The 113,890-nt window shown below is 60.1% G+C and carries 107 protein-coding genes, 1 tRNA gene and 1 pseudogene (1 of these 109 cut by a window edge); 50 read left to right on the forward strand and 59 right to left on the reverse strand.

Annotated features, from left to right (window positions below; all coding sequences use genetic code 11):
• The 8 genes and pseudogenes from DA915_RS04930 to DA915_RS04965 all read left to right on the forward strand — a co-directional run.
• Positions 1-150, forward strand: a pseudogene (locus DA915_RS04930) (c-type cytochrome biogenesis protein CcmI); the annotation flags it as partial.
• On the forward strand, positions 147-659 hold the full coding sequence (gene ccmE / locus DA915_RS04935) for a cytochrome c maturation protein CcmE (protein ID WP_020809581.1): 513 nt from the start codon (positions 147-149) through the stop codon (positions 657-659). The pseudogene DA915_RS04930 and the gene ccmE, both read left to right, overlap by 4 nt.
• Positions 656-2,647: a heme lyase CcmF/NrfE family subunit gene (locus tag DA915_RS04940; protein WP_003509804.1), complete on the forward strand. Its 1,992-nt coding sequence runs from the start codon at positions 656-658 to the stop codon at positions 2,645-2,647. The genes ccmE and DA915_RS04940 overlap by 4 nt, the downstream gene beginning before the upstream one ends.
• On the forward strand, positions 2,644-3,111 hold the full coding sequence (locus DA915_RS04945; RefSeq protein WP_107675298.1) for a cytochrome c-type biogenesis protein CcmH: 468 nt from the start codon (positions 2,644-2,646) through the stop codon (positions 3,109-3,111). The genes DA915_RS04940 and DA915_RS04945 overlap by 4 nt, the downstream gene beginning before the upstream one ends.
• Before the next feature lie 156 nt (positions 3,112-3,267).
• Positions 3,268-4,836, forward strand: coding sequence for a Do family serine endopeptidase (locus tag DA915_RS04950; protein ID WP_107675299.1), 1,569 nt, complete (start codon positions 3,268-3,270; stop codon positions 4,834-4,836).
• Between the two features lie 205 nt (positions 4,837-5,041).
• The gene (locus tag DA915_RS04955) at positions 5,042-5,800 is read left to right on the forward strand and encodes a response regulator transcription factor (RefSeq protein ID WP_020009721.1); all 759 of its coding nucleotides are present in this window, start codon (positions 5,042-5,044) and stop codon (positions 5,798-5,800) included.
• Positions 5,801-5,809: 9 nt separating this feature from the next.
• Complete coding sequence (locus tag DA915_RS04960) at positions 5,810-7,219, forward strand: HAMP domain-containing sensor histidine kinase (protein ID WP_107675439.1); 1,410 nt, start codon at positions 5,810-5,812, stop codon at positions 7,217-7,219.
• 184 nt (positions 7,220-7,403) lie between these two features.
• Positions 7,404-7,829, forward strand: coding sequence for a thiol-disulfide oxidoreductase DCC family protein (locus DA915_RS04965; RefSeq protein WP_107675300.1), 426 nt, complete (start codon positions 7,404-7,406; stop codon positions 7,827-7,829).
• Between the two features lie 121 nt (positions 7,830-7,950).
• Here DA915_RS04965 and DA915_RS04970 read toward each other — a convergent pair whose 3' ends face one another.
• A complete protein-coding gene (locus DA915_RS04970) occupies positions 7,951-8,814 on the reverse strand; it encodes a MipA/OmpV family protein (RefSeq protein WP_192886426.1) in 864 nt (287 codons plus the stop codon).
• Positions 8,815-9,105: 291 nt separating this feature from the next.
• Here DA915_RS04970 and DA915_RS04975 point away from each other — a divergent pair, with 291 nt between their 5' ends.
• Positions 9,106-12,075 carry a bifunctional [glutamine synthetase] adenylyltransferase/[glutamine synthetase]-adenylyl-L-tyrosine phosphorylase gene (locus DA915_RS04975; RefSeq protein ID WP_107675301.1) on the forward strand — a complete coding sequence of 990 codons (2,970 nt, stop codon included), beginning with the start codon at positions 9,106-9,108 and terminating at the stop codon, positions 12,073-12,075.
• Between the two features lie 394 nt (positions 12,076-12,469).
• Here DA915_RS04975 and DA915_RS04985 read toward each other — a convergent pair whose 3' ends face one another.
• The 3 genes from DA915_RS04985 to pepN form a co-directional block, all read right to left on the reverse strand.
• Positions 12,470-14,806, reverse strand: a complete 2,337-nt coding sequence (locus DA915_RS04985) for a PAS domain-containing sensor histidine kinase (RefSeq protein ID WP_003509792.1) — start codon at positions 14,804-14,806, stop codon at positions 12,470-12,472.
• A 239-nt stretch (positions 14,807-15,045) separates the two neighbouring features.
• Positions 15,046-15,366 (reverse strand): carboxymuconolactone decarboxylase family protein, encoded by a 321-nt coding sequence (locus DA915_RS04990; RefSeq protein WP_107675302.1) that lies wholly within the window; start codon positions 15,364-15,366, stop codon positions 15,046-15,048.
• Positions 15,367-15,501: 135 nt separating this feature from the next.
• Complete coding sequence (gene pepN / locus DA915_RS04995; protein ID WP_107675303.1) at positions 15,502-18,150, reverse strand: aminopeptidase N; 2,649 nt, start codon at positions 18,148-18,150, stop codon at positions 15,502-15,504.
• A 440-nt stretch (positions 18,151-18,590) separates the two neighbouring features.
• Here pepN and DA915_RS05000 point away from each other — a divergent pair, with 440 nt between their 5' ends.
• Positions 18,591-19,526, forward strand: coding sequence for a DMT family transporter (locus DA915_RS05000; protein WP_107675304.1), 936 nt, complete (start codon positions 18,591-18,593; stop codon positions 19,524-19,526).
• A 264-nt stretch (positions 19,527-19,790) separates the two neighbouring features.
• On the opposite strand, the gene DA915_RS05005 is transcribed toward DA915_RS05000, so the two are convergent.
• The 3 genes from DA915_RS05005 to DA915_RS05020 all read right to left on the reverse strand — a co-directional run bounded on the left by DA915_RS05005 (position 19,791) and on the right by DA915_RS05020 (position 22,376).
• A complete protein-coding gene (locus tag DA915_RS05005) occupies positions 19,791-19,982 on the reverse strand; it encodes a hypothetical protein (protein WP_107675305.1) in 192 nt (63 codons plus the stop codon).
• 152 nt (positions 19,983-20,134) lie between these two features.
• Complete coding sequence (locus DA915_RS05015; RefSeq protein WP_107675306.1) at positions 20,135-21,034, reverse strand: uracil-DNA glycosylase family protein; 900 nt, start codon at positions 21,032-21,034, stop codon at positions 20,135-20,137.
• 43 nt (positions 21,035-21,077) lie between these two features.
• Complete coding sequence (locus DA915_RS05020) at positions 21,078-22,376, reverse strand: Hsp70 family protein (RefSeq protein WP_031233668.1); 1,299 nt, start codon at positions 22,374-22,376, stop codon at positions 21,078-21,080.
• 303 nt (positions 22,377-22,679) lie between these two features.
• On the opposite strand from DA915_RS05020, the gene DA915_RS05025 reads away from it, so the two are divergent.
• Complete coding sequence (locus DA915_RS05025; RefSeq protein ID WP_192886411.1) at positions 22,680-23,657, forward strand: diguanylate cyclase; 978 nt, start codon at positions 22,680-22,682, stop codon at positions 23,655-23,657.
• A 21-nt stretch (positions 23,658-23,678) separates the two neighbouring features.
• Here the strand turns inward: DA915_RS05025 and DA915_RS05030 are convergent, their stop codons facing one another.
• Positions 23,679-24,467, reverse strand: coding sequence for an SDR family oxidoreductase (locus DA915_RS05030; RefSeq protein ID WP_107675307.1), 789 nt, complete (start codon positions 24,465-24,467; stop codon positions 23,679-23,681).
• A gap of 182 nt (positions 24,468-24,649) precedes the next feature.
• On the opposite strand from DA915_RS05030, the gene DA915_RS05035 reads away from it, so the two are divergent.
• The gene (locus DA915_RS05035; protein ID WP_080866555.1) at positions 24,650-25,570 is read left to right on the forward strand and encodes a cation diffusion facilitator family transporter; all 921 of its coding nucleotides are present in this window, start codon (positions 24,650-24,652) and stop codon (positions 25,568-25,570) included.
• A gap of 124 nt (positions 25,571-25,694) precedes the next feature.
• On the opposite strand, the gene DA915_RS05040 is transcribed toward DA915_RS05035, so the two are convergent.
• Positions 25,695-26,294: a hypothetical protein gene (locus tag DA915_RS05040; protein ID WP_107675308.1), complete on the reverse strand. Its 600-nt coding sequence runs from the start codon at positions 26,292-26,294 to the stop codon at positions 25,695-25,697.
• A 573-nt stretch (positions 26,295-26,867) separates the two neighbouring features.
• Between DA915_RS05040 and DA915_RS05045 the strand changes: the two genes are divergently transcribed.
• Positions 26,868-28,532, forward strand: coding sequence for an electron transfer flavoprotein-ubiquinone oxidoreductase (locus DA915_RS05045; RefSeq protein ID WP_107675309.1), 1,665 nt, complete (start codon positions 26,868-26,870; stop codon positions 28,530-28,532).
• Positions 28,533-28,889: 357 nt separating this feature from the next.
• A complete protein-coding gene (locus DA915_RS05050) occupies positions 28,890-29,630 on the forward strand; it encodes a pentapeptide repeat-containing protein (RefSeq protein ID WP_020809597.1) in 741 nt (246 codons plus the stop codon).
• An 86-nt stretch (positions 29,631-29,716) separates the two neighbouring features.
• On the opposite strand, the gene DA915_RS05055 is transcribed toward DA915_RS05050, so the two are convergent.
• Positions 29,717-30,733, reverse strand: coding sequence for a zinc-binding alcohol dehydrogenase family protein (locus DA915_RS05055; RefSeq protein WP_003510000.1), 1,017 nt, complete (start codon positions 30,731-30,733; stop codon positions 29,717-29,719).
• A gap of 103 nt (positions 30,734-30,836) precedes the next feature.
• On the opposite strand from DA915_RS05055, the gene DA915_RS05060 reads away from it, so the two are divergent.
• Positions 30,837-31,226: a helix-turn-helix domain-containing protein gene (locus DA915_RS05060; RefSeq protein WP_099085529.1), complete on the forward strand. Its 390-nt coding sequence runs from the start codon at positions 30,837-30,839 to the stop codon at positions 31,224-31,226.
• A 122-nt stretch (positions 31,227-31,348) separates the two neighbouring features.
• Positions 31,349-32,185 (forward strand): undecaprenyl-diphosphate phosphatase, encoded by an 837-nt coding sequence (locus DA915_RS05065; RefSeq protein ID WP_003509996.1) that lies wholly within the window; start codon positions 31,349-31,351, stop codon positions 32,183-32,185.
• A 67-nt stretch (positions 32,186-32,252) separates the two neighbouring features.
• Here DA915_RS05065 and mgtE read toward each other — a convergent pair whose 3' ends face one another.
• Together mgtE and DA915_RS05075 are read right to left on the reverse strand one after the other, a co-directional pair.
• Complete coding sequence (mgtE, locus tag DA915_RS05070; RefSeq protein WP_020809600.1) at positions 32,253-33,626, reverse strand: magnesium transporter; 1,374 nt, start codon at positions 33,624-33,626, stop codon at positions 32,253-32,255.
• A gap of 286 nt (positions 33,627-33,912) precedes the next feature.
• The gene (locus DA915_RS05075; RefSeq protein ID WP_080866556.1) at positions 33,913-35,157 is read right to left on the reverse strand and encodes an MFS transporter; all 1,245 of its coding nucleotides are present in this window, start codon (positions 35,155-35,157) and stop codon (positions 33,913-33,915) included.
• 235 nt (positions 35,158-35,392) lie between these two features.
• Here DA915_RS05075 and DA915_RS05080 point away from each other — a divergent pair, with 235 nt between their 5' ends.
• The 3 genes from DA915_RS05080 to DA915_RS05090 all read left to right on the forward strand — a co-directional run bounded on the left by DA915_RS05080 (position 35,393) and on the right by DA915_RS05090 (position 38,294).
• A complete protein-coding gene (locus DA915_RS05080; RefSeq protein WP_003509989.1) occupies positions 35,393-36,301 on the forward strand; it encodes a diacylglycerol kinase family protein in 909 nt (302 codons plus the stop codon).
• Positions 36,302-36,445: 144 nt separating this feature from the next.
• Positions 36,446-37,819 (forward strand): aspartate aminotransferase family protein, encoded by a 1,374-nt coding sequence (locus tag DA915_RS05085; protein WP_162692512.1) that lies wholly within the window; start codon positions 36,446-36,448, stop codon positions 37,817-37,819.
• A gap of 4 nt (positions 37,820-37,823) precedes the next feature.
• Positions 37,824-38,294, forward strand: coding sequence for an OsmC family protein (locus tag DA915_RS05090; RefSeq protein ID WP_107675311.1), 471 nt, complete (start codon positions 37,824-37,826; stop codon positions 38,292-38,294).
• Positions 38,295-38,465: 171 nt separating this feature from the next.
• Here DA915_RS05090 and DA915_RS05095 read toward each other — a convergent pair whose 3' ends face one another.
• The 6 genes from DA915_RS05095 to DA915_RS05115 all read right to left on the reverse strand — a co-directional run bounded on the left by DA915_RS05095 (position 38,466) and on the right by DA915_RS05115 (position 41,966).
• Complete coding sequence (locus DA915_RS05095; protein ID WP_003509983.1) at positions 38,466-38,675, reverse strand: type II toxin-antitoxin system VapB family antitoxin; 210 nt, start codon at positions 38,673-38,675, stop codon at positions 38,466-38,468.
• A 59-nt stretch (positions 38,676-38,734) separates the two neighbouring features.
• Entirely contained in the window at positions 38,735-40,240 is a 1,506-nt protein-coding gene (amn, locus tag DA915_RS05100) for an AMP nucleosidase (protein WP_107675312.1), read from the reverse strand.
• 103 nt (positions 40,241-40,343) lie between these two features.
• The gene (locus DA915_RS28805; protein WP_003509979.1) at positions 40,344-40,517 is read right to left on the reverse strand and encodes a hypothetical protein; all 174 of its coding nucleotides are present in this window, start codon (positions 40,515-40,517) and stop codon (positions 40,344-40,346) included.
• A gap of 10 nt (positions 40,518-40,527) precedes the next feature.
• A complete protein-coding gene (locus DA915_RS28810) occupies positions 40,528-40,710 on the reverse strand; it encodes a hypothetical protein (RefSeq protein WP_020809511.1) in 183 nt (60 codons plus the stop codon).
• Between the two features lie 157 nt (positions 40,711-40,867).
• Positions 40,868-41,464, reverse strand: coding sequence for an AAA family ATPase (locus DA915_RS05110; RefSeq protein WP_107675313.1), 597 nt, complete (start codon positions 41,462-41,464; stop codon positions 40,868-40,870).
• Between the two features lie 163 nt (positions 41,465-41,627).
• Complete coding sequence (locus tag DA915_RS05115) at positions 41,628-41,966, reverse strand: DUF2147 domain-containing protein (protein WP_003509976.1); 339 nt, start codon at positions 41,964-41,966, stop codon at positions 41,628-41,630.
• A gap of 603 nt (positions 41,967-42,569) precedes the next feature.
• On the opposite strand from DA915_RS05115, the gene DA915_RS05120 reads away from it, so the two are divergent.
• The gene (locus DA915_RS05120; RefSeq protein ID WP_003509974.1) at positions 42,570-42,833 is read left to right on the forward strand and encodes a sel1 repeat family protein; all 264 of its coding nucleotides are present in this window, start codon (positions 42,570-42,572) and stop codon (positions 42,831-42,833) included.
• 306 nt (positions 42,834-43,139) lie between these two features.
• Here the strand turns inward: DA915_RS05120 and DA915_RS05125 are convergent, their stop codons facing one another.
• Positions 43,140-44,252 carry a pyridoxal phosphate-dependent aminotransferase gene (locus tag DA915_RS05125; RefSeq protein ID WP_060723988.1) on the reverse strand — a complete coding sequence of 371 codons (1,113 nt, stop codon included), beginning with the start codon at positions 44,250-44,252 and terminating at the stop codon, positions 43,140-43,142.
• 157 nt (positions 44,253-44,409) lie between these two features.
• Entirely contained in the window at positions 44,410-44,757 is a 348-nt protein-coding gene (locus DA915_RS05130) for a hypothetical protein (RefSeq protein WP_020809747.1), read from the reverse strand.
• A 327-nt stretch (positions 44,758-45,084) separates the two neighbouring features.
• Between DA915_RS05130 and DA915_RS05135 the strand changes: the two genes are divergently transcribed.
• Together DA915_RS05135 and DA915_RS05140 are read left to right on the forward strand one after the other, a co-directional pair.
• On the forward strand, positions 45,085-46,302 hold the full coding sequence (locus DA915_RS05135) for an NAD(P)/FAD-dependent oxidoreductase (RefSeq protein WP_107675314.1): 1,218 nt from the start codon (positions 45,085-45,087) through the stop codon (positions 46,300-46,302).
• Between the two features lie 7 nt (positions 46,303-46,309).
• Entirely contained in the window at positions 46,310-47,110 is an 801-nt protein-coding gene (locus DA915_RS05140) for an aldolase/citrate lyase family protein (protein ID WP_003509969.1), read from the forward strand.
• 1 nt (position 47,111) lies between these two features.
• Here DA915_RS05140 and DA915_RS28815 read toward each other — a convergent pair whose 3' ends face one another.
• Positions 47,112-47,288 carry a hypothetical protein gene (locus DA915_RS28815; protein WP_162993007.1) on the reverse strand — a complete coding sequence of 59 codons (177 nt, stop codon included), beginning with the start codon at positions 47,286-47,288 and terminating at the stop codon, positions 47,112-47,114.
• A gap of 89 nt (positions 47,289-47,377) precedes the next feature.
• Positions 47,378-47,719 (reverse strand): hypothetical protein, encoded by a 342-nt coding sequence (locus tag DA915_RS05150; RefSeq protein ID WP_003509967.1) that lies wholly within the window; start codon positions 47,717-47,719, stop codon positions 47,378-47,380.
• Positions 47,720-47,882: 163 nt separating this feature from the next.
• Here DA915_RS05150 and DA915_RS05155 point away from each other — a divergent pair.
• The 3 genes from DA915_RS05155 to DA915_RS05170 all read left to right on the forward strand — a co-directional run bounded on the left by DA915_RS05155 (position 47,883) and on the right by DA915_RS05170 (position 51,397).
• Positions 47,883-47,973, forward strand: a tRNA-Ser gene (locus DA915_RS05155).
• A 693-nt stretch (positions 47,974-48,666) separates the two neighbouring features.
• Complete coding sequence (locus DA915_RS05165) at positions 48,667-49,728, forward strand: porin (RefSeq protein WP_060726119.1); 1,062 nt, start codon at positions 48,667-48,669, stop codon at positions 49,726-49,728.
• A gap of 604 nt (positions 49,729-50,332) precedes the next feature.
• Positions 50,333-51,397 (forward strand): porin, encoded by a 1,065-nt coding sequence (locus DA915_RS05170; protein WP_107675315.1) that lies wholly within the window; start codon positions 50,333-50,335, stop codon positions 51,395-51,397.
• A gap of 160 nt (positions 51,398-51,557) precedes the next feature.
• Here DA915_RS05170 and DA915_RS05175 read toward each other — a convergent pair whose 3' ends face one another.
• Positions 51,558-53,630: a lytic transglycosylase domain-containing protein gene (locus DA915_RS05175; RefSeq protein ID WP_192886412.1), complete on the reverse strand. Its 2,073-nt coding sequence runs from the start codon at positions 53,628-53,630 to the stop codon at positions 51,558-51,560.
• Between the two features lie 362 nt (positions 53,631-53,992).
• Between DA915_RS05175 and dapA the strand changes: the two genes are divergently transcribed.
• Positions 53,993-54,877, forward strand: coding sequence for a 4-hydroxy-tetrahydrodipicolinate synthase (dapA, locus tag DA915_RS05185; protein ID WP_003509960.1), 885 nt, complete (start codon positions 53,993-53,995; stop codon positions 54,875-54,877).
• A gap of 161 nt (positions 54,878-55,038) precedes the next feature.
• On the forward strand, positions 55,039-55,521 hold the full coding sequence (gene smpB, locus DA915_RS05190) for an SsrA-binding protein SmpB (protein WP_003509959.1): 483 nt from the start codon (positions 55,039-55,041) through the stop codon (positions 55,519-55,521).
• A 193-nt stretch (positions 55,522-55,714) separates the two neighbouring features.
• On the opposite strand, the gene DA915_RS05195 is transcribed toward smpB, so the two are convergent.
• On the reverse strand, positions 55,715-57,214 hold the full coding sequence (locus DA915_RS05195; protein WP_107675316.1) for a methyl-accepting chemotaxis protein: 1,500 nt from the start codon (positions 57,212-57,214) through the stop codon (positions 55,715-55,717).
• A 215-nt stretch (positions 57,215-57,429) separates the two neighbouring features.
• Entirely contained in the window at positions 57,430-57,999 is a 570-nt protein-coding gene (locus DA915_RS05200; RefSeq protein ID WP_003509957.1) for an NYN domain-containing protein, read from the reverse strand.
• 392 nt (positions 58,000-58,391) lie between these two features.
• On the opposite strand from DA915_RS05200, the gene rpoZ reads away from it, so the two are divergent.
• The 11 genes from rpoZ (at position 58,392) to recO (ending at position 67,922) form a co-directional block, all read left to right on the forward strand.
• Entirely contained in the window at positions 58,392-58,784 is a 393-nt protein-coding gene (rpoZ, locus tag DA915_RS05205; RefSeq protein WP_020009554.1) for a DNA-directed RNA polymerase subunit omega, read from the forward strand.
• Between the two features lie 132 nt (positions 58,785-58,916).
• A complete protein-coding gene (locus DA915_RS05210) occupies positions 58,917-61,151 on the forward strand; it encodes a bifunctional (p)ppGpp synthetase/guanosine-3',5'-bis(diphosphate) 3'-pyrophosphohydrolase (protein WP_003509955.1) in 2,235 nt (744 codons plus the stop codon).
• A gap of 197 nt (positions 61,152-61,348) precedes the next feature.
• The gene (locus tag DA915_RS05220; RefSeq protein ID WP_003496944.1) at positions 61,349-61,495 is read left to right on the forward strand and encodes a hypothetical protein; all 147 of its coding nucleotides are present in this window, start codon (positions 61,349-61,351) and stop codon (positions 61,493-61,495) included.
• Positions 61,496-61,968: 473 nt separating this feature from the next.
• The gene (locus DA915_RS05225; protein WP_003509953.1) at positions 61,969-62,547 is read left to right on the forward strand and encodes a DUF2062 domain-containing protein; all 579 of its coding nucleotides are present in this window, start codon (positions 61,969-61,971) and stop codon (positions 62,545-62,547) included.
• Positions 62,544-62,948 carry a holo-ACP synthase gene (gene acpS, locus DA915_RS05230; RefSeq protein WP_003509952.1) on the forward strand — a complete coding sequence of 135 codons (405 nt, stop codon included), beginning with the start codon at positions 62,544-62,546 and terminating at the stop codon, positions 62,946-62,948. Before DA915_RS05225 ends, acpS begins: the two co-directional genes overlap by 4 nt.
• Before the next feature lie 208 nt (positions 62,949-63,156).
• On the forward strand, positions 63,157-63,903 hold the full coding sequence (lepB, locus tag DA915_RS05235) for a signal peptidase I (protein ID WP_003509951.1): 747 nt from the start codon (positions 63,157-63,159) through the stop codon (positions 63,901-63,903).
• Positions 63,900-64,619 carry a ribonuclease III gene (gene rnc / locus DA915_RS05240; RefSeq protein ID WP_003509950.1) on the forward strand — a complete coding sequence of 240 codons (720 nt, stop codon included), beginning with the start codon at positions 63,900-63,902 and terminating at the stop codon, positions 64,617-64,619. The genes lepB and rnc overlap by 4 nt, the downstream gene beginning before the upstream one ends.
• A 73-nt stretch (positions 64,620-64,692) precedes the next feature.
• The gene (gene era, locus DA915_RS05245) at positions 64,693-65,643 is read left to right on the forward strand and encodes a GTPase Era (protein ID WP_020813374.1); all 951 of its coding nucleotides are present in this window, start codon (positions 64,693-64,695) and stop codon (positions 65,641-65,643) included.
• A gap of 175 nt (positions 65,644-65,818) precedes the next feature.
• Entirely contained in the window at positions 65,819-66,571 is a 753-nt protein-coding gene (locus DA915_RS05250; RefSeq protein WP_107675318.1) for a Crp/Fnr family transcriptional regulator, read from the forward strand.
• 136 nt (positions 66,572-66,707) lie between these two features.
• Positions 66,708-67,085, forward strand: coding sequence for a response regulator (locus DA915_RS05255; RefSeq protein ID WP_107675319.1), 378 nt, complete (start codon positions 66,708-66,710; stop codon positions 67,083-67,085).
• Positions 67,086-67,142: 57 nt separating this feature from the next.
• Positions 67,143-67,922, forward strand: coding sequence for a DNA repair protein RecO (recO, locus tag DA915_RS05260; RefSeq protein ID WP_003501952.1), 780 nt, complete (start codon positions 67,143-67,145; stop codon positions 67,920-67,922).
• On the opposite strand, the gene DA915_RS05265 is transcribed toward recO, so the two are convergent.
• On the reverse strand, positions 67,923-69,137 hold the full coding sequence (locus tag DA915_RS05265) for an MFS transporter (protein WP_003501954.1): 1,215 nt from the start codon (positions 69,135-69,137) through the stop codon (positions 67,923-67,925).
• 166 nt (positions 69,138-69,303) lie between these two features.
• Between DA915_RS05265 and DA915_RS05270 the strand changes: the two genes are divergently transcribed.
• Complete coding sequence (locus DA915_RS05270; protein WP_107675320.1) at positions 69,304-70,038, forward strand: bifunctional 2-polyprenyl-6-hydroxyphenol methylase/3-demethylubiquinol 3-O-methyltransferase UbiG; 735 nt, start codon at positions 69,304-69,306, stop codon at positions 70,036-70,038.
• A 123-nt stretch (positions 70,039-70,161) separates the two neighbouring features.
• On the opposite strand, the gene DA915_RS05275 is transcribed toward DA915_RS05270, so the two are convergent.
• The 4 genes from DA915_RS05275 to DA915_RS05290 form a co-directional block, all read right to left on the reverse strand.
• On the reverse strand, positions 70,162-71,004 hold the full coding sequence (locus DA915_RS05275) for an MOSC domain-containing protein (protein WP_107675321.1): 843 nt from the start codon (positions 71,002-71,004) through the stop codon (positions 70,162-70,164).
• 11 nt (positions 71,005-71,015) lie between these two features.
• Positions 71,016-71,660: an HD domain-containing protein gene (locus DA915_RS05280; RefSeq protein ID WP_107675322.1), complete on the reverse strand. Its 645-nt coding sequence runs from the start codon at positions 71,658-71,660 to the stop codon at positions 71,016-71,018.
• Complete coding sequence (locus DA915_RS05285; protein ID WP_192886413.1) at positions 71,657-74,428, reverse strand: DUF2339 domain-containing protein; 2,772 nt, start codon at positions 74,426-74,428, stop codon at positions 71,657-71,659. The genes DA915_RS05280 and DA915_RS05285 overlap by 4 nt, the downstream gene beginning before the upstream one ends.
• Before the next feature lie 153 nt (positions 74,429-74,581).
• Complete coding sequence (locus DA915_RS05290) at positions 74,582-76,141, reverse strand: VOC family protein (protein WP_107675323.1); 1,560 nt, start codon at positions 76,139-76,141, stop codon at positions 74,582-74,584.
• A 290-nt stretch (positions 76,142-76,431) separates the two neighbouring features.
• Here DA915_RS05290 and DA915_RS05295 point away from each other — a divergent pair, with 290 nt between their 5' ends.
• From DA915_RS05295 to DA915_RS05305, 3 genes are all read left to right on the forward strand, one after another.
• Entirely contained in the window at positions 76,432-77,475 is a 1,044-nt protein-coding gene (locus tag DA915_RS05295) for an ABC transporter substrate-binding protein (RefSeq protein WP_107675324.1), read from the forward strand.
• A gap of 130 nt (positions 77,476-77,605) precedes the next feature.
• Positions 77,606-78,394, forward strand: coding sequence for an ABC transporter ATP-binding protein (locus tag DA915_RS05300; RefSeq protein WP_192886414.1), 789 nt, complete (start codon positions 77,606-77,608; stop codon positions 78,392-78,394).
• Complete coding sequence (locus tag DA915_RS05305) at positions 78,391-79,209, forward strand: ABC transporter permease (RefSeq protein WP_107675325.1); 819 nt, start codon at positions 78,391-78,393, stop codon at positions 79,207-79,209. Before DA915_RS05300 ends, DA915_RS05305 begins: the two co-directional genes overlap by 4 nt.
• A 183-nt stretch (positions 79,210-79,392) precedes the next feature.
• Here the strand turns inward: DA915_RS05305 and DA915_RS05310 are convergent, their stop codons facing one another.
• From DA915_RS05310 to DA915_RS05350, 9 genes are all read right to left on the reverse strand, one after another.
• On the reverse strand, positions 79,393-80,079 hold the full coding sequence (locus DA915_RS05310; protein ID WP_107675326.1) for a metal-binding protein ZinT: 687 nt from the start codon (positions 80,077-80,079) through the stop codon (positions 79,393-79,395).
• A 168-nt stretch (positions 80,080-80,247) separates the two neighbouring features.
• Positions 80,248-81,069, reverse strand: a complete 822-nt coding sequence (locus tag DA915_RS05315) for a mechanosensitive ion channel family protein (protein ID WP_003501978.1) — start codon at positions 81,067-81,069, stop codon at positions 80,248-80,250.
• 75 nt (positions 81,070-81,144) lie between these two features.
• Entirely contained in the window at positions 81,145-81,663 is a 519-nt protein-coding gene (locus DA915_RS05320; protein WP_107675327.1) for a tyrosine phosphatase family protein, read from the reverse strand.
• Positions 81,660-82,283, reverse strand: a complete 624-nt coding sequence (locus DA915_RS05325; RefSeq protein WP_162692508.1) for a YfbR-like 5'-deoxynucleotidase — start codon at positions 82,281-82,283, stop codon at positions 81,660-81,662. The genes DA915_RS05320 and DA915_RS05325 overlap by 4 nt, the downstream gene beginning before the upstream one ends.
• A gap of 2 nt (positions 82,284-82,285) precedes the next feature.
• The gene (locus DA915_RS05330; RefSeq protein ID WP_107675446.1) at positions 82,286-83,134 is read right to left on the reverse strand and encodes a folate-binding protein YgfZ; all 849 of its coding nucleotides are present in this window, start codon (positions 83,132-83,134) and stop codon (positions 82,286-82,288) included.
• 122 nt (positions 83,135-83,256) lie between these two features.
• Positions 83,257-84,024 (reverse strand): hypothetical protein, encoded by a 768-nt coding sequence (locus tag DA915_RS05335; protein ID WP_060726125.1) that lies wholly within the window; start codon positions 84,022-84,024, stop codon positions 83,257-83,259.
• 14 nt (positions 84,025-84,038) lie between these two features.
• Complete coding sequence (locus tag DA915_RS05340; RefSeq protein WP_003501987.1) at positions 84,039-84,296, reverse strand: hypothetical protein; 258 nt, start codon at positions 84,294-84,296, stop codon at positions 84,039-84,041.
• Between the two features lie 105 nt (positions 84,297-84,401).
• The gene (locus DA915_RS05345; RefSeq protein WP_107675328.1) at positions 84,402-84,839 is read right to left on the reverse strand and encodes a TIGR02301 family protein; all 438 of its coding nucleotides are present in this window, start codon (positions 84,837-84,839) and stop codon (positions 84,402-84,404) included.
• Positions 84,840-84,937: 98 nt separating this feature from the next.
• Positions 84,938-85,354 carry an NUDIX hydrolase gene (locus tag DA915_RS05350; RefSeq protein ID WP_060724009.1) on the reverse strand — a complete coding sequence of 139 codons (417 nt, stop codon included), beginning with the start codon at positions 85,352-85,354 and terminating at the stop codon, positions 84,938-84,940.
• A gap of 128 nt (positions 85,355-85,482) precedes the next feature.
• Between DA915_RS05350 and DA915_RS05355 the strand changes: the two genes are divergently transcribed.
• Positions 85,483-85,806 carry a YnfA family protein gene (locus DA915_RS05355; RefSeq protein ID WP_003501993.1) on the forward strand — a complete coding sequence of 108 codons (324 nt, stop codon included), beginning with the start codon at positions 85,483-85,485 and terminating at the stop codon, positions 85,804-85,806.
• A gap of 10 nt (positions 85,807-85,816) precedes the next feature.
• Positions 85,817-86,578, forward strand: a complete 762-nt coding sequence (locus DA915_RS05360) for an SOS response-associated peptidase (RefSeq protein ID WP_065694921.1) — start codon at positions 85,817-85,819, stop codon at positions 86,576-86,578.
• An 84-nt stretch (positions 86,579-86,662) separates the two neighbouring features.
• On the opposite strand, the gene DA915_RS05365 is transcribed toward DA915_RS05360, so the two are convergent.
• From DA915_RS05365 to DA915_RS05385, 6 genes are all read right to left on the reverse strand, one after another.
• On the reverse strand, positions 86,663-87,955 hold the full coding sequence (locus tag DA915_RS05365) for a PleD family two-component system response regulator (RefSeq protein ID WP_003501996.1): 1,293 nt from the start codon (positions 87,953-87,955) through the stop codon (positions 86,663-86,665).
• A gap of 388 nt (positions 87,956-88,343) precedes the next feature.
• The gene (locus DA915_RS29380; RefSeq protein WP_003496883.1) at positions 88,344-88,475 is read right to left on the reverse strand and encodes a hypothetical protein; all 132 of its coding nucleotides are present in this window, start codon (positions 88,473-88,475) and stop codon (positions 88,344-88,346) included.
• Positions 88,476-88,647: 172 nt separating this feature from the next.
• Positions 88,648-89,517, reverse strand: coding sequence for a CDP-diacylglycerol--serine O-phosphatidyltransferase (pssA, locus tag DA915_RS05370; protein WP_020009523.1), 870 nt, complete (start codon positions 89,515-89,517; stop codon positions 88,648-88,650).
• Positions 89,518-89,539: 22 nt separating this feature from the next.
• Positions 89,540-90,238, reverse strand: a complete 699-nt coding sequence (locus tag DA915_RS05375) for a phosphatidylserine decarboxylase (RefSeq protein WP_003502001.1) — start codon at positions 90,236-90,238, stop codon at positions 89,540-89,542.
• 163 nt (positions 90,239-90,401) lie between these two features.
• Entirely contained in the window at positions 90,402-92,288 is a 1,887-nt protein-coding gene (locus DA915_RS05380; RefSeq protein WP_107675329.1) for an ABC transporter ATP-binding protein/permease, read from the reverse strand.
• Between the two features lie 110 nt (positions 92,289-92,398).
• The gene (locus DA915_RS05385) at positions 92,399-94,405 is read right to left on the reverse strand and encodes a LysM peptidoglycan-binding domain-containing protein (protein ID WP_107675330.1); all 2,007 of its coding nucleotides are present in this window, start codon (positions 94,403-94,405) and stop codon (positions 92,399-92,401) included.
• A gap of 156 nt (positions 94,406-94,561) precedes the next feature.
• On the opposite strand from DA915_RS05385, the gene DA915_RS05390 reads away from it, so the two are divergent.
• Entirely contained in the window at positions 94,562-95,182 is a 621-nt protein-coding gene (locus tag DA915_RS05390) for a TIGR00730 family Rossman fold protein (protein WP_107675331.1), read from the forward strand.
• 190 nt (positions 95,183-95,372) lie between these two features.
• Complete coding sequence (locus DA915_RS05395; RefSeq protein ID WP_107675332.1) at positions 95,373-97,133, forward strand: penicillin-binding protein 2; 1,761 nt, start codon at positions 95,373-95,375, stop codon at positions 97,131-97,133.
• Between the two features lie 51 nt (positions 97,134-97,184).
• Here DA915_RS05395 and rarD read toward each other — a convergent pair whose 3' ends face one another.
• From rarD to alr, 13 genes are all read right to left on the reverse strand, one after another.
• Positions 97,185-98,093 (reverse strand): EamA family transporter RarD, encoded by a 909-nt coding sequence (gene rarD, locus DA915_RS05400; RefSeq protein ID WP_003502010.1) that lies wholly within the window; start codon positions 98,091-98,093, stop codon positions 97,185-97,187.
• Between the two features lie 216 nt (positions 98,094-98,309).
• Positions 98,310-99,266 (reverse strand): prolyl aminopeptidase, encoded by a 957-nt coding sequence (pip, locus tag DA915_RS05405; protein WP_107675333.1) that lies wholly within the window; start codon positions 99,264-99,266, stop codon positions 98,310-98,312.
• Between the two features lie 3 nt (positions 99,267-99,269).
• A complete protein-coding gene (locus DA915_RS05410; protein WP_107675334.1) occupies positions 99,270-99,728 on the reverse strand; it encodes a GFA family protein in 459 nt (152 codons plus the stop codon).
• Positions 99,728-100,201 carry a GFA family protein gene (locus DA915_RS05415; RefSeq protein ID WP_107675335.1) on the reverse strand — a complete coding sequence of 158 codons (474 nt, stop codon included), beginning with the start codon at positions 100,199-100,201 and terminating at the stop codon, positions 99,728-99,730. The genes DA915_RS05410 and DA915_RS05415 overlap by 1 nt, the downstream gene beginning before the upstream one ends.
• Complete coding sequence (locus tag DA915_RS05420; RefSeq protein WP_236772919.1) at positions 100,198-100,506, reverse strand: endonuclease domain-containing protein; 309 nt, start codon at positions 100,504-100,506, stop codon at positions 100,198-100,200. Before DA915_RS05420 ends, DA915_RS05415 begins: the two co-directional genes overlap by 4 nt.
• Positions 100,507-100,818: 312 nt before the next feature.
• Positions 100,819-102,204, reverse strand: coding sequence for a cysteine--tRNA ligase (cysS, locus tag DA915_RS05425; protein ID WP_107675337.1), 1,386 nt, complete (start codon positions 102,202-102,204; stop codon positions 100,819-100,821).
• Between the two features lie 217 nt (positions 102,205-102,421).
• Entirely contained in the window at positions 102,422-103,162 is a 741-nt protein-coding gene (locus DA915_RS05430; RefSeq protein WP_003502023.1) for an SDR family NAD(P)-dependent oxidoreductase, read from the reverse strand.
• Positions 103,163-103,306: 144 nt separating this feature from the next.
• Positions 103,307-104,815: an amidophosphoribosyltransferase gene (gene purF, locus DA915_RS05435; RefSeq protein ID WP_020810187.1), complete on the reverse strand. Its 1,509-nt coding sequence runs from the start codon at positions 104,813-104,815 to the stop codon at positions 103,307-103,309.
• 138 nt (positions 104,816-104,953) lie between these two features.
• Positions 104,954-105,541, reverse strand: a complete 588-nt coding sequence (locus DA915_RS05440; protein ID WP_003502039.1) for a CvpA family protein — start codon at positions 105,539-105,541, stop codon at positions 104,954-104,956.
• An 89-nt stretch (positions 105,542-105,630) separates the two neighbouring features.
• The gene (gene radA, locus DA915_RS05445) at positions 105,631-107,037 is read right to left on the reverse strand and encodes a DNA repair protein RadA (RefSeq protein WP_003502040.1); all 1,407 of its coding nucleotides are present in this window, start codon (positions 107,035-107,037) and stop codon (positions 105,631-105,633) included.
• A 144-nt stretch (positions 107,038-107,181) separates the two neighbouring features.
• Positions 107,182-107,355 (reverse strand): type II toxin-antitoxin system RelE/ParE family toxin, encoded by a 174-nt coding sequence (locus DA915_RS05450; protein WP_020811173.1) that lies wholly within the window; start codon positions 107,353-107,355, stop codon positions 107,182-107,184.
• Entirely contained in the window at positions 107,352-107,606 is a 255-nt protein-coding gene (locus DA915_RS05455; protein WP_107675338.1) for a type II toxin-antitoxin system ParD family antitoxin, read from the reverse strand. Before DA915_RS05455 ends, DA915_RS05450 begins: the two co-directional genes overlap by 4 nt.
• A 65-nt stretch (positions 107,607-107,671) precedes the next feature.
• Positions 107,672-108,847, reverse strand: coding sequence for an alanine racemase (gene alr, locus DA915_RS05460; protein ID WP_107675339.1), 1,176 nt, complete (start codon positions 108,845-108,847; stop codon positions 107,672-107,674).
• Positions 108,848-108,933: 86 nt separating this feature from the next.
• Between alr and DA915_RS05465 the strand changes: the two genes are divergently transcribed.
• The 4 genes from DA915_RS05465 (at position 108,934) to DA915_RS05480 (ending at position 112,836) form a co-directional block, all read left to right on the forward strand.
• Positions 108,934-109,791, forward strand: coding sequence for an AraC family transcriptional regulator (locus DA915_RS05465; protein WP_192886415.1), 858 nt, complete (start codon positions 108,934-108,936; stop codon positions 109,789-109,791).
• A gap of 158 nt (positions 109,792-109,949) precedes the next feature.
• Positions 109,950-110,654: an AzlC family ABC transporter permease gene (locus DA915_RS05470; protein WP_107675340.1), complete on the forward strand. Its 705-nt coding sequence runs from the start codon at positions 109,950-109,952 to the stop codon at positions 110,652-110,654.
• Complete coding sequence (locus tag DA915_RS05475) at positions 110,651-110,953, forward strand: AzlD family protein (protein WP_020009504.1); 303 nt, start codon at positions 110,651-110,653, stop codon at positions 110,951-110,953. Before DA915_RS05470 ends, DA915_RS05475 begins: the two co-directional genes overlap by 4 nt.
• Positions 110,954-111,141: 188 nt before the next feature.
• Positions 111,142-112,836, forward strand: coding sequence for an ABC transporter ATP-binding protein (locus DA915_RS05480; RefSeq protein ID WP_107675341.1), 1,695 nt, complete (start codon positions 111,142-111,144; stop codon positions 112,834-112,836).
• Positions 112,837-112,903: 67 nt separating this feature from the next.
• On the opposite strand, the gene DA915_RS05485 is transcribed toward DA915_RS05480, so the two are convergent.
• Positions 112,904-113,890, reverse strand: the 3' portion of a protein-coding gene (locus tag DA915_RS05485; protein ID WP_003502052.1) for a replicative DNA helicase. It continues 510 nt past the right edge of the window; only the last 987 of its 1,497 coding nucleotides appear in the window; the start codon falls outside the window, past its right edge — the gene reads right to left on this strand; its stop codon occupies positions 112,904-112,906.

Consider the following 113,890-nt stretch of genomic DNA (forward strand, 5'->3'; position numbering starts at 1 on the left):
GAGGCCCTGCGGGCGGGGCTGAAGGCTTTCCCGCCGGAGGGTGAACAGGGCAGGCAGCTTCTGGCGCTGGCGAAGGAACTGGGCGTTTCCGCCGGGCCGATCCGTACGAACGGGCAACAGGATGCTGCGCCGCAGGGAGTGACGCAATGACCCGCAAACAGAAACGTCTCGCGATCATCGGCGGCGGCATGAGCTTTATCGTTGCAGCCGTGCTGCTCGTCATGTTCGCCTTTGGCCAGTCGATTGCCTATTTCTACATGCCCGCCGATCTGGAGAAGACGCCCGTCAATCCCGGCACCCGCATCCGCCTTGGCGGGCTGGTGGCGGAAGGCTCGATCAAGCGCGGCGAGGGCCGCACGGTGAGCTTTACGGTGACGGATGGCGAGGCCAATGTGCCGGTCAGCTATACCGGCATTCTGCCCGATCTCTTTCGCGAAGGGCAGGGCGTGGTGACCGAAGGCATGTTCGATGCCGCCACTCACGGCTTCGTGGCCGACAGCGTGCTGGCCAAGCACGACGAGAATTACATGCCGAAGGAAGTGGCAGACCGGCTGAAGGACAAGGGCCTGTGGCAACATGGCGGAGAGGGTGAGGAACCCGCCGCCGCGACGCCGTCAGCCAGTGCGACTTCGCCCGACAAGACCGGAGCAACCAAATGATCAACGAGATCGGCCATTACGTTCTGGTGCTGGCGCTTGGGGTGGGGCTGATCGTTTCCACGCTGCCGGTTATCGGCGCGCGCCGCAACGACCGGGCGCTGATGGATGTCGCCTCGCTCGGCTCCGTCATGATGTTCCTGCTGGTAGGTTTTTCCTTTGCGGCGCTGACGCGGGCCTATGCCGTCTCGGATTTTTCCGTGCGCAACGTCTGGGAAAACTCCCATTCGCTGATGCCGATGATCTACAAGCTGACCGGCGTGTGGGGCAACCATGAAGGCTCCATGCTGCTGTGGCTGCTCATTCTGGTGTTTTTCAGCGCGCTCGTCGCCGCCTTCGGCCGCAACCTGCCGGAAACGCTCAAAGCCAATGTTCTTGCGGTGCAGGCATGGATTTCGGTCGCCTTCCTGCTGTTCATCCTGCTCACCTCCAATCCCTTCCTGCGGTTGGAGCCGGTGCCGGCCGAAGGGCAGGACCTCAACCCGATCCTTCAGGATTTCGGCCTCGCCATCCATCCGCCGCTGCTTTATCTCGGTTATGTCGGCTTTTCCGTCTGCTTTTCCTTTGCGGTTGCCGCGTTGCTGGAGGGGCGCATCGATGCCGCCTGGGCGCGATGGGTGAGGCCGTGGACACTCGCCGCATGGACCTTCCTGACCGCCGGCATTTCCATGGGCTCCTACTGGGCCTATTATGAACTCGGCTGGGGCGGCTGGTGGTTCTGGGATCCGGTGGAAAACGCCTCCTTCATGCCTTGGCTTGCCGGAACCGCGCTGCTTCATTCGGCGCTTGTCATGGAAAAGCGCGAGGCGCTGAAAATCTGGACCGTGCTTCTGGCGATCATGACCTTTTCGCTGTCGCTGCTCGGCACCTTCCTTGTCCGCTCCGGCGTTTTGACCTCCGTGCATGCTTTCGCCACCGATCCGAGCCGCGGCATCTTCATTCTTGGCATTCTGACCGTCTTCATCGGCGGCGCCTTCGCGCTCTTTGCATGGCGCGCGCCCTCGCTGAAGGCCGGGGGGCTGTTTGCGCCGATTTCGCGTGAGGGATCGCTGGTTCTCAACAACCTCATCCTCACGGTGTCCACGGCAACCGTTCTGATCGGCACGCTTTACCCGCTCATTCTCGAAACCCTGACGGGCGAAAAAATCTCGGTCGGCGCGCCTTTCTTCAACCTCACCTTCGGCCTCCTGATGATCCCGATCCTGATCGTCACGCCCTTTGGCCCGATGCTCGCCTGGAAGCGCGGCGATCTGCTCGGCGCATTCCAGCGGCTTTATGTGGCCGCGGCGCTTGCGGCTCTCGCGGGTCTGACGCTCTGGTACATCGAAAATGGCGGTCCGGTGCTGGCCGCACTCGGCATCGCTGCGGGCTTCTGGCTGATCTTCGGGGCGCTTGCCGATCTCTGGTATCGCGCCAATTTCGGCAAGCTGGCCTTCGGCATCGCATTTCGCCGCCTCAAAGGCCTGCCGCGTTCGGCCTTCGGCACGGCGCTGGCGCATATGGGGCTCGGCATCACCGTGCTCGGCATCGTCATCGTCACCACTTTCGAGACGGAAACGGTGCTGGAGATGAAAGAGGGCATGGTGGCGGAGGCGGGCGGCTACAGCCTCACCTTCGACGGTATCCGCCACGCCGTCGGTCCGAATTTCACCGAGGATCGCGGCCATTTCACCATCCGCAAGGCGGGTGTCGAAGTGGCCGATGTGTGGTCCTCCAAGCGGCTCTATACCGCGCGGCGCATGCCGACGACGGAAGCGGGTATCCTGACCTTCGGCCTCAGCCAGCTTTATGTCTCGCTCGGCGATCCCATGACCGATGGCGGCATGGTGGTGCGCATCTGGTGGAAACCCTTCATCCTGTGCATCTGGGGCGGCACGCTGTTCATGATGGCGGGCGGTTTCATCTCGCTCTCGGACCGGCGTTTGCGGGTCGGTGCGCCGAATCGCAAGGCGAAGCCGGTGCGGGCTGCAATGCCGGAGGCGGCGGAATGAGGGAGTTTGTGGCAGCGCTCGGGCTTCTTCTCACCCTCATCTTCGCTGCGGCCTCTCCAGCCTTCGCGTTCAACCCCGACGAAGTCCTCAAAGACCCGGTGCTGGAACAGCGCGCCCGGAACCTGACGTCTAAGCTCCGCTGCATGGTCTGCCAGAACCAGTCGATCGACGACAGCAATGCCGAACTGGCGCGCGATCTGCGGGTCCTGGTGCGCGAGCGGCTGGTTCAAGGCGACAGCGACAAGGCTGTCATTGACTACGTCGTGTCGCGCTACGGCGAGTTCGTGCTCCTGAAACCGCGCCTCAGCCTTCGCACCGTGCTTCTGTGGGGCGCGCCCATTGGTCTCACCCTTGCGGGGATTTTCGCCGTCTTCGTGTTTTCCCGCCGCCGCGCAAGCCAGGAACAGCCACAGAAGCTGAGCGCGGACGAAGAAGAGCGAATCCGCAATCTCATTGAAAAATAACCGGTTTCCATTTCAGTCCCCGGTTCTTTTTCAACATTACGGATTTTTCATTCGTCAGACACTTCGCCGTAAGGTGTCGCCTCCTATATCTTCATCATCCACCGCTTCTCCCCCGGTCAAACGGGGCCTAGTCTGAATGAAGAAAGAAGGTACACCATGTCTCATTCGCAAAACGGCCATTCCTCGCTGAAGACGGCCTCGCTGAAGACGGCTCTGAAGGCCACGACCGTTGGCGGCCTTGCGGCGCTGATGCTTTCCACCGGCATCGCCGCCCCGATCCTCCACTCGTTCGCCGCTCCCGTCGAGGTGAATGCGCCGCAGGTTCCAAGCTTCGCCAACGTGGTCGATGCGGTATCGCCCGCCGTCGTCTCCGTTCGCGTACAGTCGAACGTGCAGCCCGCTTCCGATGACTCCAGCAATTTCTCCTTCAATTTTGGCGGCCGTGGCCTCGACCAGCTGCCTGATGACCATCCGCTGAAGCGCTTCTTCAAGGAATTCGGTGGTCCGAACCAGGATCGCTCCGAACGTGGTCCGAATCGCCACCGTGACGGCAAGGGTCCGCTTCGTCCCGTCGCTCAGGGCTCCGGCTTCTTCATCTCCGAAGACGGTTACATCGTCACCAACAACCATGTCGTCGATGATGGCTCCGCCTATACGATCGTCATGAACGACGGTACCGAACTCGAAGCCAAGCTCGTCGGCCGTGATCCGCGCACCGATCTTGCGCTCCTGAAGGTCGATGTGAACCGCAAGTTCACCTATGTGAAGTTTGCCGATGACAGCAAGATCCGCGTCGGTGACTGGGTCGTCGCCGTCGGTAACCCCTTCGGCCTCGGCGGCACGGTGACATCAGGCATTATTTCGGCCCGCGGCCGCGATATCGGCTCCGGCCCCTATGATGATTACCTGCAGATCGACGCCGCCGTGAACCGAGGCAACTCGGGTGGCCCGGCCTTCAACCTCAATGGCGAAGTGGTCGGCATCAATACCGCCATCTTCTCGCCGTCGGGCGGCAATGTCGGCATCGCCTTCGCCATTCCGGCATCCGTCGCCAAGGACGTGATTGCCGATCTGCAGAAGGACGGCAAGGTCGAACGCGGCTGGCTCGGCGTGCAGATCCAGCCGGTCAGCAAGGATATCGCCGAATCGCTTGGCCTCGCTGAAGCAAGCGGCGCGCTCGTCGTTTCGCCGCAGTCCGGCTCGCCGGGCGACAAGGCCGGCATCAAGCAGGGTGACATCATCACCGCCGTCAATGGCGAGCCCGTCAAGGATGCCCGCGACCTGTCGCGCCGCATCGGTGGCATGGCGCCCAACGCCAAGGTTGAAATCTCGCTGTGGCGCGGTGGCAAGTCGCAGTCGGTCACGGTGACGCTGGGTGATCTTACAAGCGACGACGCCTCCAAGGCGACGCCGACCCAGAACGACGACAATGGCGACCAGTCTTCCAGCGAGAAGGTGCTGTCCAGCCTCGGCCTGACGGTTTCTCCCGCCGATGACGGCAATGGCCTTGCCATCACCGATGTCGACCCCGACAGCGATGCCGCTGCCCGTGGCCTGAAGACGGGTGAGAAGATCACCTCGGTCAACAACCAGCAGGTCGCTTCCGCCGCCGATATCGAGAAGATTCTCGAGCAGGCCAAGAAGGACGGACGCTCCAAGGCGCTGTTCCAGATTCAGACGGATGATGGCAGCCGCTTCATCGCTCTGGATATCGACCAGGGTTGATAAGCTGAAACGCGATGCCGGCTTCTTTTGGGACCCGGCATCGCATCTCGCTCTTGAGACGGGGCGGTTGAGTATGGCAGGGCGCTACGGCCCTTTTCTTCTCCCCGCCGGGGAGAAGAAACAAGCGGCACCCGCCTGATCCATAGGCGATTGTTCCGCCTGGAAGCGCGATGGTGCTTAAGGCCCGATCTTCGGAGGAAATTCCATGGAAAACAAGGTTCAGGAAGTCTCTCCCGCATCTGTTTCCGGTTGTGCGGAAAAGGGCGAGGGCGCTATTGTCCCGCACATGAAGATTCTAGTCATTGAAGACGACCTAGAGGCTGCGGCCTATATGACCAAGGCGTTCCGCGAAGTCGGGATCGTCGCCGATCACGCGAGCGACGGTGAGAGCGGCCTGTTCATGGGCTGCGAGAATGCCTATGACGTGATGGTGATCGACCGCATGCTGCCGCGCCGCGACGGGCTTTCCGTCATCAGCGAGCTGCGCCGCCGCGGTATCGAGACGCCGGTTCTGATCCTTTCCGCGCTGGGGCAGGTGGATGACCGCGTGACCGGCCTGCGCGCCGGCGGCGATGATTATCTGCCGAAGCCTTACGCCTTTTCCGAATTGCTCGCCCGCATCGAGGTGCTGGGCCGCCGTAAGGGCAAGCCCGAGCAGGACATGATCTACCGGGTCGGCGATCTCGAACTCGACCGGCTGTCACATGATGTGCGCCGCAACGGCAAGGAAATCCTGCTGCAGCCGCGCGAATTCCGCCTGCTGGAATATCTGATGAAGAATGCCGGCCAGGTGGTGACCCGCACCATGCTTCTCGAAAATGTCTGGGACTATCACTTCGATCCGCAGACCAATGTCATCGACGTGCATGTTTCCCGCCTGCGCTCGAAGATCGAGAAGGACTTCGAGAAGCCGCTTCTGAAGACCATCCGCGGCGCCGGTTACATGATGAAGGACGAGGGCTGATTGGCGAAGATGGCCCGCCTCAGAATAGTGTTCCGGTCGACGGCGGTGCGCCTTTCGGCGCTCTATATCCTGCTGTTCGCGCTCTGCGCCGCCTTCCTCGTCTTTTATGTCACCGCCCTTTCCGAAAGGCTGCTGAACCAGCAGACGCGTGATGCGGTGCTGCAGGAAGTTTCGGATGTGCAGCGGATATATAATCGCGGCGGCATCAACCCGCTTCTCAGGATGATGGAGCGCCGCGCCCGCCAGCCGGGTGCGAGCCTTTATGTCATCGCCGGGCCGAATGGCGAAATCCTTGCCGGCAACGTTGCCTCCGTTCAGCCCGGTGTCTTCGACAAGGAGGGCTGGACGGGCTTCCCGTTCCGCTACGAGCGTTATTCCGAAAGCGGCGACAGCGTGCAGCATCTCGCCACCGCCAATATCTTCATGCTGGACAACGGCCTGCGCATCCTGATCGGCCGCGATCTCGGCGAGCCGACCAAGTTCCGGGCGCTGGTACGCAATGCGCTGATGGTGGCGCTCGCCATCATGGGCGGCGGCGCACTGCTCATCTGGTTCGGTATCGGCCGCAATGCGTTGAAACGCATCGACCGCATGTCTGCGGCGACCAAGAAGATCATGGCCGGCGATCTTTCCCAGCGTCTGCCGCAGGGCCGATCCGGCGATGAATTCGACCGCCTGTCCGGCTCGCTGAACGCCATGCTCGGCCGCATCGAGAAGCTGAATGAAGGCCTGCGGCAGGTCTCCGACAATATCGCCCACGACCTGAAGACGCCGCTGACGCGACTGCGCAACAAGGCGGCCGCCGCCCTTGACGACAATGACGAGACGAAACGGCGCGCGGCCCTTGAAGGCATCATCGCCGAGTCAGACCAGCTTATCCGCACCTTCAACGCGCTCTTGATGATTTCCCGCGTCGAGGCCGGTTCGATCGCCGCGGAAATGACCGATGTCGACGTCTCGGCAATTGCCGCCGACAGCGCCGAACTTTACGAGCCTGTCGCCGAGGATGCCGGGCTTGCTCTGGAAGCCGAAATAGAGGCTGACCTTTCGGTAAAGGGCAACCGCGAACTGATCGGCCAGGCGCTCTCCAACCTCATCGACAACGCCATGAAATATGCCTGCGAGGGCGAAGGTGACAAGAAACTCGTCGTCCGTCTGACAAGAGAGCCGGAGGCCATCGTGCTCTCTGTCGCCGATAGCGGTCCCGGCATTCCCGCCGACAAGCGCGGCGAGGTGCTGAAACGTTTCGTCAGGCTGGATGAAAGCCGCTCCAAGCCGGGAACCGGGCTCGGCCTGTCGCTGGTGGAGGCCGTCATGGAACTGCATGGCGGATCGCTGGTGCTATCGGACACGGATGCCTCGAATGCTGCCTGCCCGGGGCTGACGGTTTCGATGGTGTTTCCCATCCCCAAGGCGTAAGCATCGTTGACTGATGGTGCCAGTGGGTTTCCGCACCGGTGAGTTTCGGCGAATGAGCGGGATTTTCCGGGAAATGACTGTTTTTCAAGATTATATTGAAAGATAATCTGGAGAACGGTTCCGTTGATTGACGCAATGGCTCTGTTCGGAAATCGCGTGCGATGGACGAAAGGATGTGTGACGGGTGGCAGCTACGGTTCCCTTGATCGACGACGGGCATGGCCCGATCATTCTGTTCGATGCGGAATGTGTCTTGTGTTCCGTGAATGCGCAATTCGTGCTGCGGCATGACAGGGCCGGATATTTCCGTCTGGCCTCCATGCAGAGCGAGATCGGTGCTGAAATTTACCGTCGTTACGATATGGACCCGAAAGATCCCGTCAGCATGCTGGTCGTGGATGGCGGCAGGGTGCGGCAGGACAGCGATGCTGTGCTGAGCATATATGAGGCGCTGGGCATGCCCTGGCGGCTTGTTACCCTATTGCGCATCATTCCCGCATTTCTGCGCGATCCCGTTTATCGCTTTGTCGCCCGCAATCGCTACCGCTGGTTCGGAAAGCATGAAGAGTGCTGGGTGGCGCCGCCGGAATACCGGGACAGGATTCTTTGAATATGGCGGCCCAGTGAAACGCCTTGCGGCGTTTCACTGGATGAGGAGGCGTGAGGGTAGGGACGCCTTTCCTCATGGGGATGGTGGGCGGGTTCGCGGTCGCGTACTTCTCCCGCGCGGTTTAGAACGTGTAGGCCACGCCGATCATGGCGAAGGGCTGGATATCCTTTTTCACCACCGGACTGTCCTTGGCGTCGCCCAGCAGGAAGCCGACACCGCCGGTGCCGGTGATCATCCAGTTCTCCGTCATGAGATATGAAACCGAGGCGCTGGCGTCGATGCGCTTGAAGCCTGCCTTGGCGTCATAACGGCGCAGGCCGGAACGGGCGGATTGGGCCGAGGTGACACCGAAATAGGATTTCATGTGGTTGTCGTCCGCCCAGGTGGCGGAGAGATCCGCACCGAAGATGAACTGGTCGACTTTCTTCGAGACGCTTGCGCCGACAGTGGCGGTCAGGCCTTCGCTGCCGCCGATGGTCTTGTCCACCTTGGCGTAGATTTCAAAGGGGTCGACGCCATAGGCGATGACGCCGCCGACCACGCCGCCGGCCTTGATGTCGCCCAGCCCGCGCAGGTTCTTCTTGTCGTCCTTTTCCTTGCGCCCCGCTTCCCATCCACCCTTGACGCCCAGCCGGAAGCCGTTCTGGTTCAGAAGATTGACGGTAACGCCGCTGAAATCGATGCTCAGGGTTTCTCCATACTGGACGGAAACCAGCGGAACGGCGCCCACTTCCAGCTTGTCCGAACCTTCATATTTCGGGGCATAGGCCGCACCTGCGCCGAGCGTGATCTTCCACTCGCTGGAGCTGCTGTAACGGGCATTGTCGAAATTGCCCTGCGGATCGGCCACCCTGTCCGATTTGCCGATATCGGCGGCGAAGACCGGTGTGCAGATCGCCTGCGCGGCGGGCAACGTCGTCAGGCAAAGGGCCATCGCGCGCAGGTTCTTTTGCCATTTCACTGTAAAAATCTGTTTCATGATCATATCCGTTGCAGCATCGAGCGTTGGAAAACCGGGGAGTCGGGTTTCGTTGAGGATGACGCTACGCGGGCACAATTGCGGAGACATTACGCGGTGCGGCGCTTTGGAAAACATCGCCACCGGCGGTTTTCTGATCGCAAAGCGGCCCGCATTTGTTACAACGCCACATGCATGCGCCGGGAGGCTTCGGCAAAGGTGCGGCGGCAGGGACGTTTCGGATGCGGTGCGTCCGGTCCTGAAAGCCGGGCACGGTCGAAGAGCGGCGAGAGAATAGGCGGAAGAGGGAGAGAGACAGTGACGAAACGGGAAACCGCTGAAAGGCGGCTGAGCGAGGTTCTGCCGGGGATGATCCGTCCCTATACGCAGACGGAACTGAAATCCGTTCTTTCGACGCTGAAGGATATCGGCAAGGGCGAGCCGGCGGTGGCCGCGCTGCTTGCCGGGGAAAGCGCGCTCAAAGACTTTATCGCTGCGGCTTTCACGCTGTCTCCCTATCTGCGCGACATGGCGTCGGCGGATGAAGGGCTTTTGTCGCTGGCGATTTCGAAACCGCTTGAGCCGCTGCTGACCGGTCTCGTCCGCGAGGCGCGCGATTGCTGGAAGTCCGGGAACGAGGGCGGTATACCGAGCGAAAACGAGGTGATGTCGCGGCTGAGAGTAGCCAAGCGGCGGCTTTCCTTTATCGCCGCACTTGCCGATCTCGCCCGCATCTTCACCGCGCGTGATACGACCCGCTGGCTGAGCGACATGGCGGATGCAGCGCTCTCCGCCGCCATCGATCACCTGCTGCTGTCGGCCCATGAGAGCGGCAAGCTGAAACTGAAGGATGTCGCAGCCCCCAGCGAAGGATCGGGCCTCATCGTGCTCGGCATGGGCAAGCTCGGTGCGCGCGAACTCAACTATTCCTCCGACATCGACGCCGTGGTGTTCTTCGAACCCTCAGCCGGCATCATGGACGATCCCTATGATGCGACGGAGAATTTCGGACGCATGATGCGCCGTCTGGTGCGCATCATGCAGGAGCGCACCGCCGATGGTTATGTCTTCCGCACCGATCTCCGGCTGCGGCCCGACCCCGGCTCGACGCCGCTCGCCATTCCCGTGGAAGCGGCGCTGCTTTATTACGAGGGCCGGGGGCAGAACTGGGAACGCGCCGCCTATATCAAGGCGCGGCCGGTGGCCGGCGACATGAAGGCGGGCGAGAACTTCCTGCGCGAGCTGACGCCTTTCATCTTCCGCAAATATCTCGATTACGCGGCGATTGCCGATATCCACTCCATCAAGCGGCAGATCCACGCCCATAAGGGCCATGGCGCGATTGCGGTGAAGGGTCATAATGTCAAACTCGGGCGCGGCGGCATCCGCGAGATCGAGTTCTTCGCCCAGACGCAGCAGCTCATCGCCGGCGGCCGCATGCCGGCGCTACGTGTGCGGGCAACGCAGGAGGCGCTTGCCGCACTGACCGAGGCGAAATGGATCGACGCAGAAACGCGCGACAGCCTGACCGACGCCTACTGGTTCCTGCGTGAGGTGGAGCATCGCATCCAGATGGTGCGCGATGAACAGACCCATGTGTTGCCCGACACCGAAGCCGAATTGAAGCGCATTGCCTTCATGCTCGGCTTTGACGACACCAAGGCTTTTTCGGAAAAGCTGGAAGAAGTGCTGCGGCTGGTGGAGCGGCGTTATTCCGCGCTGTTTGAGCAGGAAACGAAACTCTCCGGCGAGGCGGGCAATCTGGTCTTCACCGGCCAGAAGGACGATCCCGATACGCTGAAAACACTCTCCGCCCTCGGCTTCGAGCGGCCGGAGGATATCTCCCGCGTCATCCGCACCTGGCACAATGGCCGTTACCGGGCCACCCAATCGGTCGAGGCGCGCGAGCGGTTGACGGAGCTGACGCCGGACCTGCTGCGCGCCTTCGGTGAAAGCAAGCGGGCGGATGAGGCGCTCCTGCGTTTCGATAATTTCCTTTCCGGCCTGCCGGCCGGCATCCAGCTGTTTTCGCTGCTCGGCAACAATCCGGCGCTGCTCGACCTGCTGGTGACCATCATGTCATCAGCACCGCGCCTTGCCGAAATCATCGCCGCCCGCCCGCATGTCTTTGACGGCATGCTGGACCCGGCGCTGATGAGCGACATCCCGACACGCGATTATCTCGCCCACCGCATGGGCAATTTCCTCTCCAACGCCCGCCATTACGAGGATATTCTCGACCGGCTGCGCATCTTTGCCGCCGAACAGCGCTTCCTGATCGGTGTCAGGCTTCTGACCGGCGCAATCCGCGGCGAAGTCGCCGCCCGCGCTTTCACCCACCTGGCCGATCTGGTGATCGAGGCGGCGCTGAATGCGGTTCTGGCGGAGATGGAAGCGGCGCATGGGCTCTATCCCGGTGGCCGTGTCGCCGTCATGGGCATGGGCAAGCTCGGCTCCTTCGAGCTGACGGCTGGTTCGGATGTCGATCTCATCCTGCTTTACGATTATGACGATGCCGCCCATGAATCCACCGGTGCAAAGCCGCTCGATGTGGTGCGCTATTTCACTCGCGTTACCCAACGGCTGATTGCTGCCTTATCGGCCCCGACGGCGGAAGGCGTGCTTTACGAGGTCGACATGCGGCTTCGCCCTTCCGGCAACAAGGGGCCGGTGGCGACGCGCATCTCCGCTTTCGAGAAATACCAGCGCGAGGAAGCCTGGACCTGGGAACACATGGCGCTCTCCCGCGCCCGCCTGATCTGCGGCGATGCCTCGCTGATGGAAGATGCGCGCCGCATCATCGCTTCCATCCTTTCGCAAAAGCGCGATGCGGCCAAGGTTTCCGTCGACGTGCTGGACATGCGCAACCTCATCGAGCAGGAAAAACCGCCGGAAAACAACTGGGACTTCAAGCTCATCAACGGTGGCCTGATCGACCTCGAATTCATCGCCCAATATCTGGCGCTGGTGGGGCCGGTGAAGGGGCTTGCTGCGCACGAACCGGGTCGCAATACGGCCGAGGCGTTGCAGGCGCTCGCCGCGCCTGTCATGGAGCCGCAGGCTTTCGATGACTGCATGGCGGCGATGGGGCTTTATACCGAAATATCGCAGATCGTGCGGCTGTGCATTGATGGGACGTTCAATCCGAAAGAGGCGCCGGCGGGCCTGATCGACCTCGTGTGCCGGGCGGGGGATTGCCCGGATATTTCAACGCTTGAGGGAGAGGTGAAGCGGCTGGCGAAAGCAGTGCGCAAGGCGTTTGTGGCGGTGGTGAAGAACGGTAATTAGTGAATCGGATCATAGAAAGAAGAAGCTGAGCATGAAGGTGTATTTCTATATACTGCCTGCAATATTATTGTTCTTTTTTTTACCTCTTATTTTAAATATATCGGCGGATATCATTGCATACGCGTATGGATGCCAAATCCATCTCGACGAGATTAAGTGTTCCGCAGGAGACGCCTCCGTCCCCATTGTAGCTGCTTTTGCACTAGATATCTGCTTATTGGCACTGCGATTGTTGTTCTTTGTGCCCCTGATCGCGGCGATGTTTTTCTTCATCTGGCTATTGCTAATATTGCGATATGCCCTGCTAAGAATTGAGACCAAAAGTAAATGATGGAAGAGCCAATTTCCCTATAATTTAGGCCCTTGTCGGTTGGGCGCGAACATCGTCCAACGCTCAATGCACCGTCCCACACACCCCCGCCGTATGCGGAATAATGATCGTCACCACCGTGCCGCGACCCTCACATGAGCGTATCTTCATCGTCCCGCCATGCAGCTTCACCAGTGAGCGGGAAATCGCCAGCCCAAGCCCGGAACCGCCCTGGCTCTTGGCATATTGGCTCTGCACCTGCTCGAAAGGCTGGCCGATCTTGTTGAGCGCCTGCGCGGGGATGCCGATGCCGGTATCGGCGATGGTGAGGATCATCGCGGCCTCATGCACATGGGTGCGCAGCGCGATGCGGCCGCCGTCGCCGGTGAATTTGACCGCGTTGGAGAGCAGGTTGAGCATGATCTGCTTCATGGCGCGGCGGTCGCCCTGCATGGTCAGCCCGGCGCAGACCTTCTGCTGCACGGTGATGTTCTTCTGCTGGGCCTGAATGGCGGTCAGCCGCAGCGTCTCCTCGATCAGCGGCGCAAGATCGATCGTCTCGCGGTTGATGCGCATATGGCCCGCTTCAATCTTCGACATGTCGAGAATATCGTTGATGACGTTGAGCAGGTGTTTGCCGCTGTCATGGATATCGCGGGCATATTCGGAATATTTCGGCGAGCCGACCGGCCCGAACATCTCGTTTTGCAAGATTTCGGAAAAGCCGAGGATGGCGTTGAGCGGCGTGCGCAGCTCGTGGCTCATATTGGCGAGGAATTCGGATTTCGCCCGGTTGGCGGCCTGCGCACGCTCTTTTTCGGCGAGATAATTGGCGTTGGCGTCGGAAAGTTCCGTCTTCTGCCGTTCCAGCTTGTGCTGCGAGGCGGAGAGGTCGCCGATCGTTGCCATCAGCCGGCGTTCGGAATCGCGCAGCCGTTCCTGATGGCGCTTCAGAAGGGTGATATCGGTGCCGACGGAGACGAGGCCGCCGTCACGGGTGCGGCGCTCGTTGATCTGCAGCCAGCGGTCATCGGCAAGCTGCACTTCCATGGTGCGCGACAGGCCGGATTGGTCCGGATCGGCAACGCGGCGTTCAACCACGGGGCGGGCTGCTGCGGCATGGACCGTGCTTTTTTCCGTGCCGGCCACCAGCACGCTGTCAGGCAGGCCATAGGCCTTCTGGTAGTGGGTGTTGCACATGACGAGGCGATCGTTCTTGTCCCACAGCACGAAGGCTTCCGAGGTGGATTCGATGGCGTCGGCAAGGCGCTGGTCCGCCTCGGCATAACGCTGGGCGAGGCGGTGCTGTTCGGTGACATCCATGGCGATGCCGATGACGCGCGGGCCGTTATTGGTGCGGATGACCTGGGCGCGGGCGCGCAGCCAGACATAATGACCCTTGGAATGGCGCATGCGGAAAATCTGGTCGATCTGGCGCAGGTTGCCGCAGCCGACGGCGCGAGCAAGCTCGTAGAGATTGCCGTCTTCGGAATGCATCATGCGGGCCGCATCGGAAAAGGAGAGCGGTGCTGCCTTCGGCGGAAGCCCAAGAATTTCATAAAGCGAACCGGACCAGAACATGCGCCGACTGGAAAGATCGAAATCCCAGAGGCCGCAGCGCCCGCGTGACAGCGCCGTTTCCACCCGCAGGTTGGATTCGGCGAAGATGTCGTCGGCGTCGCGGGCGCGCTTCACCTGCATATAATAGGCGTAGAGCACGACGAGCAGGATGGAGGAGATGCCGGCGAACAGCGTCACGTTCATGGCGATTTCGCTACGCCAGAAGGAGCGGATCGGCTGCAGCGAGCGCGCCGCGATCACCATGGCGCCATCATCACCGAAGGGGATCATCGTCGCATAATGCTGCTGGCCATCGATGTTGGTCTCGATGGTGCCGGGCGAGCCGGGGAAACGCTGCACGATGGCGATTTCGGGAAGCAGGGCGGGCAGCGAGGTGCCGATATAAAGCATCGCCTCCTTGCCCGCGCCCGCGAAGATGCGGCCATTGCTGCCTGACAGCAGTACCATGGTGCCATCGGCAAGGCTGCCCGACGGCAACGCGGCGACAAGGCTCGCCTCGGCGCGGGTCCGGTCCTGCCCGGTGAAAACGATACCGTTGTTAATAAGGGCCGCTTTCGCCGTCAGCGCCGTCAGCGCCGTGGAGTGGCGGGCGGCCTCTTCCATGCGGCTGTATTCGGCAACGATGCCAAGCATGCGGGAGGCAGCGACAACAACGAGGAAGGCGAGAATGAGAATGGGGATCAGACGTTTCAGCAGGGTTTCGACCTGCGGCGCCGGGCGGTCGGAGCCATTCATCAAACCCATCAGGTCGCTGGAAAGCCTTTCGCCCCAGGCCGCAAGATCAGAAAATTTGGCATACGGCCGCTCATCGCCCGCAGTCGCCCGCCGCACGTTCGTCATTGTCCCGCCTTTTAGATGTCCCCAGTGATTCGAAGCGCCGCCGCTTGAATATCTCTAATGAATCAAATGCGATTCGCCGTGTCCAGAGGCAAAAGTTAAAAGAATTTTAACCCCTTGAACCGACTCCGTATTTTTTCGGGACAATCTGCTCCCGCTTCGGGAAAAGCGGGATTCATGAAGAAAAACAGTGAGCCGGCACTTCAATTCCGGCGGTTTCGGGATGCCGCGTGGAACGGGTTTCAGCCTCCATCGAAGGCATCGAGAGCAGGGCCAAGCGCGCTGATCACGCCATTGCCGGCGGCGGGAAGACCGGTCAGCACCGCGCTGACGATATCCTCCTGGCTTGCGCCGTGCGCCTTGGCTTCCGTCACATGAAAAGCGATGCCGCTTTCCAGACGCAGGGCGGCCAGAATACCGATATAGATCAGGCTCTGCGTCTTCACATCGAGTGTGGAGGCCGCGCCCAGGCCCTGCACGGCCTGAAGCCATGCCGCCTTGTGAGCCGGGGCGTCGGTCATGAAGCGTTGAAACGAGGCGCTGGTTCTGGACATGTCCGTCATCTGAAGTTCCCATCTGATCCCGAGCCAACGTCGGCCCTTCGCACACAAAGATGCTGCGCAATGCGCGACGCCGCCTTGATGGAAATCAAGACGGCGTCGCGGCATGGATCAGAATGGTGGAGCTTCGGCGGACGATCAGCCCTTGAGGATACGCCCGACGATGTCGCTTACATCCGTCGACAGGTCCTTCGCCTCGGCAATGGTCGAAAGCGCGGCTTTCGCATGTTCGGCACGGCTTGCCTCCAGCGATCGCCAGGAGCGCATGGAGGTCAAAATGCGGGCGGCCAGCTGCGGATTGCGCTTGTCGATGGCGATGATCTGTTCCGCAAGGAAACGATAGGCCGCGCCATCGGCTCGGTGGAAGCCGGTGGGGTTGGAGAAGGCAAGCGTGCCGACCAGCGAGCGCACCCGGTTCGGATTGGTGGCGATGAAATGTTTCGATTTCATCAGCCCCTTGATACGCTCCAGCGCGCCTTCGCCCGGAATGGCTGCCTGCAGCGAGAACCATTTGTCGAGAACGAGTGCATTGTCGGCAAAGCGTTTTTCGAAGGCGGCAAGCGCTTCCTTTGTTTCCGTGCTTTCCGGGAAACGCTGGGTCAGGACACTGAGCGCATGGGCGAGATCGGTCATGTTGGTGGCGTCGGCAAAGGCCTTCGCCGCCCGCTCCGGTGTTCCCTCGGCAAAGGCGAGGAAGCTCAGGGCGCCATTGCGCAGCGAACGGCGTCCGGCGCTGTCGGCGTCGGGGCTGTAAGCCTCGCCATTGGCAGCACTATCAGCAAGCCGCCGCAGCGTTTCTAGGCCGGACGTGGCAATCGCCTTGATCGTGGCATTGCGCGCCTTGTGGATGGCATCGGGATCGGTGTTGCCGCCGAGTTCGCGGGCGATATCCGTTTCGCTCGGCAAGGCCAGCGCCTGCGCCCGGAATGCCGGCTCAAGCGCGTCGTTGCCGATGATTTCGATGAGCGTGGCGGAGAGAGCCGCATCCGTCTGTGTTTCTTCGCCCTTCTGCACCGCCTTGGTGGCGGCAATCAGCGCCGGCAGGGCGAGATCGGTCAGCGCCTGGAAACGGGCGAACATGTCAGTCTCATGCCGGGCGATCTGCACCAGATCGGCCGCATTCTGCTCGAAATCCAGATTGATCGGTGCCGAGAAGCTGCGGTTGATAGACAGCACCGGCCTCGACGAGATGCCGGTAAAGGAGAAGGTCTGGTTGCGTTCGGTCAGATGCAGCACGCCATTGCGATACTCGCCGCCTTCGACGGCCTGCGGTTCGGCGATCTGGCCATTGTCGAGGATCAGCGCCAGCGACAGCGGAATATGGCGCGGCTGCTTCACCGGCTGGCCGGGCGTCGGCGCCACGGTCTGTTCCAGCGTCAGTCTGAAGGTGGCATTGCCCGCATCATAAGCCGATGAGACGGAGACGAGCGGTGTGCCCGCTTCCGTGTACCAGAGCGAAAATTGCGAGAGGTCGCGGCCGCTCGCATCGGCGAAACTCTTGACGAAATCCTCGACGGTCGCGGCTTCGCCGTCATGGCGCTCGAAATAGAGGTCCATGCCCTTCTTGAAATCATCAGCGCCGAGGATCGTGGCGATCATCCTCGTGACTTCTGCACCTTTTTCATAGACGGTCGTTGTGTAGAAATTGTTGATTTCGCGATAGGTATCCGGGCGCGGCGGGTGCGCCAGCGGGCCGGAATCCTCGGGAAACTGCTCCGATTTCAGGTGGCGCACATCGGCGATGCGCTTGACCGGCCGCGAGCGCATGTCGGCGGAAAATTCCTGATCGCGATAGACCGTCAGGCCTTCTTTCAGGCAGAGCTGGAACCAGTCGCGGCAGGTAATGCGGTTGCCCGTCCAGTTGTGGAAATATTCATGGGCGATGATACGCTCGATATTGGCGTAGTCAGCATCGGAGGCGGTTTCCGGGTCGGCCAGCACGAATTTGTCGTTGAAGACGTTGAGACCCTTGTTCTCCATCGCGCCCATGTTGAAGTCGGACACGGCGACGATCATGAAGATATCGAGGTCGTATTCGCGGCCGAAGCGCTCTTCGTCCCATGTCATGGAACGTTTCAGCGCACCCATGGCGTAAGCCGCGCGCGGCTCCTTGCCGTGCTCGACATAAATCTTCAACGCCACCTCGCGGCCGGACATGGTGGTGAAGGTATCTTCCACCACGCCGAGATCGCCGGCGACAAGCGCGAAGAGATAGCTGGGTTTCGGATGCGGATCGAACCAGGCTGCGAAGTGACGGCCTTCATCGTAATTGCCGCCGCCGAGGAAATTGCCGTTCGAGAGCAGCAGCGGATTGCCTTCCTTCGCCGCGATGATCGTCACCGTATAGGGCGCCAGAACATCCGGCCGGTCGGGGAAATAGGTGATACGGCGGAAACCTTCCGCCTCGCATTGCGTGCAATAAACGCCATTGGTGCGGTAAAGCCCCATCAGCTGCGTATTGATCTGCGGATTGATGTAATTGGTGACGCAGATCTCGAAGGGAGATTCGGCCGGCAAATCGCGGATGGTCAGGCTGTCGGGCGTCGCCTCATATTGGCCGACGGGAAGCTCCACCTGGTCGAGCAGCAGGCCGGAAAGCTTCAGCTCGTCGCCATCAAGGACGAGCGGCGCCTGCCGCTCAGCGCCTTCGCGCCGGTGAAAGATCAAACGGGCTTCGACCTTGGTATTCTTGGGGTCGAGTTCGAAGGTGAGATCCACCCGCTCCAGAACGAAATCGGTGGGGCGGTAATCTGCCAGGTGAACGATCTGGCCCGTGTCTGTTCGCATGACTGTCCCTGAATAACTTGGCGTGGTCTTCCCGGCATCATGTCGCCATAAGTCCCGGATGTAAAATGGGTAGAGTATTCGTCACGTTCATGTGCGCATCGGAGGACGTCCTGTCCCGCCATGGAAAGCTTTGCCGGCCATGCAGACAATCCTCCCGCCGCCGGACCCGTGGACCATGGCAGCAAATGTTGAACGATTGCTGAAATTATATTTTATTTTCTTCAAATTTTAGCGCGCGTCGCTTTTCGTCTGCGATCGTTCCCGCAGGTGTGCGAACGAACCCTCGCCAGATCAACGGAATTCATGAGTGAATAACATTTTTTGTTGTAAAGCCCCGGAAGAATGCTCTAGCCTTGGTACATCCACTTCCCCTGCGTCGTCCTCTCCCGCATGAAAATCTCCCGATGGCGTGTTTGCGCAGCCGATATGAGTAACTGCCAATGAACGCCGAACCGATGAATCCCTTTCGCGGGATTAGCATGAAGCTGATTTCGGTCGGCTTTTTTCTTGTCATGCAGACCTGTATCAAGGCCGCAGGTGACGTGCCGGCCGGCCAGATCACCTTCTTCCGTTCCGCCTTCGCCATCATCCCGATCGTCGTTTATCTCGCCTGGCTGCATGCGCTGGCGAGCGCGCTGCACACCAACAATCTCCTCGGCCATTTCAAGCGCGGTTTTCTGGGCATCCTCTCGATGGCCTGCGGTTTTTATGGGCTGACCATGCTGCCGCTGCCGGAATTCATCGCCATCGGTTATGCCTCGCCGCTTCTCGCCGTCGTTTTCGCCGCCTTCGTCCTGCATGAAAAGGTGCGCATCTATCGCTGGAGTGCGGTGTTTGTCGGCATGATGGGCGTGCTGGTGATTCTGTGGCCGAAGATGACGCTTCTGAGTGAGGGCGGCTTTGCCGCGGGTGAGGGGCTGGGGGCCATTGCCGTGCTATGCGGCGCGGCGCTGGGCGGTCTGGCCATGATCCAGGTGCGGCAATTGGTGGAAACGGAAAAGACGCCGACCATCGTGCTCTATTTTTCGCTCACCGCCACTTTGTTATCGCTCATCAGCGTGCCCTTCGGCTGGAATTCGCTGAGCGTGACGCAGGCGATGCTCTTGATCACCAGCGGCATCTGCGGCGGCGTCGCGCAAATCTTCCTGACGGAGAGTTACCGCCATGCGGAAGTCTCCGTTATTGCCCCCTTCGAATACAGCTCCATCGTCTTCGGCATCGCGGTGTCCTACATTCTGTTCGGTGATATTCCGACGGTGACGATGCTGATCGGTACGGCGATCGTCATCCTCGCCGGTATCTTCATCATTTTCCGCGAACATCAGCTGGGATTGGCGAGACGGGCGGCGCGCAAGGCTTCGACGCCGCAGGGGTGAGGGATGTTTCCTCGGCCGCTATACACTGGCCGTTTTGTGTGTCCGTCATTCCGGCCATGAGCCGGAATCCAGTCGACACGCGTCTGCGTGTTGGAAAGACTCCTTTCAGCCCAAGGACTTGGGCTGGCTGGATGCCGGATCAGGTCCGGCATGACGGAGGTCTATAATCGTGAAAACACGCAAAAGCAAAAGGCGCCTTCCCGAAGAAAGACGCCAGCGCGCAATCATATCTATGAGCCAGTGCTAGACTGGCCTGAGTGCTTCTCAGCGCTCGCGGAAATCCGCGAAGACTGCCGAGGGACGCGTCACGCGGATCTGCTGCATGGCAGCGCGTGCGGTCATCTGTTCGTTTGCGGCTGCACCGAAACGATGGTAGCCCTGACTGGAGCGAGGGCCGAGGCCCGCCAGACGGAGCGTTTCAAAGCCGGAATGTACCGGACGGAAGCGAGTGGTCATTGCCTTGGTTCCTTAAACCGAATTCCTCCCAAGACATGATCGCTATATCGCAGCGCAGCATGGATTCGGCAAGCCGGCCAAATGCGCCGCTGTTATGCGTAATGCGCATGGCTTTTTTCATAATTCATTTACATTGAGTAGGAATGAGGCAGTCAGCCTTGGGCGATCTTTGCCTGAAAAGCCAATAAATCCTGCCATGCCAATGACTTACTCGCTGGCGCGTTCAACAGTTCCTGTGGGTGCAGGCTTGCGAGAGCCGGCAAAACCAGGTGTCCGGCTGCGACATCACGCCACTGTCCGCGCAGCGTATGGATGGTGCCGGTGCCGCCAAAGAAGAAACGTGCGGTAAAGTTGCCAAGAAGCAACAGGTGTTTCGGCTCGGCAAGCGCGATCTGTCGCTCGATGAAGGGGCGGCAGATATCCATCTCGGCCTGCGTCGGCGGGCGGTTGCCCGGCGGCCGCCAGGGCACGACATTGCCGAGCATGATGGTGCTGCGCTCAAGCCCGATGGCCGCCAGCATGCGGTCGAGCAAAAGCCCCGTTTTGCCGGCGAAGGGAAGGCCCTCGCGGTCGTCATCCGCGTCAGGCATCGGGCCGATGACCATGATGGCGGAGGCGGCATCACCTGCGGTGAAAATCGTATTGCGCGCGCTGTTCTTGAGGTTGCAGCCGCTGAAACCCTCAAGCGCGGTTTTCAGCTCGGCAAGCGATCTCGCGCTTTCCGCCGCAAAACGCGCCGCCGCCACGGCCTGCTCGTCGGGCATGGCGACATTCTGCTGAAGAGCGGGCGCGGCTGGCGCGCCACGCGCCGGGGCGCTGCGCGTTGCCGCCTGCCGCTGAGGCGCGTCGGCACGGCGATCCGCTGGCCTTTCCATCTGGTGTGAAGCCGCGGTGGTCTCCTGTGCCGGCGCGGATCGGGCAGGGCGGGCGGCGGCGAATTCAGCGAAACGGTCGACCGGGGTCTCTTCCAGCATCCAGTCCACGCCCGCATCCGCATGGAAATGCAGGAGGGCGGCGAGTTCGGCCGGGGAGAGGTCGTGAGCGGCGATCATGGGCGGAAATTACCCCATGTTCCCCGCCCGGGGAACCCGTAAATCACGCTGTCCAGCGCTGAATGTCGCCGCTTTCGCCGATCATGGCGAGACCATGGGCAATCGAGAGCAGCTCGCCGCCGCTTTCGATGCGGTCGGCGTCGAAACGGCGGGTGAAAAGCTCGCGCACCGCCGGCACGAAGGAGGTGCCGCCGGTCAGGAACACCTTGTCGATCGCCTCGGGCGCAACCTTCGTCTTTTCCAGAACCTCGTCGAGCGCTTCTTCTATCTTGGCGAGGTCGTCAGCGATCCAGTTGTTGAAATCGCTGCGCTTCACCATCTTGCGGCCGGCCTTGCCGAGCGGTGAGAAGTTGAACTCCGCTTCTTCCGCAGAAGACAGCGCCATCTTGGTGGCGGAAATCGCCTGATAGAGCGGGTAGCCCTCGTCGTGGTCGACCAGATCGATGAAGAGTTCGAGTTTTTCTGGCTCCAGCGCCGAGCGCACCAGCGATTTCAGCGCGGTGAATTCCTTCGAGGTCTTGAAGATCGACAGCTGGTTCCAGCGGCCGAAATTCACGTAATAACCCGAGGGCACGTCCAGCACCTTGTCGAAGCTTTTGAACTTGCTGCCCTTGCCGATCTCGGGCGAGACCAGATTGTCGATCATGCGGAAATCGAAATGGTCGCCCGCAACACCGACGCCGGAATGGCCGATGGGGGTGGCGGAAAGCTTGCCGGCATGGGTCTCGAAACGGATCAGCGAATAGTCCGTGGTGCCGCCGCCGAAATCCGCCACCAGCACATTGGCGTCCTTCTTCAGGCTCTGGGCGAAATAATAGGCGGCCGCCACCGGCTCGTAGACATAGTGGATATCAGGGAAGCCTGCCCGGGTGAGCGCCTCGTTGTAACGGGCAAGCGCCAGCGTCTCATCCGGATTGCTGCCGGCGAAACGCACCGGCCGGCCGGCGATGACGGTGGAAACGTCACCTGGCCATTCCTCGCCGGCATAGGTCCTCAGCTTGCGCAGGAACACGTCCATCAGGTCCTCGAAGCTCTGGCGCTTGGCGAAGATCAGCGTGCCCTGAAACAGCGGCGAGGCCGCAAATGTCTTGATCGACTGCAGGAAACGGCAGTCGCCGGCATTGTCGATGAATTGGCGGATGGCGGCATGGCCCGCTTCCACATGCAGGGCGGCCGCACCAAGGCCGGCATCCTTCATGAAGGAGAGCGCGGTGCGCATGCTGTCATCCGTGCCTGCGCTGCTGGTGAAGCGCATGGAACGGCTTTCGCCGCCGCCGTCGGAAAGAGCCATGACCGTGTTGGTCGTGCCGAAATCGAGGCCGAGAGCCCGCTTTTGCGTCATCGCCATATCCTTGTCGCCGATAGAAAAACCCGCCCGGCCTGAAAGGCGGCCCAGCGCGAAAATAAGGGATGCCTTTGGCACCCCGATGTCAGAGGAGGGCGGTTGATTGCACAGGGCCGACGGAATGGCAAGCACCTGCACCCGGGTTTATTGTGAAATTTGCATGAAGTAATCGCCATGGGTGGAAGGCCGCCCTGCCGCCCGCATTAAATATTTTTTCGCATAAAGCGAGTATAAGGCTGAACTATAGCGTTAAAGAGCAGATTTATTTTTGTATTTGTTGTGTTTGCAGACGGAGCCCCGATGTCCCGAAAGCCGGCCCGTTCCACCCTCGAAGACGTGTCGCCGGCGCGAAACGCCCGCGTTCGCGGCGATGCGGACAGCTTCAACCGCCATCTCATGGACCTGATGGAGGCGTCTCAGCAGGGTTATGCGCTTTTCGACGGCGGCGATGAACTGCGTTTCGCCAACACGGCATTCCGCACGGCGCTTGGCCTCGGTCCGGACGAGTTTCCGACATGGGTTGAGCTCATGCGCAGCGGTTACCGCAACTCCGCCGGCACGGCCATCGAGACCTCCGATTTCGAGCTGTGGCTGCGCTCCGCGAGAACGAGGCGCGGCAAGCTGCCGTTCCGCACCATCGAGACCGGCCTCAATGACGGGCGCTGGATGCTCACGACCGAGACGACGCTGCCGGGTGGCTGGATGTTGTGCGTCGTCACCGATATTTCCGAGCTCGGCGTTGAACTGCGCGATCTTCGCCAGGAGCGGGACAGGGCGTTGAAATCCGCCCTGAGCGACGAGCTGACCGGTCTCGGCAACCGCCGCTACGTCATGGATATTCTCAATCACCGGCTTGGCCCCAACAAGGCCGAGGCGCTCGCCGTCATCATCATCGATATAGACCACTTCAAGTCGGTGAACGACCGCTTTGGCCATGTCTGCGGCGATCTGGTTCTGAAAGACTTCGCCGCCCGGCTTTCCTCTGCGGTCGCCCGCGACGATCTCGTCGGGCGGATCGGCGGCGAGGAGTTCCTGTTGATGCTCGGCGGTTCACGCGTTTTGAGCGCGGAGGCAGTCATGCAGGGGGTGCTGTCATCACTGGCGCAGGCGTCACCGCTCGCAGACATGCCCGGTTTCCGATATAGCTGCTCGGCGGGCATTGCCTTTGCAAATCCGGGCGAGAGCGCGAGCGATGTCCTGCGCCGTGCCGACACCGCCCTCTACGAGGCCAAGAATACCGGCCGGAACCGCTACGTGATTTACGGAGCGGCCTCCTGACGGATTCGTATCTATTCGGCCTTAGTTCGACTTCGCCGCGCCGCCATCCACTCTCAGCATCGTGCCGGTGATGTAGCTTGCCGGAACCGAGCAGAGGAAAGCGCCGGCGGCGGCGAATTCCTCCACCGTGCCGAGGCGGCCGGCCGGGATGCTCTTGACGGAGGCCTCGCGGATTTCCTCGACGCTCTTGCCGAGACGCTTGGCGTTGGCGCCATCAAGCTCATCGATGCGGTCGGTATGGATACGGCCGGGCAGGAGCAGGTTGGAGGTGATGCCGAAGGAGGCTACTTCGGAGGACAGCGTCTTGCTCCAGCCGACCAGCGCGCCGCGCAGCGTGTTGGAAAGCGCAAGATTGGCGATCGGCTCAAACACGCCTGACGAGGCGACGGTGAGGATGCGGCCGAAACCCTGCTCCTTCATGTCAGGCAGAAGCGCATTGGTGAGCGTGATGACGCGCAGCACCATGGACTGGAAGAAGGTATCGAGCTTTTCGACCGTCATCTCCTGCGCAAGGCCCGGGGTCGGACCGCCGGTATTGTTGACGAGAATATCGATGCCGCCGAGCTTGTCCTTGACCGCCTGAACCATGGCGACGACGAAATTGTCATCGGCAAGATCGCCCCAGACCCAGTCGGCCTTGCCCTTGCCGAGCGCATTGATCGCCTTGCAGTTTGCCTCCAGCTTATCGCCGCTTCTGCCGACGAGAAGGACATGCGCGCCTTCTTTCGCCAGCGCCGTCGCAAGGCCCAGCCCAAGGCCGCGAGAGGAGGCGAGAACGAGGGCGCGTTTGCCGGAAATGCCGAAATCCATGGGTTTTATCCTGTCTTGTGAGTGCGCTATGTGCTGTTTATAGAGCATTTCCAGGAAAAGTGGACCCCGGTTTTCCGTCCGGAAATGCGATAAAACAAAGAGTTAGAGCGTTTTCGCGATTCGAAGAATGGCGAAAACCCTCTATGAAGGTGGCGCCCGGTTTTGAAGGAAAAATACACGTCATGACAGAACAATCCCTGCTGAAATTCTCCATTGCCGTCACGGTTCTCCTGGCGCTCTTCGGTATCGGCGCGGGCCTGTTCTCCGGCTCCTTCGCGGTGGTTTTCGATGGTGTCTATGCGCTGACCGACGCTTTCATGACGGTGCTGGCGCTGCTGGTCGCGCGGCTGATCGCCGCCTCCGCAGCGCCAAGGCCGGGCGGCCGACTGGTGGAGCGTTTCACCATGGGTTTCTGGCACCTGGAGCCGATGGTGCTCGGCCTCAACGGCACGCTGTTGATGGGCGCTGCGATCTATGCGCTCATCAATGCCATCGACAGCCTGATGGATGGCGGCAGGTCGATCGAGTTCGACTACGCGATCATCGTCACCTTCCTCAGCTTTGCCGTCTCGCTCGCCATGGCGTGGTTCGTCAAAAGGCAGAACCGCCGGCTGAAATCCGCCTTCGTGGCGCTGGATGCCAAAAGCTGGTTGATGAGCGCGCTTTTGAGCATCGCGCTCTTTATCGCCTTCGCCGTGGGTTACGGGCTGACGGGAACGTCGCAGGCATGGCTTTCGCCCTATATCGACCCGGCCGTGCTGGCGCTGGTCTGCCTCGTCATCATCCCCATGCCGCTCGGCAATGTGAAGCAGGCGCTGGCCGACATCCTTCTGGTGACCCCGCTGGAATTCAAGCAGCATGTGGACAGGGTGGCGGCCGAGACGGTGGAAAAATTCGGCTTCGCTTCGCACTATTCCTATGTCGCCCGCGTCGGCCGCGGCCGTCAGATCGAACTCTTCTTCATCGTGCCGAAGAACTGGCCGGCCCGGCGTCTGGAGGAATGGGATGCGATCCGCGACGAGATCGGCGATGCGCTGGGCGGCGAGGGCAGTGACCGCTGGCTGACGATCGTGTTCACGACGGATGAGGAATGGGCGGTTTGATTGGGGTGTGGAGAGATTTGAACTGAGTCTGTTTTTGGAAAGAACGACTTATCCTGCGTCCATCACGCGAATTTGCCACTCGTTCATTAAATCCGCATTGTCGCGGTTTGCTCAGAAGCAAAGATTAAGCGTCGTTCTTGGCGTGTCGGGCGGCGACCCAGGAAAGATTGGGAATATCGCCTCCACCAGTCTTCACGACCTCCGTTCCGTGGAACATAATCCCGTATCCATGCTCGTCTTCCCAGGTGCAGGCAAATTCTACTCCGAAATAGGGAAGCTGGCCCCTGACATCATGAATAACTATATAGAGGAGGCGGATTAGCGGGCGTATCGTTGGCTCGTCCCACAGTTCAGGAAGTACCTGCTTGCCCATCACCTGGCTCTCAATGCGCCGCAGGGTAGGCAGATCGGCAAGAATGGTCTTAATGATCGTGCGCTCAACCTCTTCGTCATTCGCAATCAGCCAGCGTGCTGTTTCAAGCATAATGGTGTTGGGCGAATCACCTGAGCCGTCGTCATTCTCCAGCGCAACGGGCACTTCCCCTGGTTCAGCGAAATCAGGATAACCTCGGCGCGGATGGGGTAGAGCTACAAGTGAATGCCAGAGCGTCGAGGTTAGCGGCATTGGTAGCGCGGTCTGCCAGTATCCGTCTCCTCCGTAGAGGGCGGGCAGCCCCTCAACTTCAAACACTGTCTTGCCGGGCGCTATCTTATCCAGAAGCATATTTCACCTCTTGCCAGTAGGACGCGGTTTCGAGACGGAAGAATTTGCCGTCCGAGTGAGGTATATAACGAGCAGTGCGGTTTATGCGCAACTCACAATAGCACGAAGCAATAAATCCAGTGGATGATGTGCATATCTTTGCGAAGATATCCGCGACCCTAGCGTGGGCTCCGCCGGGGCACGATGCTCTCATGAGTGGCCCTGTTGGCCCGAAATAGAAGCTCAGACTGATATTTTGAAAGCGCTCAGTACCGGACTTTTCGCTGCTTAATTCTGATCGGGAACGTCCTCTAAATGCCATAACCCTTGACGCTCTCCCTTTCCGGTCATAATCTGTATCTTACGTGAACGTAAAAGTAATAATTCAATCATCAGGTTGTCTGACAATTGACTGGCGTGCGACATGTTTTGCCGCTATAGAAGCTCGACAAAGGCGTCCTGCTTTGCGAAGACAGACGCTGGTAAATGTGGTGTCGCGGATGGCTTTTTGTCCGGCGCAGGCGATGCGCCGACGATGCCGGTAAGCGGATATATAACAACAGCCGGATGGGACCGGCGATCTGAGAGGACGAGATGACGCAAGCGATGGAACTGCCCGAACGCGAAGCGATGGAATTCGACGTTGTGATCGTTGGCGCGGGTCCCGCGGGTCTTGCCGCCGCGATCCGCCTGAAGCAGGTGGAGCCCGAGCTCTCGGTCGTCGTTCTGGAAAAAGGCGCGGAAGTCGGTGCGCACATCCTCTCGGGCGCGGTGGTCGATCCCATCGGCATCGACCGTCTTCTGCCCGGCTGGCGCGAAGAGGAGGGGCATCCCTTCAAGACCGAGGTCAAGGACGACCAGTTCATGTTCTTAGGCCCGGCCGGCTCCATCCGCCTGCCGAATTTCATGATGCCGCCCTTGATGAACAATCATGGCAACTACATCGTCTCGCTCGGGCTGGTCTGTCGATGGCTGGCGGAAAAGGCGGAAGGGCTCGGCGTCGAGATCTATCCGGGCTTTGCCGCCACGGAAGTGCTCTATAATGACGAAGGCGCCGTCATCGGCGTCGCCACCGGCGATATGGGCATCGAGAAGAATGGCGAGCCTGGTCCCGCCTTCACCCGCGGTATGGAGCTGCACGGCAAATATGTGCTTGTTGGAGAGGGCGTGCGTGGATCGCTCGCCAAGGAGCTGATTTCCAAATTCGACCTCTCGAAAGATCGCGAGCCACAGAAATTCGGCATCGGCATCAAGGAACTCTGGCAGGTCAAGCCGGAACACCACAAACAGGGCCTCGTGCAGCATTCCTTCGGCTGGCCGCTCGGTTTCAAGACCGGTGGCGGCTCGTTCCTGTATCATCTGGAGGACAATCTCGTTGCCGTCGGCTTCGTGGTGCACCTCAATTACAAGAACCCCTATCTTTATCCTTTCGAGGAATTCCAGCGTTTCAAGACACATCCGGCCATCCGCGACACCTTCGAGGGCGGCAAGCGCATTTCCTATGGTGCGCGCGCAATTACCGAAGGTGGCTACCAGTCGGTGCCGAAGCTCACCTTCCCGGGCGGCGCGCTGATCGGCTGTTCCGCCGGTTTCGTCAACGTGCCGCGCATCAAGGGCAGCCACAATGCGGTGCTGTCGGGCATGCTGGCGGCGGAAAAGATCGCCGTGGCGATTGCCGCCGGCCGCGCCCATGACGAGGTGGCCGAGATCGAGGCCGAATGGCGCGAAGGCGATATCGGCAAGGACCTGAAGCGGGTCCGCAACGTCAAGCCGCTGTGGTCGAAATTCGGCACGCTCGTCGGTGTCGGCCTTGGCGGCCTCGACATGTGGACGAACCAGCTGTTCGGCTTCTCCTTCTTCGGCACGCTGAGGCACGGCAAGACGGATGCGCAGAGCCTCGAGCCTGCTTCCAAGCACAAGCCGATCGCCTATCCGAAACCGGATGGCGTCCTGACCTTCGACCGCCTGTCCTCAGTGTTCCTGTCCTCCACCAACCATGAGGAAGACCAGCCGGTCCACCTTCAGGTGAAGGACATGGAGCTGCAGAAGCGCTCCGAACACGACGTCTTTGCCGGCCCGTCCACGCGTTATTGTCCGGCCGGTGTTTATGAGTGGGTGGAGAAGGACGGCCAGGAGGTCTACGTCATCAACGCGCAGAACTGCGTGCACTGCAAGACCTGCGATATCAAGGACCCCAACCAGAACATCAACTGGGTGCCGCCGCAGGGTGGCGAAGGGCCGGTTTACGCCAATATGTGATGGTGGGTCCGAACCGTCTGGATCGTTGACGTCGTTTAGCGACGCCGTGGCGTTTGAACGCCGTCACCCCGGATTTGATTCGGGGGCCGGCGCGATCAAGTCTTTGATCGCAAAAGACTCTCCTCACGGCGCAGACGCGCCGTGACTGGATGCCGAATCTAGTCCGGCATGACGAAAGAGCAGCGTTGATGGCCCGTCCCCCGTCAGTATTTGTGGATTGCTCTTCGATTTCTTACATATAGGATGTTGGGGTGTTGCATGGTCGCGTGGCCCGTGGATTGTGGTTCAGCGATGCGGTAACGCCTTGAACGTGCATATGGTCCTAGGTGCCGTCGCAAGACGACAGGGAGTGAAAGAATGTCCGGCTTTCAAAGGCTGAATATCGTGCGGAAGACAGGGTGCGTTGCCGGTGTGGCGGCGCTTGCGATGATTGCCGTTTCTTTCAGCGGCGGCCCGCTGGTGGCCGCAAGCTGCCGTACCGATGCCATGGCCGGCATCGACTGGCGCGAATGCAACAAGCGTCTGCTGATGCTGGGCGGCAGCAATCTCGATTCGGCGATGCTCTACGGCACGGATTTCACCTATACGGATCTGCGCGGTTCTTCGCTAAAGGGCGCCAATCTCGAAAAGGCCAAGCTCATCCGTACGGCCCTTGGCGAGGCGAACCTTCAGGGCGCCAATCTGACCAAGGTGGAAGCTTATCGCAGCGATTTTTCCGCCGCCGACGCCACCAATGCCAAATTCGTCAATGCCGAAATGCAGCGGACCAAATTCGAAAACACCAAGCTGGACGGCACGGATTTCACCAAGGCTGAACTCGGCCGTGCTGACTTTGAGGGGGCGACGCTGAACGGCTCGAAATTCTCGCTCACCAACCTGTCACGCGCCCGTTTCGGCGGCGCGAAGCTTGGCGGCCCGGTGGATTTCACCAGCGCCTTCCTGCTCCTGACCCGGATTGAAGGGGTCGATCTTTCCACGGCCACCGGCCTCGACCAGAAACAGATCGATATTGCCTGCGGTGACGCCAAGACCAAATTACCGAACGGCCTCACCGCGCCGGCCTCCTGGCCGTGCCCGGAAGACCCGGACGACGACTGACAGGAATGGCCGCGCGGTTTTGCGCACGGCCCAAACACCTCCGTAAGCGGAGAGAAGCGCCCGCGATGCGGACGCCTCGTTGATGATCAGAAGCCCGAAAGCACGATCTTGCCCTTGGCCTTGTTGCTTTCGATCAGCGCGTGCGCCTTGATGAGATTTGCGGCATTGATGGTGCCGAAAACCTCTGTCAGCGTCGTCTTGATCTTGCCGGCATCGACAAGCTCGGCCACGTGGTTGAGCAGCCGGTGCTGCTCGATCATGTCAGGCGTCTGGAAGACGGCGCGGGCGAACATCATTTCCCAATGGATCGATACGCATTTGCGCTTGAAGGCCATGACGTCGAAACCGCCGGCCGGATCGTCGATCAGCGCGAAACGGCCCTGCGGCGCGATGGTCGCCACACTGTCGGCGGCATGAATGTCGCTATGGGTGGTGGAGAAGACGAAGCCCGGCGCACCGAGCCCGAGCGCCTCCACCTGCGGCGCGATCGGCTTGCTGTGATCGATGACGTGATGTGCGCCGAGTTCCTTCACCCAGGCAATCGTCTCCGGCCGCGAAGCGGTGGCGATGACGGTGAGGTCGGTTAGCGCCCGCAGAAGCTGGACGGCGATGGAGCCGACGCCACCAGCGCCGCCGATGACCAGAACGGCATTGGCCGCGCCCGGAACGGGCTCCTTCACCCGCAGCCGGTCGAACAGCGTCTCATAAGCGGTGATTGCGGTCAGCGGCAGGGCGGCCGCTTCCTCGAAATTCAGTGATTTGGGCTTTGTGCCGACAATGCGCTCATCGACGAGATGGAATTCGCTGTTGGAGCCGGGGCGGTTGATGACACCGGCGTAGAATACCTCGTCGCCGGGCTTGAACAGCGAGACCTTGTCGCCGACGGCCTTCACCACGCCGGCAGCATCGAAGCCGAGCACGCGTGGTTCGCCGTTTTCCGGCGTCTGGTTGCGGCGCACCTTGGTGTCGACGGGGTTTACCGAAACGGCCTTCACTTCCACCAGAATGTCGTGCCCTTTCGCTTCAGGCTGGGGCAGGTCGATATCGACGAGGGCGTCTTTCGCCGTGATGGGCTGGCTGGTCCTGTAACCGATGGCGCGCATGAACAGTCTCCTTTGCTTGTTTGCGTGCCTCTTACTTGATACATATGAACATCGATCGCAAGAATGCACATTTTGTGATGATACATACAAAAAGGATACTGTGATGTCGCGACCGCGCGCCAAGCTTACCGGCAACTTTCCCGGCTGCCCGGTGGAATCGGCCTTGAGTTTTCTCGACGGCAAATGGAAGGGCGTGATCCTTTATCATCTCATCAATGAGGGTACGCTGCGTTTCAACGAGCTGCGCCGCCATATTCCCAGCGTCACCCAGCGCATGCTGACCAAGCAGCTGCGGGAACTGGAGGAAGCGGGCCTGGTTTCGCGCACCGTCTTCCCGGTGGTGCCGCCGCGGGTGGACTATGCGCTGACACCGCTCGGCGAGACGATGCGACCGGTCATTTCGGCGCTGAAAAGCTGGGGGGATGCCCATGTCGTCTGCAAGAACGGCGCGAAATACACCCAGCTTCCGCAGGCTGCGGAGAAGGCGGCCTGAGAGAAATCACAGGTAAAAGCACGTCCCGTGCAGGCCATTTTTCATGGTGCGATGCAACACGGATTTGCCCCGATTGATGCATAATGCTGCAAACTCGATTCGCAGCAGGGACATCAAAGCACATGAGTATGGGTTGGATGGAGGCCGGATTTCTCGGCCTTTTGCAAGGACTTACGGAGTTTCTTCCGATTTCTTCAAGCGCGCATCTGAGGATTGCCGGGGAGTTCCTGCCCTCCGGCGCGGATCCCGGGGCCGCCTTCACCGCAATTACCCAGATCGGCACGGAAATGGCGGTGCTGGTCTATTTCTGGTCCGATATTATGCGGATTGCAGCTGCCTGGCTGCGGCAGAACCTGCGCCTTGGCGAATATAACAAGGCTGATGCCCGGCTGGGCTGGCTGATCATCGTCGGTTCGGTGCCGATCGTGTTTCTGGGCCTGTTCTTCAAGGATGCCATCGAACATTCGCTGCGCAACCTCTATATCACCGCTGTGATGTTGATCGTCTTTGGCATCGTTCTCGGTCTTGCCGACAGGATCGGGGAGAAGCGTTACAAGCTCAACCAGCTGATCTGGCGCGACGGCATCCTGTTCGGTTTCGCGCAGGCCATGGCGCTCATCCCCGGTGTTTCGCGTTCGGGCGGCACCATCAGCGCCGGCCTGCTTCTGGGCTACACCCGCGAGGCGGCGGCGCGTTATTCCTTCCTGCTCGCCGTTCCCGCCGTCTTCGGCTCCGGCTTCTACCAGCTCTTCAAGAGCATCGGTGAGGACAATCCAGTCGGCTGGGGGCAGACCGGGCTTGCGACCCTCATCGCCTTCGTGGTCGGTTACGCCGTGATCGTGGTTTTCCTCAAGCTGGTCTCGACCAAGAGCTACATGCCCTTTGTCTGGTACCGCGTGGTCATCGGTTTCATTCTGCTCGCCCTACTGGGAACGGGCGTCATCAATGCCGGCGGCTGAGGGCAGGGCTTCTCGCTTTTCCCATCGCAAATGAAAAGGCCCGCTCTTTCGAGCGGGCCTTTTGTCTTTAGAGCAATGTGCCGCTGAGGATCGCCAGCGCCACCGAGAAGTAGATGATAAGGCCGGTGACATCCACCAGCGTGGCAACGAAGGGGGCAGAGGCGCTGGCGGGGTCGAGCCGCAGGCGCTGCAGGATGAAGGGCAGCATGGAACCGGCCAGCGAACCGAAGGTGACGATGCCGACAAGCGCCGCGAAAACGGTTGCACCGACCAGCAGCCAGTGTTCGCCGTAATCGTAGAAACCTGCCTGCTGCCAGACCGTCAGACGCAGGAAGCCGATGGCGCCCAGAATGCAGCCGAGGGTCAGGCCCGTCGGGATTTCGCGCAGCAGCACGCGCCACCAGTCCGAAAGCTTCAGTTCGCCGAGCGCCAGCGCCCGGATGATGAGCGAGGTGGCCTGCGAACCGGAGTTGCCGCCTGACGACATGATGAGCGGAATGAACAGCGTCAGCACCACGGCCTTTTCCAGTTCGCCCTCGAAATGCTGCATGGCGCTGGCCGTCAGCATTTCACCGAGGAACAGGGCTGCGAGCCAGCCGGCGCGCTTGCGGATCATGTCCGGAAAACCGATCGTCATATAGGGCTTGCCGAGCGCCTCCATACCACCGAATTTGTGGGCGTCTTCCGTGGTGTCGGCGATCATGGTGTCGATCACGTCGTCAACGGTGACGATGCCGAGGATATGCGAATGGTCATCGACAACGGGAAGGGCCAGAAGGTCGTGCTTGCGGATCAGCCGGGCGACATCCTCCTGCGACATCAGGGGGCTCGCATAGGCAATGCCCTCCTTCGAAGCGACGGAGAGGATGGAAGCGCCCGGTTCGCCGGTCAGCAGGCGACGCAGCGTCACGACCGTGGAGAGTGTCCCGTCCTGCGCCAGCACATAGATGGCATAGACCGTTTCACGCGACCGCTCGACGACGCGGATGTGCGAAAGGGTCTGTTCCACCGTCCAGCTGTCGGGCACGCTGACGAATTCCGTGGTCATGATGGAGCCGGCGGTGCGCGGCGGATAGCCCATCAGATGCTGGATGGAGAGCGCCGTGGTGCGGTCCAGCCGGGCAAACAGCTTGGCGCGGGGCTCTTCTTCCATTTCCGCCATGACGTCGGCCACGCGGTCGTCGGACATGAGATTGACGAAACGGGCGGCCTGTTCGAGCGGAATGCCGGCAATGATGGCGGCTGCGTCATGCAGTTCCGGCCGGTCGAGAATGGCAACGGCCTTTGCCTGCGGCATGGCAAGCAGGGCAGCTACGGCTGCGTCGGTATCAAGCGTGTTGAGGTGCTCGACACGTTCTGCGATGGTGGTGGAACCGGCATTTCCGCTGCGGAGAAGACGTGCGGCCTTGCTGGCTCTCTGGGAGAGAGTGTGGAAGTTCATGATTGCTCACCTTTCCGTCGATTCGCCGATTACGGCGAACGCGGTGGTGAGCCGACAGAGGTCGGATCAGTTCCCGTTCGCCGCTTTCGGCAAAGGCAATCGACTACTACTGTCGCTAGACATCTAATGATGCTCCGTTGAAATCCGCACAGTTCCGGGTCACGGCCCGTGCGTAACGCCGTGTTGCGCCTGAAACGAAAAAGAGTCAAGCGGGCCTATTGTGAAATTTCCGTAAGGTTCCGGGCGGGTCCCGGAAAGGGCATTCAAGCGGTTAAAAAACCGGCATTCAGCCGGCTTTTGCGCGCCGCTCGACGGTGACGGAAACGAGGAAAACGCCAAGCCCGAGAAGGGAAAGAACCGCACCGACATAACCCGTCGAGGCGTAACCGAAACCCATGGCGATGACGAGGCCGCCAAGCCAGGCGCCAAGCGCGTTGGCGATGTTGAAGGCGGAATGGTTGGAGGCGGCAGCCAGCGTCTGCGCATCCTGCGCCACATCCATCAGCCGGGTCTGCACGGCCGGGCAGGCTGCAAAACCACAGCCGATCAGGAAGACGCAGAGGCAGAGCATGAATGGATTGTCCGCCGTCATGCCGAACACGGTCATGACAAGCACGTTGAAGGCCAGCATGCCGCCAATCGTGCCGTTGAGCGAGATATCCGCCAGCCGCGAGCCGACGACATTGCCGACATTCATGCCGATGCCGAACAGCGCCAGCACCATGGAAACGGTGGAAACCGGCATCATCGCCACATCGGTGGTGGTCTTGGCGATATAGCTGAACACAGAGAACATGCCGCCGAAACCGACGGCGGCGATGGCAAGCGTCAGCCACACCTGCACGCGCCGGAAAGCGCCAAGTTCGCGCCACACGCTGGCACCTTCCTCCACCCTGTCACGCGGCTGGAACAGCCAGAGCAGGGCGACCGTCAACAGCCCGATGCCGCCGACCAGCATGAAGGCTGCGCGCCAGGAGAGAAGCTGGCCGAAGAAGGTGGCAAGCGGGGTGCCGAGCAGGGTGGCGATGGTGAGGCCGAGCATGACGCGGCCAACGGCGCGGGCGCGCTTGTGGATGGGCGCCATGGAGGCCGCCACCAGCGCCGCAACGCCGAAATAAGCGCCATGCGGCAGGCCGGTGATGAAGCGCAGGACGGTGAAGCTCAGGAAATCAGGTGCAAGGGCGCTCAGGATATTGCCGACCGCAAAAAGCCCCATCAGGCCGAGAAGCAGGGTACGACGCGTTATGCGCGCGGCAAGCACCGCAATGATCGGCGCGCCGATGACGACGCCGAGCGCATAGGCGGTGATGACGTAACCCGCCTGCGGGACGGTGACGCCATAGGTGGTGGCAACGTCAGGCAAAAGGCCCATGATGGCGAATTCACCGGTGCCTATGCCGAAGCCGCCGGCGGCAAGCGCCAGTTCGATAAGTGCGATGGCAAGCGGGGAGAGGGCCACGGCTGGCGCTGCCGTGTAAACGGTTTCATTCTCCGCGCCAGGGCGGGCTTCGGAAATATTCGACTGGCTCATCGTGACCTGAAAAACGGGAAGGGCCCACAGAAAAAAGGGCAAGACCGTATGGGAGCGGTCTGCCCTGACTGGAGATGCGCGGTCATGAAAATGACCTTAAGTGATCCCTAACATGAAATGATGCGTTGCGGTAGAGCGATTCTCGGCAAAAGAGCATCTTCACGCGATGGTGTTCGGAACTCTATATGACGACAGGCATTTACGCGCGGCTGCGTTACTGGATCGGGTTGGAAACATGAAGCTCATTGCAATTTTCAATCGCGACGGCGGCACTTTTCGTACCACTGACATGGAAGCCTATTGCGAACACGCCCGCGACGTTTTCACCCGTGCCGGCCACACGATCGATTGCCGTCTGGTCTCCGGAAAAGATATCGTCGAGGAAATGGAACGCGCCGCCGATGAACCGGGCATTGAAGCCATCATTGCCGGCGGCGGCGACGGCACGATTTCCGCAGCAGCGGCCATCGCCTGGAAGCACGGCATCGCGCTCGGCATCGTTCCGGCCGGCACCATGAACCTCTTCGCCCGCTCGCTGAAGCTGCCGCTCGATATTCGCCAGGCGCTGGAAACGCTGGCGAGTGGCGAGATTGCCAGTGTCGACATCGCCAGCGCCAATGGCCGCCTCTTCGTCCACCAGTTTTCCGCAGGTCTGCATTCGCGCATGGTGCGCTACCGCAACAATCTCGCTTTCGCCTCCCGTCTTGGCAAGATCAAGGCGAGCATCCGCGCCGCCATCAACGTCATCCTCAATCCGCCGGTGTTCGAGGTGCAATATACTGTCAATGGCAGGACGCAGCATCGCAAGGTCTCGGCCATTTCCGTCTCCAACAACGAGTTCGGCCAGAGCTCGCTGATGGTGGCGGATAATGTCTCCGGCGGCCATCTCGGCTTTTATCTTGCCGACCCGCTGCGTCCCTCCGGCGTTGCGAAACTCGCTTTCGACATTCTGCGCGGCAGGCTGAAGGAAAACGCCGCCGTCACCGCCATGACCGTGACGGATGTGGAACTGCATTTCCCCAAGAAGCGCCATGACCTGCGATGCGTCATCGACGGCGAGTTGCTGCCGATGGAGCGGGATGTGGCGCTGAAAGTTCATGCGGGTGAATTGAAGGTTTTGGTGGGGCGGGCGTTTTTCGCATGACGCTTGGCTGAAGAGCGCGAGGCAACCGCTCGTTCCATGCGCTCCCCCTAAAAAACGCCAGCCTTGCCAAATCGAAGCCGCCCGGCCATGTTCGGCGGGCGCGGTGGCGTGAGCGCCGTTGCCTTTATGGGAGTGCGATCTGTCATGAATGAAATCTCCAAGCCGCTGTCCAACCTCGCCGCCATCGATGCCGCCCATCACCTTCATCCCTTTTCCGATATGGGCAAGCTGAATGCCGCCGGCACTCGCATCATCGAGCGCGCGGAAGGGGTTTTCATCTATGACAGCACCGGCAAGAAATATCTCGACGCCTTTGCCGGCCTCTGGTGCGTGAATATCGGATATGGCCGCCGCGAGATCGCCGATGTCGTGCAGCGCCAGATGAACGAGCTGCCCTATTACAACGCGTTTTTCGGCACCACCACGCCGCCGGCGACACTTCTGGCGCAGAAAATCGCCTCCCGCGCCGGGCCTGACATGAACCATGTGTTCTTCACCAATTCCGGATCGGAAGCGACCGATACCTGGTTCCGCATGGCGCGGGTCTACTGGAAGGCGCTCGGCCATCCGACGAAGACGAAGGTGATTGCGAGGCGCAATGGCTATCACGGCTCGACGGTGGCCGGAGCCTCGCTCGGCGGCATGAAATGGATGCACGAGCAGGGTAACCTGCCGATCGAGGGTATCGCCCATATCGGCCAGCCCTATTGGTACGCCGAGGGTGGCGATCTTTCACCTGCCGAATTCGGCCTGAAGGTCGCCCGGGAACTCGAAGCGAAGATCGACGAGCTCGGTGAGGAAAACGTTGCCGCTTTTGTGGCCGAACCCATTCAGGGTGCAGGTGGAGTGATTGTGCCGCCGGAGACCTATTGGCCGGAAATCGCACGCATCTGCAAGGCGCGCAACATTCTCCTCGTCTCCGATGAGGTGATCTGTGGTTTCGGCCGTCTCGGCTCCTGGTTCGGCTATCAGCATTTTGGCGTGGAGCCGGATTTCGCGCCCGTCGCCAAGGGCCTGTCATCAGGTTATCTGCCGATAGGCGGCGTCATCGTCTCGGATCGGGTGGCGGCAGTGATGTTGTCTGAGGTCGGTGACTTCAATCATGGTTTCACCTATTCCGGCCACCCCGTCTGCGCCGCCGCAGCGCTTGAAAATCTCCGCATCATCGAGACCGAAGGGCTGGTGGAGCGGGTGCGCGACGATATCGGCCCGTATTTTTCGCAAGGCTGGAAAAGCCTTGAGGACCACGAACTGGTGGGCGAGGCTGTCAATGTCGGCCTGATGGGCGGCCTGCAGATAACGGCCGACAAGGCGACACGCAAACGTTTTGCGAAGCCCGACGATATCGGAACCGCGGTGCGCAACCATTGCCTGGCAAACGGCCTCGTCATGCGCGCCACGGGAGACCGCATGCTGGCCTCGCCGGCGCTGACAATCAGCCGTTCGGAAGTGGATGAGATCATCGAGACGCTGCGCAAGGGGCTCGACCACCTGCGTGATACGATAAGGGAGGAGTAATTACATGGCAGGACAGGAACATCATTACGCCGTTCAGGTGAAATGGACGGGCAATCGCGGCAAGGGGACGTCCGGCTACCGCGACTATGAACGCGACTATACGATTTCCACCTCGGGAAAAGCCGATATCGCCGGCTCCTCCGACCCCGCCTTCCGTGGCGATGCCTCCCGCTGGAACCCGGAAGACCTGCTGGTCGCCTCACTCTCGGCCTGCCACAAGCTCTGGTATCTGCATTTCTGCTCCGTCAACGGCATCATCGTCGAAGACTATGTCGACAATGCCGAAGGCACGCTGTTGATGGAAAAGGACGGCGCCGGACAATTCAACGAGGTGGTGCTGAAGCCGGTGATCACCATTTCGAAGGGGGATGCCACGAGAGCCGACGAATTGCACCATGACGCGCATGAGAAATGTTTTATCGCCAGATCGGTGAATTTCCCCGTGCGTGTGGAGGGGACGGTGAAGGTGGTTTAAAGGCACACGTCGCCTTCATTCAGTCTGTGTGGGCAGACTGTTAAAGCATCCCTCACACTCGACGTCATCCTCGGGCTTGACCCGAGGATCCATTGCCGCGTGTGATGGTGGATCCTCGGGTCAAGCCCGAGGATGACGACGGAGAGGTTTCCAGGCTTTCGTCACTGCCCGCTAGACGTCGTCCTTGCCCGAGCCATCTCGGATTTCATCAAGATTGCCTTCCCAGCCAATCCCCCGCAGTTCCTCAAGCGCACGTCTCTGCCAGTGTACCCGGACGAATTCTCTCAGAGCCCGTCCAACCGTCGCCTCGACGGTGGACAATCCGGTGATTTCCATGGCCTCGGCCATCAAGTCGTCATCAAGGTCGATAGTCACACGCATCGCACGGCCTCAAGGTGTATGAACAGACATCACCACCTTGAGGGCGAAGATGTGCGATCTTACTGAAACGCCGTCTCGTAAAAGCTTCGAAGCTTGCGCGAATGCAGCGTTTCCGTCGGCATCGCCGCAAGCATCTGCACAGCGCGAATGCCGATCTGCAGATGCTGGGCGACCTGTGTGCGGTAAAACTCCGTCGCCATGCCCGGTAGTTTCAATTCCCCATGCAGCGGCTTGTCGGAGACGCAGAGCAGGGTGCCGTAGGGCACGCGGAAGCGGAAGCCGTTGGCCGCGATGGTGGCGGATTCCATGTCGAGCGCGATGGCACGCGATTGCGACAGGCGCTTGACCGGGCCGGCCTGATCGCGAAGCTCCCAGTTGCGGTTATCGATCGTGGCGACGGTGCCGGTGCGCATGATGCGTTTCAGCTCGAAGCCCTCGTAACCGGTGACTTCGGCGACCGCACCTTCCAGTGCCAATTGGACCTCGGCCAGAGCCGGGATCGGCACCCAGACCGGCAGGTCGTCGTCAAGCACATGGTCCTCACGCACATAGGCATGGGCAAGAACATAATCGCCCAGCCGCTGGCTGTTGCGCAGACCGGCGCAATGGCCGACCATCAGCCAGGCATGCGGGCGCAGCACGGCGATATGGTCAGTGATCGTCTTGGCATTGGAGGGACCGACGCCGATATTGACGAGCGTGATGCCGGCATGGCCCTTCTTCTTCAGGTGATAGGCAGGCATCTGCGGCAGGCGGCCGAGAACGGCGTCCGTTTCCGGCTTGTCGGAGCCGGCAGGGGTGATGATGTTGCCCGGCTCCACGAAGGCCGTGTAGCCTTCGCCGCCATTCTTCATCATCTGCCGCGCCCATGCGGCGAATTCATCAATATAGAACTGGTAGTTGGTGAACAGCACGAAGTTCTGGAAATGGCTGGCGCTGGTTGCCGTATAATGGCTGAGGCGGGCCAGCGAATAATCGATGCGCTGTGCGGTAAAGGGTGCGAGCGGCGCGGGTTCGCCGGGCACCTGATCATATTCGCCATTGGCGATGAGATCGTCGGTATTGTTGAGATCGGGCGTATCGAAAAGATCGCGCAACGGCACGTCGGAGAGCGAGGATGCCGCCGCCGCTTCGACATAAGCGCCTTCGCCGAAGGCGAAATGCAGCGGAATGGGCGTGGCCGATTCAGCAACCGTCACCGGAACGCCGTGGTTCTTCATCAGAAGCCCCAGCTGCTCTTTCAGGTAATGGCGGAAAAGCTCCGGCCGGGTGATCGTCGTCGTATAGACGCCGGGGGCGGTGACATGGCCGTAGGAGAGACGCGAATCGACATGGCCGAAGGTGGCGGTCTCCAGGCTGACCTGCGGATAGCAGGCGCGGTAACGGCCGGTGATCGGCGCGCCCTTGGCAAGGTCGGTGAAGGAGTTGATGAGGAACGCCGTATTGCGTTCGTAAAGCGCGGTCAAAGCCGCCACAGCTTCTTTCGGGTCCGTGAATGTCTGCGGCGCGAAAGGCTCGGGGCTGATGAAGGTGAAGGGCGGAATCGTTCGTTTTGCTATTGTCATGGCCCATTATAAGAGGCCAAATTCGACAGGCAAGCGACAGAAATACGAAGAAACTGAAAAGAAACGGAAAAAGCGGCTGGAGCAATATTGGGGCGGCGGAAACTCAGCCGAGCGCGCCGCGCTGAAGGCTCATCAGGAGCACGAAACCGGCGCCCTTGGAGGCGGGGCGGGGATCGGCCTTGTAAACCGCAAGTCCGGCCACCGGACCAAGAAAGATCGAGGCCATCAGCACCAGTCTCAGTGCGGAAAACAGGCCGTTGGAAAAACTAGTCGTCATCGGCCGGTCCTCAAAGTACGACGGGGCAATTGGCGGCGGGCGAGGGGCTGTGCTGGCAGGCAATTGCCGCACCGGCATTCACACGCTGGAAACTGCGGTTCGGATTAACGACGAGCGAGGCGAAGGACATGGCGAAGATCGCCATGAGAAACGCGAAGATTGCCAGTCGGCTGATCAGCTTTGCCATGTCCATTCCCCTTTATTGGAGTTGATGGACAGAGTTTTGCCACACTCGGACTGAACGGACCCTGAGACCCCGGTTCATATGCTGTTCAGGGATGTTAACGGGTGGTGACATGGTGGATTGGCGTCGCAATGGCGCTGGGCATCTCGCACCACCCGCTTTTCGATCAGGACAGAGGGGCCTCCGCGCGTGCCGCAAGATCGGTCAGCAGGGTCTCGAATGCCTGAGGCTGGGTCACATCGACAACCGGCAAGTGGTGTTCCTGCGCGGATGCCAGCATGTCGGTGTTTTCCCGCAACGAACGCTCGATGAAAGCGTCCATGATCCGCCGCCTGTCGGCCGTTGCGTCTTCATATTGCGCGTGAGAGCGCATTCTATCGAGAAGAAAATCATTGTCGGCATGGAGAAAGACACCGGCGACCGTGCTGCCGAGCAGGGGCGATATCAATTCCGGCCGCAGGGCCGCGCCCTCGAAGATTGCGGGAGCGCCGGTGCCCGACCTGCTGTCGATCATCACGCGGATCAATGGCCAGATATTCTGATGATGTATCTTCAGAAACCAGTGGATCGTTTCCGCCGAGAGCTGTGAGTAATATTCCTCCACCGGAGCCGGAATGCCCGGCCATGGCCTTCCCGGATGGCGGGCGAGACTGTCGGTCGATATTGCCTCGCAACGCAGTCTTTCGCTCAGCAGGCCGGCAAGGGTGCTTTTGCCGACATGGGAGGTGCCCGCGATCAGGATTGTCGAAAAGGTGGGGCGCATGCGTTGCTCTCGTTGGGGTTGGGCGCAACGATACATCGAGGGATATATGGCTTCCATGCGGCGTCTGTCCGCAATTTCGGGCGCGATCCTTGGGCAGCGCACCGCACCGTCAGGCGCGGGACCGCAGGCGGGAGGACAGAAAGCCCACCCGCCGCCTTGTCGATTACAACCGTGTCCAGGTCTGTGATTTGCACAGAACCTTCAGCACGCAGCCCTTCATGCTCAGCGAGTTGCCGGAAACGGTGCCGGAGCCGCTATAGGTCTTGTCATTGGCGGGATCGGTGATTTCGCCGGAATAGCTGTTTCCCTTGCCGGCAAGCTTGCCTATCTGTTTTCCGGCGTGTTTGCCGGTCTTCAGCGTTACGCAGAAGGCGCCGCCGCAGGGGCCGATCACGGCGGTTTCGCCGCTGGCCGTCTTCCAATTGCCTTCGATCGCCTCGCCGGCAAAGGCAAGGTTGCCGCTCAGCATGAGGGCGGCGGCAATCGTCATCATACGCTTCATGAAATTCCTCCCGAAATTCGCGCAGGCTTTCCTGGCCCGGACAGGCCCGAAGAGGCGATGCGCAGATCAAACCCATTTGGCATGCGAATGCGCCATTTCTGGCCCAAAGCCGCCCTGCGGCGCAACGATTGCTCCTCACACCGCAATATCCTTTGCCCGTTTCATCCTCATGACGGGCAGGGCGGATAGTATTTGACGTTCACGTAAAAGGAAACAGAAATTTGTGGCCGCGGCGCGGCATTTGCAGCAGCGGGAGGAGCGAAAAAGGGAGAATTCGAAAACCGCTGTTTTGATCGTGGTGAAGGAAGGGTTTAAATCCATTTCTAAAGTTTTCGTAAAATTCGCCGCAAAGTCCTTAATTTCCGCGGCTCGTGATATTTAACAAAAACCCAATTTTACCAATCGTTTGCAGTTTGTTTGCGGCCCATTAATCATGCCTTTTAAGCGACCGTTGAAAGCCCCGTGGCATAGTGAACTCATCAAAAGCGCAGGGAAAACCTGCCGGACGAAAGGACAAAAAAGCCGCAAAAGACGGCGGGTCCGGACGGTAGCCTCGACAAGAAGGCGAATGATGAAACAGGTAGAAAGACAGGGATTAAAACAATGGCACGCTTTGACATCAGCGATATCGAAATGGCTGCCGGTGGCGAAACCCGCGCCGACACTCTTTGCAATCTCGGCCTGGTCTATGCGACCGGCCGGGGCTGCAAGGTGGACCTGATCGCAGCGCATAAATGGCTCAACATCGCCGCGATCCGCGGATCGGAAAGAGCCGCTTCGCTCCGCGCTGATCTCGCCCGCAACATGACGAAATCGGAACTCGCCGAAGCACTGCGCGCCGCCCGCGACTGGATGACGATGCACTGATTGACCCAAGCCATTATTGAGATTTCCGGTCCGGTTCCCTCCAGTCCCGACGACCGGTCAAAACGAAAGTAAACCCGAAGGGGAACGCGGCGAGGGCTTTGAAAAAGGGCTTTTGCGCTGACACATCAAACCGCGACCGGCAGGAACAAGGCCGGCGCGGTTTTCTTATGTCTGGTGAGCTCTCGTTGCCAGAAAATGATTCCTGGGCAGGGGTTTGCGGGAGGATGTTGAATCGATGCGCGCATTGTGCGGACTTTCCAACCCTCATTCCTGTGACGAGCACAGGAATGAGGGTGGGTTGGGAACTTACCCGATCGCCTTGAGAACCTTCGGCAGCGCCTGTTCGAAAAGATCAAGCTTGTCATCCGGCCCCACGCTCACGCGGATGCAGCGGTTGAGCGGCGCAACACCCGGCATGCGGATGAACACACCATGCTCCATCAACCCATCGACGATGGCGCGGGCGTAAGCACCGTCGCGGTGGCAATCGATGGTGACGAAATTGGTGGCGGAGGGGAGCGGTGAAAGGCCGTTCTCGCGGGCGATTACCGAAATCCGCTCGCGGGCTGCGGAGATTTTGCCAACGACTTCATGCAGATAGGCCTGGTCCTTCAGCGCCGCCAAGGCGCCGGCGACCGAAATGCGCGCCATGCCGAAATGGTTGCGGATCTTGTCGAAGGCTTCGACGTTGCCGAGCGTGCCGATGGCGTAACCCACGCGCGCGCCGGCGAGTCCATAGGCTTTCGAGAAGGTGCGCATGCGCAGGATGTTCGGCTGGCCGATCAGCGCATCGATGGCCGGAACGGCGCTCGCGGGCGCGGTCTCGCAATAGGCTTCGTCCAGAATGAGCAGGCAGGTTTCCGGCAATGCGCGGGCAAAGGCAACCACCTCGCTCGCTTCCCACCAGCTTCCCATCGGATTATCAGGGTTGGCGAAATAGACCAGCGGCGCATTTTCCCTGTTAACGAGGTCGAGAAGACCGTCGAGGTCTTCGTGATCGTCGACATAGGGCGTGGTGACGAGTCTCCCGCCAAAACCATTTACATGGTAATTGAAAGTGGGATAGCCGCCAAACGAGGTGACGACGGGCGTGCCCGGCTCGACGATCAGCCTGGCGATCTCGCCCAGCAAGCCATCAACCCCGCTGCCGATGGCAATATTGCCGCGTGCAACGCCGTGGTGAATGGCAAGCGCTTCCTTCAACTCGAAATTTTCCGGATCGCTATACATCCAGGTTTCCGCTGCCGCATCGCGCATGGCCAGCAGCACGGAAGGGGCGGGGCCGAAGCCGCTTTCGTTTGCGCCGATTCGCGCCTCCACCTTCAAACCGCGGTTCCGCTCGATGGCCTCGGGGCCGACGAAGGGAACGGTGGAGGGAAGCGAGACGGCAAGTGGTGTAAGGCGTGAAAAAGCGGACATTGGCTGAAAGTTCCGGTACCTGTGTTTAAAACCCGGCTCACAATAGGTGCAAAAAAACCGGACGCAAGGCGCGGCCGGTTGCGGCATGGCTGTTTTGGAACAGAATTTTTCGTCGCGAAGAAGGGATGGAAAAAACCATCGGCCTGTCGTGACAAGGTCAGACGCTGGTCTCGAAGCTCAGGCGCCGCACATGGTGCAGGAATTCCGCATCGATCAGCATGTTGAAGCCGATCGTGGCCTTTTCTTCCTCGCGGCGGATCAGCGTGCAGCCGATCTCGTCGCGGATGCCCAGAATTTCCAGATAGAAATTGGCCGGCATTTCCAGATCGGGGCTGACATCCAGCTCGGCGCCGTAGAGGGAAATGGTCCGCACCAGGCAGCGCATGGTGTCCTTGGCGCTGAGATGATGCCCGATGAAGGTGATCTTGCCGGGCCGGTCGATCTGAAATTTCTCGTACATCTCGTCCTGTGGGACGTTCTGACTGATATCCATATGTAAAGCCATGACAACCTCCCGGATTGCCTCTTTCGTGCCGATTTTAACGCCGCTTCCTTGCCAGGGCATGAAGGAAATGCGCGCAATTATCTCTAGTCTGTGTCGATCTCGACCAATCTTCCGTCGGGGAAGCCGATGTTTCCACTATGGAAATGCGTTCGGTCCCATCAGGTTGCAGTCGTGCCGCAGCCTGTGCTGATAATGCGTCATGCTTGCACCGGGCTGGCGTTGCTGCGCGGTTGACTGGGGCCGTACTTGGCGTTACGCCTGATCCGGTAATATGGCTTCGCGAGGGTCGGCAGGATCGGCGCTTCGTGGTTGTTCTGGGAGTGAACTGTGACGGGAAGGCTGGTAATCGTCGGGGCGGGGCAGGCCGCTTTCGCGCTGGCGTCGAAGCTTCGGGCGCTGAAGGACGAGCGCCCCATCACCATCATCGGTTCCGAGGATGCCTATCCTTACCAGCGTCCGCCGCTATCCAAAAAATACCTTCTCGGTGAGATGAGTTTCGACCGGCTGATGTTCCGCCCGGAGGAATGGTACGCCGAAAACAATGTCGATATTCGGCTTTCCACCTGGGTGGAGGAGATAGACCGCGCTGAAAAAACCGTGCGCATGCAGGATGGCAGCACGCTTTCTTATGACAGGCTGGTCCTGGCAACCGGGGCCGCACCCCGCCTGCTGCCCGCCAGCATCGGCGGTGATCTCGAAGGCGTCCTGACGGTTCGCGACAAGCGCGACGCCAACCGGCTGATGGAGGAGATGAAGCCCGGCCGCAGGCTGCTGGTGATCGGCGGCGGTTATATCGGCCTTGAAGCAGCCGCTGTCGCCCGCAAGCTCGGCCTCGAGGTGACGCTGATCGAGATGGCCGACCGCATTCTGCAGCGCGTGGCGGCGAAAGAAACCGCCGATATCATGCGCGGCATCCATCAGGCCCATGGCGTTTCCATCCGCGAAAAGACCGGCCTCGTGCGCCTTGTCGGCATGGAAGGCCGGGTGGCCGCTGCCGAACTCTCCGACGGCTCTATGCTTGATGTCGATTTCGTCATCGTCGGCATCGGCGTGACGCCGAATGATCGCCTTGCCCGCGAATCGGGCCTCGATGTCGGCAACGGCATCGTGGTGGACGACCATGCCCGCACATCCGACAGCGCCATTCATGCGGTGGGCGATTGCGCGCTGCTGCCGTGGCGAGGCCAGCATGTGCGTCTCGAATCGGTACAGAATGCGGTCGATCAGGCGGAGGCGACCGCTGCCGTGCTCACCGGGGCTGAAACCGCCTATGATCCGAAACCGTGGTTCTGGTCGGATCAATATGACGCCAAGCTGCAGATTGCCGGCTTCAACCTGGGTTACGACGAGACGGTGCTCCGGCCCGGTGCGCGCGAAGGCAGCTGGTCCGTCTGGTATTTCCGCGATGGACGATTCGTCGCCGTCGATGCCGTCAACGATGCCAAGGCCTATGTTGCCGGCAAGAAACTGCTCGATACCGGCGCGGAGCCGGATCGCGCCATCCTGGCGGACTTCTCCGCCGATCTGAAATTACTGCTTTCCTGAGGATATCATGCCTGCTCCCGAAAACCGTTTCAAAACCGCCATCCATGCCGGCAAGCCGCAGATCGGCCTCTGGCTCGATATGGGCGAGGCCATCACGGCGGAAATCGCCGGTACGGCGGGGTTCGACTGGCTGGTGATCGACGGCGAGCATGGGCCGAACGATCTGCGCAGCATCATCGACCAGCTGCGTGCCCTTGCCACGTCGTCCGCGGAACCCGTGGTGCGCGTGCCGGTCGGCGAAAGCTGGATGATCAAGCAGCTTCTGGATGCGGGTGCGCGCACGCTTCTCGTGCCGATGGTTGATTCGGCCGCCCAGGCCACGGATCTGGTCAGCGCCATGCATTATCCGCCGCGCGGTATTCGCGGCATGGGCGCGGCCGTTGCCCGCGCTTCCGCCTTCAACACAATAACCGACTATGCCGACAGCGCCTCCGATAGCGTCTGCCTGCTGGTGCAGGCCGAAACGCGCGCGGCGATCAACGATCTCGATAATATTCTCGCGGTGGAGGGCGTGGACGGCGTCTTCATCGGCCCGGCGGATCTGGCCGCGGATATGGGTTATCTTGGCCGCATAGACGAGCCGGAAGTGCAGGCGGTGATTGAGGCGGCCATCGTCAAGATCGTCAAGGCGGGCAAGGCTGCCGGCATTCTCACCTTTAACGAAACCTATAATCGCCGTTATCTCGAACTCGGCGCGTCCTTCGTCGCCGTCGGGGCGGATGTCACGGAATTCGCCAACACCCTGCGTGCGCTGTCGGCCCGTTACAAGGGCGGAGCAGCGCCTGCGCCATCGCGGTCGGGATATTAATTCAGTCGTCGTTGCTGGCGTTCAGCTTTTCCGGCGGAATACCTTCTTCGCCGGAGGCGAGATAACCGCTATTGATAAGGGCGGCGCGAATGATGCGCTGGATGGCCTCATCCCTGTCTATGCCGTGATCCCTCGCAAAATCCGACAAAGCCGTTTCAAGATCGTCGCTGAACCGCATATCCGCCCCCATTCATTACATTTCAAACCCATACGAAAAGGCAAGGCAGGGTTGACCCGCCTTGCCTGAATTTTAATTCCATGCAGCGATTAGCGCCAGCGATAAAGGCTGCTGTTCGACGAGTTCTGCTGTGTGCTTGTGCCGACGGCATAACCGATGGCAAAACCGAGTGCGCCAACGATCGTCAGCAGGGAGGTTGCCGTACCGGGATTTTCCTTGACAGCTTCCACGACATTCTGGCCCTGGGCGCGCACATTATGTGCGGCCTTGCGGACGCGTCCGCGCGCCTCATCCAGAAATTCGGATGCATCCTCGCTCACCCCTTCCGCGCGGGCGGATACGGATTTGGAGAGGGATGCGATCTGCGAACGCAACTCCGCAATCTGGTTTTCGATCGTGTCTTCGACAACATTCAGTTTGGTCTGAGCCATTAGAACACCTCTTTTGTTACCGAAGGCAGAACGTACGGTCGGTCAAGAAGTTCCCGAATTGCCCGCAAAGTTTCGCGGGGGCGATGTTCAGCCAACAGGTTTTTGTGCTTCTTGGCGAAAAAGCCTTGCAATCATTTTTTTTACGCAATAATCAGGCCGCACCGGAGAGGTGGCCGAGTGGTCGAAGGCGCTCCCCTGCTAAGGGAGTATACGTCAAAAGCGTATCGTGGGTTCGAATCCCATCCTCTCCGCCACTTTGGCACAGACCGGAAACTTCAGCCCTACATATCCCTCAGCTCCAAATCATAGCCGACCCGGGCTTCGTGCTTCGGTGCGCGACAGCCATGTCGACCTCGCACCATGAAGCCGCAGACGTCCGCGCTCTTCAGGTTTCGATTATGGAAGAAACGAGCGAATCAAGAGACTTGGTGGTGTCGACTTCAATATCGTACCGGCAGTATCGTAACCAGCGCTGAGCAAGCGCGTCGAATCGTTGCGCGAGGAATCGGTGGCAAACGGCATGGTTTTCTATCCTTTCTCCATGAGCGCCGTGGCGGCATGTCAGGTTAAGGGGTATGAGGAAGCAAAAATTTCCATCATCCTTGCCCAGCAAGGCAAGGCTTCGCCGAAAAGGCCGGTAGTTTAGAAAGACCTTGTTAACCTCGCTAACTAACGGATTTTCAAGCAATTTCTTAACGCATGGTAAAGCTGTCTGCCGGCCGGGTGCGCACTGTGTGTTGTTTCCGCAACAAACCGAAATGAAGCATATACGTAAATGCTATTTATCGGATGTTGGCGATTGCAAGCGGCGAAACCTTTTGTATTTTCACCACCAGAAGCGAGGCGGTGGATCGTTTGGCTTCTAAGAACACGGGAATGGGGCAGGGAATGCTGTCCTTCAGCGAAAGTACCCAGACCCACTTAAAAACTTTGACTGGAGGTCAACCATGAACATCAAGAGCCTTCTCATCGGCTCCGCTGCGGCTCTCGCAGCAGTATCCGGCGCTCACGCTGCCGACGCTATCGTCGCTGCTGAGCCTGAGCCCCTGGAATACGTTCGCGTTTGCGACGCTTTCGGCACCGGCTTCTTCTACATCCCCGGCACCGAAACCTGCCTGAAGTTCGACGGTTACATCCGTTTCCAGACCGACTTCGGCCGTAACAAGTCCGGCACCTCTGACTGGGATTCGTTCACGCGCGCTCAGTTCAACATCGACACCCGCACCGACACCGAACTCGGCGCTCTGCGTGGCTACATCGGCTTCCGTGGCGATGCTGACAACGACACCAGCCGTAGCGTTAACGTCGACCAGGCTTTCATCGAGCTCGGCGGCCTGAAGGTTGGTTACTACTACAACTGGTGGGATGACGGTCTCTCTGGCGAAACCGATATCCTTTCTTCGAACGACACCCGTCTGAACGCTATCCGTTACACCTACGATGCCGGCTCCTTCTACGTTGGCGTTGCAGTTGAAGAACTGGAAGCTCCGCTCGACGCACGTTCGAACCTCGGCATCCTCAAGGGTGGCGTTATCGAAGGCCCGAACAACGTTGGTGTTAGCGGTATCGTTGGCGTCAAGTTCGGCGCTGTAAACGCTAACCTGCTTGGCGGTTACGACACGGACCAGGAAAACGGTGCAATCCGTGCAATCGTCACGGCTGAAATCGGCCCGGGCACACTCGGCCTCTCCGGCGTATGGGCTTCTGGCGCCAACGCTTACTACGAAGAGTCTGAGTGGGCAGTTGCTGCTGAATATGCAATCAAGGCAACTGACAAGCTGACCATCACCCCCGGCGTTCAGTACTTCGGTACGATCGACATCGGTGCTGACAACGACTTCGTTGGCGACCGCGATGCATGGCGCGCTGGCCTGACGGTTGATTACAAGATCACCCAGGGTCTCTCCACGAAGATCGCTGTTAACTACCAGGACGTCGATGGCACCGAAGGTGTTAACGGCGGTGGCGACAGCTGGACCGGCTTCGTTCGCCTTCAGCGTTCGTTCTAATCTGATCTGACATTGTCAGTGATGGAAAGCCCGGCTCTCGAGCCGGGCTTTTTTTGTTCGAATGTCGCCTTGAAAAAGCGGACATTGCGGCGGGCGGCGGTCGCCATCGCGTTCCGATTTCCTGCAGTTTTATCCCCGGAATAGACCGCTATGCATGCTTATTGATTCGTTTGTGTGTTGAGACCATTGAGTCGCGTCAAGAAACCCGAAGCCGCGAGCCTTTGCTTTTCCGTCAGTTTTCTCCTGCAGGAGTAGGGCTCTTTTCACATTGCAATCGTCTTTTGAACAATTTTCAGTGGCCTGATCGTGTCGGGATTTAGGTGATTGCTTGGTTTGTACCGTGGCGAATTTTTTGAGATCCTTGTTAAGTGGCTGAAAAGCATAGGTTATTAATATTTTTTTAACGAATGGGGTCTCGTCGGTTAGAATTGTAGCTATTTCGCAACAATGAAAAACTAAGGACACCTTACTGTCTTCCTTCTGTCATGATTACGATTGCCTGTCCGGCCGGTTTTGGCTCTAATCATCTCCATAAGCGGCACGCATTCCTGAGTGCTTTCCCACCCGCTGCTTAGAAGATTAAGCGTTTGACTGGAGGTCAACCATGAACATCAAGAGCCTTCTCATCGGCTCCGCTGCGGCTCTCGCAGCAGTATCCGGCGCTCACGCTGCCGACGCTATCGTCGCTGCTGAGCCTGAGCCCCTGGAATACGTTCGCGTTTGCGACGCTTTCGGCACCGGCTTCTTCTACATCCCCGGCACCGAAACCTGCCTGAAGTTCGGCGGTTACATCCGTTTCCAGACCAACTTCGGTCGTAACCAGTCCGGCACCTCTGACTGGGATTCGTTCACGCGCGCTCAGTTTGAAGTTGACACCCGCACCGACACCGAACTCGGCGCTCTGCGTGGCTTCATCGGCTTCCGTGGCGAAGCTGACAACGACAGCAGCCGCGGCGTTAACGTCGACCAGGCTTTCATCGAACTCGGCGGCCTGAAGGTCGGTTACATGTACACCTGGTGGGATGACGATCTCTCTGGCGAAACCGATATCCTGTCTTCGAACTCTACCCGTTCGAACGCTCTGCGTTACACCTACGATGCCGGCTCTTTCTATGCAGGCATTTCGGTTGAAGAACTGGAAACCCCGCTTGACAGCGTTTCGAACCTCGGTATTGCCAAGGGCGGCTTCATCGAAGGCCCGAACAACGTTGGCGTAAGCGGTATCATCGGTGCCAAGTTCGGCGCAATCAGCGCAAACCTGCTCGGCTCCTATGACACCGACCAGGAAAACGGTGCAATCCGTGCAATCGTCACGGCTGAAATCGGCCCGGGCACACTCGGCCTCTCCGGCGTATGGGCTTCCGGCGCAAACTCTTACTACGAAGAGTCTGAGTGGACGGTTGCTGCTGAATACGCCATCAAGGCAACTGACAAGCTGACCATCACCCCCGGCGCTCAGTACTTCGGTACGGTTGACATCGGTGCTGATAACGACTTCGTTGGCGACCGTGACGCATGGCGCGCTGGCGTAACGTTCGACTACCAGATCACGCAGGGCCTCGCCACCAAGGTTGCTGTTAACTACCAGGACGTTGACGGCACCGAAGGTGTTGACAACGGCGCTGGCGACCAGTGGACTGGTTTCGTTCGCCTTCAGCGTTCGTTCTAATCTGATCTGACATAGTCAGTGATGGAAACCCCGGCAGAGATGCCGGGGTTTTTCGTTTGAGTATCTTTAAAAAAGCTAAAACCCGCCCGGATGTAGCAAATAAAAAGCACCGGACGAGCCGGTGCATGTTCCCGCATAGATAGATCAATTAATCCGGGTTCTATCCCGCACGCCCATGGCGCAGATCATCGACAATATCGGCCTGTTGCCCCAGCCGTGTCTTGTAGACCTGATAATTCTCCATCACCCGCTGCACGTAATTGCGCGTTTCGGGGAAGGGGATGCGTTCGATCCAGTCGACCACCTCGTCGATCGGCTTGCCGCGTGGGTCGCCATATCGCGAGATCCATTCCGGCACGCGTTTCGGTCCGGCATTATAGGCGATGAAGGTGAGGATGTAGGAGCCGCCGAAGCTGTCGATCTGCTCGCCGAGATAATGCGCGCCGAGCGTGGCGTTGTAGCCCGCATCGCTGGTCAGCATCGCCTGCGTGTAGGGCAGGCCGTGGCGGCCGGCCACGCCCTTGGCGGTTCCGGGCAGTAGTTGCAGCAGGCCGCGGGCATTGGCGGCGGAGACGGCGGCGGGATTGAAAGCACTTTCCTGCCGGGCAATCGCATAGGCGAGCGCCTTGCCGGAGCCGGCAATATTGGCGCTGGCGGGAATGACGCCGAGCGGATAGGCGAGCGCTGCCGCATCGATGCCGCGGCTGAAGGCCGTCTTGCCGATCTGCAGCGAAACCTGGTGATTGCCGTTGCCCTCAGCCCTTGCCGCCAGAATGGCAAGCTCGCCGGGACTGTCGAGCTGTTCCGCAAGCGACCGATAAAGGCTGTCGGCACGCCAGCCGTAACCGGCCGCCTCCAGCCGGTCGATGGCGCGTACGGCTTCGCGGCCGGCGAAACGTTCGCGGTCGCTGCTGCTGGGGCTCGGATAGGTGACGTTCAATGTTTTTGCGCCGATTCGCGCGGCGGCGAGCTGGCCGTAAAACGTGCCGGGGTGAGCGGCTGCCTTGGTGAAGAAGTCGCGGGCGTCGCCCGGTCCACCGGCTTCCGCCGCCCGACCTAGCCAATAATAGGCGCGCGACGCCGAAAGCGGCCGGTTCGAGGTCTGAAGCAGCGTGTTGAAGTGACGCGAAGCCGTCGCCGGGTCGCGCAGCGCCCTCAGCGCGTACCAGCCGGCATGGAATTCCGCATCGGCGGTATCGACCGCCGAGGTGGCAGAATGATTGGCGACAATGCGATAGGCCTCGGCGAAATCACCGAGATCGGCGACGCCGCGGGCGATGATACGGCGCTCGTTCCACCATTCGCCGGCATTAACGAGCTTGGCCGCTTCCTTCGGCGCCTGTCGCAGAAGGGCTGCTGCTTCAGGGTATTTCTGCTGATTGCGCAGGTTTTCCACCCGTGCGAAGAGATAAGCAGGGTCGCTACGCCAGAAGGCGTCGACCTTACCGAGGAGCGCGGTTGCGGTTGCGGATCGCTGCAGCACGGCAGCCCAGGCGTTGTAAAGCGACTGCGCCTTGCCGAGATCACCAAAGCGCTTCGCCTGGCTGATGCGGCTGCGATACATCAGATAGTCCATGCGCGCCTTATGGTCGGCGGGCGTCAGATAGGCGGGAAACTCGGCAAGCACACGGTCTTCCATGTCCTTGTCCATGCCTTCGCTGACCCAGAGCTGGCGAATGAGACTCTGCGATTCCGCACCCTTGCCGGAGGAGGCGAGCGCCTTGGCGAACACCACGGTGCCTTCGGCGGTTTCCGGGCGGCTATTGCCGAAGGCGGCAAGCACCTGGGGTGCGGGCGGATCTTCGCGGTAAAGCGCTTTTTCGGAATTGGCGCGCAGCGTCGCCGCACCCGGCCAGCCGGAGAGCTCGCGCTGGGCAGCGGCAATTTCGGCGGAAGCGACGTCCTTCTGGCCGGAAACGGCAATAGCCCAGGTGAGGATATGGCGGTCAAGGCTGCCGGTCGGCATGGTGTTGCGCAGCGCAATCGCGCGGGCCGCATCACGGCTCGAAAGCGCGTCGAGACCTGCCTTCAACTGGCTTGTGTCATCGGGGCGGTTGAGGCGCGGTATGGCGCCGGTGATCTCGGGCGAGGCCGGCATGAAGGCCGGAACAGCAGGTGCATTCGGCTTGACATAGGGAAGCGGCGCCGCACCTTCCGGCAGCGGCCCGGCCAGTGCGTTCCAAACGGTTGCGGCAAGGCCCGCCGCCATCAATCCCCAGACTGTCTTTTTCATGCCGCTCTTCATCGTGTAACGGATTTGTCGACTTTCTTGTAATATCGTTTCATTGCAGCGGGATTGCCGAAAACGGTCTGATGTCCCGCACCGGAATCTTGGGATTTCAGCCTTAATGAAATCTTAATAACCGCCTCGCAATTCAATCAACTTTTATTCACCGGCCCGCGAGCGACGTCTCTTTTCGGCACCGGCCTTTTGTGCTTGCCGATCACGGTCCGGAGACTGTCACACTTCCGACAATTTCGGACAAAATACGCTGCCTTTGCGCTTGTCGGCGCCAAGGGCTGGCTCTAATGTGTGCCGGTTTTAACCATCGAATGCGGCCGAAGCATGAACCGGCTCGGCGCCAGGAGCTTTGCATGTTCAAGGGATCAATTCCCGCCCTCATTACCCCGTTCACGGACAATGGCGCCGTGGACGAACAGGCGTTTGCCGCCCATGTGGAATGGCAGATCGCCGAAGGCAGCAACGGACTTGTGCCCGTGGGCACGACGGGGGAATCTCCAACCCTCTCCCACGACGAGCACAAACGTGTCGTCGAGCTGTGCATCGAGGTAGCGGCGAAACGGGTTCCGGTCATTGCGGGCGCTGGCTCCAACAATACCGATGAGGCGATCGAGCTTGCGCTGCACGCGCAGGAAGCCGGTGCGGATGCGCTGCTGGTGGTGACGCCTTATTACAACAAGCCGACCCAGAAGGGCCTGTTCGCCCATTTTTCTGCCGTGGCAGAAGCGGTGAAGCTGCCGATCGTCATCTACAATATCCCGCCGCGCTCGGTGGTGGATATGTCGCCGGAAACCATGGGCGCCTTGGTCAAGGCGCATAAGAACATCGTCGGTGTGAAGGATGCGACGGGCAAGATCGATCGCGTTTCCGAACAGCGTATTTCCTGCGGCAAGGATTTTATCCAGCTTTCGGGTGAGGATGGTACGGCGCTCGGTTTCAACGCCCATGGCGGCGTCGGCTGCATTTCTGTCTCCGCCAATGTCGCGCCGCGCCTCTGTTCGGAATTCCAGGCGGCGATGCTCGCCGGTGATTACGCCAAGGCGCTGGAATATCAGGATCGCCTGATGCCGCTGCACAAGGCCATCTTCATGGAGCCCGGCGTTTGCGGCACCAAATATGCGCTGTCGAAGACCCGCGGCGGCAATCGCCGGGTCCGTTCGCCCTTGATGAGCACGCTGGAACCGGCCACGGAAGCGGCCATCGATGCGGCGCTGAAGCATGCCGGCCTGATGAACTGAGACACGCCTGAAAACCTAAAAGGCGCGCCATGGACCGCTTCGAAACAGAAGCCGTTCGGCGCGCCTTTTCTTTTTGCGACGACAACATTAAATAGAGGTTCGAAAACCGCTCTCGGCGGTAAGCCGAAGGCGCAATAAGAAAAACAAGGGATTGAAATATCATGGCCCCCAAAGGCAGCCAGCGCGTGGTGAACAAGATCGTTGCGGAAAACCGCAAGGCCCGTTTCAACTACGAAATCATCGATACCTATGAAGCAGGGCTCGTGCTGACCGGCACCGAGGTCAAGTCGCTGCGCGAAGGCAAGGCGAATATCGCCGAATCCTACGCGTCGGACGAGGGCGATGAAATCTGGCTCATCAATTCCCACCTGCCGGAATATCTGCAGGCCAACCGCTTCAACCATGAGCCGCGCCGCCGCCGCAAGCTGCTTTTGAGCAAGCGTGAGATCAACCGCCTGCGCGCCGGTATCAACCGCGAAGGCATGACGCTGGTACCCTTGAAGGTCTATTTCAACGAAAAGGGCCGCGCGAAGCTGGAACTGGCGCTCGCCAAGGGTAAGAAGCTGCACGACAAGCGCGAGACCGAGAAGGAACGCGACTGGAACCGGCAGAAGTCGCGCTTGCTGAAGGGTGGCAACGCCTGAGCGGCAATAAATTTTGCCGGGCAGGGGGCTTGCTGCCTTTCACCGCTTGTTCCTCCGTCATGCCGGACTTGATCCGGCATCCAGTCACGGCGCGTCTGCGCCGTGGAAAGAGTTCTTTCAGCCCAAGGACTTGGACTGGCTGGATCCCGGCTCAAGGCCGGGATGACGGGAGTGTGCTGCGCGCCGGGCCCCGTTACGCCGCCTTGTAAGTCCGCTCCACATGAGCTTTCGTTGCCGAGACGCTGAACCGGCTGACGAGCGCCGCCAGATTGGCGCTGACATCGCTCAGATTATGCGTGGCCGCATTGGTTTCTTCCACCATCGCCGCATTCTTCTGGGTCAGATTATCCATGCTGTTGATGGCGGCGCTGATTTCCTGAATGCCGACGGATTGCTCCTGCGCAGCCTTGGTCAGCGAGGCAATGTGTTCCTGAATATGATCCACCTTGTTGCCGATCGTATTCAAGGATTCGCCTGTCTTGTTGACCAGCGAGACGCCCTGCATCACGTCCGCGGAGGATTTGGAGATCAGGGTCTTGATTTCCTTTGCGGCGTTGGCTGAACGCTGCGCCAGTTCGCGCACTTCCTGAGCAACGACGGCGAAACCCTTGCCAGCCTCGCCGGCGCGCGCGGCTTCCACGCCGGCATTCAGCGCCAGAAGATTGGTCTGGAACGAAATCTCGTCAATGACGGAGATGATCTGGGTGATCTTCTGCGATGAGTCCTCGATGGCCCCCATCGCCTTCACCGCTTCCGTCACCACATCGCGCGAGCGTGCCGCTTCGACGGCCGAGCTTTCGACGATGGCCTTGGCCTCTTCGGAACGCTGCGCCGACAATTTGGAAATGGTGGTGATTTCCTCGACGGCGGCGGCGGTTTCCTCAAGGGCGGCCGCCTGCTGCTCCGTCCGGCGGGCCATGTCGTCGGTCGCGGAAGTCAGCTCGCGGGTATTGCCGGAAATCTTGTTCGCTTCCTCAATGATCTGCGCAAATGCGCCGGAGAGATTGCCGACGGCGGCGTTGAAATTGGCGATCAGCCCCTGGAATTGCGGCGCGGTCTTTTCACCGATGCTGGAGGTGAGGTCGCCATTGGCCAGCCTGTCGAGGGCGCTGTTAAGCAGTGCGAGAACATGCTCCTGCTCCTTCTTCATCTGCGCCTGTTCGGCCTCCACCTTGTGCCGCTCGGCGGCAAGCACGTCGAGATAGACGGAGATCGAATAATCCATGTCGAGAAGCGCGGCCTTGATGGTGGCGGACAAGGCGTCCTTCACCTTCCTGGCCTTCTTTTCCATGAAGAGGCCCTTCAATTCGGACTCGATGAGGGCCTTTACGATGCCATCGAGCATCAGCGCATAACCGCCGATGTACCATCGCGGCTCCAGCCCGAGCCTTGCATGGGTGCGGCCGATGGCGGTCACGGCATCGGTATAATCCGCGTTGAATGTGCCCGAGGCGATCCTTGCCCAGTGTTTGAGCTGCATGGCCTTGGCGTGCTGTACATGCGCGTCGTTCGCGAAGAACTTCGCGGTCTCCGGCACCGAACGGACCTTCGCATAAAAACGATCGAGAGAGGCATCGAGAGAGCCGGTGATGACGCCCTTCATGTTTGAAAGATTTTGCCGCTCACCGTGGCCAAGCCCCAGAAAATTCAGTCTTTCATCGAGTTGTCGGTCGGTTTTTTCTTGGCCATGCATGTCTAGTCATCCTGATCTGGCGCCCAATTCACGTCTCTGGCGCCGTTGCGTGATTTAGACACGTCTAAAATTAACCAAGATATAATTTCGACTGGCTGAATTTGATGTTTGTTAATTCTAAAAGGAATTTTGTCCTGCTGGAGACGCTTAAAACAAAAACGCGCCCGTCTTTTGGACGGACGCGTTTTTGCAATATCAGCGGTACAAAAACCGAATCAGACGGTCTCTGGACCTTCGGCGTGACGAACGGGGCGCTCGTTCGGGTCGCGCCCGATTTCGGCCTTCAGCGTCATCAGATCGATGAAGTGATCGGCCTGGCGGCGCAGATCGTCGGCGATCATGGCGGGCTGGGTGGCCATGGTGGAAACCACGGAAACCTTGCGGCCCTTGCGCTGCAGCGCATCCACCAGCGTGGTGAAATCGCCGTCGCCGGAAAACAGCACCAGGTGATCGACGGTCTCGGACTGCTCCATGGCGTCGACCGCCAGTTCGATGTCCATGTTGCCCTTGATCTTGCGGCGGCCGAGTGCGTCGGTGAATTCCTTCGCCGGCTTCGTTACGACCTTGTAGCCGTTATAATCCAGCCAGTCGATCAGCGGGCGGATCGAGGAATATTCCTGATCTTCGATAAGAGCGGTGTAATAATAGGCGCGCAGCAGATAGCCACGCTTCTGAAACGCCTTCAGAAGCTTGCGATAGTCAATATCGAACCCCAGGCTTTTCGATGCTGCATAAAGATTGGCTCCGTCTATGAAGAGCGCAATTTTCTCCCGTGGATCGAACATTCCATCCCATTCCTTTTTTTGGAAAGGCCATTATCTGGCTTTTATTTCCGGTCGCTAACGCAAAAAATCATGTCGTATCAACGAATTTTGCGCATCGCCGTTGCGTTTTAAGTAAGCTACCTTCCCCCGTATTCCAAGACAATTCTTCTAGACATTTTGTTCATCAGACGCCAAACATGGCGGATAAGTTGCCAAAAGACGCCAAATACAGGAAAAACTTGAATTCCGCGGCCAATGGCTGTATCGGAAGCTGGAAAGCTTCGTCACGAGAAATCTTGAGTGTTTTTCGCAAGACGCGAGGCGCAGATTCAATAGGTTAGGGCACAGCCGGTGCATCGCTAATATCGCACGGCGCTCTGATCCACGACATTACGACCCACAAAGGACAGGCAATGGCCCGCGTCACAGTAGAAGATTGCATTGATAAAGTAGACAACCGTTTCGAGCTGGTGCTTCTCGCCAGCCACCGTGCGCGCCAGATTTCGCAGGGCTCTTCCATCACGGTTGACCGCGACAACGACAAGAACCCTGTCGTTGCGCTGCGCGAAATCGCTGATGAGACGCTGTCTCCCGACGATCTGAAGGAAGACCTCATCCACTCGCTGCAGAAGCATGTGGAAGTGGACGAGCCCGAGCCCGATCCGGTCACGCTCGCCGCCTCTGCTATTGCCGACGGCGAAGACGACGACCAGCCGGAAACCGTCACTTTCGACCAGATGTCGGAAGAAGAACTGCTGGCCGGCATCGAAGGCCTTGTGCCGCCGGAAAAAAATGACGATTATTGATCCGGTTTTATGACGCCTTTGACAGGCGGTGGTTACCGTCTGTCAATAGTTGCCGTCATAATCTGATCCCTATTGATGCAGCATTGTGCGCCGACCCCAAGGTTGGCGCGCTTTCTTTTTGTGGAATATCGCATGATGCGGCAATACGAACTCGTCGAGCGAGTTCAAAAATACAAACCGGATGCGAATGAGGCCCTGCTGAACAAGGCCTATGTTTACGCCATGCAGAAACACGGCCAGCAGAAGCGGGCCAATGGCGACCCCTATATCTCGCATCCGCTGGAAGTTGCCGCGATCCTCACAGAAATGCATCTCGACGAATCGACCATCGCGGTGGCGCTGCTGCACGATACGATCGAGGACACCACCGCCACCCGTGCGGAAATCGACGAGCTATTCGGCGAAGATATCGGCCGGCTGGTGGAAGGCCTCACCAAGCTCAAGAAGCTCGACCTCGTCACCCGCAAGGCGAAACAGGCCGAAAACCTGCGCAAGCTGCTGCTCGCCATCTCCGACGACGTGCGCGTTCTCTTGGTCAAGCTCGCCGACCGCCTGCACAATATGCGCACCATGGAATACATGCCGGCCGACAAGCGCAGCCGCATTTCCGAGGAAACCATGGAAATCTATGCGCCGCTCGCCGGCCGCATGGGCATGCAGGACATGCGCGACGAGCTGGAGGACCTGTCCTTCCGTTATCTCAACCCGGAAGCCTATGAGACGGTGACGAACCGCCTGCAGGAACTGGAAACGCGCAATGAAGGCCTGATCAAGAAGATCGAGGACGAGTTGCGTGAGCTTCTCGTGGCGAACGGCCTGATCGGGGCTAACGTAAAAGGGCGGCAGAAAAAGCCTCATTCGGTTTTCCGCAAGATGCAGGCGAAGTCGCTTTCCTTCGAGCAGCTTTCGGATGTTTACGGTTTCCGTATTCTGGTGGACGATATTCCCGCCTGCTACCGGGCGCTGGGCATCGTGCACACCCGCTGGCGCGTGGTGCCGGGTCGCTTCAAGGATTACATCTCCACGCCGAAGCAGAACGACTATCGCTCCATCCACACCACCATCGTCGGACCCTCGCGCCAGCGTATCGAGCTGCAGATCCGCACCAAGCGCATGCACGAGATCGCCGAATTCGGCATTGCCGCCCATGCGCTCTATAAGGATGGCGAAAACGGGGAGGGCGATCTGCTCTCTCGGGAAAGCAACGCCTATTCCTGGCTGCGCCACACCATCGAATCGCTCGCCGAAGGCGACAGCCCGGAAGAATTCCTCGAACATACCAAGCTGGAACTGTTCCAGGACCAGGTGTTCTGCTTCACGCCCAAGGGCAAGCTGATTGCGCTGCCGCGCGGTGCCACCCCCATCGATTTCGCCTATGCGGTGCACACCAATATCGGCGACACCACCGTTGGCGCCAAGATCAACGGGCGGATCATGCCGCTCGTGACCCGGCTTAACAATGGCGACGAGGTGGAGATCATCCGCTCGGGCGTGCAGGTGCCGCCTGCCGCATGGGAAGAGGTGGTGGTGACGGGCAAGGCCCGCTCGGCCATCCGCCGTGCCACGCGCATGGCCATCCGCAAGCAATATTCCGGCCTTGGCTATCGCATTCTGGAGCGCACCTTCGAGCGCGCCGGCAAGGCCTTCTCGCGTGAAGCACTGAAGCCCGTTCTTCATCGTCTGGCGCAGAAGGATGTGGAAGACGCGATCGCCGCCGTCGGGCGCGGTGAGGTCTCTTCGCTCGATGTGCTGCGTGCGGTCTATCCTGATTATCAGGACGAGCGCGTCACGGTGAAGATGACCGGCGACGACGGCTGGTTCAATATGCGCAGCGCTTCCGGCATGGTCTTCAAGATCCCCGGAAAGTCGCGCTCCGCTCTGGAGGACGACGGCGCGGCCGAAATGCTGGATGGGCCGGACCCGCTGCCCATCCGCGGCCTTTCCGGCAATGTCGACGTGCATTTCGGTGCCGCCGGCGCGGTTCCGGGTGACCGCATCGTCGGCATCATGGAAAAAGGCAAGGGCATTACCATATATCCCATTCAGGCGCCGGCGCTGCAGCGTTTCGACGATGAGCCGGAGCGCTGGATCGATGTCCGCTGGGACCTCGATGAAGCGAACAAGTCGCGCTTCATGGCGCGGGTGATGATCAATGCGCTGAACGAGCCGGGCACGCTCGCCTCCGTGGCGCAGTCCATCGCCACGCTCGATGTCAATATTCGGGGCTTGAACATGGTCCGCATCGGCACGGATTTCTCCGAGCTGGCGCTGGATGTCGAAGTCTGGGATCTCAGGCAGCTGAACCAGCTTCTGTCGCAGCTCAAGGATCTCGACTGCGTCTCGACGGTGACGCGTGCCTTCGATTGAGGCATTTTTGATCCTTTGAAGATACTGAAAGGCCGTTGTTATGCGTTAAACGCATGGCAGCGGCCTTTTCCTGTCTCTGGTCGTGGAAGCGGTTTGCGACTATTTTCTCCTCAGAAATTGAAGAGAAGGAAACGCGGCGTGCCGGTGGATGTACACCGATGAGAAACGCCAGTTCCAAACCGAAAGGGCCGAAAATCATGTTTACTCCGCTTCGCAAGATCGCCCGTGCCGTCCGTGGCAAGACCACCCAGGAACGCGAATTCGAATATCTCAGCGGTTCGGTATCGAATGTCGATCTCGAATTCCGCCAGCGCGAAATCGACCGCGGCCTGTTCCGCCGGTAATGCACTCAACGCATGGCAGCCCATCGCCATGCGTATGGGGCTAGCAGATGCAGCCGTATCGGCCTGTGCATTCCTGCGTCTCGTAGACCAAGGTGAATACGCGCTTCTAGCGGGTGTCCCACACACAGCTGTCCGGTTTGACTGATATGACATGCTGCGTTTGCAATGAAGTTGACGGCGAGAGGGAGCGTATTTCCTCAACGTCTCCTTGGTCCCGGGAACAAGTTCGAGGATGCCCCAAGGATCTAATCACGTTGAATTGAATCAATCGCTTGCTGATCCTCGGGACAAGCCCGAGGATGACGTCAGAGTGTCCGGCAAGGTTTGTTATTGATCTGTCGACGCTGCGCGAACACGCGTAGGCTGGTTTCCGGCTCAAGGCCAGAATGACGGACGTGGGGATAAGTCGGCAAAAGTCCTTTGTTGTCTGCCATGCTCTTGGCTCGGCCGGGGCGATGAAATAGACTGCCCCCATGCCGTTTCGCCGCCGTGAACCCGTTGGTTTTTCAGAGAAGATTCGCGACCTGTTCTGGCCGCGAACGGGTTTTTCCCGTTCGCTGCGCTATATGAAGCTGCGCCTGCTCAGGCTTTCCGCCTCTCCGCATTCTGTTGCCGCCGGTGTCGCCATCGGTGTGGGCGTGGCGTGGACGCCGTTTCTCGGCGTTCACATCATCATCGCCATGGCGCTTGGTTTCCTCTTGCGCGTCAATCTCGTGGCGGCAGCACTAGGCACCACCTTCGCCAATCCGCTGACATTTCCTTTCATCTGGGCATCCACCTGGGAGCTGGGGCACTTCATCCTCGGCCGGCAGAAGACGGAAAGTGCCGCGCATGTGGATTTCGTGGCGCTGTTCAGCCATCTTGAATTCCGGCAGATATGGACGCCGGTGCTGGAGCCCATGACCATCGGCGCGCTTCTTCCTGCCGTCATCAGCGCAGTCATCGCCTATATCGCCGTTTATGGCCTCATCAGCGGTTTCCAGCGCCGCAAGATGGAAAATCTCGCGCATCGCGCCGCCAACAAGAATGCTTCTCTGGAGATGCTGAAATGATCATTGGATTGGGTAGCGACCTGATCGACATCCGACGCGTTGAAAAGTCGATCGAACGTTTCGGCGAACGCTTCACCCATCGCTGTTTCACCGATATCGAGCGCGCCAAATCCGATGGCCGCAAGAACCGCGCCGCTTCTTATGCCAAACGTTTCGCCGCCAAGGAAGCCTGTTCCAAGGCGCTGGGAACCGGCCTTGCGAACGGCGTCTTCTGGAAGGATATGGGTGTCGTCAATCTGCCGGGCGGCAAGCCGACCATGGTGCTGACCAATGGGGCAGGGGAGAGGCTGGCGGCCATGCTGCCTGCCGGCCACCGCGCCAATATTCACCTGACGATCACGGACGATTTTCCTTATGCTCAGGCATTTGTGATCATAGAAGCGCTTCCCGTGATCGATTGAGGCCCCGGCCTTGCCGCATTGGCGTTCTATTTGCGGGCGTGTGACAGAAGCGCTTCCCTTCGGGCTGGAAAGGTTCTAGAGAAGTCGCAGAAATATGAAAGCGTTGCTGGCAGTGTGAAACCGCTCCACCGCCGCAGGCTCTACAAACAACGGCCCGGAAGCCTTCGCGAAGCCGAAGAAGCCGGGAAACAATCAGGCAGGTCTTTAAGTGTCGGAAAAAGCTGAAAAGAAGCAGAACGCCCTCTGGGAGAACGTCAAGGTCATCATTCAGGCGCTGCTGCTGGCCATGGTCATCCGCACCGTGCTTTTTCAGCCCTTCACGATCCCATCGGGCTCGATGATGCCGACGCTTCTGGTTGGCGACTATCTTTTCGTCAACAAGTTCTCCTACGGTTATTCGAAATATTCGCTGCCTTTTTCGCCGAACCTGTTTTCGGGCCGCATTCTCGAATTCAGCAAGCCGAAGCGCGGCGACGTCGTGGTCTTCCGCCTGCCGCCCAATCCTGAAGTCGATTATATCAAGCGTCTCGTCGGCCTGCCGGGTGATCGCATCCAGGTGACGAACGGCGTGCTGTTCATCAACGGTCAGCCGGTTCCGAAGCAGCCCGACGGCACCTTCACGTCAGATTATCGCGCCGATCCGGGCGCCAATGTGCCTGTTTTCCGCGAAACGCTTGATAATGGCGTCACCTACGACACGCTGGACCAGTCGCCCGATTCGCGCGGCGACAACACGCGTGAATTCGTGGTGCCGGAAGGCCATTATTTCATGATGGGCGACAATCGCGATAATTCGCTCGACAGCCGCTTCGATGTCGGTTTCGTGCCTGAAGAAAACCTGATCGGCCGCGCCAGCGTCATCTTCTTCTCGCTGGGCAACGACACGCCGTTCAGCCGCATTTGGGAATGGCCGGCCAACATGCGTTGGGACCGCCTGTTCAAGGTTGTGGGATGAGTAAGACCAAGCCGCTTTCCGCGGACGAAATTTCCCGTCTGGAAGCGTTGATCGGATATGAATTCAAGGAAAAGGCCCGGCTCGACCGGGCCTTGACCCATGCCAGCGCCCGCTCCGCCGCGGCCGGCAATTACGAGCGGCTGGAATTTTTAGGGGACCGCGTTCTCGGCCTCTGCGTGGCGGAATTGTTGTTCTCCATTTTCCGTAACGCCACCGAAGGTGAACTCTCCGTCCGTCTCAACCAGCTCGTAAGCGCCGAATCCTGCGCCGCGATCGGCGACGAGATGGGGCTGCACAATTTCATCCGTACCGGATCCGACGTGAAAAAGCTGACCGGCAAGGCGATGCTGAATGTGCGTGCCGATGTGGTCGAAAGCCTGATCGCCACCATCTATCTGGATGGCGGGCTGGAAGCATCGCGCAAGTTCATTCTGAAATATTGGCAGGGCCGCGCAACGAGCGTGGATGCCGGACGGCGAGACGCCAAGACCGAATTGCAGGAATGGGCGCATGCCAGATTTGCGACCACGCCCTCTTACAGGATTGACGATCGCTCCGGACCGGATCACGATCCTCGCTTTACAGTGACTGTCGAAATTCCCGGCGTAAAGCCGGAAACCGGTGTCGAGCGCTCCAAGCGCGCGGCCGAGCAGGTGGCGGCAACCAGATTGCTGGAACGCGAAGGCGTCTGGCAGAAGGGCTCCACCCAGAACTGAGCGCCCGCCATAGGGTGCTAAATCGAGCGCATGGCGGACCGATAAGGCCGCATGTTGAATACCTCTGACCTTGATGGATATCATGACCGATCACGAAAACCCCGCCATTGAAGGCGAAGACAACAACCTTCCGACCCGTTCCGGTTTCGTGGCCCTTATCGGCCCGACCAATGCCGGCAAGTCGACGCTGGTCAACAGGCTGGTGGGCGCCAAGGTCTCGATCGTCAGCCACAAGGTTCAGACGACGCGCGCCGTGATGCGCGGCATCGCCATTCACAAGAATGCGCAGATCGTTTTCATGGACACGCCCGGCATCTTCAAGCCGCGCCGCCGGCTCGACCGCGCCATGGTCACCTCCGCCTGGGGCGGCGCGAAGGATGCCGATCTCATCCTGCTGCTGATCGACAGCGAACGCGGCCTGAAGGGCGACGCCGAGGCCATTCTCGAAGGTCTGAAGGACGTTCCGCAGAAGAAGATCCTCTGCCTCAACAAGATCGACCAGGTGAAGCGTGAAGACCTGCTTAAGCTTGCCGCCGCCGCCAATGAGACGGTGGCCTTCGACCGCACTTTCATGATTTCGGCCACCAACGGTTCGGGTTGCGAAGACCTGATGGATTATCTGGTGGAGGCTCTGCCGGAAGGTCCGTGGTATTATCCGGAAGACCAGATTTCCGATCTGCCGATGCGCCAGCTAGCTGCCGAAATCACCCGCGAGAAGCTGTTCCTGCGCCTGCATCAGGAGCTTCCCTATGCCTCGCACGTCGAGACGGAAAAGTGGGAAGAACGCAAGGACGGCTCGGTACGCATCGAGCAGGTGATCTATGTCGAGCGCGACAGCCAGAAGAAGATTGCGCTCGGCAAGAACGGCGACGCGATCAAGGCCATTTCCACCGCCTCGCGCAAGGAACTGTCTGATATCCTCGAACAGCCGGTGCATCTCTTCCTGTTCGTCAAGGTGCGCGAGAACTGGGGTGATGACCCCGAGCGTTTCCGCGAAATGGGACTAGAATTCCCCCGAAACTGAAGCACATCCGCTTCACCCCTCATTCCTGTGACAAGCACAGGAATGAGGGCGCTGGGGGATGGAACGACGTACAAATAGCGAACTGAATATCTTCACCTACCGTCGGGAACCGAATACGTTTGGGCGGGTTGTTCCAAAACAATTGGGCGCAACCTTTTTTCGATGACGGATATTCATGTCGCCAAAAAAACCGAACGGAATTTCCACCACCCCGTGCCAGCAATGTCCCCTGCGCGACCTGCCGCATTTCCGCGACTTTTCCTCCTCCGAGCTAGATTTCGTCTCGCGTTTCAAGACGGGGGAACTTGCGGTGGAAGGCGGCTCCGTCATCCTGATGGAAGGCTCGCATAGCGCCCATCTTTACACCGTTTTGCAGGGCTGGGCTTTCCGTTACAAGACGCTGGAAGACGGCAGGCGGCAGATACTGAACTATGTCATGCCCGGCGATCTCGTCGGCCTGCAGGGCACGGTGATGGGGGAAATGCAGCATTCGGTGGAGGCGCTGTCGCCGGTAACCCTATGCGTCTTCGAGCGCTCGCGCCTCAATAATCTCTTCACCGACCATCCGACGCTTGCCTATGACCTGACCTGGATCGCTGCGAGTGAGGAACGCATGCTCGACAGCCATCTCCTCAGCATCGGCCGGCGCACGGCGCTGGAGCGCGCCGCCTATCTGATTGTTTTCCTCTACAGCAAGGCAAAGGCGGTCCATCTCATACAGGGGGAAACGCCGATCCCGGTCACCCAGCAGCATGTGGCGGATACACTTGGCCTGTCCATTGTCCACACCAACAAGACCTTGAGAAAGCTGGTCGATCGCGGTCTCATTCGCTGGACCGACAAGGGTTGTCTGGTGCTTGATGATGCCGGGTTGAGCCATGTGGCCGGCTGGGAAAGCGAAGAGAAGCGGCAAAGACCCTTCATCTGATCTTCTTTCGACATGTCTTTTTTAAATGACGGTGGAGCCGTAATTTGCGATTCCTGTCGTGATATCTCACTGGAGAATCATGTCGGAAACCGCAGCTTCGAGCCTTGCGGCCATCTTTTTAGGAAGAAGAAAACATATGGTGCCACAACGGGTTATCATCGTTGAGGATGAATATCTGGTGGCGCTTGATGTCGAAGCGGTTCTCCAGTCCATGGGGGTGGAAACCGTCGTCATCGCCACGACGCTGGCGCAGGCGAGACAGGCCGTTGAAGAGGACGGCGCCGATTGCGTGCTTCTTGATGTCAGCCTTACCGACGGCAAGAGCTATGATTTTGCGCGCGGGCTGCGCGATGGGGGAATTCCCTTCGGTTTCGTCAGCGGCTATGGCGACACGACGGGTTTTCCGGATGATCTCATGCATGCGCCATTGCTCGGCAAGCCCTTCGGGGAAAACGAAATTATCGATTTCGTCCTCAACCTCGTCGGCACGGTCGACGATGCCGTAAAAGAATAACGTTTCGCCGCCAGATCGGGTATGATCGGGCCTTGAATCGAAATTCGGACGCGTTTCATGCAGTGGCAGGAAGAGGCAATCATTCTCGGCGTAAAACGCCATGGCGAGACAAGTGTCATCGCCGAGGTGATGACCCCTTCGCGTGGCCGCCATCTGGGGCTGGTCCGTTCCGGCCGTTCCCGCAGCATGCAGCCGGTGCTACAGGCCGGAAACCGGGTGGATGTCATCTGGCGCGCGCGCCTTCACGATCATCTCGGCGAGTTCCGCATCGAGCCGCTGCAATTGCGCGCCGCACAACTGATGGAGACGGCGACCGCGGTTTATGGCGTACAGGCCATGGGTGCTCTTCTCAGGCTTCTGCCGGAGCGTGATCCGCACCCGCATCTCTATCAGGCGCTCGATATCATTCTCGACAATCTCCACGACCCCGTCGATGCCGGGGAATTGTTCGTGCGCTTTGAACTGGCAGTGCTGAACGATCTCGGTTTCGGGCTTGATCTGACCGAATGCGCGGCGACGGGGCTGCGCACCGACCTCATCTATGTATCGCCAAAGACGGGCCGGGCGGTTTGCCGCACGGCAGGCGCGCCCTATGCGGAGCGCATGCTGTCGCTTCCGGCTTTCTTAAGCGAGGGCCAGTCGAAGGCCGCCGATCCTGACAGCCTTGCGGCGGCTTTCCGCCTCACCGCCCATTTCCTCAACCGGCATGTCTACGATCCGCGTGGGCTCAACGAAAACGCCGCCCGCGACGGTTTCGTGCAGGCGGCGCTGAAGGCGCTGGAAGGCCGGGCGACTGAGGGGAAGGCGATGCCGCCCGCGCTCGATAAGGCTGTCTGACTAGGCCATTGCAGGCCTCGGGGCCGGTCGCTCCTGAATGGGCCAATGCACGACGGCCGCAAAAATCCCCATGCCGACGCCCAGCCACCAGACGAGATCATAGGAACCCAGCCTGTCGTAAAGGAAGCCGCCGAGCCAGACGCCGAGGAACGAGCCGATCTGGTGCGACAGGAACACGACGCCGCCGAGCATGCCGAGATGGCGTGTGCCGAACATGATCGCCACCAGCGCATTGGTGGGCGGCACGGTGGAAAGCCAGAGGATGCCCATGACGGCGGCGAAGATGATGACCGAAAGCGGCGATTGCGGCAGAAGCAGGAAGGCTGTGACGGCGACAGAGCGGGCGATATAGATATAGGCCAGCAGATAGGGTTTCGAATAACGCTGGGCAATGACACCGGCGGCAAGCGACCCGATGATGTTGAAGAAGCCGATCAGCGCCATGGCGATGACGGCATAGCGCGGTTCGATGCCGATATCGCCGAGATAGGCCGGGAAATGCGCGGTGATAAAGGCCACCTGAAAACCGCAGACAAAAAAGCCGGTGGTCAAAAGCAGGTAGCTTTTATGGCCGAGCGCCTCCTTCAGCGCTTCGCCTGCCGTCTGCTGGAACTGCGCCTGCGACTGGCTGCCGGAGGAGGAATTGCCGCGCATGAAGAAGGCGAGCAGCGGCACGAGCATCATCATCGCGGCAAGCCAGACGAGGCTGTCCGACCAGCCATAGGTGGAGATCAACCCCTGACTGATCGGTGCGAACAGGAACATGCCAGCTGAGCCTGCCGCCGTGCCGATACCGAAGGCGAGCGAACGTTGCTGCGGCGTGACATGGCGTGCAAAGGCCGAGAGGATGACGCTGAAGGAACCGGCGGCAATGCCGAGCCCGACAAGCACGCCGCCGCCGAAATGCAGCCAGAAGGGCGAGGTGCCAAAGGACATGCAGATGAGGCCGGCAGCATAAAGCAGGCCGGAGAGCACGAGCACGCGGCCCGTGCCGAATTTATCGGCGATGGCGCCAAAGAAGGGCTGGCCGAGACCCCAGAAGAGGTTCTGCAGGGCCATGGCGAGACCGAAGGTGGAACGGTCCCAGCCGGTATCGGCAAGCATCGGCAGCTGGAAAAAGCCCATGGCCGAACGCGGTCCGAAGGTCATGACGGCAATCAACGACCCGGCGGCGATAATCACCCAGGGCATTGTCTGGCGTGTGGCTTGCAACATGAATATTCCCCCATCGCGGCGCCTCGTCCCAAAAAAGAGGGACATGGCTTGCCGCGGATTCCGCTATGATGGGATGAATATTATCTTTTGTCAGCCAGTCCCACTAGCGACTTTTCTTGACGGCCACTATTCATGCGATTGATGGAATACGGCCGGAGAGAAGACGATGAAACAGAATATCTACGACGATCCAGGGTTTTTTGAGCGCTACAGCGCCATGCCGCGCTCCGTGGAGGGTCTGCGCCAGGCCGGCGAGTGGCATGAGCTGCGTGCCATGCTTCCGCCCCTGAAAGACAGGAGCCTTCTTGACCTCGGTTGTGGTTTCGGCTGGCATTGCCGTTTTGCCGCAGAACAGGGCGCGCGCCATGTCGTTGGCGTTGATCTCTCGGAAAACATGCTGCACCGCGCCGCCGAGATAAATGGCGGGCCCGGCATCGAATACCGCCGCGCCGCCATCGAAGACATCGATTTTCCGCAGGAAAGTTTCGATGTGGTGCTGAGTTCTCTCGCCCTGCATTACGTCCGCGATCTCGACGTGGCATTCGCGAAGATTTTCACCGTGCTGAAATCCGGCGGCGATTTCATCTTTTCCATCGAACACCCCGTTTTCACGGCGCTGGAAAAACAGGACTGGTTTTATGGCGAGGATGGCGAAATCCTGCACTGGCCGCTCGATAACTACCAAAGTCAGGGCGTGCGCCATTCCAACTGGATGGCGGACGATGTGGTCAAATATCACCGCACGGTGTCAGGCCTTCTCAATGGTCTCTTGGCCGCCGGATTTGTTTTGACGCGGTTGGCGGAGCCGAGGCCTGATCCGGCCTTGATGGCCGAGCGGCCTGAACTGAAGCACGAAGATCGCCGCCCGATTTTCCTGATCGTCGGGGCGCGCAAGCCGTGATGCGGTGACGCTCCGTCCTTTCCTCATCCTGTGACAGGCGCAGGAATGATGGAGAGAGGGCGCGCCAGCCTATGAAAACTTTGCGCCGTGGGCTGTGGGTTGGGTTTGACCCGAACCAGCAACTTACCGCCGTTTGATCGTCCAGCCTTCCGGCCGTTCCTCGACCACCTTTGCCACATCGCCGACGGACAGCTTGCCCTGGCTGCGCGGCGTCACATTCCAGCCGAAGAGCGGGCCGGGCACGCGCCGGTCGCCGGACATGCGGATGCGGCCCATGGCTTTCATGGGGGAGGGCACATCGCGCGAGCCGGTGGTCTGATCCTGCGTGGTCATGATGCAGCGGGCGCAGGGCTTGACGAGATCGAAGCGAATGCCGCTAATCTCGATGGCCGCCCAGCGGTCCTCAGCCCATGGCTCGTCCGTGTCAAGCACGATATTGGGCCGGAAACGCTCCATGCCAACAGCGTCTTCGCCATTGGCGCGCATATTGTCGTTCAGCGCGGCAAGCGAAGCGGTGGTAGTGACAAGGATCTGGTAGCCGTCCGCAAAGGTGACGGGCGTTTCGTTGCCCGTCCATTCGAGGCTCGCAATACGTTTCGAGGTATCATCAAAAAAGGCGAGCTTCACCTCGCGCCCCAGCCATGCCGAGAGCGTGCCATTGGTCTCGTCATCGGCGATATTGGCGCTGACGATCGATTTCCACACCGCCACATCCATGCGCTGCCCGGATGGCCTTGCGAAAATCTCGCCGTCCTTGTCGCGCGCCAGCACCATGCCGCCATCCTCATGCCGGGCCAGAACCGTGGCGATGGCGGGCAATTCGCGCTGGGTGATGAAATGGCCGGAGGGATCAGTGAGCATGGCGCGGCGGTCACCCGGCAGGCCTTCGGCCGAAACGGCGCTTTCGGAGAGAGGGATACCGCGCGCGCTTTTCAGCGGATAGATGTTGAGTTCGGTCACACGCATCTAGGGTCTCCTTAGATCTCGTCGAGAAACAGGTCCAGCACCTGTTTCAGCCGCTCATGGCGGGCCTTGGCCATCTGCCGGCCTGTCTCGGTGCGAAAACCGTCGGCCAGCTTGAACAGTTTGGTTTCGAAATGGTCGATGGCAAAGGCGCGGTCGTCAAGCGGCCGGTCCTTCGCCAGCGGGTCGACCGGATCGTAAAGTGCCGAGCCCATGCGCCCGGCAATATAAAAGCAGCGCGCCGCCCCCACCATGCCGATGGCGTCCAGCCGGTCAGCATCCTGGAGGATTTTTGCCTCCAGCGTCTGCGGTTCGATATTGGCGGAAAAGCTGTGTGTGGTGATGGCATGGGCGGCGGCGTCAACATCCGCCTGTTTCCAGCCGAGCCCCATCAGAATGCCGGATGCCTTTTCCGCCGCAAGCCGCGAGGCCTGCGCGCGCAGCGGCGAGTTCTTCTCCACCGCCACGCAATCATGCAGCAGCACGCTGGCGGCCAGCACGGTGCCATCGCCGCCTTCGCCCGCATGGATGCGCATGGCGTTGCGGAAGACGCGGTGAATATGGGCAAGATCATGCGAGCCGTCACCCGCTTCGGCGGCGTGCGGTATCAGCTCCTGCGCAAGCGCCGCATAGGGCGCGAAAGCCTCGGCCGCGATCATGCCTGCGGCTTCCGGGTGAGGATTTTCTGGTAGAACAGGCCGATGCCGATGAGCACCGCGCCGAGCCCGATGAAGGACAGCGCCCTCAGCACGCCTTCGAGATTGCTCATGTCGATCAGGAACGCCTTGGCAACCGAGATCAGCACGAAGGCGGCCGATGCCAGACGCAGGCTGCGGGCATTAAAGCGCGAGCCAAGCACGAGCAGCAACACGCCGATCAGCAGCCAGACCACCGAATAGCTGTAGGTCTCGCCCTGCAGGAAACCCTTCCAGTCGGCAATATTTTCGCCCTGCCAGAAGCGGCGCACTGAAAGCGTGGCCCAGGCAAAACCGAGCGCTGCGCCCGCCACCGCCAGCATGCTGACATAGGGCGGGGGACGTTTTCCCCGCGCGTAATAGGCAAGGCCGCCATAGGCGAGCGCCGGCAGGAGGTAACCGATCAGCAGCAGGTTGAGGAATGGGATGCGGCCGGTATTTTCGCCGGTGAAATAGGGGTTGAGCGTGAAGAAATGCATCGTCAGCACGTTGATGACGGCAATCACGCCGGCAATCATCGAGCCGTAGCGGAAGATGGGGCTGGGGCTTTTCAGATCCAGCGTCATCAACACGCCCGAGAAGCCGATGGTCAGCAGCGTATAGATCGACTGTTCGCCAAGCGTCGGCACACTGTCATCCAGTGTGCCGCCATTCATTGCGTGGCGGATGAGGATAGCGACGGCCAGAAGACCCATGACGCTGGCAATCGCCTGCAGGAAGTTCTTCGCCCTGACCCCCGGCCAGTTGCGCAGCAGCCATGCCGAGGCAACGGCAAGCAGTGCAGGAATGCCGTAACCCGGAAGAAGCGCGTTGAAGACCGGCGTGGTGCCGAGATTTTGCGGCCCGACAATGGTGGGTTCCCAGGCGATGCGGCCGAGAACGGCAACGCTTGCCACGGCCATCACCCAGGGCAGAACCTCCCAGTTGCGGTAACGGCTTGCCAGCACATAGATGAAACCGATGACCGAAAGCAGAACGGTTGTCACCAGCCCTTCCGTCAGCGTGTGCAGGCTGAGCGCGAAGGCGGCGAATGATCCGAGCACGAGAATGTTGAGCGGCTTGCGATAGGCCTCATTGTTCTGCCGGTGAAGCCATTCGGCACCTGCAATCAACACGAAGCCGAGGCCGAGGCCATAGGCGGCGTGCAGCCAGTCGCGGCCGAGATTGCCATATTCGACAAAGCTTGCGGTGGCGAGCCAGACCGGGAATAGCGCGGCGATACCGGCCCAGAGCCGGGCGAAATCCGCGTCGTCAGCACCCTTGCGCTTCAGGAAGGAGAAGGCGGACAGCACGAAGACGGCCCCGAGGCCGAGCGCCATGGCGATTTCCGCCGTGTAGCCAACCGACACGGGCGGAAGCGATACGGCAGTGTCATTGATAACGCCGATGAAGTCGAGACCCTGACGTGACATCAGCGATACCGCAGCCTGCGCGCCAAGTGCTGCGATAATAGCGGGCCATACCGCATAGTGGCGGGCGGCGCCAAGGGCCGCAAGGGCGGCTATGAGCGCTGAAACGATCAGGGCCGGATGAGTATCGACTCCGCCATCGGCAAAAAGGAAGCCGATTGCCGGCAGGATCACGGCCATCGAGACGGTGAGATTGAGGGCGAGTGACGGGCGTAGCAGAAGCCGCATGGCGCGGACGGCGCGTCGCTCGGGCGCTGCGGTTTCGGCAGTTTGGGCGGGCGGCGTGTCGAATGCCTTGCCGGGCCAGAGGAATATTGTTCCCGCCAGCATGACGAGCAGGGCAAGTGTTGGCGGTTCGGCGCTGATCGTTTCGGAAAAGCCGATATAGCCGAGCGCCCAGAGGCCAAGCCCGGCATTGGCGAGAGAGGGAACCACGGTCCAGCCCTGCCTGCACGCCGCTGCCGCCGTTGCCAGCCAGGAGACGGTGAGGAAGACGAAGAGCGCCCAGATATTCGGCGTTTCGGTGGAAATCAGCGCGGGTGTCAGCATCGAACCGAGAAGGCCGAGACCGGCCAGCGCCTGCCCGTGCAGCAGCGAAAGCCCGATGGTGGCGAAAGCGACGAGGCCAAGCAGGCCAAAAGCCGCGCCGGGACCGATATAGTCGTAAATGCCATAGGCTGCATAAACCACGCCGAACAGCGTCAATGCGCCCGCCGCCGTCAGCACGCCCGGTATCATGGCGTTGGAATAGGTGGTGGCGATGCCCGGCACCGCCTTGCGGCGGATCGCTTCGCCGGCAAGCCCGAGAACAAGACCGAAAATGGCGGCGAGCGAAAGCCGCACGGCCGGGCTGAGCAGGCCCGATTCGATCGAATATTTAACGAGGAAAATGCCGCCGAGCGCCAGCGCCAGTCCACCGGCCCAGACCGCCCAGCGCGCGCCGAGCAGACTTTCGAAGCTCTCCTTCGTTGCCGGGGTGGATACGGCCTCGGCGGCAGGCGCAGGTTGGGCCTCCTCGCGCGCCAGCTCTTCCGATGCTGCCATGGCGGCGGCGTCTTCGGGCTCGGATGCGTATTCAGCCTGGAAGGCTGTGTCTTCCGCAGGGGGCGTGCTTGGCTCTTCCGCCTCGAAATCCGGTTTTACCGTGGATTCCGTGCTCTCCGTTTGCACTGCCGCAGCCGACGTCACGCCCGCAGCCATCAGCCGCTTGAGGCTGTGCACCTCCCGTTCGAGCGACTTGATTCGGCTTGAATTGCGGATGCTCGCGACCAGCGTGTAGATGAAGGCCGCGACGAGGGCGAGGATAAACAGCGGGATTTCCAAACGGACTCTCCAATTACGAAGCTGTTTTTAAAGCCCTTTTGGTGAATTTATGCAAGGCCCGGTTGATGAATGGTGTGGGTGGCGCGGGGGTAAGCATATGCCATTTGTTTCTTCTCCCCGACGGGGAGAAGAAATGGGTGGCCTCCGCTCGAATCAGGAAGCACCCGCCAGCCACCGCCGCGCCGCTTCGATATCGGTAAGCCCGAGCTCGTGCCCGTCCTCAACCGTTTCCATCTCGGCCTTTGCACCGCTCGCCGTGAGCTTTCCCTGCAGCTCGCTCGCCTTGTCGAGATATTTGTCGCGTTGTCCCGCCACAAGCAGGAAATTGTGACCGGAAAGATCGGTTTGCGGCCATGTTTCGAGAACCGGCATCGGGCGATAGAGCAGGGCGTCGCCTGCAAGTTCGGGATAGAGCGCGGCAAAGGCCGCGTAGAAGTTCGCGCCATTGGAATGGCCGATAAACCGCAGTTTCGAGCGATCAAGACCATAGGCGCGGATTGCCCCCTCCACGAAGGCGGCAAAGGCTTCTGTTTCCGTGACAATATCCTGCTGGTCGAAGCTGAAATCGGGGAAACGGCGGAACCAGCGGGCTATTTCTTCTTCCGTGCTGCGGCCGCGCACGCCCAGAAGGGTGGCGCCCGGTGCTGCCCGGTGCGCCAGCGGCATCAGGCTCGTTTCACTGCCGCCGGAACCGTGCAGCAGGATGATGGTGCTGCCATCAGCTTCCTCGGGCGTGTAGAAACGGTGCACGAAGGGCAGGTCGCGATAGATGATGCGTTCTTCGCCCGGCATCGAGAATTGCGGCAGGGCGACACGCACATCCGCCTCGTCCTTCATGAAGAGCGGCGGGATGAACAGGTTTTCGCCGAGCGAGTTCAGCGGTTCGTCCACCGTCATGCCCGGCCCATCGGTCGCCATTTCGATCAGCACGCCGCCCGGTTCGCGGACGTAGAGCGAGTGGAAATATTTCCGGTCATGGGCGTTGGTGGTGCTGGAATTCAGCGATTTCAACCCGGTTAGAACCGTGTTCAGCTCATCCATGTCCTTCGCCCGGAAGGCGATGTGATCGACGGTGCCAGTGCCCGGCGCGCTGGACCAGAAGCCGGTGGCGTCGCGCACGTCGATAATGTCGCCGCTGTCGGAAACGAGCCGGCGGATCGCGCCCGCCTGGCTTTCCTGCCGGTAGCCGAAATGTTTCTCCAGAAACGCTACGGTTTCTTCCGGCACTTCACTCAGCACCGTCGCGCCATAGATTCGGCGAATGGCGTCTTCTGCGGAAATATCGTCGGTCACATGTGGCGTGGCATCGGCAAAGGCGCGGGTGCCGACCAGCTTGACGATCAGGCCGTCAGGATCTTTCAGCCGGATAACCGGAGCGCCGAATTCGTCAGTCGGGCCTTCCGCGCGGATGCCGAATCTCAGCGCCCGCGTCAGCCAGAAGCCGATCGCAGCGGGATCGATCGCCACGGAAATTTCCAGCGTCTGGCCGTACCCGACACGGCCCTGGCCGCCATCTTCCCAGACGAGAAATGTCAGAAGCGAGCCGGGTGAGGCGATGTCGTCGCCATAAAGCAGGTGAAGCTGCATGGCGTCTTCGAAGCCGGCCGTGCGCTTGGCCAGCCTCAAGCCCAGAAAGCCGGCGTAAAAATCCACATTCGCCTGCACCTTCCGGGTGATCATGGTGATGTGGTGTATGCCCAGTGCAGAATTCATCTTGCCGTCCCGCCGTTTCGCCTGCTGTTCCTGGCCCTATTTGTCGCACGCTGCCCCTGATCCGCAACCCCGGCAAATGAGAACGCTGTGTTCTCTGGGTGAACGATACTGCTTTCGCTTCGTTGCATTCGCGATGGGCAGATTGCCGGCTTTTTGCCTGTCTTGTGATTGTTTGTGCATATAAAATAAGCATACAAAATAACGGCTATTTTGTATGCAATTTTATCTTGCCTTGAGGGTTGGAATTGGGTCTTATGCAACCAATCCAACAAAACCATCAGGGGGAACAGATGATTTTAACGCGCAGGTTGTTGACCAGAGCTCTGGCCATTACCGCCATCGGTGTAGCCGCCGGCTTTTCGTTGCCGGCTGTGGAGGCGCGGGCCGAAACACCGGTGAAATTCACGCTCGACTGGAAGTTCGAAGGCCCCGCCGCCGGTTTCCTGCTGGCGCTCGACAAGGGTTACTTCAAGGCTGAGGGCCTGGATGTCACCATCGACAGCGGTAACGGTTCGGTTGAAGCTATTCCGCGCGTGGCGACCGGCGCCTATCAGATGGGTTTCGGCGATATCAATTCGGTGATGAAGTTCCTCGACGAAGATCCGAGCCAGAAGATCAAGGCCGTATATATGGTCTATGAGCGCCCGACTTTCGCCGTGGTCGGCCGCAAGTCGCTGGGTGTCACCGGTGATCCGAAGTCGCTGGAAGGCAAGAAGCTCGGCGCGCCGCCGCCGGATGGCGCTTTCGCGCAATGGCCGGCCTTTAAACAGGTGGCGGGTCTCGACGACAGCAAGATCAAGATCGAATCGATCGGTTTTCCGGTGCGTGAACCGATGCTCGCCAAGGGCGATGTCGACGCCGTTTTCGGCTTTGCCTTTTCGGTGATCCTCAACCTCAAGAAACAGGGCATCGCCGATGACGATATCTCGACCATCCTGATGGCCGAGCACGGCTTGAATCTTTATGGCAATGCGGTGCTGGTAAACACTGATTTCGCAGAGAAAAACCCGGAAGCAGTAAAGGGCTTTCTGAAAGCATTGGCCAAGGGTTTCGCCGATTCCGTCAAGAACCCCGAAGAGGGCGTGGCGGCTGTGCTCAAGCGCAACGAGACGCTCGACAGCGCCATCGAGCTTGAACGCCTCAACATGGCCAACAGCATGAATATCAAGACGCCCTATGTGATGGAAAACGGCATGGGCGGCGTCGATCCTGCCCGGCTTGCGGCCTCCGTCGAAACGTTGAAAGTCTCCCTCGGCCTGAAGGGCAACGTCAAGGCGGAGCAGGTGTTCGACGCGACCTACCTGCCGGCCAAGGAAGAGCGCATGCTTCCCTGATGCTGAAGAAAGAACGGGCGGATGCCGCGAGCCTCTTCTCCCCGAGGGGGAGACCCCGGCGGGGAGAAGAAACAAGCGGCGACGCTTCGGGCTGCCATGGCCTATCATTTTACTTAAAACGGGAACAGTAATGTCACATCTCGTGGAAATAGACAGTGTCGACATGCGTTACGGCGGCTCCGCCGGCACGCTGGCCGTATCCGGTTTGAACCTGACGGTCGACAAGGGTGAATTCGCCGCCGTGGTCGGTCCCTCCGGCTGCGGCAAGTCGACCCTGATGAAGCTGGTGACCGGGCTGCATATTCCGCAGAAGGGCAATGTCATCGTTGCCGGGCGGCAGGTCACGGAGCCGGTTTCAATTGTCGGCATGGCGTTTCAGAACCCGACGATGCTGCCCTGGCGCACGACGCTTGAAAATATCCTGCTGCCGCTGGAAATCGTCGAGAGACATCGCCGACGCCTGCGCGCCCATAAGGCGGAATATGTCGCGAAAGCCGAGCGGCTGCTGGAAATCGTCGGCCTGAAGGGTTTCGGTTCGAAGTATCCGTGGCAGCTTTCCGGCGGCATGCAGCAGCGCGCCAATCTTTGCCGGGCCTTGATCCACGAACCGGAACTACTGATGCTGGACGAGCCTTTCGGCGCGCTCGATGCCTTCACCCGCGAGGAATTGTGGTGCGTCATCCGCGACCTGCACGCCGCACAGCGTGTCACCATCATCCTCGTGACCCATGATCTGCGTGAAGCGACATTTCTGGCCGACAAGATTTTCGTGATGAGCGCAAGGCCGGGCCGGGTGCTCGCGGAACACCGCGTGCCGTTTGCCCGCCCGCGCCAGCTCGATATCATGTATGACAAGGGTTTCAACGACATGGTGCAGGAACTGCATGGCGAGATCGCCCAGGCGAGGGCGGCGGCATGAGCGCGATCCTGGAAAGCACCGTTGCGGGCGAGCCGCGCAAGCCGCTGATCGCCCGCGTCAACTGGGTGAAAGCCGCTCCCTGGCTTTATACGCTGGCGCTTTTCGTGCTGTGGGAACTGCTCGTCCATGCGCTGAAAATGCCGCCCACCATTTTGCCGTCACCGGTAAGGGTTGGACAGGCCATCATGCAATATTGGTCGCCGATCTGGAAAAATTCGTTGCAGACGCTTTATACGACGACACTGGGTTTTGCCATTGCTGTGGCCGCCGGTCTCGCCATCGGTCTGTTCATCGGCTGGTCGAAAACCATCTATGCCGGGCTTTATCCGCTGATGATCGGCTTCAACGCCATCCCGAAAGTGGCGCTTGTGCCGATCCTCGTCATCTGGTTCGGCATCGGCACGGTCCCCGCCGTGTTGACCGCCTTCCTGATTTCCTTCTTTCCCATCGTCGTGAATGTCGCGACCGGGCTTGCCACCATAGAGCCGGAAACGGAAGATGTGCTGCGGGCGCTCGGCGCAAAGAAGATGGATATCATGCTGAAGGTCGGCATTCCGCGTTCCATGCCCTATTTCTTCGGCTCGCTGAAAATCGCCATCACGCTCGCCTTCGTCGGCTCGGTCGTATCGGAGACCGTCGCTTCCAATTATGGCCTCGGCAACATGATGAGTTCGGCCCAGAGCCAGTTCAATGTGCCGCTCGTCTTTGCCGGCCTGCTGATGCTCGCGGTGGAAGGCATCGTCATGTATGCGATCATGGCCTGGCTTGAAAAGCGCATGACCGGCTGGGCGCATCGTTCGACCATGGGGCAGTGAGCCTTTCTTCTCCCCGCCGGGGAGAAGATGCCCCGGAGGATAGATGAGGGGCAACGCCAGCGATAAGCCGAGAGCTTGCCCCTTCATCCCGCTGCCGCGACCTTCCCCCCTTGGGGAGAAGGTGACAAGCGGCAACCGCTCGCGTCATTCACGCATGCTGCGGAAGACCGCTAACTTACGGTCTCAATGCGCCGCCATTTCTTTCACGATATCGCCGCCGTCCATCAGGAAGGGATAATAGGTCGGCCAATTGGTCACTTCGTCCAGCAGCGCCTTGCGGTCAGCTCCCCAGTAGAGATGGTAATGGCCCGCCTTGACAGGGGCGATGGAGTGATCGCTGAACTGGATGAATTGCGGTGCGGCCTCATCGCCGCCGGTTTTCTTGAAGATGTAGCGGACACCGCGATTGCCCTTCTTGTAGGTCAGGATTTCATGGCCGTCGCTGGCATAGGTGCCTTCAGCGGGCTTGCCGTCCTTATAAAACGCCACGCTGTCACTCTTGATGACGATGCGGTTTACATCGGTCTTGTAACCGATGTCGTAATAGGCGCGGTATTCGGCGGCGGTCTTGTCGCCATGGGCCGCTTTTTCGGCCATGACGGGGTCCAGCGAGCCGTTCAGCAGGTAAGGATAGACCGACTGCCAGTCGCCTTCCCAGTCGGAAAGCGTGCGTGGTTTCACCTGCGCATCCTCGAAATAACCTTTGTAGATCTGCTTTTCAGCCTCGGTCATCTGGTGGCCGTGATCGTGTCCATGGTCGTGGCTATGGGCTGCGGATTTGTCGCCACCGGCAGCCATTGCCGTGGTCGCCGCCAGCAGCATGGAACCAAGTGCGACAGCGCCGGTGACGCGGGTGAGTATCTTCTGCATTGTTTCGGCCCTCTCATATCCATAAAAGTAAGTTACGTAATAACATTACGTAACGACCTATAGAGGCCACGTCAGCGGGATGCAAGTGTATGCTTCAGCGTGGCGCAACGAAAAAGCGCGATGGCTGCTGCAGCCACCGCGCTTGAAGAGAGGGGGAGGCGCGAGGCCTCAGGCAGGCTGCGCGTTCACTTCCGCCTTGCGCTCGTCGAAGGCGAGCTTCATGGCCTTCGTCACGTCGCGGGTTGTCGCGAAATAACTGTCGCTGCGCACCCAGTAGCGCAATTTGACGGTGGCGCTGTCGGCGCTGACCGAATCGACGAAGGTGACGGGGGCGGGGTCCAGCAAAACCCGGCTCTCCGAGCGCACGACTTTCATCAGCATATTCTGCGCGGCCGTGAGATCCTCGTCAGTCTTGACCGTCAGGCTCAGTTCGTGACGGCGCGAGGGAAAACGGCTGTAGTTGGTGATCGGCACGTTCCAGAGGGTGGAGTTGGGCGCGAGACGATAGAGCCCATCGCTGGTCTTGAGTTCGGTGGCAAAGAGCCCGATCTCGATCACCGTGCCGCTGACCGTGCCGGTCTCGATATATTCACCGACCCGGAAGGGGCGCAGCACCAGAAGCATGATGCCGGCGGCAATATTCTGCAGCGTGCCCTGCAGCGCCAGACCAATGGCCAGACCGGCGGCGCCAAGGGCGGCGAGAATGGAGGCCGTCTGCACGCCGAACTGGCCAAGCACCATGACCAGCACGAGAATGAGAACCACATAGCGGATGGCGCCCGCGAAGAAGCCGGCAAGCGTCGCATCGAAGCCGCGAATGCGCGACAGGCCCTGAAAGGCCCAGCGTTGCAGGAAAGTGGCGGCCAGCCAGCCGATGATCAGCAGCAGAAGCGCACCAACGACCGAGAAGGAATATTGCACCGCAAGCGCGCTCGCCTGCTGCAACGCCGCCTGCGATGCGACGATGATATCCGTTGCCTGTTGTTCCATGAATTATCCTGTGATTTTTATTGCTGTTCAGGGTTGGTAACGACTGGACGCCGTGAGGGTTCCGCCAAAACGGCCTCAGGCGCCAAGCGGCAGTACGAAGGGCACGTTACCATCCGTATCCGCGCCCCTGCCGATTTTTTTGATCGCCGCCACCAGCCTGCCGCCGCGTCCGAGCAGACGGTCGCCGATGGCAATGATGCGGGCATTCGGCGTGGAATAGGGTGAGACGGCGCGCAGGCGCAGCGCAAGCTCCATTTCATCCTGGTCAGGATAAAGGCTGAGCGCTGCGATGACGGCGGCGGCGGGCGAGCGCGAAACACCCATCCAGCAATGGATGAGCAGCGGCGCGGACTGGTCCCATTCGCGGGCGAAATCGATCAGCCTCAGCACATGCGCATCATCAGGCGCGATGAGATCAGCGGTGCCCTTGAATGTGATGTCGTTCATGGCAAGCGTCAGATGCCGGTCTGCGGCAATGACGGCGGGGCGGTGAAAGGCCTGCTCTTTGGCGATCAGTGTCACCATTTCACGGGCCTTGTGCTTCACGGCCATCTCCGCGATCCGCGACAGCGGCGATACGACAATGGCCGTCATGTCGCGCTCCCCGTCTTGACCGCGCGCAGCGCCTCGATAGCCTCGAAACGTTCGATGAACAGCTTTTGCGCTTCGGTGGAGGGCAGGGGCGTAATGTCGAACATATCGCGGGTAATGCCGCGCGGCAGGCCGAAGAATTTCTGCGCCTCGGCGGTGGAAAAACCGGCAAGCTCCGTCGCCTCGAAAAAGGCGGCGACCGTGTCGGCCTTCTTGATGCGGTCCTTCAAGTCGCGCGATGCATGTGGTGGCAGGCCGAAACGCAGATGCACGGCGGCCTCCAGCCGTTTTTCCACGGTCTTGTAACCACCGCCGACCACGGATTTGAACGGCGAGATCATATCGCCGATGACATATTCCGGCGCGTCATGCAGAAGCGCCATCTGCATGTCATCAGGCGTCGCACCCGTGCACATGCGGCAGAAGATGGTTTCGACGATGAGGCAATGCTGGGCGACGGAAAAGGCGTGGTCGCCGCGCGTCTGGCCGTTCCAGCGGGCGACACGGGCAAGGCCGTGGGCGATATCGGCAATTTCCACATCGAGCGGCGAAGGGTCGAGCAGATCGAGCCGCCGGCCGGACAGCATGCGCTGCCAGGCGCGCGGGCTTTTTGCGGGCGTCACTCTTAATCCTCCGCCCGAGCCGCGGGATCGGCCGCCGGGAAGGAAAGGCCGCTCCAGGCCGGCAGGGCCACGGTCACGGGAACAGTCTCGGCAAGAAGCGGCGTGCCCGAAGCAAGCGCATCGGCAATGCGGTCGATCCGCACGATGGCAAGCGCCCTGTTGCCGCAAACGGTTCCAAGCGTGCCGACCGGTTTTCCATCGGCGGTAATCTCCGTCCCGCTGGCGGGCAACGCGCCTCCGGCCGAAACGGTGACGACGCGGCGTCTCGCCGTACCGCGATGTTTCATGCGCGAAACGACTTCCTGGCCGACGAAGCAGCCCTTCCTGAAGGAAACGCCGTCATTCACATCCATCAGAACATCATGGGGAAAAGCATCCTGCAGCGCATAATCTCGGCCGGATTCGGCAATGCCATGGTCAACGCGCAGCGCATCATAGGCAGCGACATCGCCCGAAGCCGATGCACCCGGTAGCCTGAAGAGATCGATTCCGGCCTTGGCGAAACGGCCGTCCCTGATGCCTGCCACCGGTGCAGTCTCGGTCCAGAAAACGCTCACACCTTCGACCGTCTCGACTTTGAGGTCGACCGGTGCGCGCAGCTTGTACATGGTCAGGCGGCGCAGCAATGCGTCCTGTTCGGCGGCGCCCGTTTCGATCAGATAGTCCCCGCTATCGCGCCAGATCAGGAAATCGAACAGGATCTTGCCCTGCGGCGTCAGAAGTGCCGCGGCCCGGGCCTCGCCTGCCGGCAGATTCTCGATATCTGCGGTGATGAGGTTGTTCAGAAACTCCTCGGCGCCGGTGCCGGAAACCCGGATCAGGCGGCGGTCGGCAAGAAAGGCGGAAGGCATGGTGTCACCGTTCGGTTCGTCGAGACTATGCGGATAGCAGGCAAGATGCAGATGCATTTGCCGGAATGCTCATTCCGCACAGTTAGGATTTTTGCCCGAGAACGGCAAGCACTGCGATGCGATCAATCGCCGGCGGTGAAGAACTTCCACTTGCCGTCAGGCGAAATGCCGACGCGATAGAAGCTGTAATTGCCAAATTCCTGCATGTCCGCCAGATCGCCCGCCGTGATGATTCGCAGAAGCTCCACCTTTTCCGGTGCAGTCAGCGTATTCAGCGGTTTTCCGGCAAAATAGGGGAAAACATAGGCTTCGTCAGGCGTGCCGGCATCGATATGGGCATAACCGGTCGACAGGAGATCGATGATGATCGCCAGCACTTCCAACCCGTCCGGATCGCCGGAATAGCTTTTCAGCGCTGCAATCGGGTCTTCGCTGTCATTACCGTCGATGCGGAACTGGTTCTGCCCGGCGGCGATGAAGGGTCGCAGCTTTTCGATATCGCCTGACGCGGCGGCATCGATGATCTGCTGGCGCAGCTTGCGCACGGGTTCCGGCGCCTTGGAAATGTCGTGCTCGATTACAACAGACATTTCCGGGGTGTTATCGGGCTTGGCGGATTGCTGGTTTGCCTGGCCAGCGGAACGGTCCACCAAAGGGTCGGGCAGGGGAATGCCTTCCGAATCGCCTTCGATCTCGTCCGGCTCAGCAGGCTGGGCCTGCTGCGGCTGCTCGCCATTCTCGGCCTTTGGCTCGCTTTCGGTGTTCTGCGCCGGCTTCAGCTCGGAAAGGGCAAAGGCGCGGCTCGGCACGCCAATCGGACCGGCGGTCAGGGCAAGCAGAATGGACAGCAGGGCGGAAGAGCGCAAAAGGCCCTTGCTCAGGCAAGACATGATAGACCCCGGCTTTACTGTATTACCCGCTGCGGCGAAAATTCGCCCTGAAGCATGCGCTGGCGCAGCGATTCCAGCATTGCTTCAGCGCCGGCCTCGCCATGGATACGGATGGTTTCGCGCATGGCCAGAGCGATGGCGGCATCGGCGATGATCTCCGGCTCGATGCCGTCGGCCATGCCGTCAGCCCATGCCTCGTTCTGGTGTTCCAGAGCGACCTGCATCTTTTCATGCACGATCATATCGTCGATTTCGTTACGGCTTGTCTGCATTTTTCATCCTCGACAGGGCGGGCAAGTCCTTACCACCCTGTTAACAACACTAGCAGCCTTTTATCAAAACGGCACGGGCTGCGGCGAAAAGAGGTTAACAATCCTCTAATTTCCGAACCTGGACGCGATTTCCTGCGCGAGTGTTGCCCCTTCGTTACGGTAGTTCTCTTCTGCCATGATGGCGGCGCGTGTGCAACTGGTGTGGATGGCCGCAAAGGAGCGGTATCCACGGTTGAATGCAGCCGTCATGCGCTGACGTCGTTCAGGTTCGTTGGCCGTGTCCGCAGCCAGAAGATCGCTCATCGACCTGCGCCAGTCCTCCGGTCCGGAAGAGGGGCACAGGGTTCTCAGATATTGCACCGCGCCCAGTATTTCCGACAGCCGTGCCAGCTTGTCGTCATAAGGAGCGGGCTTGGGCGGTGTCGCTTCCGCCGGACGTGCCTCGGAAACGACCTTTGAAGGCTGCGCATAAGCGATGCCTTCTTGCCCTGATATGGCAAGCATGGTCAGAAAAAGAGACAGGAAGATGGTTGGCCGTATCAAAATTCTATTCTGCCCCACACATACTCGTGAACTGTTGGCTCGTGACCATCCGGCGGGCGGATCGGTCCTAGATAATAGCGATTCTGGCTGACTGGCAATCATGCAAGCAGGCGCTCGGCGCATTCGACCACACTTTCGGGCGCAGGCAGAAGGCGGATTTCCGCCAATGTGTACCACCCGGCATCCGCCGCATCGTCGCCTACAGTCACGACGGGATCGGCATCCGTCTCCACGGTGAAGACGGAGAGGAAATAATGGCTCGTCAGCACGCCTTCAGCGTCGCGGGAGGGAAGATCATAGGTCGCGAAAAGCTGCGGCCTTCGCGCCACGATACCGGTTTCCTCGTGCAATTCGCGCAGCGCCGTCTCGGCTGCCGTTTCGCCGTCTTCGCCGCGACCGCCCGGAAAGGCGAACATGTCCTTCGAGGGCGGGTTGATACGGCGCACGAGAAGCAGCCGGTCTCCGTTCCTGACGATGGCGGAGGAGGCAGCGCGGGGCTTGATACGAAGGGTCATGAATGGTTTCGCTTGTTTCGGCCGTCTGCGGCCTGTCTATAGTGTCGTGGTCCGGAAAATCGATTCCGGTTTCCGAAGTGAGCGTTATAGTCCGGAACTGTCGCGATTGTGCATCTAAAGACGGTGGAATGAAGGTCTATCTTATCTATGTCTTGGCGGCTCTTGCCGAAATCGCCGGCTGTTTTTCCTTCTGGGCCTGGCTGAAACTCGGCAAGACCGGGTGGATATTGCTGCCCGGCATGCTGGCGCTGGCCGCTTTCGCCTGGCTTCTGACGCTGATTCCGACAGAGGCGGCGGGCAGGGCTTACGCCGCCTATGGCGGGATTTACATCGCTGCGTCGCTTTTCTGGCTCTGGGGCGTGGAAGGGCATGCGCCGGACAAATGGGATATTGCCGGCGGCGCTGTCTGCCTTGCCGGCACCGCCATCATCCTGTTCGGACCAAGGGGTTGAGGAAAAAAGCATGTGTGGACGTTTCGTGCTGAAGGCGACACCCGAGGAGATCGCCGACTATCTCGATCTGATCGGCCTTGAGGATTTTCCCGCCCGTTTCAACATCGCACCGACGCAGCCCATATTGATCGTGATGGAGGGGGAGCGGCAGGAGCGCGGCAGCAACCTGCCCAATCGCCGCGCCGTGCTGGTCCGCTGGGGTTTCATGCCGGGCTGGGTAAAGGACCCGAAGGATTTTCCGCTGCTCATCAACGCCCGTTCGGAAACCGCCATCGGCAAGGCCTCCTTCCGCGCCGCCATGCGCCATCGCCGCGTGCTGGTGCCCGCAACCGGCTTTTACGAATGGCGACGCCCGCCGAAGGAGGAGGGCGGCAAACCGCAACCCTATTTCATCCGCCCGAAAAGTGGCGGCATCGTCGCTTTCGCCGGCCTCATGGAAACCTGGTCTTCCGCCGACGGTTCGGAGGTCGATACCGGTGCGATCCTCACCACCGCCGCCAATGCCGCGATCGGCCGTATTCACGACCGCATGCCTGTTGTCATTGCGCCCGAGGATTTCAGCCGCTGGCTGGATTGCAAGACCCAGGAACCGCGCGAGATCGTCGACCTGATGCGGCCGGTTCAGGATGATTTCTTCGAGATGATCCCGGTATCGGACAAGGTCAACAAGGTCGCCAATGTCGGTGCCGATCTCATCGAGCCGGTGCCGGAAAGCGCGCCGCTGGCGAAGATCAAACCGGCGAAGGATGACGGGCAGATGTCGCTGTTTTGAGATGCTTTCCGAGGGAAGTCGAGGTCAGCCGTCGTTACGCGGCACGCGCTCGGTCCCACACAAGACTATCTTGTTCAGAAAAGCTCAGCTGTTCCGGCCGATCTTCTGCAGGCCTTCCTGGATCATGATGTCGGAATAGACGCGGTTGCGGCCATTTGCCTTGGCGAGATAGAGCAGCTGGTCCGCCGCATTCAGCTGGTTGTCGAAGGGTTCACCCTTTTCGATCTCCACGACGCCGAGCGAAATCGTCAGGGCGAGGCTGCTGCCGCTCAGCTGCCGACCGTTCTTTTCCACCTGTCCACGCAGCTCTTCGCAGAACTGATAGGCGGCTCGCGCATCCAGCCCACGTAGGAACACGGCAAACTCCTCGCCGCCGAGGCGGGCGGGAATATGGCGTTGTTCATCGCACATGTCATGCAGCAGTTCGGCCAGCTTTTTCAACGCCCTGTCGCCGGCATCGTGCCCCAGCGTGTCATTGATCTTCTTGAAATGGTCGATGTCGAGAATGGCGACGGCGCCGCTCTCGTCATTGCCGTTGATGACATCCATCAGCGCCCGCGTGCGCTCGAAGAAGGAGCGGCGATTGGGCAGACCGGTGAGGTGGTCTCGTTCGGCCAGCTCGCGCAGGCGTTTAAGCTGCTTCAGCGTCTCGATATTGTTATCGATGCGGCACTGCAATTCTTCCGGCACGAAAGGGCGGTAGACGAAATCCGAGGCGCCCGCCTTCAGGAAGCTTGCCGAAAGCAACCGGTCGGTGGAGGACGATATGCCGATCACCCGCAAATCTTCGGATGAGCGGCTGTCGCGGATGCGGCGCGTCAGCTCATAACCGTCCATGTCGGGCATATGGTAGTCGGTGATGACAAGCTGGATCGTCGGGTCCTGCGACAGTATTTCCAGCGCCTGCTTGCCCGAATGGGCCTCGCTGACCCTGAAATTCTGCCGTTCCAGAATTTCCACGAGACCGGAGCGGGCTGTGCGAACATCATCGACCACCAGGACGGAAAAAAGCTTGTTGCTCAAAATCCGCTGGACCGTTCTGACCACCGCATCGACGGTGCGATGGCCGTCCTTGACAATGTAGTCGATGATCTTCTTCTCGGCGTAGCGCTTGCGCGCCTCGTCATCCACCGTGGCGGTGAAAACGATCGCCGGCACCTTACGCTCGGATAAAAGTGCGAGAATCTCGCCCTTCGGCGCATCGGGCAGATTGAGACCCGTCAGCGCCAGCGTGAAACTATGGGCCTGCATGAGGGCATCGGCCGCGGCCATGCTGTCGCAATGAACAACCTCGGCTTCCGTTTCTTCCGAAAGCCGCGTCTTCAGCAGCATGGAAAGAGCAACGGAATCTTCAATCAGAAGGATTTTATCCTGCATGGCCGTCCCAAGCCCCCCTGGCCTGTCTTCACAATCTTCCCCCAACGCCGAATATTCGTCATCCGCATTTCTGCGAATTCGAAAATTGGCTTATTCATTGTTGTGGAAAAAAATGCGGAATAGAAAAGTTCTTTTGTATTCACTAATCTATACGTCGCTGTTCGTATAGCCTTCTTGTGGAAGGCGAGCTTTTTACTACATTTTCGTTTCAGCTTCGTTACAGAAGGCTGCCAATTTTGCAAATGATTGACGATCCGCAGTTTCGCGGAACGCCATATACAAAAACGGCGCCCGGAAAAGGCGCCGCATGCTTGTTGATCTTCCGTCCGCAACTCTCCGTTTTCCGGGTAGTCCGCAAAAACCGGGAAAATCAAAAAAGCGAATATTTTCAGGCGGTTTTGGCAGCGGGCTTGCGCTTCAGCATCAGGGCTGCGGCCGCAACGGCCTTCAGTCCGAGCGGGCGGTAGTGGCTGTTGAGGTCGGGCTTCGCCTGCGGCTGTGCCTTCGTCTCGTTCGTCATTTCTCTCTCTCCACAATTCACGCCAATCGCCGTTGCGATGCGTGTGAGCCACTTCTTTCGCGGCTAATCTTGACGGATTCGAGGCAAAAAAAACGAAGCCGGCTTTTCAGGCTGCGACATTTTGCGTCACACCCTGCACCGGCTTGTAGCGAGAAAAAATAAACCTGCGGTTTTAAATGCCGCGATCGAGGCCGTTGCCGCCGTTCGCGTCGTCATGCGCGTCTTCCTCGATTGTCAGCGTGCCGTAGCGGCGGTGCCAGAGGCGGGCGCTGATGGGGATGAAGACGAGATAGGCGGCAACGGTCAGAACCAGAACTTCCCAGGTGAAGCTCATCAGCATCGCCACATAGAGCACGACGACGAGGATCATCGGCAGCACCAGATCGCGGCGGATGCGGCTGGTGCCCGATTTTCCCGACCAGACCGGCAGGCGGCTGATGAGGAGATAACCGATCAGGACCGTATAGGCGGCGGCGACATAGGCAAAGGGCTTGTCCGGCTCGACGCCGAGGAAGCCGAGATAGACAGGCAGAAGCACCAGCATGGCGCCCATCGGGGCCGGCACGCCCACGAAAAATTCATTCTGCCAAGGCGCCTTTACCGGCCGCTCGATCATGACGTTGAAACGCGCCAGACGCAGGCCGGCGGCGATGACATAGATGAGGGCGGCGATCCAGCCGATGGAACGCGCCTGATCGAGAAGGTAGGCGTAGACCACGAGGGCAGGGGCGACACCAAAATTGACGATATCGGCCAGCGAATCCATCTGTTCGCCGAATTTCGACGTCGCTTTCATCATGCGGGCAATGCGCCCGTCTATGCCGTCGAGAAAGGCGGCCAGCAGTACCATGCCGACGGCCAGCTCGAAGCGGCCTTCAATGGCGAGACGCACGCCGCTGAGGCCCGCACAGATGGCCAGAACGGTGATGAGGTTGGGAACGACGAGGCGGAAGGGAATTTCCCTCAGCCGGGGTCCACGGCCGCTGTCGCTGCGGCCCTCGGGTTTGCCGTTCTGTTGCGGCTCGGCGATCGGCGTTTCCATGCGCATGCCCTTCCTGTTTCCGTCAGCCGCGGCGGCTGACGACCGGACCCTTGGCCGAGCCGAATTCGGCAAGCACGGTTTCACCGGCAATCGCCGTCTGGCCGACCGATACACGCGGCTCGAAACCTACGGGAAGGAAGATATCGAGTCGCGAACCGAAACGGATAAGACCGAAACGCTCACCGGCATCAACAGGTTCATTCGGCTTCACCCAGCAGACGATGCGGCGTGCAACCATGCCGGCGATCTGCACCACGCCGACCTTGCCGTGCGAAGTCTCGATGACGAGGCCGTTGCGTTCATTGTCTTCGGAAGCCTTGTCCACTTCGGCATTGAGGAAGAGGCCGGGACGGTAGGCGACATTGACGATGCGGCCGCGTACCGGCGCGCGATTCACATGGCAGTTGAACACGTTCATGAACACCGAGATGCGCACCAGCGGCTCCTTGCCGAGTTCCAGCTCCAGCGGCGGAACGACGCTCTGCACGGCGGAAACCTTGCCGTCGGCCGGGCTGATGATGAGGTCGTCATCCTGCGGCGTGACGCGCTCGGGGTCGCGGAAGAAATAGGCGCACCAGGCCGTCAGCACGAGGCCGACCCAGAACAGCGGTTCGGCGATCCAGCCGAGCACCAGCGATGCGACGAAGAAGGCCGCCACGAAGACATAACCTTCCTTGTGGATCGGTACGATGGTGTTGCGAATGGTGTCGAACAGATTCATGAGATTCCTTGCTCCGGTTTTCGTCTGCCGCGTCTATATGTGGTCGTGATACGACACGCTCCACACGGCAATGCGACAAATTTTGCCTAGCTGGTTACAGCCAAACGCCCCGCGCGGCAATGGCGGGGTTCGTCCGTTGGCCCAGTTACCCCGGGTATAGCCATCAATGGGCGGGTTCGCCGCGGTCGATGACACCCAGATCGTCGGTTTCGCGAACATGGCGCAGCATTTCCTCCGCCCGGATCGCCTCGCGCTGGCGGCTCCACATCGAGGCATAGAGACCGTTCTGCGTCATCAGCGAGCTGTGGGTGCCGCGTTCGGCAATCAGCCCTTCCTTCAGCACGATGATCTCATCCGCGCCGATGACGGTGGAAAGCCGGTGGGCGATAACCAGCGTCGTGCGGTTCTTCGAGACGATATCGAGCGCGCTCTGGATTTCCTGTTCGGTGTGGGTGTCGAGCGCCGAGGTAGCCTCGTCGAGAATGAGGATCGGCGGGGCTTTAAGGATCGTGCGGGCAATCGCCACGCGCTGCTTTTCACCGCCGGAAAGCTTCAGGCCCCGTTCGCCGACCATTGTCGCGTAGCCCTCCGGCAGCTTGCCGATGAAGGCGCTGATCTGCGCCGCATCCGCCGCCGCCCTCAGTTCCTCGTCGGTTGCCGAGGGGCGACCGTAGCGGATGTTATAGGCAAGCGTGTCGTTGAAGAGCACGGTATCCTGCGGCACCATGCCGATCACCGAGCGCAGGCTCTTCTGCGTCACGTCGCGAATGTCCTGTCCGTCGACGGTGACGGAGCCCTCCTGAATATCGTAGAAGCGATAGAGCAGCCGCGAGATCGTCGATTTTCCCGCACCTGAAGGCCCGACGATCGCCACCGTCTTGCCCGCCGGCACGTCGAAGGAAACGCCCTTCAGGATCGGTCTTTCGGGGTCATAGGCGAAGTGCACATCGCGGAAGGAGATGGCACCTGGGCCGGCCGCGAGCGGTTCTCCATCCGGCCTGTCGGTCACTTCGGCTTCCACCTCCAGAAGGTCGAACATCTGCTCGATATCGGTCAGGCCCTGTCGGATTTCGCGATAGACGAAACCTATGAAGTTGAGCGGCACCGAAAGCTGCAGCAGAAGCGCGTTGACGAAGACGAAATCGCCGATGGTCTGTTCGCCGCGCTGCACCGCAAGCGCCGACATCACCATCATAACGGTCGAGCCGATGCCGAAGATCACGCCCTGACCGAAGTTCAGCCAGCCGAGCGACGTCCAGATCGAGATCGCCGACTTCTCGTAGCGCTCCATGGCGACATCGAAACGTCGCGCCTCCATCTCCTCATTGCCGAAATATTTGACCGTCTCGAAATTCAGGAGCGAGTCGATCGCCTTGGTGTTGGCGTCGGTGTCGCTGTCATTCATGGCGCGGCGAATGCCGATACGCCAGTTGCTGGCCCGCACGGTGAACCAGATATAGGCCCAGACGGTGATGACCGTGACCAGCACATAGGAAAAACCGTAGGAAGCCCAGAAGATGATCGCCGTCAGCAGGAATTCGATGAAGGTCGGCGCTGTGTTGAGGATGGTGAAACGGACAATGGTTTCGATGCCCTTGGTGCCACGCTCGATAACCCGCGAAAGCCCGCCGGTCTTACGCTCCAGATGGAAACGCAGCGAAAGCCGGTGCATGTGCACGAAGGTTCTGTAGGCGAGCTGGCGCACCGCATGCTGGCCGACGCTCGCAAAGAGGGAATCGCGCAGCTGGTTGAGCCCGACCTGGATCAGCCGCGTCAGATTATAGGCGATAACAAGCGCGACGGCGCCGAGCAGGAAGGCCGGGACCAGTCCCGCCATATCGAGCTTGCCATTCAGCGCATCCGTTGCCCATTTGAAGAAATAGGGAACCGCGATCAGCACCAGTTTGGCGACGATGAGGAATACGGTCGCCCAGACCACCCGCATCTTCAGGTCCCACCGACCCTCCGGCCACATATAGGGCCAGAGATTGATCAGCGTCTGGGTCGGATTGCTGGAATCCGCCGAAATTGTTTTTTTGGTCGTGGCCATCATTCTCTCCGGTCACTGCCGGAAGCCGACAGCAGGACGGCGGCTCTGGTCAAGCCGCCGCGCGTGTCACAGATAGGGTCGTCACGGGTTCACCGCAACGCTTCAAATGCTCAGGAACCGCTCTTCAGCCGCTTGCGGTGAAGTTCCTCCGCATTCGGCAGGGCTTCCTTCGGCACGCCGAAAATCTGGCCGGGCTCGATCAGGTCTGGGTTTTTGATCTGGTCCTCGTTGGCGAGATAGATGGTCGTATAACGCACGCCCTGTCCGTACGCGCGGCGCGAAATCTGCCACAGCGTATCGCCACGGCGGATGATGACGCTGTTCTGGCTTTCGGCCAGCGGCGCCTGCTCGAAGGTCTGCGGGCCAGCAGGGGCCTGCGGTGCCGGTGCGGGCGGCGCGGTGATGTGCAGTTCGGAGAGCCGGCTTGCGAGCGAAGCGATGCCCTTGCCGATTGCCGCCACGTCGTTCGGCCATGCCTCGACCGATGTCAGCAGCTGGCGCGCCTTGGCGGTGATATCGCCCGCAAAGGCGGTGAAGGCGGGCTCGGTCGCGGCCGCTGTACGGAATTCCGAAAGCGATTTCAGGCCGATGACGACGGCGGAGCGGCCGGCAATGGCCTGGTCGAGCGCCGGCGTCGCCTGATCCCTGTAGAGATTGGAGAGAATGCCGAAGGCCTTGGCGACATCGGCGCGCAGCTTTTCGAAAGCGGCGCGGTCGCTTGCCGTGCTCTGGTTTTCAGCCGGTGCCGCGGTCGTGGTCGCCGAAGATGAGGTGGATGGCGCCTGCATGGCGACGGTTGCCTGATCAGTCTGCGGCCGTTCGAAGGGAACGCGCACGCGCACTTTCGCGGTGCCGTCGGCATTCAGTTCCTCGACGGTGATGATATGGCTGCCGACGGCGAGATCGACATCGCCTTCGATGACAAAATGACCGGAGGCTTCCGTCGTGGTCTTGCCGATTTCCGTGTCGTCGACAAGCGCGCGCACCGTCGAACCGGCGGGCGCGGAACCCGCGACGAAAATCTTCGATCCTTCGAACTCGACGGCAGTGACCTGAACGCTCGACGTTAGCGGAGCCGCGGCGGACGGAGCCGCAGTACCGGCGAGCGGCGCGGCGGCGGTGTTGGCGCTGGTCTCAGATGTGGCCGCAGGCTGTTGTGATGGCGCGGCCTGCGGCTGAAGCGCCGGAGGTGCTGCCTCCGGCATGGCCAGCACGCGGCTCGCCTTGCCAGGCTTGGCAACCATGGCCAGCAGCTCGCCCGCCTTGCCATCAGGCACGGAAACGGTCGCCACTTCCTCGGACTGCGTCGCCTTGCCGTTGGCGTCGGTTGAACGCAGAACGAGCTCGTGATCGCCCGGGGGAAGGGGATTGTCGAAAACGGCGGCGAAATCGCCGGTGCCGTCAATGGTCGTCTGGGCGACCACCTTGCCGTTGCTGAGGATTTCGAGCTTTGCGCCGGGCTGCGCCTTGCCGGCGATCACGGCCGAACCATCGGGCTCGACGCGCAGCACGTCGAAAGTCGGTGCGCCGGAAGAAGACTGTGCCGCATCGGCGGGTGCCGCGGCCGGCTTTGCCGGTTCGGGCGCACCATCGTCGGTGCCGGCGAAGACGCCCGCCAGACGACGCACCTGTGCCGCCGCCGCAGCAGCATTGTCAGGCAGACCGCGCAGGAACGCCGTGGTGCGTTCGGCCGCAGTGCGGGCGGTGGTGATGAGCCGCGACGTCGTTTCATCCAGCGACTCGGGAATTTCGATATTCGTCAGTTCCTTGAGCGAGGTCTCGACCTTCTTGCGCGCCGCTGCGAAATCGGCGTCGGAGGGAACCTTGCTGTCGGCGAAAAGCGTGGTCAGATCCTTGATTGACTGGGTGGCGGAAGCCGCCAGACGTCCCACCTTATCGGCGATGTTGGCCGTCTCCTCGGCCGCATCGGAGAGGATGTCGCCCGCCTTGTCACTGCCCATTTCAACGCTGTTCTTCACGGCGTTGCCGGCCTCGTTGATGGCGTCGCCGATCGGTTTGCCGTCATTGGAAATCCGCGGCAGGACGAAAAAGATCATGAGCAGGGACGCAATGCCCAGCACGATCAGCGCCAGCAAACCGGCTTTATTGTTTTTCATCCTGGAATCTCCGGGTATTTCAAGCTTTTCACACGAGTTGAGATTGCTAGCGTCTTACCTTGCGACAGACAAGCGGCGAGTGGCCAAAAGGCCATATTTGCAAGGGATTTCCCAAATTTTCTTGACGTGCCGCATCGCACATAGTTCCTTCCCTTCATGACGGACAAAAATACACCGATTCGATCCATCTGCGTTTATTGCGGCTCCCAGCCCGGACGTGATCCGGCCCATATGGAAGCAGGCCGCGCGCTTGGGAAATCCATTGCCGAAAACGGCATTCGCCTCGTTTATGGCGGCGGCACCAAGGGCATCATGGGCGCGGTTGCCAGCGGCGTTCTTTCCAATGGCGGCGAAGTAACCGGCATCATACCGGAATTTCTGGTCGATATGGAGGCAACGCGCCATTCTCTCGGACAATTGAACGAGCTTGTCATCACCAAGGACATGCATGAGCGCAAACATATGATGTTCGAGCGCTCGGATGCCTTCGTGACGCTGCCGGGCGGTGTCGGTACGCTCGAGGAGATCGTCGAGATCATGACCTGGGCGCAGCTCGGCCGCCACGCCAAGCCGATGGTTTTCGCCAATATCAACGGTTTCTGGAACCCGATGCTGGAGCTGGTGCAGCATATGCGCGACCAGGGTTTCATCCACCGCGCGCACCTTCTCAACCCGCTCATCGTCGACGAGGTGAAGGACATCGTGCCCGCCATCATCGACCGGGCGCTGGCGCAGCAGAACCCGGAAGGCGATCCCTCGGTGATTTCCCGCCTCTAGACGCGGCGATTGTTAACGGCCGCTTGGGCGGCTCGTTACAATTTTAAATGTATATTAATACAGATTTAACGGCGGCATCGGTCCGCCCGCTCTTTCCATGGCCCCGCGAATGATCTTGTGCCAGCCTCAATAGGGCGTTGGTTGTCGCGGAATTCGTTTTCGCCGCCATGAGGGTGGGTGTCATCAGGAAATGATTGCTTTTGTGGTGCGGCTCAAAAGCCGGGCGCATTTCATTATCAGGAGAAGTCCCGGAGAGGGCAGTGAGGCGATCCTCGGCTCCGCCGCCCGCCGCAGGGGCGATGCGCGAATGAGGCTCGGCATCCTGATTGCCGCCTTTGTCGTCATCTATGGTGTCGTCGCCGCGCGTCTCGTCCAATATGGCCTTGCCGAACCGGTGGCGACCGCATGGATCAACACCGGCGTCAATGCCGTCGCTTCCCGGCCGGATATTGTCGATCGCAATGGCATGCTTTTGGCGACAGATCTCAATATGGTCTCGCTTTATGCGGATCCGCGCAGGATCGTCGATCCGGACGAGGTGGTGGAAAAACTCGCAACCGTCATTCCCAACATCGACTGGCGTGAAACGCACCGCAGATTGCGTTCGGATACCGGCTTCCAATGGCTGCGACGTCAGCTGACGCCCCGGCAGCAGGCGGATATTCTCAATCTCGGCATACCGGGCATTGGTTTCCGGCCGGAAAAGCGACGGTTTTATCCGGGTGGCCCCACCGCTTCACATATTATCGGCCACGTCAATGTCGACAATCAGGGGCTTGCCGGCATGGAGCGTTACCTCGACCAGCAGGGGCTGGCCGATCTGCGCGCCGTCGGTCTTGCCAGCGGCACGCCGCTGGAGCCGGTGCGGCTCTCCATCGATCTCAGGGTACAGAACATCGTCCGCGAAGTGGTCGTGAAGGCGAAAAGCGCCTATCAGGCCGAAGCGGCGGGTTCGGTGATCCTCGATGTGGAGACGGGCGAAGTGCTGGCCATGGCCTCCGTGCCGGATTACGATCCGAACGAACCTTCCCGCACCCTTGCCGATGGCAGCATCGACAGGGAGTATGAAAAGGGCTGGTTCAACCGCATGAGCAACGCCACCTTCGAAATGGGCTCCACTTTCAAGAGTTTCACCCTCGCCATGGGGCTGGATGCGGGGGCGATCACACTCAATTCGGTGGTCGATGCGTCGCGGCCGATCCGCATGGGCGGCTTCACCATCAAGGATTTCAAGGGCCGGAACCGGCCGCTCTCCATTCCGGAGGTGTTTCAATATTCATCGAATATCGGCACGGCGGCGGTGGCCGACAAGGTCGGTGTCGAAGGCCATCAGCAGTTCCTGACGAAACTCGGGCTTCTTACCAGAATGGACACGGAAATGCCCGGTGTGGCCACCCCCACCCAGCCGAGAAACTGGAAGAAGATCAATTCCGTCACCATCTCCTTCGGCCATGGCGTCGCCACCACCCCGTTGCAGACGGCGGTGGCCGCAGCAGCCCTCATCAATGGCGGAAGCCTGATTTCGCCGACCTTCCTGCCGCGTTCGAAAGAGGCTGCGGTATCGCTGGCGAGCACCGTCATCAAAGACAAGACCAGTGCGGATATGCGTTACCTGTTCAACTGGAACGGCATCAAGGGCTCCGGCCGTGGCGCGCAGGTGGAGGGATTTCACGTGGGCGGCAAGACCGGAACCGCCGACAAGGTGATCAATGGGCGTTACGCCAAGGATATCAATTTCAACGCCTTCGTGGCCGGTTTTCCCATGCACAAGCCGAAATATGTCGTGCTGACGATGATCGATGCTCCGAGGACCGGCGTGAACGGCGGGCGCACGGCGGCCTCGACAGCAGCCCCAATGACCCGCGAAATCATCGCCCAGACGGCAGGCCTTCTCGGCGTCAAGCCGCGTTTCGGGTATGATGCGAACCCGCAGCTGCTGGTGGATTATTGACCCCATCTCTCATTCCTGTGATGAGCACAGGAATGAGGGAAGCAGCCCGGATTACCGCTTGAGCCGCAGCAGGCTCGAGCCTGTATAGATCGCCAGCGCCACCCAGATCATCGCAAAGGCCGCCATCCGCACCATGTCGAAGGGTTCCTTGAAGACGAAGATGGCGATGAGGAAGATCATCGTCGGCGCGATATATTGCATGATGCCGATGGTCGACAGCCGCAGCAGTTTTGCGCCATTGCCATAGAGGATGAGCGGCACGGCGGTGATGACGCCGCTGGCTGCCAGAAGCCAGGTGTCGGCCGCATTGCCACCCATGAAATGCGCCTGTCCGCTGAACCCCAGCCAGGCCATGACCAGCACGGCAGGGATGGACAGCAGCATGACTTCAAGCAGGAAGCCCTGCGTTGCGCCGATGGGCAGCGTCTTGCGGAAGAAGGCGTAAAAACCCCAGGACACGGTGAGCGCAATGGAAACCCACGGCAGGCTGCCCGCATGCCAGGTGAGGATCGCGACTGCGAGCGCCACCAGAACGATGGCGGCGATCTGCGCCGGATAGAGTTTTTCCTTCAGAAGCACTGCTCCGAGGAAGATGCTGAACAGCGGATTGATGAAATAACCCAAAGCCGCATCGAGCGCGCGACCCGCACCGATCGCCCAGATATAGACACCCCAGTTGATGCTGATCAGAGCGGCCGTAAGGCTCGCCATGGCAAGCATTTTCGGGTTTTTCAGCGCCGCCCTGATTTCCGTCGTCCGCCCGATCGCTATGAGTACGGCAGCGGCGATCGGCACCGACCAGACGACGCGGTGAACGATGACCTCGATCGGCGAAATATGCGCAACCGCCTTCATGTAGAAGGGAAGGAACCCCCACAGCAGATATGCGGAAAGCGCGAAAGCAAAACCGCGCGCGCTATCGCCGCCCTCTTGGGCCGGGAGCGTTTTATCGAGTGCCATGGGAGTACCGCCAATTATTAGGGATGGCCCTTCATACCGGATCGGCATGGTGCGAGCCAATTCATTTCCGTGAAGCGTCCATGAGAAAAACTGCATGAATAAAAGGCGGTTTGCCCTTGAAACGGGCTGCTGTCATAATCTGCCGGATGATAGCCGCTGGAAAGCCCGCGTGAATCATTCTCTCATCCGGCCGGTCCAAGGCTCTGAAAGGACTGGCTATTTCCCTGCAAAACGGTCGGTTGCGCGGATCAGCTGGTCAAGGATGCCGGGCTCGCTCATCGAGTGTCCGGCCGCCTCGATGATATGGAAATCCGCCTTCGGCCAGGCCTTGGCAAGCTGCCAGGCATATTTCAGCGGGCAGGGCATGTCGTAACGGCCATGCACGATGACACCCGGAATATCCCTGAGCTTGCCGGCATTGCGCAGCAATTGCTCTTCCTCCAGCCAGCAGCCGTTGACGAAGAAGTGGTTCTCGATGCGTGCGAAAGCGATGGCATATTTGTCCTCGCCGAAATCCTCGACACGTTCCGGATCGGTGACCAGCGAGATGGTCGCGCCTTCCCACTGGCTCCATGCCCTGGCGCATTCCAGCTTCTTGGTTTCGTCCGCGCCGGTGAGATAACGATTATAGGCCTGCATCATCGCGCCGCGTTCCGCTTCAGGGATTGGTGCGATGAAGTTTTCCCAGCGATCAGGGTACATTTCGGAAACACCGAACTGGTAATACCAGTCCAGCTCCGGCTTCGTGACGGTGTAGATGCCGCGCAGAACCAGTTCGCTGACGCGGTCGGCATGGGTTTCGGCGTAAGCGAGCGCCAGCGTCGAGCCCCAGGAACCGCCGAAAACCAGCCATTTTTCAAAGCCGCACAGTGCGCGCAGTTTTTCCATGTCGGCGACCAGATGCCAGGTGGTGTTGGCTTCCAGTTCCGCATGCGGCGTGGAACGGCCGCAGCCGCGCTGATCGAACAGGATGACGTCGTAAAGTGCCGGATCAAAAACCCGGCGATGCGTCGGGTTCACCCCGCCGCCCGGGCCGCCATGCAGGAAAACCGCCGGCTTTGCACCGCGTGTGCCCACCCTTTCCCAATAGATCGTGTGGCCGTCGCCGACATCAAGCATGCCGGTCTCGAAAGGTTCGATCTCGGGGTAAAAGCCGCGCAATTCTTCGGTCATGTCTTAGTTTCCTTCGGGTGGCCATTTGGCCGTGTCGTGATCCGGATGCTGATAGGAGGTGATTTCCGCCTCGTCGACGCCCTGTTCCACTACCGGCTTGCCGAAGAGCTGTTCGATCCACGGCATGCGCTTGTGGAAATTGACCTGCACCTGCGGTTCGATGCGCTCCGGCTCGTCAAAAGCGCCAATGGCGATCTCCGCGCCGCCGGGATAATGATAGGTCAGCGGCGTGCCGCACTTGTTGCAGAAACCGCGATGGATTTTTGCCGAGGAGCGGAAGAGGGCAGGCTGGCCGCGCGTCCAGGTCAGGTGCGCCTGATCGGCACTGACCAGCGCGCCGAAGAAATTGCCGAAATGTTTCTGGCACATGCGGCAATGGCAGATGGAAGCGCGGCCGAGCTTGCCCGCATGGAAACGCACGGCGCCGCACTGACAGCCGCCGGAAAATCCCGCTTCGCTCATTATTTGTTCTCCGGTGGCCAGTTTTCGGTGTCGTGGTCAGGGTGCTGATAGGAAACGAGATCGGCGAGATAGTCCACCTGCGTCAGGTCGTCCTCGGTGGCAACGGCAGGCAGTGTGTGAAGGCTGTCGACGAAATCGATCTTGCGTTCCACGCCCCACTGAATGGTCGGCGGCAGCGCGGCAGGATCATCGAAGGCCCCGGCCGCCACCGCCACGCCATCAGGCGCTTCATAGGTTAGCGGCGTACCGCATTCGGGGCAGAAACCGCGCTTGACGACACTGGAGGACTGGAAGCGTTTCGGCTCTCCGCGGGTCCATTCAAATTCCACGCCCCGCACCGAAACCAGCGGCGCGTAATAGGCACCAAAGGCCTTCTGGCACATGCGGCAATGGCATATGGAACTGTCTTTCAGCTCCCCGCTGGCGCGAAAACGGATCGCGCCGCACTGGCATCCGCCGGTATATGTCGTCATGGCCGGTCCTCCTTCACCGTTCGGATAATGTGGAGACAGACATTGTCGATGTCCTTCAGAATATCCTCGTTCCAGAAACGGAGGATTGTCCAGCCAAGTTCCTCAAACGTCCGCGTTCTCTGCTGATCATAGGCCACCGCAGCGTCTTCCGCATGTTGAAACCCATCTAACTCGACGATGATCTTATGCGACGGGCAAGCGAAATCAACGATATATCCGGAGACTGGCAGCTGGCGTCTGAAAGACAGGCCGTCAAGGCGGTGAGCGCGGACAGCGTTCCAGAACTTCAGTTCGGCGTCGGTCATAGTCTTTCGCATCTGCCGGGCATGCGACCGATGTTGAGGATTGACCTTGGCGTGGGGCACGGGAATGCTCGCAGCTTGATGGGGTGCCGCGAGATTGGAGTATGGTGTGGGCGAAAGCAAGGGCGTGCCGTGGCGCTTAACCCCCCTCTGCCCTGCCGGGCATCTCCCCCTCAAGGGTGGAGATCAGCTAGAAGCACTACCGTTGCTCCACTCTCAAGCTTTGAGATGGGCGAGACCTCGCAGCAGGTCGATCTCCCCCCTTGAGGGGGAGATGCCCGGCAGGGCAGAGGGGGGTAGCCTCGAACGCGGAGCCTACCGCTTCAACTCCCACGTCGTCGTCCGCTCCCCGGTCTCCTTGTCCTTGCCATCCTTCAACTGAATGCCCTTCTCGGAAAGCTCGTCACGCAAGCGATCGGCCTCTGCAAAGTTCTTCGCCTTCAGCATTTCCAGACGCAGCTCAACCAGCGCATCGACGGCGGAAACGATGGCCTCGTCCATTTCCGTCTTCTTCGGTAGGACACCGAGCAGGGCAGCACTCGCCGCAAAGGCGGGCAGCCTGGATGGATCGGTATTGGCGGCATGCGCCAGCGCATGCAGGGCCTGAACGGCGGCAACCGTGTTGAGATCGTCGGCGAGCGCCTCGAGCACGGTTTCGTCCGGGGCGGCATCGGAGGCTTCCGCCGCCGGCCACTTGGCGAGCAGGCGTTCAGCCTCTTCCAGACGCTTCACCGAAAAATCGATCGGCTCGCGATAATGCGTCATCAGCATGGCAAGGCGCAGAACCTCGCCCGGCCATTGCCGACCGCCGAATTTGTCCGTGTGCAGCAATTCGTAGATCGTCACGAAGTTACCCTCGGACTTCGACATCTTGCGGCCTTCCACCTGCACGAAGCCGTTATGCATCCACACATTGGCCATGACATGCGTGCCGTTGGCGCAGCGCGATTGCGCGATTTCGTTCTCATGATGCGGGAAGATGAGGTCGAGCCCGCCGCCGTGAATATCGAAAACTTCACCGAGATAGCGACCGGCCATGGCCGAGCATTCGATGTGCCAGCCCGGACGACCGCGACCCCAGGGGCTTTCCCAGCCCGGTTCATTATCCGAGGACAGTTTCCACAGCACGAAATCGCCGGGTGTCTTCTTGTGGGCTTCCACCGCCACGCGCGCGCCCGCCTGCTGTTCGTCCAGCGGCCGCTTGGAAAGCTGGCCGTAATCGGCCATCGACCTTGTATCGAACAGCACCTCGCCGCCAGCCGTATAGGCATGGCCACGCGCGATCAGCCTTTCGATGAGGTCGATCATTTCCGCGATATAGTCAGTGGCGCGCGGTTCGACGGTCGGCGGAAGGCAACCGAGCGTGGCCACATCCTCATGGAACTGGTCGGCGGTCTTTTTCGTCACCGCATGGATGGCGTCGTTCAGCGGCAGATGCGGATAATCCCGCAGCGCCCGCGCGTTGATCTTGTCATCGAGATCGGTGATGTTGCGGGCATAGGTCACATGGTCTTCGCCAAAGACGTGGCGCAGCAGCCGGTAGAGAACATCGAACACGATGACCGGGCGGGCATTGCCGATATGGGCAAAATCATAGACGGTAGGACCGCAGACATACATGCGCACATTGTCAGCGTCGATCGGCGCAAATTCCGCTTTTTCGCGTGTGAGTGTATTGTGAAATTTCAGGCGCAAGGACATGCGGCAGTTCCCTAGAGGCAGAATATTATCCTGGCCGGAACGTTTATCTTTCTTGACCTTGCGGGAGACGAAAACGATCTGGCCGGTGGCGAACCAGCAAAAAAAATCTCAGCAGCAGGTGCAGATCATCGTTCTCATATCTTGCTTTATGGCGCGGCGGTGCGGCCCGGTCAAGAGCAACCGTGGTGGCCGTATCGCCGCTCAGAGCGGAAAATATTCACTCCGGCTGGCGGTAGTCCACGAATTTTCCCTCGCGCACGAGGAAGAGTTTGCCTGTTTCGGTCAGATCGGGCGAGGCGAGCGGAAGAATGGCCGCAGCCACCTCTGATGGATGCGGTACGGTTGTCGGATCTTCGCCGGGCATGGCCTGAGCGCGCATGGCGGTGCGGGTGGCGCCGGGATTGATGCTGTTGACGCGAAGCGCGCTCTTCTGCGTCTCCGCTGCCCAGGTGCGGGCCAGCGCTTCGACTGCCGCCTTGGAGGTGGAATAGACACCCCAGAAGGGGCGACAGCTATGGGCGGCGCCCGAGGACAGGATAAGCGCGCGGCCGGCATCCGACTTCAGAAGCAGCGGCTCGACCGAGCGGATCAGCCGCCAGGTGGCGGTGACGTTGATGTTCATGACCCTTTCGAAGACTTTCGCTTCGATATGACCAACCGGCGAGATGACGCCGAGAACACCGGCATTGGCGACGAGAATATCAAGTTTGCCCCAGCGCTCGAAAATATTGGCGCCAAGCGCATCGATGGCTTTCATGTCGGAGAGATCGAAGGGAACGAGCGTCGCCGTGCCGCCGACGGCCTTGATGGCGTCGTCCAGCTCCTCAAGGCCGCCCACCGTGCGGGCGCAGGCGATGACATGCGCGCCAGCCTTGGCAAGTTCCAGCGCCGTGAAATAGCCGATGCCGCGCGAAGCGCCGGTAACGAGAGCGATGCGGCCCTTGAGATCGATAGTCATGGTCTCCCCCGAAATGATTGCGCTTCCTTCTACGAAGCGCCGCTGGCCTTTCGCAAGCGATCATATCGTCGCATGCGCTTGCCTGAACAAAAGGCAAGAAAAAAGCGGCCCCGGAAGCCGGTGGCCGCTTGTTGATCTGGAAAATCAGCCGTTGCTGGCCAGCATGGAAATCTTGCTGCCCATGGCCTCGCCGTTCTGGTCGAGAAGGCGGGTGGGATAGTCGCCGGTGAAATAATGGTCCGTGAACTGCGGACGCGCATGGTTGCGATTCTCGCCGCCAACGGCACGATAAAGCCCATCGATCGACAGGAAGGCGAGCGAATCGGCGCCAATGAACTTCGCCATCGCTTCGACATCGGCATATTGGTTGGCCAGCAGCTTGTCGGCGTCAGGCGTGTCTATACCGTAGAAATCCGGATGGAAGATCATCGGGCTGGCGACACGGATATGCACTTCCTTGGCGCCCGCTTCGCGGATCATCTGCACGATCTTGACCGAGGTCGTGCCGCGCACGATGGAATCGTCCACCAGCACCACGCGCTTGCCTTCGATCATCGCCCGGTTGGCGGAATGCTTGAGCTTGACGCCGAAAGCGCGGATCTGCTGCGTCGGCTCGATGAAGGTACGGCCGACATAATGGTTGCGGATGATGCCGTATTCGAAGGGAATACCGCTTTCCTGCGCAAAACCAAGAGCTGCCGGCGTGCCGCCATCGGGAACCGGAACCACGACATCGGCTTCCAGCGGCGCTTCCTTGGCAAGGTTCATGCCCATGTTCTTGCGTGTCGTATAGACGTTGCGACCGCCGACGACGGAATCGGGACGGGCGAAATAGACATATTCGAACAGGCAGAGCCGTTCCGGCTGCGGCTTCGAGGGCTTGCGGGCATCGATGGTGATCGAACCATCCGGCTGGATTTCGCAGATGATGACTTCGCCGTTTTCAACGTCGCGCACGAATTTCGCGCCGATGATATCGAGAGCACAGGTTTCCGAGCAGAAGATCGGCTTACCATCAAGCTCGCCCATGACCAGCGGGCGGATGCCGATCGGGTCGCGCGCGGCAATCAGCTTGGTGCGCGTCATGGCCAGCATCGAATAGCCGCCTTCCATCTGGCGGATGGCGTCGATGAAACGGTCGGCGGTGGAGCTGTGACGCGAACGGGCGATGAGGTGGAGAACGACTTCGGTATCGGAGGTCGACTGACAGATGGCGCCGGTGGCGATGATCTGGCGGCGAAGCGTCAGGCCATTGGTGAAATTGCCGTTATGGGCAATGGAAATGCCGCCTTCTTCCAGCTCGGCAAACAGCGGCTGCACGTTGCGCATCGCCACTTCGCCTGTCGTGGAATAACGGGTGTGGCCAATCGCGATGGAGCCGGGCAGGCGGGCAAGGGTTGCCGGATCGGTATAATGATCGCCGACGAGGCCCATATGGCGTTCCTGATGGAAGCGCTTGCCGTCGAAGGAGACGATGCCCGCCGCTTCCTGGCCGCGATGCTGAAGCGCATGCAGACCGAGAGCAGTCAGCGCCGAAGCGTCGGCATGGCCGAGAATGCCGAACACGCCGCATTCTTCATGCAGCGTGTCGCCGTCGATCTCTTCCTTGAAAGTGGCCCCATGGAATGTGGAATGCGAAAGCGGCTCAATCATCCGGCTTGCCCTTGCTCTCTAACGAGAAAAAAGAAAGACCTCTCCGGTGAGTATTTCCCCCGGTCGGTCCGTCTGTGTCGTGCTTGATATTTAGCACAAATAGCGCGCCTTGCATGCATTGCAAGGCGCGACACTGTGTCAATTATTCGTTGCCGGCGGATTTGTGGCCGGCACATCTTCCGCAGGCGCCTGCGTGGTCGTCGGTTCCTGTGGCTTTCCGAGGATGCGGGCGCGGATCTGCGGCTCGATATCGTCAGGCAGAACCGCCTCCAGCTTGCCGACCAGCCCGTCGAGGAAAGGCTTGGACTTCGCCTGCGTCACCCATTCCGGCTGCGTCTTCACATCCACCAGCCAGTTCCAGAAGGCGACCGCGACGACCAAAAGCAGAATGCCGCGCGCCGCGCCGAACAGGAAACCGAGCGTGCGATCCAGCGCGCCGATGCGGCTGTCGATGATGAAATCGGCAATGCGCGAGGTGATGAAGGAAATCACGATCAGCGAGACAAGGAAAACCACGCCAGCCGAGCCGGCAATGGCGATCTTGTCGTCATCGGTATAGTTGCGCGCATAGGGCAGCAGGACCGGATAAAGATAATAGGCGGCGGCGACCGAACCGGCCCAGCTCGCGATCGACAGAATCTCGCGAGAAAAACCGCGTACCATCGCAAGAATGGCGGAGAAAAGAACAACGGCGATGACGATGCCGTCGAAAATTGTAATGGGCATATACCAACTCCGGAGGTGCGACGCCTTGTCAGACGCTGCCTTGCCAATTTTGCGATCCTCTTACACCACTGTTTCCCTTGGCGAAAGGATCAATATTCGTCGTCCTCAACCTGTTTGAACCGGTTGCCGGAGCCGGCGATGCGGGCCACGAGGTCCGGAAGGCTTTCGATTTCCGTCCAGCGCCCCTTGCCGCCTTTCGGCAATTCAGCCGAAGCAGAAGGCAGAAGTGCGGCGGAAAAGCCGAGTTTTTCAGCTTCTTTCAATCGCTGGCCCGTATGCGAGACCGGCCGCACCGCGCCCGACAGGCTGATTTCGCCGAAATAGACGCAATCGGCGGGCAGGGCAAGACCGGCAAGCGAGGAAACGAGCGCAGAGGCAATCGCCATATCGGCGGCCGGTTCGGAAATGCGGTAACCGCCGGCGACGTTCAGGTAGACGTCGTGCTGGCCGAGCTTCACGCCGCAATGGGCCTCCAGCACGGCAAGGATCATGGCGAGCCGCGAACTGTCCCAGCCGACCACGGCGCGGCGCGGCGTGCCGAGCGAGGTGGCGGCGACCAGCGCCTGTACTTCGACCAGGATAGGGCGCGTGCCTTCCATGCCGGCGAAGACAGCGGCGCCCGGCGATTTTTCGTTGCGCTCACCGAGGAACAGTTCGGAAGGGTTGGAAACCTCGCGCAACCCCTTGTCCGACATTTCGAACACGCCGATCTCATCCGTCGGCCCGAAGCGGTTCTTGACGGTGCGCAGAATGCGGTAATGGTGGCCGCGGTCGCCTTCGAAATAAAGCACGGCATCAACCATATGTTCGACCACGCGCGGGCCGGCAATCTGGCCTTCCTTGGTGACGTGGCCGACAAGCACCATGGTCGCGCCCGTCTGCTTGGCAAACCGGATCATCGCCTGCACGCCGGTGCGCACCTGCGTCACCGTGCCGGGGGCGGAGTCGGCCGTGTCGCTCCAGAGCGTCTGGATGGAATCGATGATGATGAGATCGGGACGTTTGCCCTCGGAAACCGTCGCCAGAATATCCTCGACATTGGTTTCGGCGGCCAGCAGCACATCGGTCTCGGCCGCACCCAGACGCTGGGCGCGCAGGCGCACCTGCGCCACAGCTTCTTCGCCCGAAACATAGACGATGCGATGCCCGCGCCGCGAAAGGGCGGCCGCCGCCTGCATGAGCAGCGTCGATTTGCCGATGCCGGGATCGCCGCCTATCAACACCGCAGAGCCGCGCACGAAACCGCCACCGGTCGCGCGGTCGAGTTCGCTGATGCCGGTCGGGATGCGCGGCGCCTCCTCGATTTCACCGGAAAGCGAGGTGAGCGTGACGGGGCGGCCCTTCTTCGGCGTCTTGCCCGGTCCGGAACCGATGCCGCCCATCGGATCTTCCTCGACGATGGTATTCCACTCGCCGCAGCCTTCGCATTTTCCCGCCCAGCGGGTGTGAACCGTGCCGCAGTTCTGGCACACGAATTGGGTCTTGGCTTTGGCCATGTGATGTCAGTTTTCTTCTTCTACGTCTTCAGCGCCAATGTGTTGATGGCCATGGACGATGCGTAATATGCGCAGCTCGTTTTCTTTTACACGAAAATAGATGCAGCGATTTTTATGATTGACGGCGCGAAGGCCGCTACTGATTCAGTCACGGGAAACCCCTGTGAGACCTAGCCGCGCCGTGTCCCGGATTTTCCGTTCGATGGCCGATACGAACTGTTCGCCGGCGGCCGGATTTCTATCCTCCAGATATTTATAGATGTAGATAAGATCACGAATGGCGCGCGATGACAGCGAATAGGCGCGGGCCTTTGTCACTTTTCGTTTCTGGCGCGTTCGATGATGTAGGCGGTCAGATCATCGTCCGCCGTAAAGGTCACGTAATCACCCCGTTCGAACTCTGCGTCAGCTTCGTGAATCATCTTCCGGAGCTCCGCGAGTCTTCCCTCGTCACTGCTCAGCAATTGCAGGCTCGCATGAATGACTGCATCCGCATCGCTATAGATGCCTGCGGCCACCTGCTCCTCGATGAACTTCTCGTCCTGCTCGCTCAAATGGATTTCGGGCATTTCGATCTCCTTTTGTTCTCTTGTAGCACAGGTCGCTTCCGCTTTCCAAGCGCCAAGGTTGCGGCCTAGTCGTCGGCCATCAGATATTGCCGCTCATAACGCAGGCCAAGCCCCGTCAGCATCTCGTAACCGATGGTGCCGGCCGCCCGTGCGGTCTCATCAACAGGCACATTGGGGCCGAAAAGCTCGATATAGTCGCCGGCACGGATGGCATTGGCCGGAGCATCCGTCACGTCGAAAATCGTGAGGTCCATGGTCACCCGGCCGGCAACGGGGACCTTGTGCCCGTTGACCACACCATAGGCGCCGCCATGGCCCATTTCGCGCAGCGGAATGCCGGAGCCGGAAAGCGAACGCTGGTATCCATCCGCATAACCGACAGATGCGATGGCAAGGCGGCTTGCCCGTTTCAGCAGGAAGGTGCCGCCATAACTCACGGTCTGGCCTTCGCCCGCTTCACGGATCTGGATGATCCGCGCTTCGGCCGTGGCGACGGGACGCATCGGGTTTGCCATGTCATTGACCGCTTCGCCGCCATAAAGGGCGATGCCGGGGCGGGTGAGGTCGAAATGATAGTCGGGGCCGAGAAATATCCCGGCGGAAGCCGAGAGACTTGATTCGATGCCTTCGAAAGCAGCGCTAACCTTCCGGAATGATTCGAGCTGGACCCTGTTCATCGGCGAGGAGGGCGTGTCGGCGCAGGCGAGGTGCGACAGCACCAGAACCGGGTCGAAACTCGCCGGCCTCGTCACGTCGTCGGCCAGAAACAAGGCGTCGTCGAGCGGCAGCCCCAGACGGTTGAAGCCGGTATCCACATGCAGCGCGCAGGGGTGGTCACCACGCTCGGCAACCGTCGCCATCCAGAAGGAAAGCTGTTCCTCGGAGGCCAGAACCGGTACCAGGTCATTGTCGAAAACCTGGTGTTCCTGGCCTTGCCATATGCCTGATAGCACGAAGATACGCGCTTCCGGGGCATAGGAACGCAGGGTCGCACCCTCGGCCACAGTCGCCACGAAGAAATCACGCGCGCCAGCATGGTAAAGCGTCGCGCCGCAATCCTCGATGCCGAGACCATAGGCATCGGCCTTGACGACAGCCGCCGTCCGCGCCTTGCCGGAACGCTTTTTCATGTCCCGCCAATTATCGGCGAGAGCGCCGAGATCGACGGTCAGCCTCAGCGGTGCGTGCTCGAAAGCATCGGTTTCGTTTTCGGGGAAGCTATCTTCAAAGTCGTCTGTCATGCCATGCGTCCGGTTGATCTTGAACCGGTTGGGACCCTAGCACTTTTGTTCAAGACGGTAAGGACGGAATGCTCTAAACTTCGCTCATGCACAATGTTTCGCAGGAACAGGCCCTTGATTTCATGCCCGTTGCCACGACGGAAACCACGCGTTTCTGGCGTGACCGGCGTTTTGGCGGCATGGAGTGCCTGAGCGCGACTTTTCTCACCCACGAATATTCGCCGCACGCGCATGACACGTTTTCCATAGGCGCGATTGAAAGCGGCTCGCAGATTTCCACCATTCAGGGCACCACCGAACAGACGGGGCCGGGGCATCTTTATCTCATCAATCCGGATGAGATTCACGATGGCGCACCGGGCGGCGGCGGTTATCGCTACCGGATGATCTATCCCGATACGGAACTGCTGCGCGACATCATCGAGGATATGACAGGCAGAGTTTTCCACGGCACACCATCCTTCCCAAGATTTCTGCCGCGCGATCCGCAGATGGCGGCCGCCTTTCAGATGGCGCACCGGCGGCTGGAGGGGAAATCCGGCGCTCTTGAGGCGGATGAGGGCATGTTCTCGGTTCTGGCGGCTTTGTTCGGCAAGCACGGCAGCGCCATCATTCTGCCGGTCGAAACCCGTGAGAAAACGGCGGTTTACACCGCCCGCGATTATCTTTCTGACAATTACGAGACCGATATCGGCCTTGAGGAACTTGCCTCCATCGCGGGTCTCAGCCGCGCCCATCTCATCCGCGCTTTCAGGAAAGAGTTTCACATCACCCCGCATGCCTATCTGACGGATGTGCGCATCCGCAGGGCGCGCCGCCTTTTGCGCGCCGGTGAGATGCCGGCCGAGGTTGCGGCTTTGTGCGGTTTTGCCGATCAGGCGCATTTCACCCGGCATTTCAAGGCCCGCACCGGCGTCACGCCGGGGCAGTTCCGGGTCGCTTGAGTTTAAAGCATTTCCAGGAAAAGCGGAGCCCGGTTTTCCGTTCGGAAATGCGACAAAACAAAAAGCGGAGTTTCAGTAGAAAACCGCATAACGTCACTTTCGTTCAAGACCGCAGGATGTCGCAAGCGTAATCCCTCTCTTTCGAAAGGGAGAATGCGATGTCCATATCGGGAAGAAGCGGCGAGTTCGGCGCGGGATTGAGGGCGGCTGCCCCATTGCTGGTCGCCATGGTGCCGATCGGCGTGGTGTTCGGTGCGGTCGCCATCAGCAAGGGCCTGTCGCCGCTCGAAGCCTCGCTGATGTCGCTGCTGGTCTTTGCCGGCGGCTCGCAATTCGTTGCGATGGATTTATGGACCCATCCGGCAAGCTGGAGCGCACTTGGTTTTGCGGCACTGCTGGTCAATCTGCGCCATGTGCTGATGAGCGCTTCCATCGCCGGTAAGCTGGATGATTTCAGGGGCTGGCGGAAATACGCGGCCATGCTGGTGCTGACGGATGAATCCTGGGCGCTGTCGGAGTTCCGCGTCATTGCTGGTCGATTGACGGCGTCCTTTTTCACCGGGGCCGCCCTGTCGATCTATCTCGTCTGGAACCTCGCGACCCTTGCGGGGGCGCTGCTCGGTACGGTGGTTGGCGATATGTCGGTCATAGGTCTGGATTTCGCCTTTCCGGCCGTCTTCATCGTGCTGCTCATGGGCTTCTGGAAAGGCAGGGAAACCGGCTTCGTGCTTGTGGCAAGTGCCTCCGCGGCCTATCTCACCCATGCGCTTGTTCCCGGCGCCTGGTATATCGCCGCCGGCGCCCTGGCTGGACTTGCCGTTGCCGCCTTCGGCCACGAGGAACCGGCGGAGCAGCCGGCATGACGCTCGATCCGAATACGCTGCTGACAATCCTTGCCATGATGGCGGCAACCGTCGCCACGCGTCTTGGCGGCCTGCTGCTGGTCAGTCATTTTACCCTGACACCGCGTCTGAAAAAGGCGCTCGGCGTGGTCCCTCCCGCCGTCCTGATGGCCGTGGTCACCCCGACGGCGCTTGCGAGCGGTCTGGCGGAAACCATCGCCTGCGCGCTAACCGCCATCGCGGCGCTGCGCCTCAGCCTCCTGCCGGCCGCCGCGCTTGGTGTTGCTGCCGTGGCGCTGCTGCGCGGAATCGGATTGTGAGACAATGCCGTCAACCCGTTGAAAATATTCTTCCCTCGGGAACGGAACGTGCGGGATGGTGCGCAAACCTGTTCCACGCGGAATATTGAATGTGAACGGACGACCATAGCCCAGGCTTGAGTGAAGGCTTCCAAGCCGTTATCCAATGCCTGCCGTATCTTTCATGCAGCGCCGGGCGGGAGAGAGTGATGACAGGCAATCGTGAAGTTGCATTCGGACCGCTTTCCCGGATCTATTCCGAGGACCTGAAGACGTCATGGCCGTCTATCACTTTCTTGCTGCTGACGATCCTGCTCGGGTCTGTTCTCGCAACCGCCGGGCCGTATGTGTTTTCCCGTTTGATCGACGATCTGCCGGACGTGCCGCTGCAATGGACGCTCGGTTTCTCGCTCTACGCTGGTCTGACGGCGCTGGCGACGGGTATTCAGCGCTCCACGCAATATATGTCGGTCATCCATTCGGAGCGGCTGGAATATGTCGCGACAACGCGCTTCTTCGAGCGCATCGTCCATAAACATCCGTCGTTCTTCAACGATCACAATCCGGCGGAAATTCAGGCCGCGCAGACACGGGGAGCGTCGGCCGCCTCGGCAATCATGCAGATCGGCCTTATTTATTTCATTCCGGGCATTGCGACCTTCCTGTTCAGCACCCTGTTGCTGGGAACGGTTCTCAGTGCGGATTTGGTCGCCATCGTCATTGTTTATGGCGCGGTCTTCATCGCGCTTACGCTCGCCTCGAACCGCCTGACCACGCCATTTCTGGAGAAGGCCATTGAAGCCGGGCAGGAGAATGCCGGGTTTGTCGGCAATGCCATCGGCATGATCGAGCCTTTGCGGCATACCGGCAGTACGGCGTGGATGAAGCGTCGGTTCGCGGACAATGCGGGCTCGATTTATCGGAACTGGCGGCTCTACTCCCTGCGGCGGATCGGCTTCGTCTTCACGATTTCGCTTGCACTCGCCGTGCAGATGGTCATCGGCTTTTATCTGCTGTTGCCGCGCTATGAGACGGGAGACCTCTCGATAGGTGATATTGTTCTCTTCAACACGCTTCTGCTGCAGCTCAACATGCCTTTCGAATTGATCGGGCAGTCGATCAGCGAAGTGGTCCGATCCTTCGCCCACTTCGCGCCCTATGCCCGCATGTGGAATGCCGTAGCAGAGGATGAGCCGCCACGTGCGAGCCGGCTGCAGCTGTCGGGCAAGGTGATAGAATTCAAACATGTGGGTTTCCGTTACGAAAACGGTCGCGGCGTTGAAGGTGTTTCTTTCACCGCAGCGCCGGGACGCCTGACCTTCATCACCGGCGAGACCGGGTCCGGCAAATCGACCCTCTTCCGGCTCCTGCAGAAAACCATGGCACCGCAATCGGGTCGCATCAGCGTCGATGGCACCGATCTGACTACAATCGGCCGGGACGACTGGTTTGCCGCTGCTGGCATCGTTCCGCAGGAGGTGCAATTGCTGAACGATACCTTGCGGAGCAATATCGTCCTCGGTCGAGTGCTGGATGAGGAAAAACTTCGCCGCTCGGCCGAGCGTGCGGCCATACTCGACCGGATAGAGGCGATGCCGGAGGGTTTCGACACAATTGTCGGTGAAAGGGGCCTTAAGCTTTCCGGCGGTGAGCGCCAGCGGGTTGCGATTGCCCGTGCGCTTTATGGCGAACCATCCATCCTGTTGCTCGATGAGGCAAGCTCGGCTCTGGACGAGGAGACGGAGCGGGAAATCATGGACCAGTTAAGACGGGTCGACAGCGATATCACTATCATCGCCATTACCCACCGCCAGAGCAGCATCCGCGCCGGAGATCAGGTCATCGCCTTGCCGAGTGGGGCAATCAATGAATCGGACTCTGAAGTGTCAGTTCCAAGCCATTGAAAAACCTCGCCCCACCCTAGAACAGGACGGGGCGAGGTTTTTCAGCAATAGCCGGCGTGGCTGCGCGTCAATGCTCTTCGTACTGGCTGAAGCTCGGATCGGCGAGATCGGTAAATCGCGTGAACTCGGACTGGAAGGCGAGCTTCACCGTGCCGGTCGGTCCGTGACGCTGCTTGGCGATGATGACGTCGGCCGTGCCTTTCACCTTGTCGAACAGGGCTTCCCATTCAGTATATTTGGGATCGGAAATATCGCGCGGCTCCATGTTCTTGACGTAATATTCCTCGCGGAACACGAACAGCACCACGTCGGCGTCCTGCTCGATGGAGCCGGATTCACGAAGGTCGGAAAGCTGCGGGCGCTTGTCTTCGCGGCTTTCCACCGCACGGGAGAGCTGTGACAGCGCGATGATCGGAACGTTGAGTTCCTTGCCCAGCGCCTTGAGGCCTGTGGTGATCTGGGTGATTTCCTGCACGCGGTTTTCGCCGCTCTTGCCGGAGCCGGTCATCAGCTGAACGTAGTCCACCACCAGAACATCAAGGCCGCGCTGGCGCTTCAGGCGGCGGGCGCGGGCGGAAAGCTGGGCAATCGAGATACCACCGGTCTGGTCGATATAAAGCGGCACTTTCTGCATCATCTGGGAGCAGGCGACGAGCTTTTCGAAGTCAGCCTCGGTAATGTCACCGCGACGGATTTTCGAGGAGGACACTTCGGTCTGCTCGGAAATGATACGGGTCGCCAGCTGTTCGGACGACATTTCGAGCGAGTAGAAGCCGACGACGCCGCCGTTCTTGGCCTTGTACGACCCGTCCGGCTGCACTTCCTGCTCGTAAGATGCGGCAATGTTGTAGGCGATGTTTGTCGCGAGCGAGGTCTTGCCCATACCCGGACGACCGGCAAGCACGATAAGGTCGGAACGCTGCAGGCCGCCCATGCGGGCATCGAGCGAGTGAATGCCGGTGGAGATGCCCGAGAGGTTACCGTCGCGCTCGAAGGCCGCCCCCGCCATGTCGATCGCCAGCGCCACGGCATCGTTGAACGATTGGAAGCCGCC

The sequence above is a fragment of the Agrobacterium sp. LAD9 genome (genome assembly GCF_003031125.1).
GTDB classification, from domain to species: domain Bacteria; phylum Pseudomonadota; class Alphaproteobacteria; order Rhizobiales; family Rhizobiaceae; genus Agrobacterium; species Agrobacterium radiobacter.

Bases quoted from the DNA above. Each gene is read 5' to 3' on its own strand.
- DA915_RS05320 (WP_107675327.1), bottom strand. From the start codon at position 81,663: ATGACGGCCATTGTCGTATCGCCGCTGTCGCGGATCGCGGAGATGGCC.
- DA915_RS05390 (WP_107675331.1), top strand. From the start codon at position 94,562: ATGACGGACAAAAATACACCGATTCGATCCATCTGCGTTTATTGCGGC.
- dapA (WP_003509960.1), top strand. From the start codon at position 53,993: ATGTTCAAGGGATCAATTCCCGCCCTCATTACCCCGTTCACGGACAAT.
- alr (WP_107675339.1), bottom strand. From the start codon at position 108,847: ATGACAGACGACTTTGAAGATAGCTTCCCCGAAAACGAAACCGATGCT.
- recO (WP_003501952.1), top strand. From the start codon at position 67,143: ATGCAGTGGCAGGAAGAGGCAATCATTCTCGGCGTAAAACGCCATGGC.
- DA915_RS05265 (WP_003501954.1), bottom strand. From the start codon at position 69,137: ATGTTGCAAGCCACACGCCAGACAATGCCCTGGGTGATTATCGCCGCC.
- DA915_RS05350 (WP_060724009.1), bottom strand. From the start codon at position 85,354: ATGACCCTTCGTATCAAGCCCCGCGCTGCCTCCTCCGCCATCGTCAGG.
- DA915_RS05115 (WP_003509976.1), bottom strand. From the start codon at position 41,966: ATGAAGCGTATGATGACGATTGCCGCCGCCCTCATGCTGAGCGGCAAC.
- DA915_RS05430 (WP_003502023.1), bottom strand. From the start codon at position 103,162: ATGACTATCGATCTCAAGGGCCGCATCGCTCTCGTTACCGGCGCTTCG.
- DA915_RS05060 (WP_099085529.1), top strand. From the start codon at position 30,837: ATGTCGCGACCGCGCGCCAAGCTTACCGGCAACTTTCCCGGCTGCCCG.
- DA915_RS05050 (WP_020809597.1), top strand. From the start codon at position 28,890: ATGTCCGGCTTTCAAAGGCTGAATATCGTGCGGAAGACAGGGTGCGTT.
- acpS (WP_003509952.1), top strand. From the start codon at position 62,544: ATGATCATTGGATTGGGTAGCGACCTGATCGACATCCGACGCGTTGAA.
- DA915_RS05470 (WP_107675340.1), top strand. From the start codon at position 109,950: ATGTCCATATCGGGAAGAAGCGGCGAGTTCGGCGCGGGATTGAGGGCG.
- DA915_RS05300 (WP_192886414.1), top strand. From the start codon at position 77,606: ATGTCACATCTCGTGGAAATAGACAGTGTCGACATGCGTTACGGCGGC.
- DA915_RS05035 (WP_080866555.1), top strand. From the start codon at position 24,650: ATGACAGAACAATCCCTGCTGAAATTCTCCATTGCCGTCACGGTTCTC.
- DA915_RS05480 (WP_107675341.1), top strand. From the start codon at position 111,142: ATGACAGGCAATCGTGAAGTTGCATTCGGACCGCTTTCCCGGATCTAT.
- DA915_RS04955 (WP_020009721.1), top strand. From the start codon at position 5,042: ATGGAAAACAAGGTTCAGGAAGTCTCTCCCGCATCTGTTTCCGGTTGT.
- DA915_RS05375 (WP_003502001.1), bottom strand. From the start codon at position 90,238: ATGAATCTGTTCGACACCATTCGCAACACCATCGTACCGATCCACAAG.
- DA915_RS05420 (WP_236772919.1), bottom strand. From the start codon at position 100,506: ATGACCGACGCCGAACTGAAGTTCTGGAACGCTGTCCGCGCTCACCGC.
- DA915_RS04950 (WP_107675299.1), top strand. From the start codon at position 3,268: ATGTCTCATTCGCAAAACGGCCATTCCTCGCTGAAGACGGCCTCGCTG.
- DA915_RS05270 (WP_107675320.1), top strand. From the start codon at position 69,304: ATGAAACAGAATATCTACGACGATCCAGGGTTTTTTGAGCGCTACAGC.
- DA915_RS05410 (WP_107675334.1), bottom strand. From the start codon at position 99,728: ATGAGCGAAGCGGGATTTTCCGGCGGCTGTCAGTGCGGCGCCGTGCGT.
- DA915_RS28805 (WP_003509979.1), bottom strand. From the start codon at position 40,517: ATGACGACTAGTTTTTCCAACGGCCTGTTTTCCGCACTGAGACTGGTG.
- DA915_RS05125 (WP_060723988.1), bottom strand. From the start codon at position 44,252: ATGTCCGCTTTTTCACGCCTTACACCACTTGCCGTCTCGCTTCCCTCC.
- DA915_RS05030 (WP_107675307.1), bottom strand. From the start codon at position 24,467: ATGGATTTCGGCATTTCCGGCAAACGCGCCCTCGTTCTCGCCTCCTCT.
- DA915_RS05315 (WP_003501978.1), bottom strand. From the start codon at position 81,069: ATGGAACAACAGGCAACGGATATCATCGTCGCATCGCAGGCGGCGTTG.
- DA915_RS05165 (WP_060726119.1), top strand. From the start codon at position 48,667: ATGAACATCAAGAGCCTTCTCATCGGCTCCGCTGCGGCTCTCGCAGCA.
- DA915_RS05220 (WP_003496944.1), top strand. From the start codon at position 61,349: ATGTTTACTCCGCTTCGCAAGATCGCCCGTGCCGTCCGTGGCAAGACC.
- cysS (WP_107675337.1), bottom strand. From the start codon at position 102,204: ATGTCCTTGCGCCTGAAATTTCACAATACACTCACACGCGAAAAAGCG.
- rarD (WP_003502010.1), bottom strand. From the start codon at position 98,093: ATGGCACTCGATAAAACGCTCCCGGCCCAAGAGGGCGGCGATAGCGCG.
- DA915_RS05025 (WP_192886411.1), top strand. From the start codon at position 22,680: ATGTCCCGAAAGCCGGCCCGTTCCACCCTCGAAGACGTGTCGCCGGCG.
- DA915_RS05005 (WP_107675305.1), bottom strand. From the start codon at position 19,982: ATGACCACTCGCTTCCGTCCGGTACATTCCGGCTTTGAAACGCTCCGT.
- purF (WP_020810187.1), bottom strand. From the start codon at position 104,815: ATGATTGAGCCGCTTTCGCATTCCACATTCCATGGGGCCACTTTCAAG.
- pip (WP_107675333.1), bottom strand. From the start codon at position 99,266: ATGACCGAAGAATTGCGCGGCTTTTACCCCGAGATCGAACCTTTCGAG.
- DA915_RS05065 (WP_003509996.1), top strand. From the start codon at position 31,349: ATGAGTATGGGTTGGATGGAGGCCGGATTTCTCGGCCTTTTGCAAGGA.
- pssA (WP_020009523.1), bottom strand. From the start codon at position 89,517: ATGGAAACGCCGATCGCCGAGCCGCAACAGAACGGCAAACCCGAGGGC.
- DA915_RS04940 (WP_003509804.1), top strand. From the start codon at position 656: ATGATCAACGAGATCGGCCATTACGTTCTGGTGCTGGCGCTTGGGGTG.
- DA915_RS05275 (WP_107675321.1), bottom strand. From the start codon at position 71,004: ATGCGTGTGACCGAACTCAACATCTATCCGCTGAAAAGCGCGCGCGGT.
- DA915_RS05355 (WP_003501993.1), top strand. From the start codon at position 85,483: ATGAAGGTCTATCTTATCTATGTCTTGGCGGCTCTTGCCGAAATCGCC.
- DA915_RS04970 (WP_192886426.1), bottom strand. From the start codon at position 8,814: ATGATCATGAAACAGATTTTTACAGTGAAATGGCAAAAGAACCTGCGC.
- DA915_RS05045 (WP_107675309.1), top strand. From the start codon at position 26,868: ATGACGCAAGCGATGGAACTGCCCGAACGCGAAGCGATGGAATTCGAC.
- DA915_RS05195 (WP_107675316.1), bottom strand. From the start codon at position 57,214: ATGCATGGCCAAGAAAAAACCGACCGACAACTCGATGAAAGACTGAAT.
- DA915_RS05365 (WP_003501996.1), bottom strand. From the start codon at position 87,955: ATGCAGGATAAAATCCTTCTGATTGAAGATTCCGTTGCTCTTTCCATG.
- DA915_RS05225 (WP_003509953.1), top strand. From the start codon at position 61,969: ATGCCGTTTCGCCGCCGTGAACCCGTTGGTTTTTCAGAGAAGATTCGC.
- DA915_RS28810 (WP_020809511.1), bottom strand. From the start codon at position 40,710: ATGGACATGGCAAAGCTGATCAGCCGACTGGCAATCTTCGCGTTTCTC.
- DA915_RS05085 (WP_162692512.1), top strand. From the start codon at position 36,446: ATGAATGAAATCTCCAAGCCGCTGTCCAACCTCGCCGCCATCGATGCC.
- DA915_RS05415 (WP_107675335.1), bottom strand. From the start codon at position 100,201: ATGACGACATATACCGGCGGATGCCAGTGCGGCGCGATCCGTTTTCGC.
- DA915_RS05455 (WP_107675338.1), bottom strand. From the start codon at position 107,606: ATGCCCGAAATCCATTTGAGCGAGCAGGACGAGAAGTTCATCGAGGAG.
- DA915_RS05395 (WP_107675332.1), top strand. From the start codon at position 95,373: ATGATTGCTTTTGTGGTGCGGCTCAAAAGCCGGGCGCATTTCATTATC.
- DA915_RS05150 (WP_003509967.1), bottom strand. From the start codon at position 47,719: ATGGCTCAGACCAAACTGAATGTTGTCGAAGACACGATCGAAAACCAG.
- DA915_RS05110 (WP_107675313.1), bottom strand. From the start codon at position 41,464: ATGCGCCCCACCTTTTCGACAATCCTGATCGCGGGCACCTCCCATGTC.
- DA915_RS05310 (WP_107675326.1), bottom strand. From the start codon at position 80,079: ATGCAGAAGATACTCACCCGCGTCACCGGCGCTGTCGCACTTGGTTCC.
- DA915_RS05095 (WP_003509983.1), bottom strand. From the start codon at position 38,675: ATGCGTGTGACTATCGACCTTGATGACGACTTGATGGCCGAGGCCATG.
- smpB (WP_003509959.1), top strand. From the start codon at position 55,039: ATGGCCCCCAAAGGCAGCCAGCGCGTGGTGAACAAGATCGTTGCGGAA.
- DA915_RS05200 (WP_003509957.1), bottom strand. From the start codon at position 57,999: ATGTTCGATCCACGGGAGAAAATTGCGCTCTTCATAGACGGAGCCAAT.
- DA915_RS05210 (WP_003509955.1), top strand. From the start codon at position 58,917: ATGATGCGGCAATACGAACTCGTCGAGCGAGTTCAAAAATACAAACCG.
- DA915_RS05075 (WP_080866556.1), bottom strand. From the start codon at position 35,157: ATGAGCCAGTCGAATATTTCCGAAGCCCGCCCTGGCGCGGAGAATGAA.
- pepN (WP_107675303.1), bottom strand. From the start codon at position 18,150: ATGCGAACAGACACGGGCCAGATCGTTCACCTGGCAGATTACCGCCCC.
- DA915_RS05055 (WP_003510000.1), bottom strand. From the start codon at position 30,733: ATGCGCGCCATCGGTTACAGGACCAGCCAGCCCATCACGGCGAAAGAC.
- DA915_RS04985 (WP_003509792.1), bottom strand. From the start codon at position 14,806: ATGACGAACGTGCGGCGGGCGACTGCGGGCGATGAGCGGCCGTATGCC.
- DA915_RS05130 (WP_020809747.1), bottom strand. From the start codon at position 44,757: ATGGCTTTACATATGGATATCAGTCAGAACGTCCCACAGGACGAGATG.
- DA915_RS05090 (WP_107675311.1), top strand. From the start codon at position 37,824: ATGGCAGGACAGGAACATCATTACGCCGTTCAGGTGAAATGGACGGGC.
- DA915_RS05465 (WP_192886415.1), top strand. From the start codon at position 108,934: ATGCACAATGTTTCGCAGGAACAGGCCCTTGATTTCATGCCCGTTGCC.
- DA915_RS05250 (WP_107675318.1), top strand. From the start codon at position 65,819: ATGTCGCCAAAAAAACCGAACGGAATTTCCACCACCCCGTGCCAGCAA.
- era (WP_020813374.1), top strand. From the start codon at position 64,693: ATGGATATCATGACCGATCACGAAAACCCCGCCATTGAAGGCGAAGAC.
- amn (WP_107675312.1), bottom strand. From the start codon at position 40,240: ATGACAATAGCAAAACGAACGATTCCGCCCTTCACCTTCATCAGCCCC.
- ccmE (WP_020809581.1), top strand. From the start codon at position 147: ATGACCCGCAAACAGAAACGTCTCGCGATCATCGGCGGCGGCATGAGC.
- DA915_RS05475 (WP_020009504.1), top strand. From the start codon at position 110,651: ATGACGCTCGATCCGAATACGCTGCTGACAATCCTTGCCATGATGGCG.
- DA915_RS05290 (WP_107675323.1), bottom strand. From the start codon at position 76,141: ATGAATTCTGCACTGGGCATACACCACATCACCATGATCACCCGGAAG.
- DA915_RS05305 (WP_107675325.1), top strand. From the start codon at position 78,391: ATGAGCGCGATCCTGGAAAGCACCGTTGCGGGCGAGCCGCGCAAGCCG.
- DA915_RS05120 (WP_003509974.1), top strand. From the start codon at position 42,570: ATGGCACGCTTTGACATCAGCGATATCGAAATGGCTGCCGGTGGCGAA.
- DA915_RS29380 (WP_003496883.1), bottom strand. From the start codon at position 88,475: ATGACGAACGAGACGAAGGCACAGCCGCAGGCGAAGCCCGACCTCAAC.
- DA915_RS05020 (WP_031233668.1), bottom strand. From the start codon at position 22,376: ATGACGCAAAAGCGGGCTCTCGGCCTCGATTTCGGCACGACCAACACG.
- DA915_RS05440 (WP_003502039.1), bottom strand. From the start codon at position 105,541: ATGCCCATTACAATTTTCGACGGCATCGTCATCGCCGTTGTTCTTTTC.
- DA915_RS04945 (WP_107675298.1), top strand. From the start codon at position 2,644: ATGAGGGAGTTTGTGGCAGCGCTCGGGCTTCTTCTCACCCTCATCTTC.
- DA915_RS05255 (WP_107675319.1), top strand. From the start codon at position 66,708: ATGGTGCCACAACGGGTTATCATCGTTGAGGATGAATATCTGGTGGCG.
- DA915_RS05280 (WP_107675322.1), bottom strand. From the start codon at position 71,660: ATGATCGCGGCCGAGGCTTTCGCGCCCTATGCGGCGCTTGCGCAGGAG.
- DA915_RS05175 (WP_192886412.1), bottom strand. From the start codon at position 53,630: ATGAAAAAGACAGTCTGGGGATTGATGGCGGCGGGCCTTGCCGCAACC.
- DA915_RS05380 (WP_107675329.1), bottom strand. From the start codon at position 92,288: ATGGCCACGACCAAAAAAACAATTTCGGCGGATTCCAGCAATCCGACC.
- DA915_RS05140 (WP_003509969.1), top strand. From the start codon at position 46,310: ATGCCTGCTCCCGAAAACCGTTTCAAAACCGCCATCCATGCCGGCAAG.
- DA915_RS05295 (WP_107675324.1), top strand. From the start codon at position 76,432: ATGATTTTAACGCGCAGGTTGTTGACCAGAGCTCTGGCCATTACCGCC.
- DA915_RS05385 (WP_107675330.1), bottom strand. From the start codon at position 94,405: ATGAAAAACAATAAAGCCGGTTTGCTGGCGCTGATCGTGCTGGGCATT.
- DA915_RS28815 (WP_162993007.1), bottom strand. From the start codon at position 47,288: ATGCGGTTCAGCGACGATCTTGAAACGGCTTTGTCGGATTTTGCGAGG.
- DA915_RS05340 (WP_003501987.1), bottom strand. From the start codon at position 84,296: ATGCAGACAAGCCGTAACGAAATCGACGATATGATCGTGCATGAAAAG.
- DA915_RS05015 (WP_107675306.1), bottom strand. From the start codon at position 21,034: ATGATCGCCGCTCACGACCTCTCCCCGGCCGAACTCGCCGCCCTCCTG.
- DA915_RS04990 (WP_107675302.1), bottom strand. From the start codon at position 15,366: ATGACGGACATGTCCAGAACCAGCGCCTCGTTTCAACGCTTCATGACC.
- rnc (WP_003509950.1), top strand. From the start codon at position 63,900: ATGAGTAAGACCAAGCCGCTTTCCGCGGACGAAATTTCCCGTCTGGAA.
- DA915_RS05360 (WP_065694921.1), top strand. From the start codon at position 85,817: ATGTGTGGACGTTTCGTGCTGAAGGCGACACCCGAGGAGATCGCCGAC.
- DA915_RS05080 (WP_003509989.1), top strand. From the start codon at position 35,393: ATGAAGCTCATTGCAATTTTCAATCGCGACGGCGGCACTTTTCGTACC.
- DA915_RS05170 (WP_107675315.1), top strand. From the start codon at position 50,333: ATGAACATCAAGAGCCTTCTCATCGGCTCCGCTGCGGCTCTCGCAGCA.
- DA915_RS05000 (WP_107675304.1), top strand. From the start codon at position 18,591: ATGAACGCCGAACCGATGAATCCCTTTCGCGGGATTAGCATGAAGCTG.
- mgtE (WP_020809600.1), bottom strand. From the start codon at position 33,626: ATGAACTTCCACACTCTCTCCCAGAGAGCCAGCAAGGCCGCACGTCTT.
- DA915_RS05335 (WP_060726125.1), bottom strand. From the start codon at position 84,024: ATGTCTTGCCTGAGCAAGGGCCTTTTGCGCTCTTCCGCCCTGCTGTCC.
- radA (WP_003502040.1), bottom strand. From the start codon at position 107,037: ATGGCCAAAGCCAAGACCCAATTCGTGTGCCAGAACTGCGGCACGGTT.
- rpoZ (WP_020009554.1), top strand. From the start codon at position 58,392: ATGGCCCGCGTCACAGTAGAAGATTGCATTGATAAAGTAGACAACCGT.
- DA915_RS05330 (WP_107675446.1), bottom strand. From the start codon at position 83,134: ATGCCTTCCGCCTTTCTTGCCGACCGCCGCCTGATCCGGGTTTCCGGC.
- DA915_RS04960 (WP_107675439.1), top strand. From the start codon at position 5,810: ATGGCCCGCCTCAGAATAGTGTTCCGGTCGACGGCGGTGCGCCTTTCG.
- DA915_RS05040 (WP_107675308.1), bottom strand. From the start codon at position 26,294: ATGCTTCTGGATAAGATAGCGCCCGGCAAGACAGTGTTTGAAGTTGAG.